The 115,343-nt window shown below is 71.3% G+C and carries 97 protein-coding genes and 1 pseudogene (1 of these 98 running past the window's edge); 63 read left to right on the top strand and 35 right to left on the bottom strand.

Features of this window, described 5'->3' with window-relative positions; all coding sequences use genetic code 11:
* The first annotated feature begins 79 nt into the window (after nt 1-79).
* Nucleotides 80-562 (top strand): iron chaperone, encoded by a 483-nt coding sequence (locus NGF19_RS16160; RefSeq protein ID WP_252425621.1) that lies wholly within the window; start codon nt 80-82, stop codon nt 560-562.
* 106 nt (nt 563-668) lie between these two features.
* Here the strand turns inward: NGF19_RS16160 and NGF19_RS16165 are convergent, their stop codons facing one another.
* Nucleotides 669-1,214 (bottom strand): P-loop nucleotide/nucleoside kinase family protein, encoded by a 546-nt coding sequence (locus NGF19_RS16165; protein ID WP_252425622.1) that lies wholly within the window; start codon nt 1,212-1,214, stop codon nt 669-671.
* A 33-nt stretch (nt 1,215-1,247) separates the two neighbouring features.
* Nucleotides 1,248-2,597: an ankyrin repeat domain-containing protein gene (locus NGF19_RS16170; protein ID WP_308288490.1), complete on the bottom strand. Its 1,350-nt coding sequence runs from the start codon at nt 2,595-2,597 to the stop codon at nt 1,248-1,250.
* A 173-nt stretch (nt 2,598-2,770) separates the two neighbouring features.
* On the opposite strand from NGF19_RS16170, the gene NGF19_RS16175 reads away from it, so the two are divergent.
* From NGF19_RS16175 to NGF19_RS16185, 3 genes are all read left to right on the top strand, one after another.
* Nucleotides 2,771-3,466: a hypothetical protein gene (locus tag NGF19_RS16175; protein WP_252425624.1), complete on the top strand. Its 696-nt coding sequence runs from the start codon at nt 2,771-2,773 to the stop codon at nt 3,464-3,466.
* A gap of 178 nt (nt 3,467-3,644) precedes the next feature.
* Nucleotides 3,645-4,316 (top strand): restriction endonuclease, encoded by a 672-nt coding sequence (locus NGF19_RS16180; protein ID WP_252425625.1) that lies wholly within the window; start codon nt 3,645-3,647, stop codon nt 4,314-4,316.
* Nucleotides 4,317-4,446: 130 nt separating this feature from the next.
* On the top strand, nt 4,447-5,382 hold the full coding sequence (locus NGF19_RS16185; protein WP_252425626.1) for a DUF4232 domain-containing protein: 936 nt from the start codon (nt 4,447-4,449) through the stop codon (nt 5,380-5,382).
* Nucleotides 5,383-5,414: 32 nt separating this feature from the next.
* Here the strand turns inward: NGF19_RS16185 and NGF19_RS16190 are convergent, their stop codons facing one another.
* Together NGF19_RS16190 and NGF19_RS16195 are read right to left on the bottom strand one after the other, a co-directional pair.
* On the bottom strand, nt 5,415-6,455 hold the full coding sequence (locus NGF19_RS16190; RefSeq protein ID WP_252425627.1) for a vWA domain-containing protein: 1,041 nt from the start codon (nt 6,453-6,455) through the stop codon (nt 5,415-5,417).
* 182 nt (nt 6,456-6,637) lie between these two features.
* Nucleotides 6,638-7,224: pseudogene (locus tag NGF19_RS16195) on the bottom strand (histidine phosphatase family protein).
* Between the two features lie 238 nt (nt 7,225-7,462).
* On the opposite strand from NGF19_RS16195, the gene NGF19_RS16200 reads away from it, so the two are divergent.
* Both NGF19_RS16200 and NGF19_RS16205 read left to right on the top strand, forming a co-directional pair.
* Entirely contained in the window at nt 7,463-7,666 is a 204-nt protein-coding gene (locus NGF19_RS16200) for a cold-shock protein (RefSeq protein ID WP_252425628.1), read from the top strand.
* An 87-nt stretch (nt 7,667-7,753) separates the two neighbouring features.
* Nucleotides 7,754-9,412: a DEAD/DEAH box helicase gene (locus tag NGF19_RS16205; protein ID WP_252425629.1), complete on the top strand. Its 1,659-nt coding sequence runs from the start codon at nt 7,754-7,756 to the stop codon at nt 9,410-9,412.
* 143 nt (nt 9,413-9,555) lie between these two features.
* On the opposite strand, the gene NGF19_RS16210 is transcribed toward NGF19_RS16205, so the two are convergent.
* The 4 genes from NGF19_RS16210 to NGF19_RS16225 are packed head-to-tail and all read right to left on the bottom strand — an operon-like array spanning nt 9,556 to nt 25,193.
* Entirely contained in the window at nt 9,556-16,161 is a 6,606-nt protein-coding gene (locus tag NGF19_RS16210; protein WP_252425630.1) for a type I polyketide synthase, read from the bottom strand.
* Between the two features lie 48 nt (nt 16,162-16,209).
* Nucleotides 16,210-22,377, bottom strand: a complete 6,168-nt coding sequence (locus NGF19_RS16215; RefSeq protein WP_252425752.1) for a type I polyketide synthase — start codon at nt 22,375-22,377, stop codon at nt 16,210-16,212.
* Entirely contained in the window at nt 22,374-23,957 is a 1,584-nt protein-coding gene (locus NGF19_RS16220; RefSeq protein ID WP_252425631.1) for a PfaD family polyunsaturated fatty acid/polyketide biosynthesis protein, read from the bottom strand. Before NGF19_RS16220 ends, NGF19_RS16215 begins: the two co-directional genes overlap by 4 nt.
* A gap of 42 nt (nt 23,958-23,999) precedes the next feature.
* Nucleotides 24,000-25,193, bottom strand: coding sequence for an SDR family oxidoreductase (locus tag NGF19_RS16225; RefSeq protein WP_252425632.1), 1,194 nt, complete (start codon nt 25,191-25,193; stop codon nt 24,000-24,002).
* 552 nt (nt 25,194-25,745) lie between these two features.
* Here NGF19_RS16225 and NGF19_RS16230 point away from each other — a divergent pair.
* Nucleotides 25,746-26,963, top strand: a complete 1,218-nt coding sequence (locus tag NGF19_RS16230) for a wax ester/triacylglycerol synthase domain-containing protein (RefSeq protein ID WP_372505667.1) — start codon at nt 25,746-25,748, stop codon at nt 26,961-26,963.
* Between the two features lie 84 nt (nt 26,964-27,047).
* Here the strand turns inward: NGF19_RS16230 and NGF19_RS16235 are convergent, their stop codons facing one another.
* Nucleotides 27,048-28,352: an NAD(P)-binding domain-containing protein gene (locus NGF19_RS16235; protein WP_252425634.1), complete on the bottom strand. Its 1,305-nt coding sequence runs from the start codon at nt 28,350-28,352 to the stop codon at nt 27,048-27,050.
* Nucleotides 28,353-28,633: 281 nt separating this feature from the next.
* On the opposite strand from NGF19_RS16235, the gene NGF19_RS16240 reads away from it, so the two are divergent.
* The 5 genes from NGF19_RS16240 (at nt 28,634) to NGF19_RS16260 (ending at nt 32,599) form a co-directional block, all read left to right on the top strand.
* A complete protein-coding gene (locus NGF19_RS16240) occupies nt 28,634-29,248 on the top strand; it encodes an ABC transporter ATP-binding protein (protein ID WP_252425635.1) in 615 nt (204 codons plus the stop codon).
* Entirely contained in the window at nt 29,245-30,027 is a 783-nt protein-coding gene (locus NGF19_RS16245; RefSeq protein WP_252425636.1) for an ABC transporter permease, read from the top strand. The genes NGF19_RS16240 and NGF19_RS16245 overlap by 4 nt, the downstream gene beginning before the upstream one ends.
* A 122-nt stretch (nt 30,028-30,149) precedes the next feature.
* Nucleotides 30,150-30,671, top strand: coding sequence for a hypothetical protein (locus NGF19_RS16250; RefSeq protein WP_252425637.1), 522 nt, complete (start codon nt 30,150-30,152; stop codon nt 30,669-30,671).
* A gap of 171 nt (nt 30,672-30,842) precedes the next feature.
* Nucleotides 30,843-31,256, top strand: a complete 414-nt coding sequence (locus NGF19_RS16255; RefSeq protein WP_252425638.1) for a YrdB family protein — start codon at nt 30,843-30,845, stop codon at nt 31,254-31,256.
* A gap of 233 nt (nt 31,257-31,489) precedes the next feature.
* The gene (locus NGF19_RS16260) at nt 31,490-32,599 is read left to right on the top strand and encodes an MGDG synthase family glycosyltransferase (protein WP_443735601.1); all 1,110 of its coding nucleotides are present in this window, start codon (nt 31,490-31,492) and stop codon (nt 32,597-32,599) included.
* 323 nt (nt 32,600-32,922) lie between these two features.
* Here NGF19_RS16260 and NGF19_RS16265 read toward each other — a convergent pair whose 3' ends face one another.
* Nucleotides 32,923-33,780: an EI24 domain-containing protein gene (locus NGF19_RS16265; protein ID WP_252425639.1), complete on the bottom strand. Its 858-nt coding sequence runs from the start codon at nt 33,778-33,780 to the stop codon at nt 32,923-32,925.
* Between the two features lie 184 nt (nt 33,781-33,964).
* On the opposite strand from NGF19_RS16265, the gene NGF19_RS16270 reads away from it, so the two are divergent.
* From NGF19_RS16270 to NGF19_RS16290, 5 genes are all read left to right on the top strand, one after another.
* Nucleotides 33,965-34,582, top strand: a complete 618-nt coding sequence (locus tag NGF19_RS16270; RefSeq protein ID WP_252425640.1) for an ABC transporter ATP-binding protein — start codon at nt 33,965-33,967, stop codon at nt 34,580-34,582.
* Entirely contained in the window at nt 34,579-35,373 is a 795-nt protein-coding gene (locus NGF19_RS16275; RefSeq protein WP_252425641.1) for a hypothetical protein, read from the top strand. Before NGF19_RS16270 ends, NGF19_RS16275 begins: the two co-directional genes overlap by 4 nt.
* Before the next feature lie 125 nt (nt 35,374-35,498).
* On the top strand, nt 35,499-35,807 hold the full coding sequence (locus NGF19_RS16280; RefSeq protein WP_252425642.1) for a hypothetical protein: 309 nt from the start codon (nt 35,499-35,501) through the stop codon (nt 35,805-35,807).
* Nucleotides 35,808-35,874: 67 nt separating this feature from the next.
* A complete protein-coding gene (locus NGF19_RS16285) occupies nt 35,875-37,134 on the top strand; it encodes a nucleotide sugar dehydrogenase (protein ID WP_252425643.1) in 1,260 nt (419 codons plus the stop codon).
* Between the two features lie 213 nt (nt 37,135-37,347).
* Complete coding sequence (locus NGF19_RS16290; protein WP_252425644.1) at nt 37,348-37,881, top strand: EF-hand domain-containing protein; 534 nt, start codon at nt 37,348-37,350, stop codon at nt 37,879-37,881.
* 139 nt (nt 37,882-38,020) lie between these two features.
* Here NGF19_RS16290 and NGF19_RS16295 read toward each other — a convergent pair whose 3' ends face one another.
* From NGF19_RS16295 to NGF19_RS16320, 6 genes are read right to left on the bottom strand one after another with little or no spacing between them, the layout of a single operon-like run.
* The gene (locus NGF19_RS16295; RefSeq protein WP_252425645.1) at nt 38,021-38,458 is read right to left on the bottom strand and encodes a DUF6917 domain-containing protein; all 438 of its coding nucleotides are present in this window, start codon (nt 38,456-38,458) and stop codon (nt 38,021-38,023) included.
* Entirely contained in the window at nt 38,455-39,435 is a 981-nt protein-coding gene (locus tag NGF19_RS16300; protein ID WP_252425646.1) for a Gfo/Idh/MocA family protein, read from the bottom strand. Before NGF19_RS16300 ends, NGF19_RS16295 begins: the two co-directional genes overlap by 4 nt.
* Complete coding sequence (locus NGF19_RS16305) at nt 39,432-40,559, bottom strand: Ldh family oxidoreductase (RefSeq protein WP_252425647.1); 1,128 nt, start codon at nt 40,557-40,559, stop codon at nt 39,432-39,434. Before NGF19_RS16305 ends, NGF19_RS16300 begins: the two co-directional genes overlap by 4 nt.
* Complete coding sequence (locus NGF19_RS16310; protein WP_252425648.1) at nt 40,556-41,860, bottom strand: M20/M25/M40 family metallo-hydrolase; 1,305 nt, start codon at nt 41,858-41,860, stop codon at nt 40,556-40,558. The genes NGF19_RS16305 and NGF19_RS16310 overlap by 4 nt, the downstream gene beginning before the upstream one ends.
* A complete protein-coding gene (locus NGF19_RS16315) occupies nt 41,857-42,789 on the bottom strand; it encodes a sugar phosphate isomerase/epimerase family protein (protein WP_252425649.1) in 933 nt (310 codons plus the stop codon). The genes NGF19_RS16310 and NGF19_RS16315 overlap by 4 nt, the downstream gene beginning before the upstream one ends.
* Before the next feature lies 1 nt (nt 42,790).
* Nucleotides 42,791-43,816 carry a Gfo/Idh/MocA family oxidoreductase gene (locus NGF19_RS16320; protein WP_252425650.1) on the bottom strand — a complete coding sequence of 342 codons (1,026 nt, stop codon included), beginning with the start codon at nt 43,814-43,816 and terminating at the stop codon, nt 42,791-42,793.
* A 405-nt stretch (nt 43,817-44,221) separates the two neighbouring features.
* Between NGF19_RS16320 and NGF19_RS16325 the strand changes: the two genes are divergently transcribed.
* The 9 genes from NGF19_RS16325 to NGF19_RS16370 all read left to right on the top strand — a co-directional run bounded on the left by NGF19_RS16325 (nt 44,222) and on the right by NGF19_RS16370 (nt 55,906).
* Entirely contained in the window at nt 44,222-45,406 is a 1,185-nt protein-coding gene (locus NGF19_RS16325) for a DegT/DnrJ/EryC1/StrS family aminotransferase (RefSeq protein ID WP_308288491.1), read from the top strand.
* The gene (locus tag NGF19_RS16330; RefSeq protein ID WP_252425651.1) at nt 45,403-46,545 is read left to right on the top strand and encodes a DegT/DnrJ/EryC1/StrS family aminotransferase; all 1,143 of its coding nucleotides are present in this window, start codon (nt 45,403-45,405) and stop codon (nt 46,543-46,545) included. The genes NGF19_RS16325 and NGF19_RS16330 overlap by 4 nt, the downstream gene beginning before the upstream one ends.
* Before the next feature lie 181 nt (nt 46,546-46,726).
* Entirely contained in the window at nt 46,727-47,701 is a 975-nt protein-coding gene (locus NGF19_RS16335; RefSeq protein WP_252425652.1) for a UbiA family prenyltransferase, read from the top strand.
* Complete coding sequence (locus NGF19_RS16340) at nt 47,698-49,068, top strand: protoporphyrinogen/coproporphyrinogen oxidase (protein ID WP_252425653.1); 1,371 nt, start codon at nt 47,698-47,700, stop codon at nt 49,066-49,068. The genes NGF19_RS16335 and NGF19_RS16340 overlap by 4 nt, the downstream gene beginning before the upstream one ends.
* Before the next feature lies 1 nt (nt 49,069).
* Nucleotides 49,070-50,638, top strand: a complete 1,569-nt coding sequence (locus tag NGF19_RS16345; protein WP_252425755.1) for a class I adenylate-forming enzyme family protein — start codon at nt 49,070-49,072, stop codon at nt 50,636-50,638.
* 62 nt (nt 50,639-50,700) lie between these two features.
* Nucleotides 50,701-51,510 (top strand): class I SAM-dependent methyltransferase, encoded by an 810-nt coding sequence (locus NGF19_RS16350; RefSeq protein WP_252425654.1) that lies wholly within the window; start codon nt 50,701-50,703, stop codon nt 51,508-51,510.
* Nucleotides 51,507-53,204 carry a CoA transferase gene (locus NGF19_RS30700; protein ID WP_308288493.1) on the top strand — a complete coding sequence of 566 codons (1,698 nt, stop codon included), beginning with the start codon at nt 51,507-51,509 and terminating at the stop codon, nt 53,202-53,204. Before NGF19_RS16350 ends, NGF19_RS30700 begins: the two co-directional genes overlap by 4 nt.
* Nucleotides 53,201-54,865, top strand: a complete 1,665-nt coding sequence (locus tag NGF19_RS16365; RefSeq protein WP_252425655.1) for a class I adenylate-forming enzyme family protein — start codon at nt 53,201-53,203, stop codon at nt 54,863-54,865. The genes NGF19_RS30700 and NGF19_RS16365 overlap by 4 nt, the downstream gene beginning before the upstream one ends.
* A gap of 555 nt (nt 54,866-55,420) precedes the next feature.
* Nucleotides 55,421-55,906, top strand: coding sequence for an HIT family protein (locus NGF19_RS16370; RefSeq protein ID WP_252425656.1), 486 nt, complete (start codon nt 55,421-55,423; stop codon nt 55,904-55,906).
* A 51-nt stretch (nt 55,907-55,957) separates the two neighbouring features.
* Here the strand turns inward: NGF19_RS16370 and NGF19_RS16375 are convergent, their stop codons facing one another.
* Nucleotides 55,958-56,992 carry a GlxA family transcriptional regulator gene (locus NGF19_RS16375; protein WP_252425657.1) on the bottom strand — a complete coding sequence of 345 codons (1,035 nt, stop codon included), beginning with the start codon at nt 56,990-56,992 and terminating at the stop codon, nt 55,958-55,960.
* A gap of 120 nt (nt 56,993-57,112) precedes the next feature.
* Between NGF19_RS16375 and NGF19_RS16380 the strand changes: the two genes are divergently transcribed.
* Nucleotides 57,113-57,697, top strand: coding sequence for a cysteine hydrolase family protein (locus NGF19_RS16380; protein ID WP_252425658.1), 585 nt, complete (start codon nt 57,113-57,115; stop codon nt 57,695-57,697).
* Nucleotides 57,698-57,759: 62 nt separating this feature from the next.
* On the opposite strand, the gene NGF19_RS16385 is transcribed toward NGF19_RS16380, so the two are convergent.
* Complete coding sequence (locus tag NGF19_RS16385; protein ID WP_252425659.1) at nt 57,760-58,515, bottom strand: peptidase associated/transthyretin-like domain-containing protein; 756 nt, start codon at nt 58,513-58,515, stop codon at nt 57,760-57,762.
* Nucleotides 58,516-58,751: 236 nt separating this feature from the next.
* On the opposite strand from NGF19_RS16385, the gene NGF19_RS16390 reads away from it, so the two are divergent.
* Both NGF19_RS16390 and NGF19_RS16395 read left to right on the top strand, forming a co-directional pair.
* Complete coding sequence (locus NGF19_RS16390; RefSeq protein ID WP_252425660.1) at nt 58,752-59,762, top strand: DUF2804 domain-containing protein; 1,011 nt, start codon at nt 58,752-58,754, stop codon at nt 59,760-59,762.
* Between the two features lie 118 nt (nt 59,763-59,880).
* Nucleotides 59,881-61,179, top strand: coding sequence for an HAD family hydrolase (locus tag NGF19_RS16395; RefSeq protein ID WP_252425661.1), 1,299 nt, complete (start codon nt 59,881-59,883; stop codon nt 61,177-61,179).
* 133 nt (nt 61,180-61,312) lie between these two features.
* On the opposite strand, the gene NGF19_RS16400 is transcribed toward NGF19_RS16395, so the two are convergent.
* Nucleotides 61,313-61,891: a GNAT family N-acetyltransferase gene (locus NGF19_RS16400; protein WP_252425663.1), complete on the bottom strand. Its 579-nt coding sequence runs from the start codon at nt 61,889-61,891 to the stop codon at nt 61,313-61,315.
* 283 nt (nt 61,892-62,174) lie between these two features.
* On the opposite strand from NGF19_RS16400, the gene NGF19_RS16405 reads away from it, so the two are divergent.
* The 3 genes from NGF19_RS16405 to NGF19_RS16415 all read left to right on the top strand — a co-directional run bounded on the left by NGF19_RS16405 (nt 62,175) and on the right by NGF19_RS16415 (nt 65,091).
* Complete coding sequence (locus tag NGF19_RS16405; RefSeq protein WP_252425664.1) at nt 62,175-63,428, top strand: IMP dehydrogenase; 1,254 nt, start codon at nt 62,175-62,177, stop codon at nt 63,426-63,428.
* Nucleotides 63,429-63,626: 198 nt separating this feature from the next.
* Entirely contained in the window at nt 63,627-64,262 is a 636-nt protein-coding gene (locus NGF19_RS30705; RefSeq protein ID WP_308288494.1) for a CatB-related O-acetyltransferase, read from the top strand.
* A gap of 88 nt (nt 64,263-64,350) precedes the next feature.
* On the top strand, nt 64,351-65,091 hold the full coding sequence (locus NGF19_RS16415; protein WP_252425665.1) for an SDR family oxidoreductase: 741 nt from the start codon (nt 64,351-64,353) through the stop codon (nt 65,089-65,091).
* A gap of 57 nt (nt 65,092-65,148) precedes the next feature.
* Here NGF19_RS16415 and NGF19_RS16420 read toward each other — a convergent pair whose 3' ends face one another.
* The 8 genes from NGF19_RS16420 to NGF19_RS16455 form a co-directional block, all read right to left on the bottom strand.
* Entirely contained in the window at nt 65,149-65,982 is an 834-nt protein-coding gene (locus tag NGF19_RS16420) for an SDR family NAD(P)-dependent oxidoreductase (RefSeq protein WP_252425666.1), read from the bottom strand.
* Nucleotides 65,983-66,063: 81 nt separating this feature from the next.
* Nucleotides 66,064-66,855, bottom strand: coding sequence for an enoyl-CoA hydratase/isomerase family protein (locus NGF19_RS16425; RefSeq protein WP_252425667.1), 792 nt, complete (start codon nt 66,853-66,855; stop codon nt 66,064-66,066).
* Nucleotides 66,843-67,919 (bottom strand): acyl-CoA dehydrogenase family protein, encoded by a 1,077-nt coding sequence (locus NGF19_RS16430; RefSeq protein WP_252425668.1) that lies wholly within the window; start codon nt 67,917-67,919, stop codon nt 66,843-66,845. Before NGF19_RS16430 ends, NGF19_RS16425 begins: the two co-directional genes overlap by 13 nt.
* Nucleotides 67,916-69,052: an acyl-CoA dehydrogenase family protein gene (locus tag NGF19_RS16435; protein WP_252425669.1), complete on the bottom strand. Its 1,137-nt coding sequence runs from the start codon at nt 69,050-69,052 to the stop codon at nt 67,916-67,918. The genes NGF19_RS16430 and NGF19_RS16435 overlap by 4 nt, the downstream gene beginning before the upstream one ends.
* The gene (locus tag NGF19_RS16440) at nt 69,040-70,311 is read right to left on the bottom strand and encodes a CaiB/BaiF CoA transferase family protein (RefSeq protein ID WP_252425670.1); all 1,272 of its coding nucleotides are present in this window, start codon (nt 70,309-70,311) and stop codon (nt 69,040-69,042) included. Before NGF19_RS16440 ends, NGF19_RS16435 begins: the two co-directional genes overlap by 13 nt.
* Nucleotides 70,304-71,344, bottom strand: a complete 1,041-nt coding sequence (locus tag NGF19_RS16445; protein WP_252425672.1) for an NAD(P)/FAD-dependent oxidoreductase — start codon at nt 71,342-71,344, stop codon at nt 70,304-70,306. Before NGF19_RS16445 ends, NGF19_RS16440 begins: the two co-directional genes overlap by 8 nt.
* A gap of 7 nt (nt 71,345-71,351) precedes the next feature.
* Nucleotides 71,352-72,512: a hypothetical protein gene (locus NGF19_RS16450; protein ID WP_252425673.1), complete on the bottom strand. Its 1,161-nt coding sequence runs from the start codon at nt 72,510-72,512 to the stop codon at nt 71,352-71,354.
* Complete coding sequence (locus NGF19_RS16455) at nt 72,509-73,057, bottom strand: UGSC family (seleno)protein (protein ID WP_252425674.1); 549 nt, start codon at nt 73,055-73,057, stop codon at nt 72,509-72,511. The genes NGF19_RS16450 and NGF19_RS16455 overlap by 4 nt, the downstream gene beginning before the upstream one ends.
* Nucleotides 73,058-73,159: 102 nt before the next feature.
* On the opposite strand from NGF19_RS16455, the gene NGF19_RS16460 reads away from it, so the two are divergent.
* Together NGF19_RS16460 and NGF19_RS16465 are read left to right on the top strand one after the other, a co-directional pair.
* Complete coding sequence (locus tag NGF19_RS16460; RefSeq protein ID WP_252425675.1) at nt 73,160-74,494, top strand: D-arabinono-1,4-lactone oxidase; 1,335 nt, start codon at nt 73,160-73,162, stop codon at nt 74,492-74,494.
* 175 nt (nt 74,495-74,669) lie between these two features.
* Nucleotides 74,670-75,113: a MarR family winged helix-turn-helix transcriptional regulator gene (locus NGF19_RS16465; protein ID WP_252425676.1), complete on the top strand. Its 444-nt coding sequence runs from the start codon at nt 74,670-74,672 to the stop codon at nt 75,111-75,113.
* Between the two features lie 60 nt (nt 75,114-75,173).
* Here the strand turns inward: NGF19_RS16465 and NGF19_RS16470 are convergent, their stop codons facing one another.
* Nucleotides 75,174-75,527 carry a hypothetical protein gene (locus tag NGF19_RS16470; protein ID WP_252425677.1) on the bottom strand — a complete coding sequence of 118 codons (354 nt, stop codon included), beginning with the start codon at nt 75,525-75,527 and terminating at the stop codon, nt 75,174-75,176.
* A 159-nt stretch (nt 75,528-75,686) separates the two neighbouring features.
* Here NGF19_RS16470 and NGF19_RS16475 point away from each other — a divergent pair, with 159 nt between their 5' ends.
* Nucleotides 75,687-77,042, top strand: a complete 1,356-nt coding sequence (locus NGF19_RS16475) for a hypothetical protein (protein WP_252425678.1) — start codon at nt 75,687-75,689, stop codon at nt 77,040-77,042.
* Between the two features lie 198 nt (nt 77,043-77,240).
* Nucleotides 77,241-78,344 carry a serine hydrolase domain-containing protein gene (locus tag NGF19_RS16480; RefSeq protein ID WP_252425679.1) on the top strand — a complete coding sequence of 368 codons (1,104 nt, stop codon included), beginning with the start codon at nt 77,241-77,243 and terminating at the stop codon, nt 78,342-78,344.
* Between the two features lie 101 nt (nt 78,345-78,445).
* Here the strand turns inward: NGF19_RS16480 and NGF19_RS16485 are convergent, their stop codons facing one another.
* Complete coding sequence (locus NGF19_RS16485) at nt 78,446-78,898, bottom strand: BP74-related protein (protein WP_252425680.1); 453 nt, start codon at nt 78,896-78,898, stop codon at nt 78,446-78,448.
* A 216-nt stretch (nt 78,899-79,114) separates the two neighbouring features.
* Between NGF19_RS16485 and NGF19_RS16490 the strand changes: the two genes are divergently transcribed.
* Together NGF19_RS16490 and NGF19_RS16495 are read left to right on the top strand one after the other, a co-directional pair.
* Nucleotides 79,115-80,641 carry an MFS transporter gene (locus NGF19_RS16490; protein ID WP_252425681.1) on the top strand — a complete coding sequence of 509 codons (1,527 nt, stop codon included), beginning with the start codon at nt 79,115-79,117 and terminating at the stop codon, nt 80,639-80,641.
* 87 nt (nt 80,642-80,728) lie between these two features.
* Complete coding sequence (locus tag NGF19_RS16495) at nt 80,729-81,502, top strand: TetR/AcrR family transcriptional regulator (protein ID WP_252425682.1); 774 nt, start codon at nt 80,729-80,731, stop codon at nt 81,500-81,502.
* 288 nt (nt 81,503-81,790) lie between these two features.
* Here NGF19_RS16495 and NGF19_RS16500 read toward each other — a convergent pair whose 3' ends face one another.
* Nucleotides 81,791-82,054 (bottom strand): hypothetical protein, encoded by a 264-nt coding sequence (locus NGF19_RS16500; protein ID WP_252425683.1) that lies wholly within the window; start codon nt 82,052-82,054, stop codon nt 81,791-81,793.
* A gap of 196 nt (nt 82,055-82,250) precedes the next feature.
* Here NGF19_RS16500 and NGF19_RS16505 point away from each other — a divergent pair, with 196 nt between their 5' ends.
* Genes NGF19_RS16505 through NGF19_RS16535 form a run of 7 tightly spaced genes read left to right on the top strand, consistent with a single transcriptional unit; the run spans nt 82,251 to nt 89,638 of the window.
* Entirely contained in the window at nt 82,251-83,489 is a 1,239-nt protein-coding gene (locus NGF19_RS16505) for a substrate-binding domain-containing protein (protein WP_252425684.1), read from the top strand.
* Between the two features lie 4 nt (nt 83,490-83,493).
* Complete coding sequence (locus NGF19_RS16510) at nt 83,494-84,306, top strand: ABC transporter ATP-binding protein (RefSeq protein ID WP_252425685.1); 813 nt, start codon at nt 83,494-83,496, stop codon at nt 84,304-84,306.
* Between the two features lie 5 nt (nt 84,307-84,311).
* Nucleotides 84,312-85,112 carry an ABC transporter ATP-binding protein gene (locus NGF19_RS16515; RefSeq protein WP_252425686.1) on the top strand — a complete coding sequence of 267 codons (801 nt, stop codon included), beginning with the start codon at nt 84,312-84,314 and terminating at the stop codon, nt 85,110-85,112.
* Nucleotides 85,112-85,999, top strand: a complete 888-nt coding sequence (locus NGF19_RS16520; protein WP_252425687.1) for a branched-chain amino acid ABC transporter permease — start codon at nt 85,112-85,114, stop codon at nt 85,997-85,999. Before NGF19_RS16515 ends, NGF19_RS16520 begins: the two co-directional genes overlap by 1 nt.
* The gene (locus NGF19_RS16525; RefSeq protein ID WP_252425688.1) at nt 85,996-87,183 is read left to right on the top strand and encodes a branched-chain amino acid ABC transporter permease; all 1,188 of its coding nucleotides are present in this window, start codon (nt 85,996-85,998) and stop codon (nt 87,181-87,183) included. The genes NGF19_RS16520 and NGF19_RS16525 overlap by 4 nt, the downstream gene beginning before the upstream one ends.
* Nucleotides 87,180-88,127 carry an alpha/beta hydrolase gene (locus NGF19_RS16530; protein ID WP_252425689.1) on the top strand — a complete coding sequence of 316 codons (948 nt, stop codon included), beginning with the start codon at nt 87,180-87,182 and terminating at the stop codon, nt 88,125-88,127. The genes NGF19_RS16525 and NGF19_RS16530 overlap by 4 nt, the downstream gene beginning before the upstream one ends.
* A gap of 56 nt (nt 88,128-88,183) precedes the next feature.
* Nucleotides 88,184-89,638 carry an extracellular catalytic domain type 1 short-chain-length polyhydroxyalkanoate depolymerase gene (locus NGF19_RS16535; RefSeq protein WP_252425690.1) on the top strand — a complete coding sequence of 485 codons (1,455 nt, stop codon included), beginning with the start codon at nt 88,184-88,186 and terminating at the stop codon, nt 89,636-89,638.
* Here the strand turns inward: NGF19_RS16535 and NGF19_RS16540 are convergent.
* Nucleotides 89,608-90,267, bottom strand: coding sequence for a helix-turn-helix domain-containing protein (locus NGF19_RS16540; RefSeq protein ID WP_372505668.1), 660 nt, complete (start codon nt 90,265-90,267; stop codon nt 89,608-89,610). The genes NGF19_RS16535 and NGF19_RS16540 overlap by 31 nt on opposite strands.
* 172 nt (nt 90,268-90,439) lie before the next feature.
* Here NGF19_RS16540 and NGF19_RS16545 point away from each other — a divergent pair, with 172 nt between their 5' ends.
* From NGF19_RS16545 to NGF19_RS16555, 3 genes are all read left to right on the top strand, one after another.
* Complete coding sequence (locus tag NGF19_RS16545; RefSeq protein WP_252425691.1) at nt 90,440-91,429, top strand: alpha/beta fold hydrolase; 990 nt, start codon at nt 90,440-90,442, stop codon at nt 91,427-91,429.
* A 22-nt stretch (nt 91,430-91,451) separates the two neighbouring features.
* Nucleotides 91,452-91,991 carry a GNAT family N-acetyltransferase gene (locus tag NGF19_RS16550; protein ID WP_252425692.1) on the top strand — a complete coding sequence of 180 codons (540 nt, stop codon included), beginning with the start codon at nt 91,452-91,454 and terminating at the stop codon, nt 91,989-91,991.
* 65 nt (nt 91,992-92,056) lie between these two features.
* Entirely contained in the window at nt 92,057-92,788 is a 732-nt protein-coding gene (locus NGF19_RS16555; RefSeq protein WP_252425693.1) for an alpha/beta fold hydrolase, read from the top strand.
* Between the two features lie 58 nt (nt 92,789-92,846).
* Here the strand turns inward: NGF19_RS16555 and NGF19_RS16560 are convergent, their stop codons facing one another.
* Nucleotides 92,847-93,377 carry a DUF4240 domain-containing protein gene (locus NGF19_RS16560; protein ID WP_252425694.1) on the bottom strand — a complete coding sequence of 177 codons (531 nt, stop codon included), beginning with the start codon at nt 93,375-93,377 and terminating at the stop codon, nt 92,847-92,849.
* A 252-nt stretch (nt 93,378-93,629) separates the two neighbouring features.
* On the opposite strand from NGF19_RS16560, the gene NGF19_RS16565 reads away from it, so the two are divergent.
* Complete coding sequence (locus NGF19_RS16565) at nt 93,630-94,400, top strand: SDR family NAD(P)-dependent oxidoreductase (protein WP_252425695.1); 771 nt, start codon at nt 93,630-93,632, stop codon at nt 94,398-94,400.
* Nucleotides 94,401-94,436: 36 nt separating this feature from the next.
* On the opposite strand, the gene NGF19_RS16570 is transcribed toward NGF19_RS16565, so the two are convergent.
* A complete protein-coding gene (locus NGF19_RS16570) occupies nt 94,437-94,754 on the bottom strand; it encodes a DUF6059 family protein (RefSeq protein ID WP_252425696.1) in 318 nt (105 codons plus the stop codon).
* 221 nt (nt 94,755-94,975) lie between these two features.
* Here NGF19_RS16570 and NGF19_RS16575 point away from each other — a divergent pair, with 221 nt between their 5' ends.
* The 4 genes from NGF19_RS16575 (at nt 94,976) to NGF19_RS16590 (ending at nt 98,439) form a co-directional block, all read left to right on the top strand.
* Complete coding sequence (locus tag NGF19_RS16575; protein WP_252425697.1) at nt 94,976-95,776, top strand: AfsR/SARP family transcriptional regulator; 801 nt, start codon at nt 94,976-94,978, stop codon at nt 95,774-95,776.
* Nucleotides 95,777-95,854: 78 nt separating this feature from the next.
* Nucleotides 95,855-96,628: a thioesterase II family protein gene (locus tag NGF19_RS16580; protein ID WP_252425698.1), complete on the top strand. Its 774-nt coding sequence runs from the start codon at nt 95,855-95,857 to the stop codon at nt 96,626-96,628.
* A gap of 16 nt (nt 96,629-96,644) precedes the next feature.
* Nucleotides 96,645-97,100 carry a DUF4260 family protein gene (locus NGF19_RS16585; protein WP_252425699.1) on the top strand — a complete coding sequence of 152 codons (456 nt, stop codon included), beginning with the start codon at nt 96,645-96,647 and terminating at the stop codon, nt 97,098-97,100.
* Nucleotides 97,101-97,203: 103 nt separating this feature from the next.
* Entirely contained in the window at nt 97,204-98,439 is a 1,236-nt protein-coding gene (locus NGF19_RS16590; protein WP_252425700.1) for a cytochrome P450, read from the top strand.
* A gap of 74 nt (nt 98,440-98,513) precedes the next feature.
* Here the strand turns inward: NGF19_RS16590 and NGF19_RS16595 are convergent, their stop codons facing one another.
* Nucleotides 98,514-99,773, bottom strand: a complete 1,260-nt coding sequence (locus tag NGF19_RS16595) for an FAD-dependent oxidoreductase (RefSeq protein WP_252425701.1) — start codon at nt 99,771-99,773, stop codon at nt 98,514-98,516.
* Between the two features lie 224 nt (nt 99,774-99,997).
* Between NGF19_RS16595 and NGF19_RS16600 the strand changes: the two genes are divergently transcribed.
* From NGF19_RS16600 to NGF19_RS16645, 10 genes are all read left to right on the top strand, one after another.
* The gene (locus NGF19_RS16600) at nt 99,998-101,932 is read left to right on the top strand and encodes an HAD-IIIC family phosphatase (RefSeq protein ID WP_252425702.1); all 1,935 of its coding nucleotides are present in this window, start codon (nt 99,998-100,000) and stop codon (nt 101,930-101,932) included.
* Nucleotides 101,933-102,095: 163 nt separating this feature from the next.
* Complete coding sequence (locus NGF19_RS16605; RefSeq protein ID WP_252425703.1) at nt 102,096-103,901, top strand: fatty acyl-AMP ligase; 1,806 nt, start codon at nt 102,096-102,098, stop codon at nt 103,899-103,901.
* 1 nt (nt 103,902) lies between these two features.
* Nucleotides 103,903-105,705: an acyl-CoA dehydrogenase family protein gene (locus tag NGF19_RS16610; protein WP_252425704.1), complete on the top strand. Its 1,803-nt coding sequence runs from the start codon at nt 103,903-103,905 to the stop codon at nt 105,703-105,705.
* Nucleotides 105,699-107,489, top strand: a complete 1,791-nt coding sequence (locus tag NGF19_RS16615; RefSeq protein WP_252425705.1) for an acyl-CoA dehydrogenase family protein — start codon at nt 105,699-105,701, stop codon at nt 107,487-107,489. The genes NGF19_RS16610 and NGF19_RS16615 overlap by 7 nt, the downstream gene beginning before the upstream one ends.
* Nucleotides 107,490-107,614: 125 nt before the next feature.
* On the top strand, nt 107,615-107,902 hold the full coding sequence (locus NGF19_RS16620; protein WP_252425706.1) for an acyl carrier protein: 288 nt from the start codon (nt 107,615-107,617) through the stop codon (nt 107,900-107,902).
* The gene (locus NGF19_RS16625) at nt 107,902-111,033 is read left to right on the top strand and encodes a type I polyketide synthase (protein WP_252425707.1); all 3,132 of its coding nucleotides are present in this window, start codon (nt 107,902-107,904) and stop codon (nt 111,031-111,033) included. Before NGF19_RS16620 ends, NGF19_RS16625 begins: the two co-directional genes overlap by 1 nt.
* Complete coding sequence (locus NGF19_RS16630; protein WP_252425708.1) at nt 111,030-112,052, top strand: 3-oxoacyl-ACP synthase III family protein; 1,023 nt, start codon at nt 111,030-111,032, stop codon at nt 112,050-112,052. The genes NGF19_RS16625 and NGF19_RS16630 overlap by 4 nt, the downstream gene beginning before the upstream one ends.
* Nucleotides 112,049-112,321 carry an acyl carrier protein gene (locus NGF19_RS16635; protein ID WP_252425709.1) on the top strand — a complete coding sequence of 91 codons (273 nt, stop codon included), beginning with the start codon at nt 112,049-112,051 and terminating at the stop codon, nt 112,319-112,321. The genes NGF19_RS16630 and NGF19_RS16635 overlap by 4 nt, the downstream gene beginning before the upstream one ends.
* Entirely contained in the window at nt 112,318-113,178 is an 861-nt protein-coding gene (locus NGF19_RS16640) for a 2-oxo acid dehydrogenase subunit E2 (protein WP_252425710.1), read from the top strand. Before NGF19_RS16635 ends, NGF19_RS16640 begins: the two co-directional genes overlap by 4 nt.
* Nucleotides 113,135-113,965 (top strand): 4'-phosphopantetheinyl transferase family protein, encoded by an 831-nt coding sequence (locus NGF19_RS16645; protein ID WP_252425711.1) that lies wholly within the window; start codon nt 113,135-113,137, stop codon nt 113,963-113,965. The genes NGF19_RS16640 and NGF19_RS16645 overlap by 44 nt, the downstream gene beginning before the upstream one ends.
* On the opposite strand, the gene NGF19_RS16650 is transcribed toward NGF19_RS16645, so the two are convergent.
* Nucleotides 113,939-115,343 carry the 3' portion of an AfsR/SARP family transcriptional regulator gene (locus NGF19_RS16650; protein WP_252425712.1) on the bottom strand. It continues 1,340 nt past the right edge of the window, so 1,405 of the gene's 2,745 nt are visible here — the last part of the coding sequence; the start codon falls outside the window, past its right edge; it ends in the stop codon at nt 113,939-113,941. The genes NGF19_RS16645 and NGF19_RS16650 overlap by 27 nt on opposite strands.

Below are 115,343 nucleotides of genomic sequence, written 5' to 3' on the forward strand. Positions count from 1 at the left end.
CGTGATGGAACGGCAACCACCACTTCCTGACTGCCGCACGTCCCGACCCACCGCACCACCGTACGAGAGGAACCACGCCATGCAGTCCACACAGCCGTCCGACGACAACCCCGGCACGGACGCCGAGCAGCACAACGGATTCACCGCCGAGGAGCGGGCCGCGATGAAGGAGCACGCGCGAGAGCAGAAGAAGGCGGCGGCGCGGCGCGGTTCGCGAGCGGAGAAGGAAGCGGCGGCGGAGCAGGACGTACTCGCGAAGATCGCGGAGATGCCGGACGCGGACCGGGTCCTCGCCGAGCGGGTCCACGCCATCGTCAAGGCAGCGGCGCCGGACCTCAAGCCCAAGCTCTGGTACGGGATGCCCGCGTACGCCCGGAACGGCAAGGTCCTCTGCCACTTCCAGAGCGCGCAGAAGTTCAACTCGAGGTATGCCACGCTCGGCTTCAGTGACCAGGCCGCGCTCGACGACGGCGCGATGTGGCCGACGGCCTACGCCCTGACAGAGCTGACCGCGGCCGACGAGGAACGCATCAGCGTGCTGGTCAAGAAGGCGACGAGCTGAGGAGGAGCAGCGGGCCGGGGGCCGGGACACGGAGACCGGGCGGACGGGCGTAAGGCGTACGGGTGGACGGCGTACGGGTATTCATCGTTCGCCCGCTCCGGATGTCCTACCGCCCTCCATCCGCGCCGACACGGGCCAGCACCAGGTCGGCCAACCTGGTGGGCGGCAACTCGCCGTCCAGGAACACCGTTTCGCTGGGCAGGAGGTCGGCCGCGGCCAGGCACGGCTCGATCCTGCCCTTGCACCAGCGCCGGACCCGCGCGTCCTGCTCGGGATCGTCCGGCGTGAAGCTCCGGCCGTCGATACGCGCCTCCAAGGTCTCCTGGGAGACCTTGAGGAAGAAGTGGTGAACCTCGATACCGGCGTCCTTCAACTTGCCGAAGATCTCGCCGACATACCCGGGGTCGACCAGCGTCATGGGCACCAGGAGGGGGCGGCCGTACTCCTCGACCAGCCCTACCGCGAGGTCAGCGACCTGCCGCCGCCACAGCCGAAGATCCTGGAAGTCACCGGTAGGCACGTCCACGATCTCCCGCAGCACATAGCCGACCAACTCCGGGTCGTAGACCAGCGCTTCGGGCCACCGTGAGCGCAACTCCTCCACCAGAGTGGTCTTCCCGCTGCCGAACGCACCGTTCACCCAGACGATCATCACTGTCATCCTTCCCCGCACGCCGAACGATCGTCAAACGTCCGCAGCGTTCTCCTGCCGCCACCTCCATCGCCAGAGCGCGTCGGCCCGATGGTCGTACTCGAAGCCTTCACCGAGTGGCCCCACCCGCTCGATCGCCTCGGCGGTGCGCGGGTCGTCGCGCACGGCGAGACCGTACGCGGCTTCCAGACGTACGAGTCGGTCGTCCTCGTCGAGCAACGCCGCCAGGGCGTCGGCGATGGCGGGCGTACGGTCCCGGGAGCCGGCCAACGCCGCCGCTGCCGGACCCCGCACACCGGCGTCCGGTGCCTTGGCCAGCAACAGCAGTGCCCGGATGGCTTCCGGGCGGAGGTCGTCGTCCCCCAGGCTCATGGTGCACGCCCTGAGCCGCACCTCGGCGTCCGGGTCGACCATGAGTCCGCGCAGGGCGGTTCTGGCCTCGGGCGTGCGGGGAGTGCACTCCACGCAGAGGGCGTAGGGCACTTCACGGCGTACGCGCGGGTCGGGATGGTCGGCGTGGCGAAGGCCGATGGCCTCCTGGTCCGGATGGTCGTGCTCGGTGAAGGCGGCGAGCACCTTCGCGAGTATCTCGCCGTCCGTCTTCTCGGCTGCCCAGGCGGCCAGGAGTTCGCTCTCCTTCTTCTCGTAGTAGGGGCTGGTGCCGATCACCCCCCGCGTCCGCAGGTAATCCAGCACGAACAGGAGAGGCGCCCGGTCCGGGTCGTGACGCCGGGCCACCACTTCCGACCAGGTCTCGAAGCTGCGCCGCTGGAGGAGGATCCAGCGGACCGTGGACCAGTCCACATGGTCCTCGTCCGGCTGCTTCACGGCGCGGGCGATCAGTTCGTCGACGGGGGTCAGGATACGGAAGGCCCACTCCAGTGAGGTCAGGATGGCGCCGTGCCCGGCCCGCACGGCGAGGCCGCCGAACGAGACCTGATCGACCCAGCAGTACTCGTCGTCCTGAACCCGGACCGTCAGGGCCGGACCAGAGGCGCCCTTCCTGCGCCGCAACTCCTCGGCCGAGCCTGTCTCGTACCACGTCCGGGCGGACGCGAGCAGCCGCTCACGGGCGGCCCGGTCAAGTCGGACCCCGGGGTCCTTGCCCAGCACAGCCGAGAAGACCGCCGGAGAGCCCCCGTCAATGGCGCGCGACAGCGGCGTGGTTCCGTCCGGCAACACCCGGTCGGGGTCCGCCCCACCCTCCACCAGAGCCTCGGCCACCGACTCGTCGTACGCAGCGACGGCGACACACAACACGGGCAGTCCGTCCGACCCCACGACATCGGGATCGGCCCCCTGGCTCACCAACTCCCGCACAACGTCGGCATCCCCATCCCGAACCGCCCCCCAGAGCCGCCCCTCGATCCCAGCCTCACCCACGTTCCCGCCCCCGTTCCGAACGACATCACCAGTCCGTCGAGCAGAGTATGCGCGTAGTTGATCGCCGGTCGAGGCACTCTGTGGACTCTGCTGGCGGACCGCTGACGTGAGTGTTCTCTTCTGAGTACGAGAACTCATGTACGTCGGACTGTCGGCTGGCAGGATGCCGCGGCATGACGAGTGACAGACAGACGTTCACGGCCCTGCATCTCCTCCTGGTCTGGGCGACGATGACGGCCGCGGTGCCGATGCTCGGCTTCGGGATGTTCGTGGCGGGCTGGGGCGGTGGAGTCGGTGCGGCGGTGCCGGTGTTCCTGGTGGGCGCGCCGCTGGTGGTGGGTCTGCTGTCCATGGCGGGCATACCGGTGCGTACCGTGGTGCCACTGTGCGGCACCCTGTCCAAGCGGCTCGGGTGGGCGGTGTTGGTCTTCATCCTCGGCACGCTCGGCGTTCTGGCGGGTCTGGTGGCCTACAGCACGGGCGTTGGCCTGGGGAGCGCCGGTATGCGTTACGCGTTGACGGGGGTGCCGTATGTCGTGGTCGCCGCGTTCTTCGTGCCGAGCCGGTGGGTGCGCTGGGGTGCGGTCGCCGCGCTGGCGGCCGGAGTCGCCTACGGGGGCTTCGTCGGCCCGGCGCTGTCACACCAGCGACAGCACGACGCGGAGATCGCGCAGTACAAGAAGCACCCGGAGTTGCTGTACATGGGCGCCACGCCGCCCGGGATGCAGGTGGTCCGTGCCCAACTCGACAGTGCTTCCTTCGGCGTTGAGTACCACCGTGTCCCTGACTACGAGGCGGGCTACGCGGGTCTTGTGGTGCGCTCGCCGCTGACACCGGGAGCCCGGTGCCCCGAGACCCTGGAGATCTGATCCCGTCCGTCGGCGATTTTCGGCCGGTTGATCGCGTTGTCGGGTCAACTTCCGCTGTTTGCTGCTGAGATGGGCGGATGGACACGAGGGGGAGCCGTGCCAGGGAACAGGGGTTACGAGGGGTACGAGGGATACGACCGTGCCGGTCACACGGGGGCCTGGCGGCGGGGGTGCCCCGATGAGTCCGCGTCGGCGTCGGCGTCGGCGCAAGAGTGACGAGAACCTGCTCGTCGGCCTCGGCGTGCTGGTCGTCGGCGGGTTGCTGCTCGTCAAGGTCGGACAGTGGGTGTGGGCGCACTGGTGGGTCCTGCTCGTGCTCGGCCTCCTGGCCCTGCTCGTGCTCGCGGCCTGGATCCACCAGAAGGTCGACCGGATACGGTCAGCCCGGCTGAGGGTCGACGGACTGACGTACTCGCTCGGCGAGTTGGACGCCATGCACCACAGCGCCTTCGAGTTCGCCGTCCGTGACCTGCTCGCGCGCGACGGCTCACGCGACGCGTTGCGCTGCGGCGGCCGGGGAGACCTCGGCGCCGATGTGAAGGGCCACGACCCGCTCGGCCGCTACTGGGTGATCCAGTGCAAGCACCGCAAGAAGGGGCTCGACGGTTCGGCGGTCGGTACCCCGGACCTCCAGACCCTCAACGGCACCGGCCGCCCGGTGCACGGCGGCGACGTCGTCGTGATGGTGACCAACGGGAGGATCTCCCAGCCCGCCCGGGAGTTCGCCCGGCAGCAGCGCCTGCATCTCGTCGACCGGCGCGTGCTCGAACAGTGGGCCCGCGGACAACGACCGCTGTGGGAGATCCTCCCGGCCGTCCCACCGCCCCGCAGACCGCCGCGCCTGCGATGAGCGGCCCATGGAGGCCATCAGGCCGTGGGCCGGCCCGTGGGATGGCAGGCACGTCGTCTGTGACAGGCCTGTGACCGGAACTATGGCTTCCATCACGGCCGGACACTCGTGCCCCTGATGGGGTGACCGGATGCGCAGAGCCGTCCCCCTTCTTCCCGCCCTCGCCGCACTCCTGCTCCTCACCGCGTGCGGAACCGAACACGCGGGCACCCCCGGCACGGGCGAGGCCGCTGCCCCTGAGTCCCCGACTCCGGTCAAAGGTCCATCCGTTGACGGAGTCCGGATCACCTCGGTTACCCTCCCCTCCGCCACGCCCACCCCGAGCGCGGGCTCCGACGGGTACTCCGTCCACGCCGACCCCCTGACCATCGGCCGTGACTCCGGGATCTCGGCCGCCTACGAGGTCACCAACGACGGTACCCAGGCGCTGACCTACACGATCCTGTTCGACTTCACCGACGACGCCGGCGGGGTCATGAGCAACAGGGAGGAGACCGTGCGCACGGTCGCACCCGGCGCGACCGTGCGCCGCACGGTCCGGCTGGGGGAGTGGGCACCCGGTTCGTCCCGGGTGACCCGTGTCAAGGTCGGCAGAGTGACCAAGGTGCCCACCGCCGAGGCGCCGTCCGCGTCGGGGGAGTGCCCGCCCTCCGGCATCCGTGTCAGCGCCGATGACGGCGACGCCGCGATGGGGCTGCGGGTGGTGGGTCTGCACCTGCAGAACTGCGGGAAGCGGGACTACTCGCTCAACGGCTATCCGCTCCTGGAACTGCTGGACGATGACCTGGCACCCGTCGACGGCGTCCGGATCGTGCACGGAAGCGGCGGCATCACCACGGGGACGGACTTCGACGAACCGGCCCGCCCGCTGGTCCTGAAGCCGGGCGAGAGTGCCTCGTCGGGCCTCATGTGGCGCAACACCACCGAGTTCGGCACCGCCGTCAACGTCCCGCATGTCAGGGTGCGGGCCGAGCGGGGCGCCGATCCGGTGATCGTGACACCCCGCCTCGACCTCGGCACCACCGGCAAGCTGGCCGTCCGCGCCTGGACCCGCTCGCCGAAGTAGGCCCCCTGTCCGCGGCCCGGCTCTCCCGGATGTCAGGGCATGAGCAGCAGACGGGTGTGGGGCACGAGCTTGCGGTTGACGCTGGTGCTCTGCACGAAGATGGTGAAGTCGTCGTTGTGGTCCGGCTTGACGCGGACTTCGGCGTCCGGGAGGCCGAGCAGGGCACGGGCTTCGGGGCCCGCGTATATCCGGTCCGTCTTCTTCTCCAGCACCGCGATCTTCTTCTTGGCCTGGATCTTCTCGGACTTGCTGAGCTGGTAGAACGCGCAGCCGGTGCGGTAGGTGTGTCCGCACTCGACGACCCAGTCCCGGATCGCCGCGTCACGGGTCACCGGGAGCAGTTCGTACGTGGAGGGGTTCACGGGGGTGAGGCCGGCCGCCTTGATGGTGTCCTTGTTGACCACCTCCGCGCCGGTGGAGAACACGGCCCGCGAGCCGCGGATGCCCTTGGTACGGCCCACCATGAACTTCTCGGTGGCCTCCTGGATGACATGCCCGGCCTCTTCCAGGCCCTGGGTGCTGGTGGCGTCCCAGATGGCGATGTTGTCCTTCGGGAAGCCGCACTGCATGGCTTCGCGCTTGCCCATCTGGTCCGGTACGAGGACGGCCAGCGTCCAGTTGTCCTCCTGCGTCCTGGTCATCTCGGCCACGGCCTCGACCAGTTCGCGCTGCCGGGTGGACGGAGCGTCCGGGCAGCGGTGGCTCGCGTTCTCCTGCCCGTCGGTCAGGATGAACGTCAGGAAGCTGTGGTCACCGTACAGTTGGGCCGTCTGCGCCAGCTCCCGCTGCGACTTCAGCGCGGCGGCCAGCAGCGCCGTCATCCCGCCCGTCGTGTACAACTCCTTCAGCGACGGCATCCGCAGCACGTCCTTGTCGTAGATGACGCACTCCACGCTGCTCGCGAAGACATACACCGTGACACGGGTCTCCTGGTCCAACTCCCGCGACCGCCGGGCGAGATAGGCGATCTGCTGGTCGGCGACCTCGACGACCTTGCCGCTCAGATGCCGCATGGACGAACTTGCGTCCAGCACAAGAGCGACGTGGTTGATGTAGTTCTGGCTCCCGGACATATGACAGCCCCCTCTTTCCGGTTCGATGCACCCACCGTCTCACCCACCACTGACAATCGACCTCGTTCCCGGGAGCGGCGGGGTCAGTGGGGTCAGTGGGGTCAGTGGGTCGACAAGATCAATCCTGTGACGAGCCAGATGGTGTGGAGGGCGTCCGATCTCTACGGGACGTTCCAGGATCTCTACGGGACGTTCCAGGCGGAGACGCACGGCTGACCGTCCTCGATGGCCAGGAAGCCGAGGGTGCCAGGATGCGGGTGGCCGAGCAGTCGGCCCGCGGACGCGTCGAGGCCGAGCCAGCGCACGGTGAGCACACGCGCGAGATGGCCGTGCGCGACGACGGCGACATCGCCCTCGCTCAGCAGCGGACGGATGCGGTCCAGCACCGCGTCCGTGCGCACGGCCACCTGCTGGAGCTGCTCGCCGGGGTGATCGGCATCACCGGGAGCGACCCCGTCCCGCCACAGGTCCCAGCCCGGCCTCGCCGCACGGATCTGCTCGGCGGTCAGGCCCTCGTAGCCGCCGTAGTCCCATTCCAGCAGGTCGGGATCGGGCTCCGCGCTGGTCAGACCGGCCAGCTCGGCCGTCCGCAGGGCCCGGCTCATGGGCTGCTGAACACGGCGACCAGGCGGCGGTGCGCCAGCCTCGGTGCGAGAGCCCTGGCCGCCGCCTCACCCGCGTCGGTCAGCGGAACGTCGGTCCGGCCGGCATGCCGCCCCGACAGGCTCCACTCGGTCTGGCCGTGCCTGATCACTATCAGCTCCCCCATGGCCGGGCACGCTACCCGACCCCGCCGCGTCCGCACAGGCCACGATCCGACCCTGCCGCGTCCGTACCGGCCACCGGCACCGCCTGGCTTCGGACCACCAAGCTGTGTTACGGTTCTGGTGTTGCAGTTGTGGTACCCATGAACCTATGTGCGCCTGACGGGAATGTTTCTCCTTCAGGCGCTTATTTGTTTTTCCGGCATCTCCGGATGGGGCCTCTGCCTACAGAAGGAGAAGGTCATGGCACAGGGAACCGTGAAGTGGTTCAACGCCGAAAAGGGTTTCGGCTTCATCCAGCAGGACGGCGGCGGCCCCGACGTCTTCGCTCACTACTCGAACATCGCGACCCAGGGCTTCCGTGAGCTCCAGGAGGGCCAGCGGGTCACGTTCGACGTCACGCAGGGCCAGAAGGGCCCGCAGGCGGAGAACATCGTCCCCGCCTGATCGCCGGACGCGTATCCACTCACCGGGGTCCGCACCGTCATGGTGCGGACCCCGGTTTGTGCTGTTTCCAGAAAGGCAGATCACTGCATGTCCCGCAGGCCCCAGAAGCCGACCAGGCGCGCCTCGTCACCCTCTCCGTCCGCGTCGTCGCCACGTGAGTTCCGGCTGCCGGAAAGCACGACACCCGCACTTCCCGCCGTCGAGGAATTCGCCGGTCTGGACATGCCCGCGGGGCTGCTGAAGACCCTCACCGCGCAGGGCGTGACCACCCCCTTCCCCATCCAGGCCGCCACCCTGCCCAACTCGCTCGCCGGCCGCGACCTGCTGGGACGGGGCCGCACCGGCTCCGGCAAGACCCTCGCGTTCGGACTGGCGGTCCTGGCGCGCACGGCCGGACTGCGCGCGGAGCCCAAGGCCCCCCTCGCCCTCGTACTGGTGCCCACCCGTGAACTCGCCCAGCAGGTGGCGGACGCGCTGACCCCCTACGCGACGGCGGTGAACCTCCGCCTGGCCACCGTGGTCGGCGGGCTGTCCATCACCAAGCAGGCCGGTACGCTCCGGCGCGGCGCCGAGGTGCTCGTGGCGACCCCCGGCAGGCTCAACGACCTCGTGGAACGCGGGGACTGCGGGCTCGGCGACGTCCGCATCACGGTGCTGGACGAAGCCGACCAGATGACCGACATGGGCTTTCTGCCGCAGATCACCAAGTTGATCCAGCAGGTGCGGCCCGACGGGCAGCGCATGCTCTTCTCGGCCACCCTGGACCGCAACATCGACCGCCTGGTGCAGCGGTTCCTGACCGACCCCGTGGTCCACTCCGTGGACCCGTCCGCGGGAGCGGTGACCACCATGGAGCACCATGTGCTCCACCTCCAGGACGAGACCGACAAGAAGGCCGTCACCACGCGTATCGCGGCCCGTGACGGTCGGGTCATCCTCTTCCTCGACACCAAGAGGTCCGCCGACCGGCTCGCCAAGCGGCTCCTCGCCGTCGGTGTCCGCGCGGCGGCACTGCACGGAGGCCGCACCCAGCCGCAGCGGAACCGCACCCTGGAACAGTTCAAGAACGGCCAGGTCACCGCGCTGGTGGCGACGAACGTCGCGGCCCGTGGCATACACGTCGACGACCTCGACCTCGTCGTGAACGTCGATCCCCCGACCGACCACAAGGACTACCTCCACCGGGGCGGCCGTACGGCCCGCGCCGGTGGCTCCGGCAGCGTGGTCACGCTGGTCCTGCCCGAGCAGAAGCGCGACGTCACCCGGCTCATGTCGGACGCGGGTATCCGCCCGCGGACGGCCCGTATCAAGTCGAGCGACACCGAACTGGCCACCATCACCGGCGCCCGCGAGCCGTCCGGCGTGGCCGTCACCATCGAGGTCCCCCAGCCCGCGACACCGGCGGCGTCCCGCCCGGACCGGAAGCCCGGCACCAAGCCCGGCAGGCGATCCGGCGGCCGAGGCCGAAGCGGCGGCGGGGGCGGGGCCCAGGCGGCGGCAGGTACGGCCAACGGGACGGGTGGCCGCAGCTCCCAGCGCCGGGCGGGAGCCGGCGCCGCGGGCGGCCGTGGCGCCGACCGCCAGGCCGCGCCCGGCAAGGGGGCCGGCGCTGCTTCCGGCAAGGCGCCCCGCGGCACCGGTCGACGGACCGCGACCGGCGGAGCCACGGGCGGTGCCACCGGCACCGGTGGCCGCGGCTCCGACCGCCGAGGCGCCGCGAAGAGCGCTCCGCGAAGGCGGCCGTGAGGCCGCGGCCGAACACCTCGTGAAGACGGCGAGCCTCGATCACCTGAGCCCGGCGACGCTGCGTGTCGCGCCCGGCACCAGGTGACCGAGGCTCGCCGTCCGGCCACCGCGCCACGGTCGGCGCGTGCGTCCGGGGCCTCGTGTCACCGAGTGGATGACGGCCCGGGAGCCGTGCCGGACACCACGCGCATGCCCAGCCCGCGTACGCGGTAGATGCACGTGTCGTCCCCCCACAGCGTCGCGTCCGCCCTCGCGTAAGGGCCCCGCGCGTCCGTGCCGGTCTCCACGATGTCCATTTCCACCCGGATCAGCCGGTTGGCCGGGGTGATCTGGCCGCGGTACGTCCAGGTCGTCTCGTGGTCGGGCAGCACCGGTTCGAAGCGGGGGTGGGGGATGTCGTCCGCCGCGCCGCGTTCGAGCAGGTGGTACTGGAGCAACTGACACATGGCTTCGACGCCCAACGACCCTGGCTGCACGGGGTCTTGGAAGAAGTGGGCCCGGAAGAACCACTCGCCCGGGACCACGTCCTTCTCCGAGCGCAGCCGCCCGAGCCCCTTGCTGCCCCCGTTCGGCCAGTAGCCGGTGATCCGGTCGAGCATCAGCAGCATCGGGCCCGGCAAGCGGGGTTCCCCGGCGCAGTAGCGAGCGGCGCGGGTGGTCAGATCGACCACACGGCCACCGGGCTCGTCGAGACGGGTCCGGTCCTCGGCCGACACCGGGAGGCCCTGCTGCTGGGCGAAGGCCGACGGCGGGAAGTAGCCGAAGGCCGTGGAGAGTTCGAAGAGGGGCACACCGTCGGCCGTGCAGCGCACCCGGAACGACTCGATGATCATGTCTCCGCTGTGGGACACACGTGTCAGTTCGGCATGGGTGCGGACCGTGCGCGTCGCCGGAGTGACCTCACCGGTGACCGTCCCCGACCCGTCGAGGTTGCGGAACAGCAGATCCTTGTCGGTCGTCAACGCGCTGCCCACGTACGAGGCCAGCCACCCGCAGGGCTGCAACGCGATCTCCATCAGGACGGCGAACGGCATCGCGTGGCCGCCGCTCTGCTCGAAGTACCAGGCCCGCGCGGGCACGTCGTAATCCGCCACGACAGAGCTGCCCTCCCGCATACCACCCTGCGGACCGTCCACCGAGACGACGCGGCTCATGAAGTGGTAGGGAGGGCCAGGCAGTCGCGCGACCTTGCGAGTGCCGTCGAAGGGTGCGTACGCGGTACCGAACGCCTCACTCGGCCTGCCCCAGGCACACGCCAGCAACGAGGCGTAGCCGAAGGGGAGTCCGTCGGCCGCCGTCGCCACCGGCTTCTCCTCGCGGTGCCCGGCCAGCCCGCCGAGCAAGGGGAGCGGCACCGGGGTACCGCTGCCCTGCACCAGCGGCGGGCCCGAGCGTCGCCAGTGCGACAGGGGCCAGTCGGGCACCAGTCGCAGCGCCACGTCCCGGCCCAGGAACGCGTGCATCCCGTCCACCGAGCCCAGCACATCGGCGTACAGCGTCGGCACCGGCCCGGCCGAGACGCCGCGTACGAACACCTCGTAGACGACCCGTCGGCCGGTCGGCGTCGCCTGGCCCCGGCACATCGCCTTGCAGGGGCGGCCGTCGACGGGCTCGAAACGCCAGCCGTCCCGGTCCACGGTGAAGCCCATGGCCGCCAGGTAGAACGCCATCGCCTGCAGACCGCCCTGGAGCATCAACGTGCCCGGCATACAAGGGTCGTTCTTGAAGTGCCCCGCGAAGAACCAGTCGTCCGGCGACAGCGGCGTCTCGGCCCGCAGATAGCCGCGGCCCCATGGTCCTCCGGTCGGGTCGAACACGGTCACCTCGTGCACCAGGCGCAGCCTGCCGTCGTCGAGCCGCGGTGAGCGGACGTGGGCCGCCGTCGCCTCCCAACCGGGGCCGAAGCAGTCCGCAGGCCGCCCCTGCGCCAGGGCCCGCACCCGGTCCGCGTCGAAGTGGGTCCGCTCGCAGCGCACGGCGGGCGGGTCGAACGGCAGGTCGTCGCCCGGCACCCGCTCGGCGGGATCCCACCGCACACCGCCGCTGCCCGCCAGCTCCTCCGCGGTGAAGAACCCGGCCTGCCCCTCGCGCGCACTGAGCCGGAGTTCGCCGTCCACGTAGCAGTCGTAGTGGAAGAACGACAGCCGTACGCCGTCGTGTTCCGCGTGGCCGTCGACATGGATCTCGTAGCGCAGGGTGTCACCCGCTTCCGGCGGGCTGCCGTGGTACGTCACTTCGCAGCCGAGCAGCCGGTACGCGCGCTCGCCCCGGTTGAGGAGGTCCACGCCCAGCCAACTGAGCAGAAGCAGATCCGCCTGGCCCGCCTCGATCAGCAGCCCGGCGGGCATCCGTCCGGTGGAGTCCAGATACCAACTGCCGGGCAGGACATCGGTCTCCGTCCAGATCGTCCCGTCGGTGCGCACCGGGCCGGGCGCGGTGAGCGCCGCGGGTACGGCGTCGATGCCGGTGACCCGGTCCGCGAGCAGCATCGGCGGCTCGGGCATCCGGGTCTGCACCGCGTACGCGTCCTGCTCGGCGAACTGCGGGCCGAACAGCGTGGAGATCTCCCGGGAGGCCAGGTGCTCCAACTGGGCGCGGTCGAACTTCGGCCCCGGCCTTGAGAGTTCGGCCCCCGGCGGGGGAGTGAGCGGTACGAGGGACGAGGGCGGCCCGGCGGACGGACGCGCCGGAACCGCGCCCGTACGGCCCGCGTGCTTGCGCAGTGCCAGGACGGCGAGCGCGGACGTCCGCAGGAACCGCTGGTGGGCCTCGGCGTGCCCGGCCATGATCTCCTGGTGCAGCGCGGCGACCCGTCGGCTCTGCCGGAGGACCGCGGCAGGGGCGCCCGTCGCCTGCGGCATCCGCCCGTTCGGTTCTTCCGGCCTGACGTCCGGCGCCGGACGCGGCCCCACGGCCGGTGAGTCGGGGCGGCCGGACTCCCGGTCCGGTACCGGCGCCAGCTCGGGGGCCCGGGGCAGGGTCACCAAGGTCGGCTCCAGCGGCGGCAGACACGGAGGCGCGGGTACGGGCACGGTGATGGTGGGTCCGGGCCGCGGGACCTCGGTGGCGGCTTGCGCGAGCCGGGCGAACAGTTCGTCGGCGTGCAACGGCACGCCCGCGACGACGAGTTCGGCCACCGCCAGGCAGGGCTGCCGCAGCCCGGTGTCGTCCGGGGCGTCCAGCGCGACGGCCACGTGGTCCCGGTCGCCGAGCACACGCTTGATCCAGCCGGTGCACAGCATGCGCGGCCCGTGCTCCACGAAGACCCGGACACCGTCGGCCCACGCCTGCTCGACCGTGGCCGCGAAGTCGATCGTGTTCAACCCCTGCGCGGTGAGCGCCTCGGCCGCCCGCTCGGTCGTCGGCCGGTACGCCTGGCCGGTGGCCCCGCTGTAGAACCGCACACCGGGCACATCGACCGTGGGATGGCGGTGAGCCTCCCGCCACACCTCTTGGATCTCCGCCAACTCCGGGGCGTGCGCGGCAAGTTCGTAGTCGAGCCGGATCGCGCGGTCCGCGCCGAGCCTGGCCACGACGGCCGCGCACGCGCGGGACTCGCCGCCGATGACGCAGACGCCGGGCGCATTCACCGCCATCAGATGGACGGCCGGCTCGGCGGCGAGTTCCCCACGGACCGCCTCCAGGGGTGCACTCACCAGGTAGCTCGACCAGCGGTGGCCCTGGACGCCCAGACGCTCCCAGTGGCGCCGAACCGCCCTGAGTTCACCGGTGAGTTCGGTCGTGAACAGCCCGCTGTTCCGGGTGGCGTCCCACAACCCGGCGGCGTCCGGCCAGGCCCCCAGCGCCACCAGGGCGGCCGACTCGCCGGAGGAGTAGCCGAGCGCGGCGTCCGGCCGGAGCCCGAGCACCTCGCGGGTGAACACGGTGTGGAAGAGCGCGAGTTCGGCGGCGGCCCAGATCTGGTCGAGCACCCCGCGCTCCGTCCGCGACCTCAGTCGTGCGCCGATCGAGCCGTGTCGGGCGCGGACGGCCTCGCCGAGCGACGGCAGCGCGAGCATCAGCTCATGACCCATCCCCGGGTACGCGGCCGAGCCGTTGGTGTACACGAACGCGGTCTGCCCCGCGATCGGCTTGTCCCGGTACCGCACATCGGGCGGACGGGTCCCGCCCTCGGCCAGCCAGCGGCGGGCGGCCTCCATGCGGTCCGGCAGCGCGTCGTCGTGGGTGACGAGAGCCAGCCGGGCCGGACCGACGTCGGACCGTGCACCGGACTCCAGCGCGGCCAGGACCTCCCGGCGGTCGGTGCCGGAGAAGACGTGCAGGCATGGAGCGGGGCCGCGCAGCCAAGGCCGGGCCTCGTCTCCCGCGCGCAGCCGGACACCGGCGGTGGGCCCCTCCAGCGACGTCACCGCCGCCGTCGCCGTATGCGCGACGGCCGCGGCGTCCGCGGGACCACCCGGACGCGGCACCGCGCGGTGCTGGAGCGAGAGCGCCGCGACCGCGACGCAGACCAGCCCGTACGCGGCGTGGGCGCGCCCGAAAGCCGACGCCGGATCGAACGTCGTGTCCGGGCCGTCGCCGATGACCATGTCGGGCGCACCGTCGCTGACACTGTCCTCGTCGAGGAGAGCGACGTCGCTGTCACCGTCCTCGTCGAGGAGAGCGACGACGGTGTCGCCGTCCCTGCGCGCAGAGTTGAGGGACTTGAGGACCAGGACGACGGCGCCGTCCCCGGGTTCGTCCTCGCACCCGAGCTGGTGCAGTGCGGCCCGATGCACCGCCTCGCAGGACAGGTCGGTGGCACCGACGAGCGCGGCGTCGACCTCCCCCGACCGGACGGCGCGGGCCGCGAGTTCCAGCGCCACCAGACCGGACGCCTCCTCCGCCGAGATCGCGAACCCCGGCCCGGCCAGGTCGAGTTGGGTACTGATCCGGTTCGCCACGAGGTTCGGCAGCGTGCCCACCACCGCGTCCGCGGTCATCGGCGGCACGAACGCGTCCCGGGCGAGGCCCGCCGACGCCTCCGTGACCGGAAGCCCGGCCTGCTCCAGCCAGTGGGGGACCCGCCACCGGGCGCCCGCTCGGGCCACCTCGGGATCCACCCCCATGCCGATGACCACCATGGTCCGCTCCCGCGGCAGGGACACCGACCGTACGGCCTCCCGGGCGGCCTCCAGCACCAGCAGTTGATGGCGCACCGTTCGCTCCAGGGCCAGGGGCGGGAAGCACAGGTCCCTCAACTCGACGGCGATCTCCTTGGCCGGGCCGCGCCGTTCACCGCCCAGTACCGCCCGCCGGAAGTCCTCGGTACAGGTCCCGTCGCCGACGCGGGCACCCAGGGCGACGATCGCCACGGGAGCAGGACCGGCCGACGTGCTCCCCGTGTTCGACGCATCCGGCACCCGGGCCGGGGCGGGCGCGGCGGTGGCCGGGCGGATCGGTCGCGGAACGGCGGGTACGACCGGGTCGCCGTCCGGAAGGTCCACCACCAGATGCGCGTTGGTCCCGCCGAACCCGAACGCGCTCACCGCCGCCCGTCGCGGCCCCGGCCACGGTTCCGGCGCGGTCAGCGCCCGCAACGGCGTGCCCGTCAGCGCCTCCGACGGCCGCTCCGTGCCGAGCGTCGCCGGACGGACCCCCGCACGCAGTGCGCCGAGCACCTTCAGCAGCCCGGCCACCCCCGCCGACGCCAGCAGATGCCCGACGTTCGACTTCACCGAACCGATGGGCACATCATCACCGGCCCCGAAGACCCGGGCCATGCCACGCGCCTCCACCGCGTCCCCGACCGGTGTCCCCGTCGCATGGCACTCGACGAGCGACACGGTCTCGGGCGCGACGCCCGCCATCTCGTACGCCAGACGCATGGCCCGGACCTGACCCTCCTCCGCCGGACTGATCAGCCCGGCGCCGCGCCCGTCGTTGGACAACCCGATGCCGCGGATCACGCCGAGCACGGGCAGCCCGGCGGTACGGGCCTCGGACAGCCGCATCAGGGTCACGAACCCGGCGCCCTCGCCGGGCACCAGCCCGTCCGCGTCCCGGTGGAAGGGTCGGCTGCGCCCCGTACGGCTCGTCGCGGACAGCCCGCAGAACCCCACCTGCAGATAGAGAGGGTCCGCCCGGCTCACCGCACCGGCCACCATCAGGTCCGCCGTGCCGTCGTGCAGCCGGTCGCATGCCAGCTTGATCGCGTACAGCGACGACGCGCAGGCGGCGTCGAGCGACCACGCGCCCGCGCCCAACCCGAGGGCGCGGGCCGCGAGTCGGGCGGGCAGCCCGGAGGAGAAGCGATTGCGGGCGTCGGGCCGCTCCCGGCGCTCTCCCGTCAGCAACGCGTCGCGGAGCGGGGGTTGTTGGGCGGACAGCCAGACATGTTCGGCGAAGGCCGCCCCCGTGGGCGTCGGATACGACAGGTTCCCCAGCACCAACCCCGCGCGCGGCAGCGGGCCTTCGCGTCCCGCTTCCGTGAGTGCCTGCCGGACGCCGTACAGGACCCAGTGGAAGAGCGGGTCCAGCGACAGGATGTGCTCCGGGGCGATGCGGAAGCCGCTCGGGTCGAAGACGGACTCGAACCCCCTTACATACCCGCCGACATCGGTCCAGGTGCGGTCGAGGTGATCCGCCACCGAGCCCATGGCCCAGCGGCGCGGCAGCCGCCACCGGCCCTCCGGAACGGCCGCCAGGCTGAGGCGGCCCGCGGCGATGTTGTCCCAGAACGTGTCCGGATCGAGCGCGTCGGGCAGCACACAGCCCCGGCCGACGACGGCGATCGGTTCGAATTCCATGCAGGTCTCACTTCAACAGCGGGGGCTGGGACTTGGGAAGGCTGGGACTCAGGAGGGGCGGCGGACGAGTTCCACGCCGAGCAGTTCCAGACGGACCGCCCCGTCGGCATCGATCAGCGCCGCGTCGCAGCGCGCCCCCGTGCTGTGCACCTTCCGGCCCCGCACCACACACCGCACGGTGTCCTCCACCGGGCCGCCCCGGTGCACCCGGCACTCCGCGACGGCCATCGGCAGCGTCGCCGCGCCGAGTTCCTCCTGCGCCCAGACCAGGGCGAGTTGGAGCGCGCCGTCCACGGCGGCGGGGTCGAGCGGCCAGTGCTCACCCGGCCACTCCAGGGCGCGTACGCCCGCGACGATCGCCTCGGCTCCGTGCGCCGAAACACCTTGCAGCGAGCGGACACAGTGGAAGCGAGGGCCGTGGAAGAGGCACTCACCGTCGTACAACTCGCCGCGGCCCAGGGGCTTGAGGCCCTCCGGACTGCTCCACGCCGCCGGGTCCGGCTCTTCGGCCCCGGCATCCAGCACGGCCCGGAAGTGCGCCACCCCGCTCTCTCCCCGCAGTTCCGCCTCCAGCCCCGACGGCGAACCGGCCGCGCCCCGGCTGCCGTGCACGGTCAACCGATGGCCGGGTCCGTCCAGTTCGGGCAGCTCGTACTTCTGGTACACTCGAAGGTCGCGCAGGACAAGGGAGTTGGCGCCGGGCAGCCAGGCGGTGGCCGCCCCCGCGAACCAGTTCAGGACCATCGCCACAGGCAGTACGGGAACCCCGGTGATCGCATGGTCGGCCAACTGCGGTGCGCTGTCCGCCCGGACGAGCACCTGCGCCGGACGCGGATCACCGGCCGGGGACAGGGCCGCCGGATCGTCCCCGGCCACCAGGACGACACGGGCCTCACCGGCCGCGCCGTCCAACTCGGCCGTGAACGCGGCGGCCCCTTGCTCCAGGGGGATCAGCGGGACTCCGGACCGGCCGAAGTGCCCGGCCAGAGCGGGTGTGACCATGCCGCCGCGCCACGGACCCCACGCGACGCACCGCACCAGGCAGTCGGGGCGGCGGGCCTGCTCGGCGGACGCCACCTGGCCGAGGACCTCGTTGGCCATGGCGTAGTCGCTCTGCCCCGCGTTGCCGAACACGGCGGCCACCGAGGAGAACAGGCAGATCACCTCCAGCGGATCGTCCGCCGTCGCGGCCAGCAGCGCGCGCAGACCGTCCACCTTTGTGGACATTACCCGTTCGACCTGCTCCTCGGTCTTGTCGGCCAGCCATTTGTCGGCCAGCACCCCCGCACCGTGCACGATGCCGGTGACCGGCCCCCACACCTCCCGTACCTCACGCAGCGCGGCGGCGACGGCGTCACCGTCGCGGACGTCCACCGGCACATACCGAACGGGGGACCCGGCCTCCTCCAGCGCCGCCAGTGTCGCGCGCACCTCGCGCGCGGCCAGGATCTCCCGGGCCCGCGCCGCGATCCGGGCGGGCGAGGAGTCCGCCGCGTGCGCCGCGTTCGTAGCGTCCGCGGCGGAACGCTCGGCGAGCAGGCGGGTGAGGGCCGGTTCGTCGGTGGCCGACGCGAGCCCCTCGGGCTCGGGAGCCGGTGCCGTCCGGCCGAGCAGAACGATCCGCGGACGGTGGGCCCTCGCCAGATCCAGCAGCGCGGCGGCCGTCACCCCGCGGGCCCCTCCGGTGGCCACGATCACCGACTCCGAGGTGATCCGCCGGGTGCCACCGGGAACCACGGGGGCGGGTACCACTCGCGGGGTGGTGCGGGTCCCGTCCGCCCGGAGACCCACCTCCGGGTCGGGTCCGCCTTCGAACAGCTCTCGCACGATCGCCTCGGCGACCTCCTCGTCGCAGCGGTCGCCGCACTCGCAGTCGATGGCCTTGACCGAGGCGCCCGGCCATTCCTTCGCCGCGGTCCTGGTCAGACCGGCGACGCCGCCCAGCCACGCCCGATCCGGGGCGTGGCCACGGAGCCCGAAGTCGCCTCCGGTGTCCTGCACGGTCACGAACAGCCCGCCCCACTCGGTCACTTGGGCCGCCATGGTGCGCGCCGCGCGGAACACCGACCGGTGGGCCTCCCGTGCGTCGTCCTGCCCGCTGCCCCCGGTCAGCCCGCCGAGATGGACGACGGCACGCGCGTCCTCGGGCACCTTCGTCACGGCGGTGGCGTCCACGCCGCGCTCCGCCAGCTTCAGCGCGACGAGGTCGGTGATCGCGGAGCGGCCGACGCCTCCGTCCGTCACCACGAGCGGCCCGTCCAGGAGTCCCGCCGTCGCCAGGCCGGACGCGGGTGACTCCACGGCGCGCTGCACCAGCCTCGTCAGCGCCTTGTCCGGCTCGGACTCGGTGCGCATGGCGGGGATCTTCGCGACGGTGTGGGACCGCGCCTCGGCCGGGGAGTCCTGCGCCGGGGAGGACGGCGGACGGGAATCCGACGTACGGGAGTCTGGTGTACGGCCGTCTGGTGTACGGGAGTTCGGCCCAGGGGTGCCGGGCGGGCGGCCGGTCGTCGTGAGCGCCTCTACGATCTCGCGCAGCGTGCGGAGCTTGCCGAGTTCGCCGACGTCTCCCGTCGCCAGGTCACCCACGCGGCGGCGTACGGCCGACAGGATCTCGACGCGCTTGATCGAGTCGACTCCCAGATCCGCCTCCAACTCCATGTCCACGGTGAGCATCTCCACCGGGTAGCCGGTGAGTTGGGCCACCACGGAGAGGAGGAGTTCCTCCAACTCGGGTGCCGACAGTTCCGGTGCCGACAGTTCGGGGGGCGGTACAGGTGCGGCATCGGTGGCCGGTGCTGGGGGGACCACGGGGGCGGCGACCGAGGTCCGCTGCTCGACGGCCACCGCCGGGGCCGACGTCACGGGTGCCGGAGCCTGGCGCGGTTCCGAAGGACGGGGGAGCGGCAGCGGGGTCAGGGAAGTCGGGGCGTCGGGTGCATCGCCGACGGCCTGCACGCCGAGCATCGCGGCCAGGGTGGTCTCGGTCATCCGCAGGAAGGCCAAGTGGCTGTCGGTCAGCATGCGTTGACAGGCCGCGTGGGCCTCGGCGGTCTGCCGCTGAACGCTCTCCACCGCGGCGTACCACTCGGCACCGGGGGCGGCCCCGGACTCGGTGCCGTACGGGGACGCGGCCTCGGTGTCGTACGGGGACACGGCTTCGTACGGGGACATGGCTTCGTACGCGGACACGGCGTCGTACGCCGACGGCTCCGGAGCGGGGGTATTCGAGGACATGGGAACCGCCGGGATGTCGGACGCGGGTGCGGGCTGCGGGTGGGGGTGTTCCGGCCGGTGCCCCGACACGGGGGCCGACGGCCGAAGTTCGGGGGTCTCGGCGACTTCGGCGGGCTCGGCGACTTCGGCAGCTTCGTCGCAAGGCGGGTAGAGCTGACCGTAGTTGGCTCCGCTGATCTTCACGGTCATCCGGGGCGCGCGCTCCTTGGCTGGGGGTTCGGGCGAGCCGTACGGCGCCCAGAGGGGATAGAAGCCGAACGGGACTCCGCGTACGGCGAGTTCGCCGAGCGCGGTGTGCAGGGTGCTGACCCCGGACCGTTCGGCCCGGTCCAGGGAGACGGCCGCGTGCGCGCGGTCACCGAGGATCTGTCCGACCAGGCCGGTCAACGCCGCGCCCGCGCCGACCTCGACGAAGGTCCGCACCCCCGCCGCGTACATCGCCTCGATCTGGTCCTGGAAGAGCACCGGCGAGGCCAACTGGTCGGCGATCCGGCGGCGTACGGCATCGGGCGAGGTCGGGTACGGTGTTGCATCCGCGTTGCCGTACACCTCGATCCGGGGCTCTGCGACCGGAACCGTGTGCAGGAAGGTGGCGAGCGGCTCAGCGGCCGGGGCGACCAGCGGGCTGTGGAACGCGGTCGACGTGGTCAGCCGGTGCGTGCCGACACCTTCCGCCGCGAACGCCCGCTCGGCACGCGCGACGGCCTCCGCCGTCCCCGAAAGCACCACCTGACGCGGCGAGTTGAGATTGGCCGACCAGATGTCGCCGAACGCGCCCTCGGCCAGCGCCGCCGCCATGTGCGCGCGGTCCGTCGCCACGGCCAGCATCGCGCCCGGTACGACGGCCGCTTCCCGCATCAACTCACCGCGCCTGCGGGCCAGCGAGACCAACGTGTCGGCGTCCAGGGCACCCGCGCAGTGCAGCGCCACCAACTCGCCGAAGCTGTGGCCCGCCACGCAGTCCGGTCGCAGCCCCAGCTCCCGCAGTACCTCCAACAGCGCCAGCGCGTGCACCGCGAGTGCGGGCTGCGCCCACTCCGTGGCGGCCAACCGGGCGACCTGGGCCGCGCGTTCCTCGTCGGCGAAGGCGGGCGGTGGGAACACCACCCGGTGCAGGGGCCGCCCGTCGAACCGGGCACCGCCCAGCCGATCCCACACGGCCTGGGCGGCCGGTGCCAGCATCGAGAGGTCGGCGCCCATCCCGACGTACTGGGACCCCTGGCCCGGAAACAGGAAGGCGAGACGGCCGACCGCCGGGTCCCCGCAGGCGTACCGGACGCCGTTCGGGGTCGCGAACGCGGTGCCGGGCCGCTGCCGGATCAGCGAGAGCGCCTGCGCGTACTTCTCCCGCAGATCCTCGATGTCCGTGGCGACGACGGCCAACCGCAGCGGATCGGTGGCCGAGAACGCTCTCTGGCTCTCCCGGGCGAGTGCGGCCAGCGGCCGGTCGCCGCTCGCGTCCGGCGACACCAGGTCGGCCGGTGACGCGCCGCTGAACAGGACGAGTTCGCTCGGCGCCGAGCGATGACGTGGTGGCACGCGCGCAGGGGTACCCGACGGCACGTACTCCTCCAACGTGACATGGAAGTTGCTGCCCCCGAAGCCGAAGCTCGACACCGACGCGCGGCGCGGATGACCGGCGGGCCGTACCCATGGCCGGGTCTCCGTGTTGACGTAGAACGGGCCGTCCGGGGCAGCCGCCGCCGGGATCGGCCGGCCGACCTTGATGGTCGGCGGCAGCACCTTGTGATGCAGGGCCATGACCGCCTTGAGCAGCCCCGCCGCCCCCGCCGCGCACTTGGTGTGCCCGATCTGCGACTTGACCGAACCGATCGCGCACCACTGTCCGTCGTGCGCGTCCGTACCCTCCGACGCTTCGAACACCTCGTGCAGGGCCGCGAGTTCGGCCGCATCCCCGGCCTTCGTGCCGGTCCCGTGCGCCTCGACCAGCTCCACGGTCCGTGGGCCGTAGCCCGCCTGCTCGTAGGCGCGCCGCAGAGCCCGTGCCTGACCGCCCGGAAGCGGCGCGTAGATCGCCGTACTCCTGCCGTCGGACGAGGCGCCGACGCCCCGGATCACCGCGTGGATCCGGTCGCCGTTCCGCTCCGCGTCGGACAGCCGCTTCAGGGCGTACATGACGACCGCTTCGCCGAGCATGGTGCCGTCCGCCGCGTCCGAGAACGGACGGCAGTCACCGGTCGGGGAGAGCGCGGGCGTCTTGGAGAAGCACAGGAACATGCCGATGTCGTTCCCGGTGTCCACACCGCCGCTGATCACCAAGTCTGCCCGGCCGAGCGAGAGTTCACCGACCGCCGTGGACAGGGCCGCCAGCGAGCTTGCACAGGCCGCGTCGGTCGTGTGGTTGATGCCGTGCAGATCGAACCGGTTGGCGATCCGGCCCGCGACGACATTGCCGAGCAGGCCCGGGAAGGTCGACTCCTGCCAAGGGTTGAAGTGCGCCGCGATACGGTCGCACACGGCCCGCACCTCTGCCTCGGGCAGACCGCTCTCCCGCAACGCCTTGGCCCACACCGGGCGTTGGGCGCGCCCGTACATGTGCGGAAGCAGCTCCAGGGCAGCCGCGCCGAGTACGACACCGACCCGGTCCCGGTCCACGCCCGACAGACCACCGGCATCGGTCAGCACCTGGTCGGCGACCAGCAGGGCGAGCAGTTGGGAGGTGTCCGTCGCCGACAGGTTGGCGGGCGGCACCCCGTACGCCAACGGTTCGAAGTCCACTTCCGGCAGGAACGCGCCCCGGCGGGCGTACGTCTTGTCGGGCGCGGCCGGGTCCGGGTCGTAGTGGTCCGCCACCAGCCAGCGGGAGGCGGGCACTTCGGTGATCAGGTCCCGGCCGCCGGTCACGATCCGCCAGTACCCGGCCGCGTCCGTCGCGCCCGGTACGAGGGCGCCGACCCCGACCACGGCGACGGGCACCTGCGCTGCTGTCGACGCCTGCGCGGCGCCGGGGCCGCTCATGCCAGCCCGCACGGGGTGTAGACGAACGCGCCGGTCGGCAACGGCACTCCATAGGTGCGTAGTTGATGGGCGCGGGTGAGCACCGCGGCGCCTTCGAGCAGGTTGAGCGCGATCTGCACCACGGACCGGTTCGCCGGTTCGGCCAGGAACGTGCCCGCGACCCAGCGATTGAACGCACCCATCGCGGGCCCGCACCAGATCTGGTAGTCGGTACGCCGGGCCGCCTCCCCGGTGATCGCCCACCGGCTCGAACTGCCCAGGTACCAGCGGAAGACCAACGCCATACGGTGCTTCGGATCGGCCTCGGCGCGCGTGATCTCCGAGGGATCGCGCCGCTCCCAGAACGCGCGTGTGCGCTGCCAGACCTCGTCGAACGAGGCGCGCAGCACGTCGCGTTCGAGCGTGGCACGCAACGCGGCCGGGATCTCCTCCAGCGCACCGTGCGCCCGGTACGCCGCGTACAGTCTGCCCGCGCGCTGGGCGAACATCGTTCCCCGGGACAGCACTTGCAGCGTGACCCCCGACTCGAACATGTCCGCTGCCGGTGCCATGGCCACATCGGCGACATCCGCCTCGCAGAGCATCGCCTTGGCCTCGTCCGACAACCCCGCTTCGACGACCGTCTGGTTCACCGATCCGACGACCACGTAGGAGGCGCCGAGGGCGAACGCGGCAGCCACCGCGTCCGGTGTGCCCAGACCACCCGCCGCGCCGATCCTGACCGGTCGCGGGTAGCCGAACCGGCGGCACAACGCGTCGCGCAGCAGGGCGATCCTCGGCAGCAGGACCGACAACGGCCGGTTGTCTGTGTGACCTCCGCTGTCGGCCTCCACGGTGATGTCCTCGGCCACCGGCACCAGGGCCGCCAGCCGGGCCTCCTCCGCGGTCAGCTTCCGCTCGGCGACGAGTCGGTCCAACAGCGCGGCCGGGGCGGGGGAGAGGAACCTCTCGGCCACCTCCGGGCGGGAGACCTTGGCGAGGATCCGCGTGCGCCGCACGATCCCGCCGTCGGCGCCCCGCCGCAGCCCTCGGGCCGAACACAGCACCACGGCCGGGGTCAGCTCCATGAACGCCGACGCCGAGATCCGGGGCACACCGCAGCGCAGCAGCAGCTCGGCGACGCCGAGCTCCAGGGCGGGTTCGGCGGGTGAATGGATGAGGTTCACGCCCCAGTTGGGGCGGGACCGCAGCTCCCGGGCCAGCGCCTGCACGGCCCGCTCCACCTCGGCGTAGGCGAGACCCCCGGCGCCGAAGAAGCCGAGCATCTCCGCGTGGGCCATCGCGGACACCATCCGGGTGGTGGCGATGCCGTTCGCCATCTCGCCCGCCACGTAAGGGAATCGGACGCCGTGCGCCTCGCAGAAGGTGCGCCCGCCGAGCCACTCCGGGTACAGCGGCGGCAGCGTGCCGAGCACCGGTCCTTCCGGTACGGGACCGATCGCGAGCCCCAGCTCACGGCCGGTCGGCCCGCTGACGACATGGACGGGTTCCCGGACGCGTCGGGCAAGGGCGGCGATGTCCCCGAGGGAGAAGACGGGCGGCGGCGCGACGGGGGCGTCGGGGGAGGACAGGACGGGCACGGAGGGGCTCCAGCGGGAAAGGGGGGCTGGCGGGCTGACGTACTAGGCGTGTTGGGCGTACGGGGCGGCGTTCGGGGTGTGCTGCGCGGACGGGAAGCCGGTGGCGGTCGCGGGCGTGCCCGGCGGTCCGGCGGGAACCCGGCCCGTCGGGGCCAGGCCGGACCACAGGTAGTCGAGGTCCACCCGGCCGGAGGCCGCCGACGGGCCGAACAGGGTGCGGACCCGTGTGTCGTCGAAGCGCCGCCGGTGGGTCAGGTAGGTCGTCAGACCCGGGTAGAAGTCCAGCAGCGCCTCCAGCGCCGACGGGTCGTCCGGCTCCGTGGCGACCAGCTCGATCGACATCCGGACCAGCCGTTCCAGCAGGGCCACGATCGTCGGCACCGGCACGTCGCGGTCATGGACGACGTGGTACGTGTCGACTCCGCCCGAGGGCGGCCGGGCGGCCAGCCGCACCATGACCTCGGCCGCGTGCTCCACTTGCATCAGGTTCAACCGACCGTGCGGATGGCCCACCAACCGGATGCGGGGACGGTCGCCCGGGTCCGTGCCGTGGGGACCGCCGGGGCCGGCACTGCGGCGCGCGTCGCGCAGGATCCGCTCGACGACCTGAAGCGGATGCGAGGGCAGTTCCGGATGCGGCGGCACATCCGTGACCAGCACGCTCGGCCGCAGCACCACGACCGGACGGCGATGCTCCCGCGCCCAGGCGTGAACCAGCACCTCCGCCTCGTACTTGGAACGTTCGTAGGCGTTCTCGAAGCCGTACGTGTCGTCCAACTCGTCCTCGTACGCCACCCCCTGGCGTCGGCTCCCGGCCACGAAGGCGGTACTCACATGGTGGACCACGGGTCTCTCGCGTCCGGCGGCGGCCAACTCCAGTACATGCCGGGTCCCTTCGACATTGGTCCGGCGTAACTCGGGAAGGTTCCCCTCGAGGTTGATGCTGCCCGCGCTGTGCCAGATCGCGCCGAGACCGTCGGCCAACTCCTGGAACGCGCACCGGGACAGCCCCAGCCCGGGCCGCTCCACCTCGGTCTCCACCACCCGTAGCCGGTCGGGGAGTTCGGCGACGAACGACTCGGGCGCGCCCGTCAGGGCGAAGAACCGGGTGATGCGGTGCAGCGCGTCGCCCGACCCCGCGTGGACCAGGACCGTCACCGACCGATGCGTGTCGAGCAGACGGCGCAGCAGGCGGAGTCCGAGGAATCCGGTGGCGCCGGTGAGGGCGACGTGCATGACCTTGGCTCCAAGGGCTCCGAAAGGGACAGGACCACGACCGCAGGCGAGGGCGAGGAAGGCCGAGGTCATTGCGGCGGCGCGGAGCACAGTGTCAGACGGCGGGCGGTGATGGAGCCCCGAGCCCCTCTGCTCACCCGAACGGAGGACCAAGGTCGTGCTCCGCGTGACGTCCGGACGATGCCTGCGGACCCTCAACACGGGCCAGGGCGACGGCCGTACGGACGTATCGGAGGCTGTCGGGAGTGCCGTCCCTCGTTCGGGTGGTCTCACGGGCGGTGACCGGGGGACATCGTGTCCTCGTCGGGCGGTGGGGTGCGGGGTGGTGAGCCCGGCTGGGCTGGGGAGGGGTGCGCGCGGGCGTTTCCCGCGAGCGGATATAACCGGACCGATTCAGGCCGAGGCCGAGGTGACGTGTTCGGTGTCGCCGGGTACCGGTCGGCAGCGCGCCTGGCCTGCCCCTCATTCGGCACGAACTGGAGTTCCGCGATGCCCGTGTCCGTTCCCCTTCCCGGCCATCCCACCCACGCGGTCGACCGCGCGTTCCTCGGCATGGCGCGCCGCCACCCCGACGTTCGCTGGGACACCGGCGGCGTCGCGTACTTGAGCGGTCCGCCCCCGAGCCTGGCCGACCTCCGCGCGTACGTGGGCTACGGCCTGACTCGGCTGCCCTTGCTCACCAGCCGACTCGAGGGCGGCACACGGCGCCCCCGATGGCGGCCGGACGCGGACTTCGCCGTCGACCGCCATGTCCACGAGGTGGTCGCCGAGGGCCCCGAGGGGTGGGACGCCGCCCTGCACACCGCGCTCAACGCGCCGTTCGCGCCCGGCACTTACTGGGGTGTCTGGCTGATCCACGGCCATGCGCCCGACGAGTACGCCGTGTGCTACCGCTTCCACCACGCCTGCCAGGACGGTGCCGCCGCCGCGATGACCTTTCGCGCCGTGCTGGGTGAGGGGGAGCCCTCGGCCCGTCCGGTGCCGAGGAAGGGCGGCCTGGCCGGTCTGCCCCGGCGGCTCGGCACGGCCGTCGGGCTGGCCGCGCTGTTCATGGCCCGCTCACTCGCCGTTCGTGGCCGCCGCCCGGCCGTCCCCTTCGTCGCCACGGGAGAGCGGCGGCTGTGGCGGGGCCGTGTACCGGCGGACGTCCTCCGCCGGGTCGGTGCGGCGCACGGCGGATCCGCCCACGACGCCCATCTGGCCGCCCTCACCGGGGCGTTGGCGACCTGGTCGGCCCGCTCCGGCGTACCACTGCCTCGGGTGACGGCACTGCTGCCCGTGGACGCGCGCCGCCCGGAGGAGGAACAGACCTGGGGCAACCGCTGTTTCGCCCTGCCGCTGGAACTCCCCGTACGGACCCAGCGCGGGAACGGTGCTTCGCCCGTGCGGCGCCTGGAGCACATCATGGCGACGACCCGGAAGCTGCGCGGCGAGACCTGGCGGCAGGCCGTTCAGGACCTGGTCCGCTTCATGCCGGACCGCCCGACCGAGTGGTACCTGCGCAGGATGCTCTCCCCGCGCGTCAGCGGCCTCATGGCCACGTCCATGCCGCTCGCCGACAAGGGAAGCCTGGGCGACTCCCAAGTGACGGGCACCGCCTTGCTCCCCCTGCTCGTTCCCGGTCAACTCTGCGGAGTGGGCCTGTCGTTCTTCGGCAACTGGGCCGAGGTGTCCTTCGTCGCCGACCCCGCACTGCCGCTCGCGGAACTGCTTCCGAAGCTGTGGGAGCAGGCCGTGGGGGAACTGGAGCAGACCTCGGCGTCGACGTGAACGGGACCGGAAGGTCCGCCGGGAAGCAGGTACCGGTGAGCGAGGCGTGGCGCGGGGACATGAGCAGCCGCAGGGTGCCCAGGCTCAACGGACGCGACGCCTGCCTGCTCGGCGTTCCCGGCGGAGGACTCTCCGGTAGGTGCGGAAGTCGATCTCGATTCCATGGCGGTAGGTGGACACGTACGTCGTGCGATGGCGGCGCCACTCGCGCGCGATCGCCCGCGTCATGTCCGTCGGCGACGGCAGCGCGACCGTGCCCTCGATCAGCTCGGCGATCCATTCTGCCTGCGGTTCGAGCAACGGGAAGGCCGCGCCGGAGGGTTGGGCGAGCCCCATGAAGTAGAGCCCGGGGAGGCGAGGCGGGACCGTGCGCAGGTACAGCTCCGTACGGCCCTCCGGGGCGGCGAACACGGCGGGGTCCAGGAAGGGGAAGGAGATCGTGTATCCCGTGGCGTACACCACGGCGTCCACCGCTTCCCGGCTGCCGTCCGTGAACGCCGCCGTGTCCCGGCCGAAGGAGCTGACGCCGGGCTTCGGTGTCACCGCGCCGCGGGCCAGTTGGACGAGGAGTTCGTCGGAGGTGGAGGGGTGGCTCGCGAGCGGTCCGCCGACCGGTTCGGGCAGCCCGTACTGAGCCGAGGCGCCACGGGACAGCCGTAGCAGGAGCCGCAACGCCGGATCCTTGAGGAACCGCGGGAGGTCGGACAGCGGGCTCGACGCCAAGTGGTCCGCCGGACGGCCGAGCAGCATCTTGGGGTACACATGCGCCGCGTTGCGCGCGGAGAGGAACGTCCGCGCCGCCGTACGCGAGATCTCCGCCGCGATCTCGCACGCGGAGTTGCCCATGCCGATCACCAGGACCCGCCGACCGGCATACGGATCAGGGGTGCGGTAGTCGTGCGAGTGGATCGCGGTCCCTTCGAACTCCTCGGCACCGGGCACGGCGGGGGTCGGGAGGCGCGGGTCCCAGTGGTGCCCGTTGGCGACCACCACCGCGCTGTAGCGCCGCGTCTCCTCGGCCTCGGTGCCGCGGTGTCGGCAGACCACCTCCCAGCCGCCGTCGTCCACGGGCCGCACCGAGGTGACCTTCGTGTCGCACACGATGTGCCGGTGCAGGTCGAACGACGCGGCGTAGTCCTCCAAGTAGGCCAGAACCAGGCTGTGATGGGGGAAGACCGGGTAGGTCGCGGGCATGGCCCGGGAGGTGAAGGACATGCTCTCCTTCGAGATGTTCGTGTGCAGTGACGCGTAGACCCCCGACATGCCGTTGTCGTTGCCGTACCGCCATAGTCCGCCGATGCCCGACCCGGCCTCGAAGCAGTCGAACGGGACGTTCCGCGAGGCGAAGACCTTGCTCGCGGCCAGGCCGGACGGCCCGGCGCCGATCACACATGTTCTCCGCATGACTGGCCGACGACGCATGACCGACCGACCTTCCCGCCCCACGAGCGGGGGCAGACTGTTGGCACCCCCGGCCCTGAGCACGCTAGCCGCCCCGGTCGCCCCGGACCCTTCCGCCGCTGGAAACACCGCCGCACGCGTGACGCGACGTGCATCGGATTGACGCCGCGGGACAGAAGCGCTCCCGGCGCCGTTTCCCTTGCCCCGCTTGCTCGTTGGGGTCGATCGGGACCTGACCACCGGAAGATCTGGAACGACGGAGCAGCGCGTTGGACGTCACAGATGTGCACCACTCCTACCGGCAGCACGCCGTGTTACGCGGCGTCGACCTCCATCTGCGGCCCGGTGTCCTCGCCGGGATCGTCGGGGAGAACGGCGCGGGCAAGACGACGCTGCTGAGGATCCTCTCCGGTGAACTCAGGCCGGACCGGGGCTCGGTGCGCCACAGCGGCAGGTTCGGCTACTGCCCGCAGTCCGTCGTCCTGGACGACTCCTTCACCGTCCGCCAGCACCTGGACCTCTTCCGGCACGCCTTCGGACTCGCGGACCTGCGACGGGCCGAGGAGGTGATGGAGATCCTCGACTTCACCGAGTACCTCGACCAGCGCGCGGGTCTGCTCAGCGGGGGCTCACGGCAGAAGCTGAACCTGACCCTCGCGCTCATGCACGACCCGGACGTACTGCTGCTCGACGAGCCCTACCAGGGCTTCGACTGGGAGACGTACCAACGCTTCTGGAAGCTGGCGACAGAGCTGCGCGACGCCGGACGCTCGGTGCTGGTCGTCTCACACCTCGCGTACGACATCGACCGGTTGGACGAGCTGTGGCGCCTGGAGGACGGGCGCCTGCACCGCCGGGACCGGCACTCCCGGGCGGCGGCATGAGGCGGCACTGGTCGTTGTTCACCACGGCCTCCCGGTACGCGCTGATCGGTCACGCCCGCAACCGGTTCGCGATGCTGCTCGTGGTGGTGTACATCCCCGTATGGATCGCGTTGGCCTACGTGACCATTCCCGACCGGCCGGCGCCGTTCCGGCTGCGGGCCACGAACGAGGTCCTGACCCCGCCCGGCAACCACCTCACCCAGATCACCGGCGCACTCAACGCGGTCACCCTGATCGCCGGGTTCATGATGTTCGCCGCCACGTTCACCGGTGGTGCCTTCGACCGGCGCCTGGCCATGGCGGGTTACCCACGGCACCACCTGGTCCTCGCCAAGCTGTCCGCACTCACCCTGGTCTGCGCCGCCATCGCCGCCTACGCCACGGCCGCCGCAGGCTTCGCCTGGTCCCCGCGACAGTCCTTCATGCTCGCTGCCGCACTGTTCTGCGCGGCCCTGACCTACGGCGCGCTCGGCGTCGTCTTCGGCTCGGTGCTCCGCCGTGAGGTGGAGGGCATGTTCGCCATCCTGATGATCAGCGTCATCGACGTGGCCCTGCAGAACCCCCTGTCGAGCTCCGGCTCGGACAGCGCCATCGTGCGCTTCCTGCCGTCGTACGGCGCCGTGCAGGCCAGCATGTCCGCGGCCTTCTCCACCGCACCCGTGGCCCAGGCCCTCGCGATCCAGGTGCTCTGGCTCGTGGGGGCGGCGCTGGCCGCGTTCATGGTCTTCCGCCGACGCACGCGCGACGCGCTCCCACGGGAACGCAGGCGCCCCATGTGACCGACGGCTACCGGTCGGACGACCCGACAGCCGCCGTCACCGGCGTGAGCCGGTGATCGTTCTGTACCCGGGCGCTGATCCGCGCCCGGCCCACCCCATGGTTCCCGCAAGGAGCATCACCCATGACCCTGTCCCGTACCGTCCAGCGCACAGTCCTCACCGCGGTTCTCCTGTCCGCCTCCGCGCTGGCCCTCCCCGCCTCCGCGCAGGCGGCCCCGCTGCCGCCCGCGTGCCAGGAGGCGCTGCTCCAGACCTTCGACAAGTTCCCCGTCAAGGACTTCACGGTCCCCGACAAGGTCAAGAACACCATGCTGAACGAGGTCGCGAACCTGAGCGAAGCCGACCAGGCGGCCTTCACGCAGACAGCGTGCGCGGCCTGGAACACCTGGGCCACCAAGAACGGCCAGGCGGTGGCGACGGACTTGGACACCGGCTACCGGAACGCGGCCGGACCCGCGTGCCACAAGTTCACCGCCTCGTCCATCGCGACGCTCAAGAAGTACGCGCCGAACGTCCCCTCCCAGACGAGGGAGTTGGAGAAGGTGGCGAAGAAGGTCTGGCGCAACTCCATGCAGAAGCTCGCCGCCGAGGCCACCAACGCCGACTGCCGTAAGGCCTACGACGGAGTGAAGGCCGGCTGGTAGCGAGACCCGGCGGACACCGGCGCCGTTCATGAACCGGTCTTCCTCGGCGGGACGTCGACCGAACACCCGAGGAGGACCGGCGTCGGGCCTGGTGGGTGGTGGAAGCGGGTGAAGTAGTCTGTCGCCGCCGGCGGTCGGCACGCCGGGTGACCGGCGTACCGAGAGGACTTCATGCCCACACCGTTCGACCCCACGGCACCATCTGACCCCAAGAGCGTTCTGGACGGGCCGAGTTGGTACGTCGCCAACGAGTTCCTGGCGTTCGTTCTCGAACTCGCCGCCCTGGCGTGCCTGAGCTGGTGGGGCTTCACCGTCGGTGACAGCAAGGCCCTTCACGTCCTGCTCGGACTGGGAACGCCCTCGGCAGCGGTGGTGCTGTGGTGGCTGTTCGCCGCACCGAAGGCACGGCTGCGCCCACCGCTGCCTTATGTACTCGTCGTCAAGGCAGTGGTACTGGGCGGTGGGGCAGTGGCCTTGTCCCAAGTCGGGCATCCTGTGGCCGCCGTGGTGATGGCGGTGGTCGTCGTGGTGAACACGGCGGTGGCGGAGGTGTCTCGCCGGTCCGGCAGCAGGGTGAAACGGTGACCCCGGAACCGGAAGGTTCGCCGCCGGGCGGTCAGCGCGCATCCTGTCGTGGACATCGAGCTCCGGAACCGTCGGAGCGGGTGGCGGACACCCCCGGACGCGCAACCAACCGTATGGCCCCGTTTACGGAACACGACGGGGGTCATAGCGTCTGATATGCGATCGTTCTCTCCCCTCTCCTGCTCCCCGCGCGAGCCGTGACCGAGGTGCCCGGCGCCACCACGAGCCCCGGCATGCCGGGCGCGCGGCTGCTGGTCGTCAGCGCGAGCATGGGGGCCGGTCATGACACGGTGGCCGCCGAACTCGTCCGCCGGGCGGGTGAACACGGTCACCGGGCGAGCACGGTGGACGTCCTCTCGCTGCTGCCCCGCAGCCTCGGCAGATGGCTGCGGCGCGGCTACCAGGTCTCCGTACGGCACGCGCCCTGGACCTATGGCGCGGTCTACCACGCGTTCCTGCGCCCCGGACGGGGGCCGCGCCCGAGCGGTGTTCCGCTGGCCCGGCTCGCCGGGGACCGGCTGCGCGAACTGGTCGAGCGGGACCGGGTGGACGTCGTGGTCCCCGTCTTCCACCTCGCCGCCCAGCTCACCGGTCACCTCAGGGCGAGCGGGCTGCTGCCGGTGCCGAGCGTGGTCTACGTGATCGAGTTCGGCACCCACCGGCACTGGCTGCACCCCGGCAACGACCACTTCCTGTGCCTCACCGAGCAGGCCGCCCAGGAAGCGCGCCGGGCCACCGGTCGGCCCGCCGATGTCACCGGCCCGGTGGTCGCCCCGCGCTTCACCGTGCCTGCTCCCGGGGCCGTGCGGTGGGGTCAGGTCTTCGCGCGGAAGTACCCCGGCAGGACACCGGTGCTGATGTCCGCCGGTGCCTGGGGCGTCGCGTCCCGCCCTCACACCACTGCCCGCCTCCTCGCGGGTCACGGGTATCTGCCCGTGGTGCTGTGCGGCCGTAACGAGCGGCTGCGTACGTCGCTGGCCAGGGTCCCCGGCACCATGGCGCTCGGCTGGCAGGAGGACATGCCGGGCCTGATGGGGGCCGCGCGGGCGCTGGTGGACAACGCCGGAGGGCTGACCGCCGTCCAGGCACTGGCCGCCGGGCTCCCGGTGGTCAGCCACCGGCCGCTGCCGGGTCACTTCGCCCAAGGCGCCCGGCGCATGGCCGGACTCGGCGTCTCCGACCTGGCCGAGGACGAGGCCGAACTGCTGGCCGACCTGACCCGACTCACCCGACCGGGAGCGGAGCGGGAACTGCGGATCGCGCGGGGCAGAGAGCTGTTCCACGGCGAGAGCGAGCCACTGGACCGGGTACTCGCGGTCGCCGCGGCGGACACCGGCAAGTGACCGCCGTAGAGGAGACCAGAGGCGATCAGCCGGAGTCGTGAGCCGGCAAGTGGACGGATGCCATGCGTTTCAAGCGAGCACTCGCGGTGGGTGCCACTCGCAGGGCCGGTGGCGTCGACGGCCGCGTACTGAGCGACTACTTCCCGAGTTGATCGGTTCGGCCACAACTCCCCGACGCAGGACTGGGGTTGGGGCTTCACCTCTGGGTCCGTCGGACAGCCGTACGGAGAGGGGAATGTCCCCACCCCGGCCTGGTGGTCTCCCGTATGTTCCCTCGCGCCGACGTCGACTTGACTGATCAACGATCGCGTTGACGAAGCAGCTCAAGGAGACGGCTCATGGCCACACGCGCCCAGTCGGTCGGCAAGACCTCGCTCGCCCCCGGCGATGTCCCGCGCCGTGTCCTCCGTCGCGTCCTCGGCCACGTCCTCGCCCATGTCCTCGTCCAGCAGGTCGCGTGCCATGAGGGTGGCGCCCGCGACGGCGCCCGGCATCAGGAAGACCGCGACGAACGGGACGAGGAAGGCCACCCCGAGCGGAGTGCCGAAGCCCCAGGCCAGGGTCTTGCGGGCGCGCAACAGCGCGAGGCGCTCGCGCAGTTCGACCCCGCGGCGCTGGAGCGCCACCGCGGTCAGCTCCTCGGTCAGGAAGAACCCGGTGACGAAGAACCCGAGCACCGGGATCACGGTCTGGCCGACGAAGGGAAGGAAGCCGAGCGCGAAGAGCAGGACTCCCCAGAGCGCCGCTCGGACGACGACACGGAGGCTGTCGCGGGCCGAGATCCACAGCTCGCGCCCGAGTGAGTGCGGGGACTGCGGGGCGCTGCCGTCCGGGGACACCGAGCGGTCCACCCGCTCCGACAGTGACTCGTAGAAGGGCTGTCCGACGAGAAGGGTGACCGCCGTGAAGGTGACTACGGCCAGGAGCAGCGCGAGCGCGAAGAGGACGGCGACCAGGAACCCGCGGAACAGGCCGCCCCAAGGCGACGACCAGTCGTCGGCGAAGGGGGTGGCCCAGGTGACGAAGTCGTCGCCGAACACGGCGAGGGCGACGAGCGCCGCCGCGTAGAGCACAAGGGTGATCAGTCCGGGCAACAGCCCGAAGCCGTACGCCCTGCCGTGCCCGGCAGCCCAACGCTGCCCCTTCACCAAGTAGCCGAAGCCCACCCCGAGATCACGCATGAGCGAAACCCTATCGGGGCCGGTGGCACCCACGAGAACGAGGCCGCGCTGTCGATCTCGCGGGTGCGCCCGGAGTGGTGGAGTCGGATTCGTCCTACTCCCAGGGGTAGTCTTCGGTGCCGCGCCTCACGGACCCGGACACGCTCGGGTCCGTGCCGCCGGGTCGGTGAGGGAGTCACAGGCCATGGTCCTGACGGTGGAGCATGTGGCCAAGAGGTACGGTTCGCGGGTCGTCCTGCGCGATGTGAGCCTGCGCGTCGGCCGCGGGCGGTTGGTGGGCGTCGTCGGCGAGAACGGCGCGGGCAAGACCACGTTGCTGCGCATCCTCAGCGGCGATCTCGGCGCGGACGCCGGTGCCGTGCACATCGACGGCACCCTCGGCTACTGCCCTCAGTACCCGGTGCTGGACGAGGAACTGACGCCGCGTCAGCATCTGCGCCTGTTCCAGATCGCCTACCGGCTGCCCGGCCTGGACCGGGCCGAGAGCCTGTTCCGGGAACTCGGGCTCACCCCCTATGACCGGCAGCCGGTCAAGACGCTCAGCGGCGGCACCCGGCAGAAGCTCAACCTGATCGTGGCGCTGATGCATGATCCGGAGGTGTTGCTGCTGGACGAGCCCTACCAGGGCTTCGACTGGGAGACGTACATGAGCTTCTGGCACATCGCCCATCGCCTGAGGGAAGCGGGCCGCACCGTGGTCATCGTCTCTCACCTCGCCTACGACACCCAGCGCCTGGACGCCCTGTACCGACTCGGCGACGGCCGACTCCACCCGGCCCCGGCGACGGGAGCACAGGGGTGAGCGCCTACCGCACCGCCGCCGGTTACAGCCTGCTGGCCCTGGCGAAGAACCGCCTCGCCCTGATCCTGCTGGCCGTCTTCCTGCCCTTGTGGATCACGGTGGCCAAGACCGTCGCCACCCCCGACCTCTTCCCGTTCCGGCTGCGCGCCAGCGGGGAGATCCTGCACGCGGGCGGCGACAAGATCACCATGATCAGCGGGTCCCTCAACGCCGTGTCGTTGCTGGTCGGGTTCTGGATGTTCAGCGCCGCCCGCCGCACCGGTGCCTTCGACCGACGGCTGACCGCGGCCGGCTACCCGCGCGGCGCGCTGCTGGCGGCCAAACTCACCACCCTGCTCGCCACTGCCACCGTGGTCAGCGCCTATGCGGTGGGCTGGATGCTGCTCTACTGGAGGCCGCTCCAGCCCGGCCTGCTCGTCCTCGCCGTACTCGCCGCGTCCTTGATCTACGGGGCCATGGGACTCTTCCTGTCGCTGTTCCTGCCCGGCGAGGTAGAAGGCATGGTCGCCATCATCATGATCAGCATCATCGACCTCGCGCCCCAGAACCCCGTCGCCGCGACCACCGCCAACAACCCGTTGATCACGCTGCTGCCCAGCTACGGCTCCCTGCAGACCGCCCTCCAGGCAGGCTTCACCCACCGCCTCACCATCACCCCGCTGGCCAACAGCCTCGCCTGGCTCGCCGCACTGTCGACCATCGCCCTGGCCGCGTTCTTCCGGCACACCCGCACGCACCCGGCCCCTACGACGCGCCGTTCCGGCCCGGTTCACGCATACCGAAAGCGTTGACCAGGCCTGTCGTCAACTTCGCTTAACCACGTCGCCGGTTCAGGTGCTTGTCGGAGATCGCGCGCTTATCCGGTGTTCCACCTGAAGATAATCAACTCAACGACGCCACTGAGAGGGAGTATTAGATGCGCCGTACTCGAATCGCCCTGCTGGCCGCGGTCAGTGCTCTGCTCGCGGTAAGTGCCGCCTCCGGTACCGCCGCCGCCGCGGAAGAGGGCGACGTCGTGGTGTTCAGGACGGAACTGTCGCCGTTGACCGTCTATCACGACCCGCAGGGGTGCCAGAAACTGCCCCTGGACGCGCATGTGTTGACGAACCGCACCGACAAGCCGGTCACGGTGTACGCCGACCCCTTCTGTCTGACGCCCGGCCTCGTCGTCCAGCCCGGATACGGCTCGCACGTGGCGCCCGGCAGCGGCAGCTTCTCCGCTTGAGCCCGGCCCCGCCCGCCCCGCCTCGTTCGCCTCGCATCCGCTTCCACACCCTGGAGAACATTCACACATGGCCGCCGAACTCGTCGTCATGGGGCTGGGGCATGTCGGACTGCCGCTCTCCCGGGCCGCGGTCTCGGCGGGCCTGACGACCGCCGGATACGACGTGTCCGACACGGTGGTGAACGGCCTGTCCAAGGGCCGTTCACACGTCGGCGGGGTCGGCGACGCCGAGGTCACGGCCATGCTGGACGCGGGCTTCCACGCCACGGACGACCCCGCGGTCCTGGACGGCGCGCAGACCGTGGTGATCTGCGTCCCCACCGGGCTCACCGAGAAGGGGTTACCCGACCTGTCCGCGGTCGAGCACGCCGCCGAGGCCGTCGCCGCCCGGCTGCGTCCCGGCACGCTCGTCGTCCTGGAGTCCACCAGCTATCCGGGCACCACCGAGGACGTCGTACGACCCCTGCTGGAGCGCGGCAGCGGACTGCGGGCGGGCGAGGACTTCCACCTGGCGTTCTCACCGCAGCGCATCGACCCCGGCAACACGACCTGGACCATCCGCAACACCCCGAAGATCGTGAGCGGTTGCACCGCGCTGTGCGCCAAACACGCCGTCGCGTTCTACGCCCGGTTCGTGGACCACCTCGTCGTCGCCCGTGGCACACGTGAGGCGGAGATGGCCAAGCTCCTGGAGAACACCTACCGTTACGTCAACATCGCCCTGGTCGACGAGGTAGCCCTGTTCTGCCACAAGACCGGCATCGACATCTGGGACGTACTGCACTGCGCCGCGTCGAAACCCTTCGGCTTCGCACCGTTCAGCCCCGGCCCCGGCGTCGGTGGCCACTGCATCCCCGTCGACCCCCGCTACCTCGCCGCCCGCGCCGAGTCCCAGGGCTTCACCTTCCGCACACTGGCCGCCGCCCAGGACGTACTGAGCCGTATGCCGGATCATGTCGTGGACCGCGCGCTGACCCTGCTCACCGAGGTGCGCGGCCACCCCGAGGGCGCACGGGTCCTGCTGCTCGGCGTCACGTACAAGCCGGATGTGGCAGACGTCCGCGAGACACCGGCACGCCAGGTCGCCGCGGGGCTCCTCGCCGCCGGTGCCGACGTGCGCTACCACGACCCTTACGCCACCGAGTTCACCATCGACGGCCGACCGCTGCCCCGCGCCGAGCACTTGCAGGACGCCATGGCCCAGGCCGATGTGGCCATCCTGCTGCAGGACCACGCCTGTTACGCGAGAGAAGCACTGGGCCAGGCCCGCTGCGCCCTGCTGGACACCCGCGGCAACGTCGTGGGCAGCAGAGTCACCCTCCTCTGACCTTCACCCTTCTCAGACGTTCGCTCTTCTCCGACCTTCACCCTTCTCTGATCTCAGACCTCTCACCCTCCCGCCGGTCCTGTCCGGCACCCCCTCGACCGGCCAGCCGCCGGTCCCTTGAGCCCGCGCACGGCACCGCCCTGCGCGGTTGCGGCCCTGCCCAGGCGCCGTAGTCAGTCCGCGCTACGCATCATCCGAGACAAGGAGCATCACATGAGCAACGCCCTCGCCACCGACCGCCTGGTGAAGCGCTTCGACAGGTGGGACACCGACGGCAACGGTGTCCTCGAGGCCTCCGACTTCCAGAGCGAGGCCGCGCGGATCGCCCAGAACCTCGGCAAGAGCGCCGACTCGCCCGAAGTGCAGGAACTCCAGGCCGCGTTCACGGGGCTGTACGAGTACCTGGCCGAGAAGGCCGGGGTCAAGGCCGGTGGGGCCATCAGCCGGCAGCAGTTCCTCGACGCCACGGGGGACATGCTGTTCAAGGAGGGCGAGGCGAGCTTCAACCGCGCCCTGTCGCCCATCGTGAAGGCGCTCATCCACCTGTGCGACGACGACCACAACGGCCAGATCGACGCCCGCGAGTTCCAGGCCTGGCTGAACGCCGTCGGCGTGCCGCTCTCCCAGGCCGGTGAGGCGTTCCAGAAGATCGACAAGAACGACGACGGACAGCTCTCCGAAGACGAACTCCTCCAGGCCGTACGGGAGTTCCACTTCGGCCAGCTCGAGGTCGAACTCCTCGGCTGACCTTCCCGACCGTCCCTGGTGACCCGGGTGGCGCCGCCGTGCTCGTGGTCGGCGGCGCCACCCGGTGTGCTCGTACGGGATACGGGATACGGGGTGCGGGTATGGGGGTGGGTATGGGTCCGGGGGCCTTCCTCGTCGGTCAGGACCCGTGCGCTGTGTGCTCCGCCTCGGCCCGCCCCTGGGTGAAGGTGACGACGGCCTCCGGCCGCAGCTCGAGGTCCCGGCCGCTGACCGGACGCTCGGCATGGATCAGGATGTTGTAGTGGTTCGGCAGATGGTAGGCGTCGTACCCGAGCACGGTGCCGACCACGGTGTCCCCGATCCGTACCACATCACCCCGGTCGATCACACCACCGCACTCCAGCTCCACGAAGCCCAGGAAGCCCACCCGGTCGATCCGGGCGCCGGAGCGGGGGTCCCACTGGTCGGTGGTGACCAACTCGTGCACCTCACCGCCGCGTACGCAGCGCGCCGCGTGCTCCTCCAGCCGCATACCGCGGTCCGTGCGCCGATGCACCAGCACCTTGACCAGCGCTCCGCGCACCCCACGCTTGGGGCCGTCCTCCGCGGGGTTCACCGGTCCGCCTCCGCCACCGTCGCATCAGCCGAAGCCGCACCGGTCGAAGTCGCACCGGTCGTGGGCAGGGCCCGCAGATAGGCCGCCTCCACCAACTCCAGTGCCTGCAAGCCGCCGTGCGCCCCCGGACCGGCCGGGGTCCGGCCGCCCGCGAGATCGGCGAACTCCCGGAGAATCGCCTCGTATTCGTGCCACAGCGACGCCTTGAAGGCGGTGTGTCCGGCCAGCATGTCGGCGCCCAGCACCTCCCCGTCGGCCAACTCCACCTCGATGTCCTTGCGTTCACCGGGATACGACCAGTCCAGCTCGACCCACGCCGTCGCTCCGGTGGCGCCGCGCAGGCGGAGCACCGCACGGCGGTCCATACCGAGGCCGTCGCGTTGGATCTCGCAGTCGATCAGGGTGAGGTCGCCGAGCAACAGCCGTACCAAGTCAAGGGCGTTGGGGCCGTTGTCGGCGACGCAGCCGCCGCCGCAGCGGGCCGGGTCCAAGTACCAGTCCTCGCCGCCGAGATGCTCCTCGATACGCTCCAAGTAGCGGACGTGGACCGAGCGGATCTCCCGGTCGGCGGTCCGGCGCACAAGGTCGCGTACGGCGGTGTTGTAGCGGCGGTGGAACGCCGTCATCAGCGGGACCTCATGGCGCCGCGCCAGCTCCACCAGCAGGCGTCCCTCGGCCGCGGTCAGGGCGAGCGGCTTCTCCACACACACCGGGACACCGGCGGACAACGCGTCCTGGCAGACCGGCAGATGAACATCGTTGGGGACGGCCACGACCAGCGCGTCCGGCCGTGCCTCGGCCAGCAGGGTCCGATGGTCGCGAAAGCGTGCCGCCGGGCCGGGGAACCGCTCCAGGGTCTGTGCGCGGGCGTCGCACACGGCGGTCAGCTTCCACTCCGGCAGCCGCTCGGCGGCGGCGAGGTAGTAGGCGGAGATGGCGCCGAGGCCGACGACCCCGAGGCGCAGGGGCCGGGTCATCGGCGGCTCCCGGTGACGTCGAGGAGCCCGAGGGCGGTCAACTCGTCGTACAGGTGCGGGGGCAGGGGAATGCCGTCGCGGCGCCGCTCGGCCGAGAGTTCCGCCTCCCACCAGCCCGGATAGCGCACCGGTTCGCCCTCGCGCAGCGGCGGACAGTCGACGAGCGAGCCGAACAGGGACCGGGTCGTCTCGGCCATGTCCGCGCCGGGGCGCAGTACCTCCGGCGCGATGGCGAGCAGGAAGAAGCCGATGTCGTCGTCGCTGCCGTGCGGCCGGCCGTCTCCGTCCAGAGCCGCGGGCGCGGGCCCGACCGCCGAGCCGGAGACCACGGCGGCCAGCAACTCGACGGCGATGCCGAGCCCGTAGCCCTTGTGGACGCCGTTCTCGGCGCTCCCGCCCAGCCAGCGCAGGAAGGCCTCGCCGCGGTCGAAGGCGGACGGGTCGGTCACCGGGGCGCCCGTCGAGTCCTCCAACCAGCCCGCGGGCACCGGGGTGTTGCGGCGGGCGGCGACGCGGACCTTGCCGGTGGGCGCGACGGTGGTGCTCATGTCCAGCAGGAACGGGTGCCCGTCGAGAGCCGGGGCCGCGACGCTGAGCGGGTTGGTGCCGAGCATCGCCACCGCGCCGCCCGGGGGCCGTGCGATGCGCTGGCCGCCGCAGTTGCTCGCGACCACGCCGATCATCCCGGCCCGCGCGGCCCGGACGGCGTGGAAGCCCGCGCACCCGAAGTGGGTCGCCCCGCGGACCGAGACCAGGCCGACACCGTACCGCCCGGCGCGTGCCACGGCGTCGTCCATGGCCTCGGCGGCGGCCCACAGACCCAGCGCGCGGCGGGCGTCGACGACCGCGCAGGCGCCCAGGTCGGTGAGGGTCCGTGGCTCGGCGCGGGGGTCGCAGCGACCCGAGGCGAGCAACGGCAGGTAGAGACGGCCGAGGTTGAACAGACCGTGGGAGTCGAGGCCGGTCAGATCGCCGTGGCAGAGGGCGTCCGCGGCGAGCCGGGCCCGCGCGGCCGGGATGCCGTGGTCGGCGAACCGGGCGGTGAGCGCGGCGTGCAGCTCCGCGTGGTCGACGAGGACGGGGGTGTGCTCGACCGCCGCTCGATGGGCGGGGGGTGCCGTCATCCGGGTTCCTTCCGGGTCTCTTGCGGGAGAGGGGATCGGTTCTCTTCGGCGAAGGACGTGACGAGTCGCCGGACGACACCGGCGAAGTCCTCCAGGTCGGCGAGGTCGATGAACTCACCTGGCGCGTGAGCGTGGTTGGCGGCGAGGGAGCCGGGGCCCAGCACGGCGGTGAAGGCGCCCTCCAACCCCGCGCACCAGACGGCGTCGCAGGTGAAGCCGGGGTCGTCGGCCGCGGGCCGGGCTCCCGCGCGGCTCAGGAGCGCCTCGGCCCACGGATCGCGGTTGTCCAGAGCGGGCAGACCCCGCTTGTCCCAGGTGAGCCGGGTGAGAGGGGCTGCGTCGCGCGCGGTGCGGGCGAACTCCTGCGTGGCGCCGAAGAGTTCGGTGAAGCGGGAGAGGCCGTCGGCGAGATGCCGGGTCACCGCGGTCTCCAGCTCGGCGCCGTCGGCGGTGCGCCGGTACGACAGGTTCAGCAGCAGTGTGCCGGTGCCGTGGACGCGGTTGTGGACGCGGCCGGTGTGCAGCCCGCCGACGCATACCCGCGTGCCGGGCACGGCCCGGTCCAGGCGGGCGGCGAGGTGCTGGGCGAGGAAGCCGAGAACCACGGTGGCGTTGTGTCCGGCGTCCGGGTGGTCGTCCACCGCGTCCTGCCCGTCGACGGTGATCCGCGCGGTCATGGCGGCGGTGGCGCGGGGCAGCGCGCGCAGACCGGTGGGCTCGCAGAACACGTTGAGCCGCCCGTGGTGCCCGGCCTCCAGCAGCGGTCGGGTGCCGTAGGTGCCCAGCGCGCCGCCCTCCTCCCCGGCGACGGCCTGGACGAGCACGGTGACATCCCGTCCGACGGCGGGGTGGGCCGCGGCGGCCTCCAGCCCGGCGAGCAGGGCGACGGCCGGTCCCTTGGCGTCGACCGCGCCCCGGCCGGTGAACCGCACACCGTCGAAGACCGGCTGGGTGTGTCCGGCGACGGTGTCCAGATGCACGTTGAACATCACGGTCCGCGCGCGCGGGCGTTCGGGTCCCAGTCGCAGCAGCAGGCTGGGCTGACCGGCGAGGAAACGCGGATCGCGGGCCGCGGCGCGGACGGTGGCCGGAACGCCGGGGCGGTCCAGGCAGGCGGCGGGCGGAGCGGCGAGGCGGACTGTACGGAACCCGGCGTCGGCGGCGACCGTCGCGTAGCGCTCCAGGATGCGGGGCAGCCGGGACGGCGGATCGTCCGGTCCGGCCTCCAGCGGGTTGACGCTCGGCAGACGCAGCAGGTCCAGCAGCAGTGCGCGGTACCGACCGGTGAACAGACCGCTCACGCCGGGCCCCCGCCGGGCCGCTCGGCATCCAGCAGTGCGACCAGCGCCCGACCGGCCCGTACGAACAGGTCGACGGCGTCCTCACCGGCCCGGGTGAGCCCCTCGTGGGGGCGCACGGCGAGGTGTGGTTCGAGGGAGAGCGCTCCGGTGTAGCCGTGGGCGGCCAGGGTCCGCAGACAGCGGGCCACCCCGGCGTCGCCCTCGCCGGGCAGGGTGTAGGCGGTGGAGCCGTCCGGCAGCCGTACGGCGTCCTTGATGTGGACGTGGGCGACGTAGGGGGCGAGGTCGCGGAGCATGTCCGGGGCGTCGTAGCCGTACGGGACGCCGTTGCCGGTGTCGAACAGCAGGCGCAGCGCCGGGCTGTCGACGGCGCGCAGCAGTCGTAGCGCGCGGTCGGCCCGGTCCCCGGCCCAGCCCGCGCAGTTCTCATGCACCAGCACCAGTCCCGCTCGCTCGGCGCGGTCCGCGAGGACGGCGGTGCGGGCCAGCACGCGGTCGGCCCATTCCCCTTGCGGGAGGCCGTCGTTGGGGTACGACATGATCCGTACGAGTCGGCAGCCGAGGGCGGCGCAGCGCTCGGCCAGTACGTCGAGTTCGGTGAGGTCCAGGCCGATGTCGCCGGTGATGGGGCGGGACCAGTTGCCGATCCGGGACGCCACGGCGGTCACGGTGACCCCGGCGTCGGCCAGTTGACGGGTGAGCGTGGCGAAGGCGGTGGGGGAGAGGTCGGCCAGTGCCGTGCCGTCGACGGCACGCAGTTCGACGGCGGTCCAGCCCAGGCGGCGCAGGGCGGCCAGTTGGCCGTCGACGCCGGGCGCCGCCTCGTCTCCGATACCGCTGAGCGGCCCGAACGCGCCGTGCCCGGCGATGCGTTGCCCAGCTCCACGTTGTCCAGTGATGCGTTGTCCAGTGATGTCTTGTGCGGGCATGTCAGCGGCTCCCGGCGGGGGTTGGCGCTACGACGGCGCAGTGCTCGCGGGCCGCGCACAGCAGACGGGCGGTCGCGCAGGCGAGCGGGAAGTTCCCGGCGTTCGCCGTTCCCGAGGCGAAGTCGCGGTAGGCGCCCTCGAAGAACGCGGTCAGGGCGTCGTCACGGAAGACGTGGTGCCCGGCGTCGCACTCACCGGCGACGACGAGTTGGGCGTGGTCGTCGTCCTCGCTCAACGGGAAGTGCGCGGTGGCCGTGGAGCGTTCGAACTCGCAGACGACGCTGCGTTGTCTGACGGGCGCGCCGAGGTCGGACCGCAGCACGGTCGTCACCCCTGAGCGGTGCTCCAACTCGACGTGGGCGCCGCCGAGACGGGGAAGCGTACGGTCCTCGCAGCGCAGGTCCCAGCAGCGCGCGTCGCGCAGGTCGGCCGGACCGGCCAGGTCGAGCGCGAGCCCCAACGAGTGGGGGATCTCCACGTCCAGGGCGGTCGGATGCCCCTCGGTGGTGAGCGATCGCAGGAAGCGGGGCTTGTGCTGGTCCACGGTGATACGGCGGAGGGGGCCGAGCCGTTCGCCGCGGACGAGCCGGCGCAGTCGGTCGGCGAGGCGGGAGCTGGTCCAGTGCGCCACGACCACCATGTCGAGGTCCGCCTGCTCGCGAAGGCGGATCAGGGCGTCGAGTTCCTCCGCGGAGGCGGCGAGGGGCTTCTCCACGACCAGTCGGCGGACGCCGTGTCCGGCCAGTCGCGCGATCACCTCGTGACGCAGCCGGGGCGGGGTGCACACATGGGCCACTGTCGTGGCGGGCTCCACCATGGCCAGGGCCTGTTCCAGCGTGGTGAGGGTCGTGATCTCACCGGGCGCGCCCGCGGCCCGCAGTGCCTCGGCGCGCGGGTCGCAGCCGACCGCGGGCAGGGCGACGAGCGGATCACCCATGGCCGCGGTCCGCCGGGCCAGTCGGGCGAGCGCCCGCAGATGCAGTCCGGATCCGGAGCGGCCGAGCCCGACCACGAGGGGCTGCAGCACAGGGCCTCCTGGGAGAGAGGGAAGGGGTGACGGAGCGCGCGAACGGCGGGAGCGGACCGGGAGCGGAACGCGCGGTTCGCGTCGCGTCCCGTACAACTCCGGTGCGCCGCACGACTATTGCCGCCTTACGAGGAAAGGGTCAAGTGATCCGGAACTGCGTTACCCATAAAGTGTGAAGATGATCCTTTCCCTTCTCGTTCATCGGGGTGGTGCGACTAGCGTTGTCGGCCTCTCCACAGAATCGACGGGGCGGGTGAGGCATTGCCTTCCAGTGGACAGATTCGAGCGCGGGCCGGGGGCGTATTGCCGAGCGCATCACCGAGCGCATCGGGGACGGCCGGGCCGATTCCCTTCTTCTCCCAGAGAAGGACTTTCGAACGATTGTGGCCGTCCATCGAAAGCGCGGTGGACGAGGTATTCCGCAGCGGCAAATTCAGCCATGGAAAACAGGTCGGACAGTTCGAGTCGGCGCTCGCGCGCTACACCGGAGCCAGGCATGTGATCGGCGTCAACAGCGGTACCGACGCCCTCGTACTGCTGCTGCGCGCCTGCGGGTTGCGCCCCGGCGACGGGGTCCTGGTGCCCGCGTACTCGTTCTTCGCCACCGCCTCTGCCGTCGTCCTCGCGGGCGGGCAGCCGCAGTTCGTCGACATCGACCCGGAGACCTACGCGATGGACCCCGCGGCGCTCGACGCGGCCGTCACCTCGCGGAGCCGGTTCGTGATGCCGGTCCATCTGTTCCACACGATGGCCGACATGGCGGCACTCACCGCGGTCGCCCGACGGCACGGCCTGACGGTCGTCGAGGACAGTGCCGAGGCGATCGGCATGCGCCGTGGCGGAGTTCACGCGGGCCTGCACGGCGTCGGCGGCGTCCTGTCGTTCTTCCCCTCCAAGACCCTCGGCGCGCTCGGCGACGCCGGAGCCGTCCTCACCGACGACCCGCGGGTGGCGGACACCGTCGCGGCCCTGCGCCACCACGGCAGGACCGGCCGGACGCTGAACAACTTCCCGGCCATCTCGACCGAGAGCGCCCTGTCGGGCACGAACAGCAAGATGGACGACATCCAGGCGGCCGTCCTGCTCGCCAAACTGACCGTCCTGGAGGAGCACATCGCGCGCCGCGCCGAACTGGCCGCCGCCTACACCGCCCGACTGCGGGACGTCCCCGGGATCCGCCGCCTGCCGCGAACCACCGCGCCGAGACCGGACGACCGCGAGATGCGCGCCGACCGCAACGTGCACGACGACGGCGATGTGTGCGACGACCGCGATGCGTACGCCGCCGACGACGTGTACGACGACCGCGATGTGTACTACGTCTACCTGATCGAGACCGAGCACCGGGACGCACTGGTCGCCCACCTCGACGGACAGGGCATCGGCACCGAGGTCTACTACCCGCTGCCGCTGCCCCACCAGCCCGTCTTCGGTCACCTGGGCCACCGGCCCGGCGACTTCCCGCACGCGGAGTCGGCGGCCCGGCACGCCCTGGCCCTGCCCTTCCACCCCGATCTCGACCCCGGCGACCTGGACCGCGTCTGCGACACCATCGGCGCCTTCCTCGCCACGACGAGGACCACCGCATGACCGCATCGCCCCCCACCGCCGTCCCCTTCTTCCCGCCCACCCTCTTCGAAGCCGACCGCCCCGCGCTGCTCGGCCTGCTCCGCGAGGTGGGTCTCGACCCGGAGCAACGCTTCATCCTGGGCTCCCGTACGGCCGCCTTCGAGGAACTCCTGCGCGCGGATCTCGGCGCCGCCGACGTGGTCGCCTGCTCCAGCGGCACCTCGGCGCTCTCCCTGATCCTGTGGGCCATGGACATCGGCCCCGGCGACGAAGTGATCGTGCCCGCCTTCGGCTGCGCGCCCCTCGCCTCCTCGGTCGTCACCGTCGGCGCCACGCCTGTCTTCGCCGACATCCGGCCCGACACCATGACCATGGACCCAGACGCGGCCGAACGCCTCGTCACCGAGCGGACCAAGGCCGTGCTGCCGGCCCACATGTTCTCCGTGATGGCCGACATGCCCCGCTTCGCCGCACTGACCGAGCGACACGGACTGCGCCTGCTGGAGGACTCGGCGGTCGCCCAGGGCGGCGTGCTGCGCGGCGTCCCGGCCGGGCTGTGGGGCGAGGCGGGCGTCTACTCCTTCGTCCAGGTCAAGACGTGCGGTATGCCCGGCGAGGGCGGCGTGGTCATCACCCGCGACGCGGCACTGGGCGAGCGGGTACGGATGCTGCGCAACCACGGCCAGCACGCGGGGCGGCGGTTCGTCCACCACGCCCTCGGCGTCAACAGCCGCTTCGACGAGATCCAGGCCGCCTTCCAGACACACCGCTACGCGGGCTTCCCGGCGCGCCTCGCACGCCGGGCGGAGATCGCCGCGTACTACACCGAGCGCTTCACCTCGCTGATCGACCACGGTGTGACCCCGCCACCGCCCGACCAGGACGGCCGGTGCTTCTACGTGTACACGGTCCTCGCCGACGCCCGCGAAGCGCTCGCCGCCCATCTGGCCGAGCACGGGGTGGCGACGCACGTCTATTATCCGCAACCCCTGCCCGCCCAGGGCGCGTTCGCTCCCTACGCGCCGCCCGGTGCCCGCTGGCCGGGCGCCGAGGAGGCCGCCCGCCGCCATCTCGCACTGCCGGTGCACCACCTGCTGACGGACGCCCAGGTCATGCGGGTCGCCGACCTCGTGTGCGCCTTCGCCACCGGGCACCGCTGACCCACGGCCGCCCACCTGGACCACCACGGGGCGGGAACGCGGCACCCCCGAACGCAGCGCACCCCACGCAGACCCACCCACGCAGACCCACCTCAAGCGGACCCACCTGACGCAGCCACACCTCACGCAGACCTACCTCACGCAGCCACATCTCACGCGGACACCCTTCGAAAAGGCCTCCATGACCGACAGCATCGCGGCCACCCATACCGCGGCCACCGCCCACGGCCCCGGCAGACTGCGCGTCTACGCGCGGCTCGGCAAGCTGGACGTGTACGACTACTACCTCGGCATCTTCCTCGCCCTGACCGCCACCCTGTTCCCGCTCGACGCCTTCACCGCCCGCGGTGCACTGGTGCTGGCCCTGTTTCTCATCGGGGAGATCGCCGTCCTCATGGCGATGGTCGCCCTGGACGACGTCACCGGGTTCCGTGACGGCAGCGACCTCGCCAACTACGGCCCCGACAACCCCCTGCGCAGCAAGGCACGCAAGCCCCTGGTCGCCGCAGCGCTGACGGTGCCTCAGGCGCTGCGCTTCGCCTGGGTCAGCGCGGCGGCCGGGGTGGTGCTGTGGACGGTCGCTGTCGCGATCGCACCCCACCGCCCGCTGTGGGCGCTCGCGGCCGTGGGCGCGCTGTTCGTGGTCTCGCTGCAGTACTCGTACGGCCTGAAGATCAGCTACCACGGGTTCCAGGAAGGGTTCCTGGTCGCCCTCGGCGCCGTGTTGGTGATCGCTCCCTACGGCCTGCTGACAGGGAAGTTCTCCGGCTTCCTCATGGTCCAGGCGGTGCTGTTCGGATTCGGCCCGCTGATGTTCGGTGTCTACTCCAACACCAACGACGTCGCCGGAGACCGGGCCGTGGGCCGTCCCACCGTCGCCGCCCTGGTCTCGGAACGGGGCAACGCCGTGTTCGTCGGAGCGCTGTCGGCCACCGAGTTCCTCATCGGCGCCCTCGCCTCGCTCACCGGCACGGCGCCCTGGTGGTTCGCGCCGCTGATGCTCCCGGCGACCGCGCTGCGAACCCGGCAGTACGTGACCGGGTTCGTCCGCGGCGACATCATGACCGCCCGCCGCACGGGCTTCGCGGTACACCGGCTCAGCGTGGTGCTGATGAGCGTCGCGGGCCTCCTCGCCGGATGGGAGGCGACCCGATGACACCCGAACTGGACGTCGCGGTCATCGGCGCGGGCGTCGCCGGACTGACCGCCGCCCACGAACTGCGCCGCGCCGGGCTCTCCGTCCGGGTCTACGAGCAACTCCCGGACGTGGGCGGCCGGATGCGCACCCTGCGCCACGAAGGCTGGACGGTGGACACGGGCGCCGAACAGGTCGCCTCCCGCGGCTACCGCGCGACCTGGCAACTGCTGCGCCGCCTGGGCGTCACCGCCGCGGACGTGCCCCGGGTCGGCGGCGGCGTGGCCGTCTGGCGCGGCGGGCGCGCCCACCTCGGCCTCGGGGAAGGCACGGCCGTTCTCACCGGTGCCGGGCTGTCCGCCCGCGCCCGGCTCGACCTGGCCGCCTTCTCCGCTTGGACCGGCCGCCGCCGCGCCGGATTCGACGGCGACCGCCCCGAACACAGCCCGCTGGGCGCGGCCACCGTCCGGGAGGCGACCGCGCGCTACCACCGCGACCTGCACGACTACCTCTTCCAACCGGTCGCGGGATGCTTCTTCGGCTGGGACACCGCGCGTTCCGCCGCCGCCCCCCTGATCAGCCTGCTGCTGGAGGCCGGTGCCCCGTCCGCCTGGCGCACCTACCGGGACGGCATGGACTTCCTCGCCCGCCGGCTCGCCGCCGACACCGAGGTCGTCACCGGCCGCGCCGTGCGCGAGGTCGTCGACGCGGGCGGGCACGCCGTCCTGCGGTTCGACGACGGCGAGGTCACGGCGCGGGCCGCGGTGCTCGCCGTACCCGCCCCCGTCGCGGCGGCCCTGCGCCCCGAAGCCCCCGCCGACGAACGCCCGTTCCTCACCGCCTGCACCTTCACCCCCATGATGAAGGTCAGTTGCCTGCTGGACCGCCCGCTCGCCCCGCCCGCCCGGCGCCCGGTGCACATCCTGCTCACCCCGGACGCGGAGGAACAGACACTCTCCGGTGTCGTCGTCGACCACGCCAAGGACCCCCGCCGGGCCCCCGCCGGACACGGTCTGATCACCCTCGTCGCCGGGCCGCGCCGCGTTCCCGAACTGCTGGACGCCGCCCCGGAAGAGGCCGCCGACCTGCTGGTCCATGCGGCGGAACGCTACGTCCCGGGCATCGGCGACGCCCGCCGCCACCACTTCGCGCACGCGTTCCGCCACGGCCTGCCCGAAGCCACACCGGAGGCCCTCAGGGAACGCGCCGGGTTCCTCGCCCGGCCGGTGCGCGCGGTGGAGTACGCCGGTGACTGGGTGATGCTCCGGCCCGCGTCCGAAGGCGCCGTACGGGCGGGCGCGCTGGCCGCGTCCCGCGTCCTGAGCAGGCTGGGACGGCACCGGCCGACCGGCCCCGACCGAGCGGAGGAGACCGTTGCGACCGCATGACATGGGCACCTTGTTCGACGAGGCGGCGGCAGCGGGCACCCGCACCGTGGTCCACCTCGACCGGCCCTTCGACATCGCCCCGCGGGCCGGAACCCGCTGGACCATCACCGAACTCGCCCACCTGGTCCGCGCCACCGCCGCCCGGCTGGCCGACGCCGGAGTGCGCCCCGGGGACCGCGTGGCGATCGTGAAGGACAACCACTGGGACTACGACCTGCTCGGCTGCGCCGCGGTCCGCCTCGGTGCCGTGCCCGCGCTGCTGTCCGCCGGGCTGGATACGACAGACCTGGTCACCCTGCTCGAACGGCTGCGACCGGCCGCGCTCGTCACCACCGCCGCGCTGCTGACCCGCTGCCGCGACATCGCGACGAGCGCACCGGCCCCGCTCTGCATCACCCTCGACTCCCACGCACCCGGCGCGGTCCACCTCGCCGCGCTCGACGCCACCCGCCCCTGCCCGCCCGTACGCCGCCCCGCGGACGAACCCCTCGTCATCCACCACACCTCGGGCACCACCGGGCTGCCCAAACTCGTGATCCACTCCACGCGGACCCTCGTGGACAAGCTGGCCCGCTTCGAGGCCGTGCGCTACCCCGGCATCGGCGTCCGCCCGGACGACGTCCTGCTCAACGCCAGCGCGTACGCCCACGGGCGCACCTTCTGCTGGACGGCGGTGGTGCTCTCGGTCGCGCCCGCCGAGATCGTGGTGCTCAGCGGGGACGACCCGGACACCGCCGATCCACTGCTGCGCGCCCACCCGCCCACCGTCGTCGAGGCGACACCCGCCACCTTCGTCCGGCTGCGCCCGCTCACCACCCGGCTCGACACCGCGTTCCGGCGCGTCCGCCTGTACATCAGCACCTACGACGCCGTCCATCCGCCCGCCCTGCGCGCGTATCTGACCGCCAGCCACCACCCCCGCCCGCTGTGGATGCAGGGCTGGGGCCAGACCGAGACCGGACCGCTGACCTTCCGCTTCCACACCCGGCGCTCCGCGCTCGCCCCGGACGCCGAGTCGACGGCGCGCCTGCTGGGCCGTCCGGTGCCGGGCCGGACCCGGCTGCGCGCGGTGGACCCGGACACCCTGCGCCCGGTGCCGCGAGGCCGCCCCGGACTGCTCCTCGTACGCACCGCGGCCCTCGCCCTCGGCTACGTCGCCGAGGACGAACGCTGGAACGCCAAACGGGTCGGCGAGTGGTGGTCGACGGGCGACATGGGCGTGCTCCACCGCGACGGCAGCGTCAGCGTCCTGGACCGCGAGGTCGACAGCCTGCCCGGCATGAGCTGTCTGCGGACCGAGGACGCGCTGGAGCAGCGGCTGCCCCAGGCCCTCGAATGCGTGGTCCTCGGCGTCCCGGACGGCGACCCGCTGCCCGTCGTCGTCACCGCCGATGGCCGACTGGACCCGGACGCCTGGAAACAGGCCGTGTACGGACTGCCGAGCTTGCGTGACCCGGCCGTCCTCACCTGGGACGATGTGCCCCGCACCGGCACCGGCAAGGTCCGCCGCGCCACCCTGGCACGGCGGCTCACGGGGGCCGCGCTCGCGGGTACCGGCCGCTGGACCTGACAGGCCGTCAGTTGATGCGCACCGTCATCGGTCATCACCCCCTGACGTAAGGAGCACCCCTCATGGCACCGCCGGTTCCCGCGCGCGCGGTCTTCGGCAACGGCACCGCGCACAGCCGCGACCAGCACCGCTGCCTGGCAGCCGCCTACGACCCGGTGACCCTGCCGCGGCTGGCCGCCGCCGGGGTCGCCCCGGGCTGGCACTGCCTGGAGATCGGGGCGGGCGGCGGCAGCATCGCGCGCTGGCTCGCGGACCGGGTCGCCCCCGGCGGCTCGGTGCTCGCCACCGACCGCGACATCCGCGACCTCGTACCCGGCCCGAACCTCGAGGTCGCCGCCCTCGACGTGGCCCGCGACCCGCTGCCGGAGGAGGCCTACGACCTGGTGGTGGCGCGCCTGGTGCTCCAGCACGTGCCCTCCCGCGACGCCGTCCTGCACAGACTCGTACGAGCCCTGCGGCCCGGCGGCGTGCTGCAGATCGACGAGATCGACGCCTCCTACGAGCCGCCGCTGCTGACCCCGGACGCGGCCACCGAAGAGCTGTACGTCCGGTTCCTGCGCGCCAAGGCAGCCGCCCTGCGCGCCGCGGGCGGCGACCCGCACTGGGGCCGCAGAGTGCCGTCCGCCCTGCGCGCGGCGGGGCTCACCGCCATCGACGTCCATCTGAACATCGACGTACGCCACGCCGAGGACCCCGGACTCGGACTCCAGTCGAACCACACGCGCAACCTCCGGGGCCGCCTGGTGGAGCAGGGCATGACCGACGAAGACCTGGACCGGGTACGGCAGTTGATGCGCGACCCGTCGTTCCGTGCCGCCTCCAGCGTCTTCTACTCGGTGCAGGGCCGCCGACCCGGCAAGGGGCACAGGTGACACCGGACCTGCGTACCGCCGCACGCCCTGCGGTCGGCACGACCGTCGTCGACCGGTTGCTGCGGCACACCGCACAGCCCGTGGCGGTGCGCCACACCATCGACTGGGCGGGGCCGGTCGGCATGGATCTGCCGGACGAGCGTGCCGTGCAGGCCGCCTGCGGTCTCATGCACGTCCACGGCCGGGCCACGGGCGGCCCCGTCCCGCTGGCCGTCGACTACGCCTCGGTGGTGGCGGGGGTGCTCGCGGCCCAGGGAGCCACCGCCGCCGGAATCGGGCGGGCCCGCGGACTGGACCTGAACGAGGTACGGACCTCGGTGGCCCAAGGGGCACTGCTGGCGCTCGGCCAGTACCTCGCCGCAGCGACGGCGGACGAAGGCCTCGATCCACCCGACCCGGAGCCGTCCGAGGCGTCGGCGGCCGGGCTGGCCACCCTCGGCACCTCCGACGGCGCCCGCATGGAGATCGAGACCCTCGACCCGTCGGCCTGGCGGGAGTTCTGGGCCCGGCTCGGGGTGCCCGCCGCACTCGCCGGCCGTGGCTGGCTGCCCTTCCAACAGCGGTTCGCCACCGCCGTCTGCCCCCTGCCCGACGAACTGCGGCGGGCCGCCCGGCACCGGACGCTTGCGGACCTGCGAGCCGCCGCCCACCACAGCGGCGTCAGCCTCCTCACCATCGGCTCCGACCCCGCCCCGGCCGTCCACCCGGCCCCCTGGCGGCTCACCCCCGCCCCGGCGCACACGGTCACCGCCGTACCCTCGCCCCGCCCGCCCGACGCCACCCTTCCCCTGACAGGCCTGCGGGTGGTGGAGTCCACGCGCCGGGTGCAGGGCCCGCTCGCCGGGCACGTCCTGCGGATGCTGGGCGCCGAGGTGATCCGCGTCGAGCCTCCCGGCGGGGACCCGATGCGCTGGCTGCCCCCGCTGGCGGACGGCACCTCGGCCCGGTTCACGGCGCTCAACGCGGGCAAGCGCGTGGTCGAGGCCGACCTCACCACCATGCAGGGTCGGGCCGCGGTACGTGAACTGGCCGCCACAGCCGATGTCTTCCTGCACAACTGGGCTCCGGGCAAGGCGGGTCGGCTCGGTCTGGACTCCGAGGACCTGCGCCCCGGCCTGGTGTACGCGTGGGCGTCCGGCTTCGGCGACACCCTCGGCGAACGGCCGCCCCTGGGCACCGACTACCTCGCCCAGGTGCACAGCGGACTCGCCGCCGCGGTACGCCCGGCCGACGAACCCCCGGCCCCCTCCCTGATGACCCTCACCGACGTGCTCGGCGGACTGGTCTGCGCCCAGGGCGTGTTGGCCGCGCTGGCGGCCCGGGAGCGGACCGGGCGCGGCGGCCGGGTCGACTCCAGCCTGGTCTCCGCAGCCGCGCTGATCCCCCGACCCGCGCACCGCGTCCACTGGACGCCCTGGGACCGGCCGCTGGCCACCGCCGACGGCCATCTGTACCTCGGCCCCGAGGCACGGGCCCGACCCGAGGCGATGCGCCGCCTGTTCGACCGCGCCGACGCCAAGTCCCTCACCACGCAGGAGTGGACGCGTCGGCTGGCCGAGGCAGGCCTGACCGCCACCCCTGTCCGCACCGACCTGGCCGTCCTGGCACACGACCCCGCCTTCCGCTCGGCCATCGCCCCACCGGACCCGGTCACCGGACACGCCCGCCCGTACGCGCCCTGGGAGTTCGCATGACAACCGCCCTCGCCACCCTCCCCGTGGTCCGGGACGGAGAACCGGTATGGACCTCGCGCGCCGGAGTGCCCTTCCCCGACCTCGTGCCCCGCGCCCGACGACAGGCCTGGGTGACGGCGGGCCTGTGCCCGGACGCCGATCTGTACACGCTGTTCACCGCCCGAGTCCGGGAACACCCGGACCGCGCCGCCGTGGTGGACGACACCGGGACGCTGTCCTACGCGGCCCTGGACGCCGAAGTCCGCCGTATCGCAGCCCTGTTCGCGCGGGCGGGCCTCGCGGGCGCGGGCGTGGTGGCGCTGCGGCTGCCCGATGGACGTGACGCGGTGGCCGCGGAACTCGCCGTGTACGCGATCGGCGCGGTGGCCCTTCCGCTCCCCCCGAGCACGGACGACCGTGACACCCGCGCCCTGCTCGCCCGCTCCCGAGCCCGCGGAGCGGTCCTCGCTTCGGCCCAGCAGGCTCAATCCGTAGCCGAACTCCCCGACCTGCACGCGGTGTTGGTACCCGGACCGGGCGAGGGACGCACGCTGGGTCTGCACACACCGCGGCCCCGGCACCCATGGCGGACCCGGCCGGTCGACCCGTACGGTCCCGCGCGCATCCTGGTGTCGTCCGGTTCCGAGACCGAGCCGAAGATGGTCGCCTACAGCCATCACGCCCTGGCCGGAGGCCGGGCCCGCTATGTGCGGTCGCTGCACCCGGACCCCGAGGTGCCGCCCCGCCATCTCGTCCTCGTCCCGCTGGCCTCCTCCTTCGGCTCCCTCGGCACACCGGTCACCCTCGCCGCCCTCGGCGGAACCCTCATCACGCCGTCGGCGTTCGACCCGGCGGGCGCGCTGCGGCTGATCGCCGAACACCGCCCCACGCATCTGTTCGCGGTGCCCACCATGCTGCGCCGGATCGCCGACCTTCCGGCCCGACCCGGCGAGGACACCTCGTCGTTGCGTGCCGTCGTCTCCAGCGGCGCCGCTCTGCCCCCGGCCGTCACACAGGCCTGCCGCCGACGCCTCGGCCGCCCGGTGGTGACCGTCTACGGTTCCTCGGACGGCGTGAACTGCCATACGGCGGGGGAGAGTCACCCGCCGGACGACAGTGTCGGCACCCCCGACCCGGCGGTCGCGAACATCCGGATCACCGGCCCCGACGGCACCCCACTGCCCCCCGGACACAGCGGCCAGATCGAGGCGTTGGGCCCGATGACACCCCTGTGCTACGTCAACTCACCGGACCTGGACGCTCGTTACCGCACCTCCGACGGCTGGGTCCGCACGGGCGACCTCGGCCGACTGGACGAGCACGGCCGACTGCACGTCCTCGGCCGCCTCAAGCGCATCGTCGTACGCGGCGGCCTCAACATCAGCCTCGCCGAGGTCGAACGCGAACTGAACAGCCATCCCGCCGTCGCGGAGGCGGCGTGCGTCCCGGTGCCCGACCCGGACCTCGGCGAACGACTGTGCGCCTGCATCCGCCCGACCCCCGGCACCCCCGCCCCCACACTGACCGACCTCACCACCCACCTGACAGCCCGCGGCCTGTCCCGCCGCAAACACCCCGAACACCTCCTGACGCTCACGGAGCTGCCCCTCGGCCCCACGGGCAAGATCGCGTACCGGACCCTCACGACCCAGGCGACCCGGCACCTCGACCGGCGCCGTTGACCGCGCTCGTCATCGTACGGCGCCGGGTTGGCTGTCAGTCGTTCACCGTCGCGTTGCCCGTTCGTCGCGGCAGGAGTAGCGGTCGACGTCGTCGGTGGCCCTTGACCGACGCAGTCCCGCGCGTCTGTCTCCCTGTCTCCAGCCGCACATGGACCGCGAACCGGACCGCTCCCTCGTGTCCGCCGAGCACTTGAGCAAGCGGGCTTCTCCGAGGACAGCAGGACTCAGCCCCTGATCGTCCAGCCCTTGCCTCAGTGCTACGAGAACGGTGGATACACTCGGTTGCCCGGTGCGGAGGTGGCCGTCCGTGTGCACGACGACGCATGCGCCTCCGGCTTCGTCCAGGAGCCCGACTTCGAGGTGAAGGCCCCAACGGCCCCTGTCCCGGGTCAGGTTGCTTCGAGCCGCCGAGCGGCCACTGGGCGAGCCGCCGCGTACGGTACGGGAAGTCGTGTCGTGCGCGCGCCGCGAGGCCCGCGCCCACAAGGGGCTGTCCGCGAAGGCCACCTGAACACGCTTACGAAGGCGGACAGTTCACGAATCGAGGTACGGACCATGGCAGTTGACGGTGACTGGCGCACGGATCGGATCGGAAGCGCGCTACGGGGCCAGAACCCCACTGTGCTACGGCGCTTGGACGCGGGGTTCGCGGTGATCGGCGATGTGCAGTTCCTGCCGGGCTACTCGGTGCTCCTGGTGGACGACCCCAAGGTGGAGAGACTGTCGGACCTGCCCAGGGGCAAGCGGCTGGCCTTCCTGTCCGACATGGATCGGCTCGGGGAAGCGGTCGAGCGGGCGTCCCAGCGCGGGGACTCGGCCTTCCGCCGGGTCAATCTGGAGATCCTGGGCAACACCGACGGGTTCCTGCACGCCCATGTATGGCCACGATTCGAGTGGGAGCCGGCCGAGTTGGTGGGCGGGCCGGTGTGGCGCTATCCCCGCGACCGGTGGACGGACCAGCGGTACGCACTCGGCCCGCAGCACGACCGGCTGCGCCAGACGATCGGGGACGAGTTGGACCGGCTGCGTTCGGCGAGTTGACGGGGCGCGGCTCGGCGGCTCCCGAGGCGGCTGTCGTTCCCGGCAGGGGCGTCAGCGCGCCACCGGCACCCTGAACCGTCGCCGGTACTCCGTCGGTGTCGTGTTCAGGCGGCGACGGAACGCCCGTACCAGGGTGTCCGTCGTGCCGAAACCGCAGACGGCGGCGATACGTTCCACCGTGGCGTCCGTGGACTCCAGTTCATGGCGGGCCTTCTCCACACGGACGGACTCGATGTAGGCGTGCGGGGTCATGCCCAGCTCGGTCTTGAAGAGCCGGGTCAGATGGCGGTCGCTGACGTGCGCGTACGCGGCGAGGCCGACGACCGTCAGCGGTTCGTCGAGGTGGCGCAGGATGTGGTGGCGCAGATCCTCGATACGGCGCGTGGTGGCGATCTGCTCCAACGGGACGCTGAACTGGCTCTGCCCGCTGGGGCGTTTGAGGTACATGACCAGTTGCCGGGCCACGCGCAGGGCAACCGCCTCACCGAGATCGTCGGCGATCAGGGCCAGGGACAGATCCAGGCAGGCGCTGATCCCGGCCCCGGTCCACACGTTGCCCTCGCGGACGAAGATCGGGTCCGCGTCCACCGTCACCGCCGGGTGATCGGCGGCCAGTTGCTGCGCCGTCGACCAGTGCGTGGTGGCACGCTTGCCGTCGAGCAGCCCCGCCGCGGCGAGCAAGTGCGCGCCCACGCACACGGAAGCGATCCGGTGCGCACGAGCGGCGAGGACCTTCACCCACTCGACCAGTTCGGGGTCGACGAGAGGATGGACGCGGCGCTCGTCGTCGATCTCCACCGCGCCGGGCACCACGAGCGTATCGATGGCGCGCGCGGCGGCCTCCTCGAAGGTGAGGTCGGGCAGGACACGGACCCCGGCGCCGGTGGTGACGGGGTCCATGGCCTCGGCGGCGAGCAGGACCTGATAGCCCACGGCCTCCTCGGCCTCGCGCCCGGCGAGCGAGAACACCTCCGGTGGCCCGGTGACGTCGAGCAGATCGACGCCGTCGAAGAGCACGATGACGATGAGACGTCGGACGGAGTCCGGCACGGGTCCCCCAGGGGCGGTCAGCAGGTCGGTCGACATGTCGGTATCTGCGGGTCGGACGTCATTGCCGACACCGCGACGGGGTCATAGCGTGACACACATGGCCCGACGGACCGCTCGGGCCGCGCTTCCCCCTCACATTCCGAAGGTGGTACACCCATGTCCCGAACCACGCTGCGCGAACTCAACGGCTTCGACCAGACGCCCGCGAAGCTGGCCGACTCGACGCTGATCCTGATCGACATGCAGAACACCTACACCCAGGGCGTCATGGAACTCGACGGCTGGGAGCAGTCCCTCGACGCCGCCGCGCACCTGCTGACCAGGGCCCGCCAGGAAGGCGCGAAGGTCGTGCACGTCATCAATGACGGCGGCGAGGGCACCCCGTACGACATCCGTGCCGAGATCGGCCGGATCCACCCGAAGGTCGCGCCGGTCGACGGCGAGCCGGTCGTCGTCAAGCAGGTCCCGAACGCGTTCGTCGACACTGACCTGGCCACCCACCTCAGTGAGGGCCAGGACGTCGTCATCGTGGGCTGGATGACGCACATGTGCGTGGCGTTCACCGCGCAGGGCGCGTTCCTGGGCGGCTACCGCCCCACCGTCGTCGCCGATGCCTGCGCGACCCGCTCGCTCCCGGTCACGGGCACGGACGTCCCGGCCGACCAGGTGCACCGCAGCGCCCTTGCCACCATCGGCGACCTCTACGGCGTCGTCGTCGAGTCCCAGAAGGAGATCCGCTGAGGAAGCCTCGGCGTCGTTCCCGCCCACCGCGCATCAGTACGGTGTCGGGCCCTCCCCGAGGGTCACGGCATGCCGTGCAGACCGTGGGCGGGGCTGGCGTTGATGAACCGGTGGTCCTTGCATTTCGCGGTGAAGGGCGCGAACTTCTCGGTGGGGTGCGCGGCGTTGAAGGTGTAGGTGCCGTTCGGCACGTTGGTCCACATCACGCCGCCGTCAGTGGAGGTCTGTGACAAGGAGATGTCGGGCAGCACGTGGTCGTTGAAGTAGAGCGGCTTCGGCAGCGCGGGGGAGGCCGAGGCGGTGGAGCCGGGGACACCGTGCGGGACGAAGCCCACCAACTCCTCGAAGGTCATGCCGACCGCGCGCTTGTCCACGACCGTGGAGACGATCACGCAGCCGTCTTCGAACGGGTCCTTCCACTGCTGGGCGGCGACGAGCGCCCACAGCCCGGCGGTGGTCGCGAGATCCGGTGTCTGGAGGAAGATGTCGGGGACGTCCTGCCGCACGTTCTGGAACGTCTGCGTGTACATGGGGTACCAGCCGACTTTGGTGACATGCACGGTGGCATCGGAGCCGGCCGGGACATCGAGGGACCACCGGCCGTTGCCGTCCGTCTCCACCGCGGCGCCCGTCTCCTCGACAGCGACGCGGGCCTGGGGGATGGGCTTGCCCGTGGTGAAGTTGTAGGCGACCCCGCCCAACGTGACCGACGACGGCTCCGCGGCGGAGGCAGGCCCCGCCAGGGACGCCGCGGCGAGCAGGCCGGCGGCCAGGACCAGTGCGCCTGAGTTCGCTTGTCTCGCTCTCTTCGTGCGCATGTGTCTCCCTCTTCTCCTGGGGATTCGTCGCGAGTAAAGGGGAGCGTCGATGAGGCGTCAACCGCTTGCGCACCCTTTGGAACGGAGGCGTACGAAGGCCGAGGTCTTGGTGAGAACGCGACGGCGGGCCCAGGCCGACCAGGCATCGCCCCCAGCCTCGCCCACCGGCCACGGCCACGGCGGCTGCTGCGGACGGTCTGTTGACCCGCGCCGACGCCCTCGGCAGACTACCCGCCATGTCCACCCCTCACCGCCTGGTCGAGGACGGCATACGCCACTGGGGTCGCCTGCCGGACCGTCCCGCCGTCGCCAACCCCCTCGACGCGTACACCGGCCTCACCCGCCGTCTGAAGAGCCTGCGCCTGAAGGAGTGGGTCGGCTTCACGCTGCTGCACCCCGACTGGTACTCCTCCCTGATCATTCAGGACGCGCACTACCTCGCCAGCTCCGAGATCTACGCCTACGACCGGGCGCGCGGCACGCTCCATCAGCACGCGGCCACCGCGTCCGGCGGCAGCCCCACGCTCCCCGCCGAACTCCTGGACAGCGCCTGCCACTTCGAGCGTGACGGCCACCGGATCGCGTACACGTTCTCCCGCGCGTCCGCGCGGCACCGGATCGAAGTCGGCATCGCCGCGACACCGAAGGCCCCGGCCATCCGCGGCTGTCTCGAACTCGACGCCGAGGCGGCCACCTCTCCGCTCTCGGTGAGTTCCCGGCTGCCGGGCGGAAGCATGTACACCCACAAGGCCGCCTTCCCCGCCTCCGGTGCGCTTCGCGTCGGGGACACCGAGATCACCTTCGACGCGACGCGCGACCTCGCGATACTCGACGAGCACCGCTCCCTGCTGCCGTACCGGACCACCTGGCTCTGGGGCACCTTTGCGACTTCGACCGGTGCGGGCCCGGTCGTCGGTGCCAACTTCGCTGCACGGCCCGAACTGCCCGGCGAGCCCGAGGAGTCCTGCCTGTGGACCCCGAGCGGATGCGAGCCCTTGAGCGACATCGTCTTCGAGCCCGCGTCCGTCGCTCCGTCGGCCGCCTGGCGCATCGCCTCCCAAGACGGCCGTATCGACGTCGTCTTCGAGCCGGAAGGCCGCAAACAGGTGAAGCACGACCTCGGCCTCTTCGCCGTCGACTACTTCCAACTCTTCGGGCACTACCGTGGCGTACTCCGCGGCGCCCAGGGCGACTTCGAGATCAAGGACGTGCACGGGGTCTGCGAGAGCATGAAGGCCCGCCTGTAGACCGGGTACGTACGACCATGCGCGCGCAGGTACGTACGACCACGCGCGGAGCGCGGTGACAGAAGCCACGGTTGCGAACCCTCAACACACCCCGGACGTTGATGTACGGTCCACTCACATGCGTAACAGACTTGTTGCCGCGTGGACTTCGGCCGCGGCTGCCACCCTCATGGCGGTCGCGACCCTGACCACTCCTGCGTCCGCCGCCACGTCCGCACCGTCCGCCCCCACCGCCTCCCGAGCCTGCCCGCAGCTCTCGACGAAGCTGCCCTGGTACGGGGAGAACCGGGCGAAACTCCAGCGCATGATCGACGAACGCGGGACCTGTAACGGCCATCACGGCCCGCGCCCCGTCGCCGCGTTCGACTGGGACAACACCGTCTCCAAGAACGACGTCACCGACGCGACCATCGCCTGGGCACTGCGCCATGACAAGATCCTCCGGCCCGCGCGCTGGAAGGACTCCAGCAAGTGGATGACCGACGAGGCCGACCGGGCGCTCACCGCTGCCTGTGGCACCGATGTCCCGGTCGGCGCCCCGCTGCCCACCTCCACCGACACCGACTGCACGGACGAGATCTTCCACATCCGTGAGTCCGGCACGACCATGAGCGGCGCCGCCGCGTTCTCCGGTGAGTGGGACCACCGGCACACCGTGCCCCAGTACGCCTGGGTACCGCAGCTCTTCGCCGGGCACACCGTCCCCGAACTGGAGTCGTACGCGGCTGCCGCCCGCAAGGAGGCCCTCGCCGCGCCGGTCGGCGCCACCCAGAAGCTGGGCACGCACACCATCCCCGGCTACGTCCGCTACTACGAGCAGCAGCGTGACCTGATCCGCACGCTCCAGCAGGCCGGGTTCGACGTCTACATCGTCTCCGCCGGCTCCGAACCGGTCACCGAGGTGTGGTCCCAGGGCGTCGGCATCGACCGCAAGCACACCATCGCCATCCGCTCCGTCCTCGACGAGCGTGGCCGCATCACCTCGTACAACGAGGGCTGCGGCGGTGTCCCGGTCAACAAGGGCGAGGCGATCCCGTACATCGACGGCAAGCGCTGCTGGATCAACCAGGAGATCTTCCACATCAAGGGGAAGTCGGCCTGGGAGAAGCAGCGTTGGGGCAAGCGGATCGCGCTCGGCGGCGGTGACGCCGACACCGACGTGACCTTCGTCGGTGACGCGACCGGCGCGCACCTCGTCCTCAATCGGAACAAGAGCGAGATCATGTGCCGCGCGTACGACAACGCGGACGGACGCTGGGTCGCCAACCCCATGTTCATCGAGCCGCTCCCGCGGAAGCAGGGCACCTACCCGTGCTCCACGGCCGCCTGGAACCGCCCCGAGGGCGGCTTCGGCCCGCTCCTGCGCGACGACGGATCCGTCGTACCCGACCAGCCGGACTCGATCCACGCAGCCTGAGCCGAAGCCGTACGGCCCTGGGGCCCCGTCCCACCGAACACCGGTAGGACGGTGCCCCACGGCCGAACCGCGCCTCCGGCCAGGCTGCGTGACACCGCCCGAACTCGCCTTCTACCAGGCGCTGTCGAGCCCCTCACGGTGAGACGGGGTCTGCTCCGCCGTTGTGATGGCACCAGGTGTACAACGTCACCTGGCGGCCCTTGGCCTCACGCGTGACAGGTTCATCGTCGGTGAGCCGGAAGCCGGTTGCGCGTGCGACAGCCATGCTCGGTGCGTTCCGCGCTTCGATGCGCAGCAGTACGCGCCGTGCCCCCAGGTGCCGATGGGCGTAGTCCGTCGCGAGCTTGACGGCCCGTGAGGCCAGGCCCTGGCGGCGGTGTCGACTGCCGACGGCGTAGGCCAACTCGATGTCGCGCACGTCGACTCGGCAGCGGAAGAGGTACACCTCACCCCGCGGCTGCTCACCGTCGGTGGTGATCGCCAACTGCGCCTTCGTACGACCTTCCGCACGCCCCTCGCGAGCCTTGGCCAGGTATTCACCCGCAGCCGTGGAGTCGAACGGAGAGGGCACCGGCGTCCACCGGTCGATCTCGGGATCGTCGTAGACCTCGACCAGCGCCGACAGGTCGGCCTCGGTCCACTCTCTCAGCAGCAACCCGTCTCCCGACAACCGAATGCTCGGCGGCAGCACGATCTCACGTTGGCTCGGCATGTGTCCGATCCTGCCCCGCCCGAGAACTGGACGCCAGAGCCGACCCCCCTCCGGCAGAGGGGGTGCGCCCCCTGGGCGGCGACGATTCGTTCGGTGCCCGAGTCGGCCGATAGGGTGCGGGGTCACGACCGCACCCGTTCGATCCACGGGCCGGTCAGGGCTCTGCCGCGGCTCGTGGCACCTCCACGGCTGCCGCGCTGATCTCTGCCTGCCCGGGCCCTGGAACACGGGGGCGATCCTCACGGCGGGGCAGTCGGCCCGGCCGACGGGTCAGGAGGAACGAGTGGCACAGATCATCGCCGAGGTCTCACGGACGTTCAACGAGTTCCTGCTCTTGCCGAACCGGACCCGGCCCGACTGCTCGGCTGCCACGGTCGACCTGCGCACGCCCCTGGTGCGGCACACCGTGGGCGAGACGTCGGCGATCGAGCTGCGGTCCCCCTTCACTTCGGCGATCATGCAGGCCGTCAGCACCCCCGCTCTCGCGATCGCGCTCGCACGCAACGGCGGTCTCAGCTTCCTGCACCATAACCAGCCGATCCAGGACCAGGTCGCGGCGGTCCGCCAGGTGAAGAACACCACCCTGTCCGAGGCCGACGCGCGACTGTGGGACGAACGGCTGGACCGCCTCCCGGTGCCGGATGCCGAGGATCACCTGGAGCATCCGGTGTTCCGTTCCGGCTCCACGGACAACAAGCGCTTCCCGAACCCACTCGTGGACGCCGCCCAACGCCTGCGCGTGGGCGCGGGCATCAACACCCACGACTACCAGGAGCGCGTCCCGGCCCTGCTGGCGGCGGGCGCGGACGCGCTGTGCTTCGACTCCTCCGACGGCTACGGCGACTGGCAGGCGCAGGCGCTGACCTGGGTGAAGAAGCACTACCCGGAGATCCCGGTCGGCGGTGGCAACGTGGTCGACGGCGAGGCGTTCACCTTCCTCGCCGAGGCGGGGGCGGACTTCGTCAAGGTCGGGGTCGGCGGCGGCTCCATCTGCATCACCCGCGATCAGAAGGGCATCGGCCGCGGCCAGGCCAGCGCCGTGCTCGACGTCGCGGCAGCCCGGGACGCCTTCCGCGAACGTACCGGCGAGTACGTGCCGATCTGCTCAGACGGCGGGCTGGTGCACGACTACCACGTGGCGCTGGCCCTGGCGATGGGCGCCGACTTCGTCATGATGGGACGCTACTTCGCCCGCTTCGACCAGGCGGCCGGCGCGAAGCTGCCCACCCGCGACGGCTTCGTCAAGGAGTACTGGGGCGAGGGCTCGAACCGGGCCCGCAACTGGCAGCGCTACGGCCAGGGAGGCCGGGAACTGGTCTTCGAGGAAGGCGTGGACGGCTACGTCCCCTACGCGGGCGACCTCGACGAAGGGCTCGCCCTGACCACCACCAAGCTGAGGACCACCATGGTCTCCTGCGGCTCCACCACCCTGCCGGAGTTCCGGTCCACGGCCCGGTTGACCCTGGTATCGGAGCAGAGCTTCCAGGAGAGCCACGCCAGCGTCACCCTGCGGGACACCCCGACACCGGTCCGCTAGTCACTTCCTGGGGTGCCGGTAGAAGGTCTCGTCGGCCGTCCGCTGCTTCCTTAGGGTGGAATGAGAGCGGGAAGGGGAAGCGTTCCTGGAATTCGGGTACCCCTATCTACTAGTGCCTGATCATCAAGGAAGCCCTGAGGTAGCGCCGCTATGTCCAACGGGTATCACTGGTCGAGACCGCAAAGCCTCCATGAGGCCGTGACCAATCCCAACATTCATGTGAGAGGGACCCGTAGCTACTACAGCCACGCATGGTCCGACGGCTTCGAGGATTCCGTGGTGCGTTACCTCCACGGTGACGCCTTCAGCCGAGCGAACAACCAGCAACCGGCCTGGCCCATCGACCAGTTGTACATCGGCAACTACGTATGCATCGGGGCCGAAGTGGTCATCCTCATGGGTGGCAACCACCTTCACCGGGCGGACTGGTTCAGTCTCTACCCCTTCCGTGACATTCGCGCCGTCGCGTATCAGGGAAAGGGCGACACCGTCATCAAGGACGGCGTCTGGATCGGTATGCGCGCCATGATCATGCCTGGTGTGACCCTTGGTGAGGGCGCCGTGATCGCCGCTCAGAGCGTGGTGACCCGTGATGTGCCGCCTTACACCATGGTGGCCGGCAGCCCGGCGCGGGAAGTCCGGAAGCGCTTCGAGCCGGAGGTCATCGACCGGCTTCTCGCGCTGGACATCTATCAGTGGACCGACGAGAAGTTCGACGCTCTGCGGTCGGCTGTCTGTGGATCGGATATCGACGCCCTCGAGGAGATGTCCCGGGCCTGGGACATCTCACACACAACAGTCGGCAGAGACACGGCAGTTGACTCTATGGCATGACGCGTGACCGTGTGCGGACCGGTATCGGACGTTCTGAGATGCGCGTCACTTCGTGAACTCACGCGCAGCATCGAGGAGGAGACAGTCCATGGACCAAAACCCTTGCTCCCGTGTCGCCCTTGTCACCGGCGGCTCCGGCGGGATCGGCCGCGCTGTCGTCAGACGACTGGCGAAGGACAAGTTCTCCCTCGGCGTTCACTATGTCGACAACAAGGACATGGCCAACCGACTGGTCGACGAAATCGTGTCATGCGGCGGCCGGGCGATCGCCGTCGGCGGTGACGTCGCCGATGAGGACGCGATGGCCGCGGCCTTCGAAGAAGTAGATCTGGCATTCGACGGCATCGACGTCCTGGTACACACCGCGGGCATCATGCGGCCCGGCCCGATCGCGACCCTGGACCTGAACGACCTCGACCGGATCCACCGCACCAACATCCGCGGCACGTTCGTCGTCGACCGACAGGCGGCCCGGCAGTTGCGCGCAGGTGGGGCGATCATCAACTTCTCCTCGTCGATGACCCGCACACAGACCCCCGCCTACGGTGCCTATGTGACGAGCAAGGCGGCTGTCGAGGCGATCACCCTGGTACTCGCCCGCGAGTTGCGCGGCAAGGACATCACCGTCAACGCGATCGCCCCCGGTCCCACCGGTACCCCGCTGCTCTTCGACGGCAAGGACGCGCGGGTCATCGAGAACCTCACGAAGGCCGCGCCGCTCGAACGTCTGGGGAGCCCCGAGGACATGGCCGAACTCGTGGCCTTCCTCGCCGGACCGGGACGCTGGGTGAACGGCCAAGTCCTGCACAGCAACGGCGGTCTCGCCTGACACCGTCTCGTCCGACGCCCCGGTGACAGTCTCGCCGTCCGAGGTGTCGGCAGCGGCTCAACGGTCCCTGATCCCCATGTGGTTGAGCAGGATCGCGTCGCGAACCCTCGTCGGCAGGTGCTGGTTGAGGAAGAAGAAGAGCGAACTCATCGTGTCCACCTGGTTGAAGAGCTTCGGCTTGTCCGCGAGGACGACGGCGGCGATCCGTGTGGCCGCCTGCTCGGGGGTCGGTGCCTTCTGGACCAGTTCGGTGTCGCGCTTGATGAAGCGCATCGCGCGCTCGTAGTAAGGGGACGTCTTCTCCGGCCGTTTGAGGGCCTTCTGTGCGAAGCCGGTCGCCACCTGGGCCGGTTCGATGAGGGCGACCCGGATGCCGTACGGCTCCACCTCGAACTTGAGCGACTGCACCATGCCCTCGACGGCGAACTTGGTCGAGGAGTAGATCGACTCGAACGGGAAGGGAATCCGCCCGACCAGTGAGGCGACCGCGACCAGCTTGCCCCGGCGGCGTTCGCGCATGCCCGGCAGGAAGGACTGGAACAGGGCCGCGGCACCGATCACGTTGATCTCGAAGGCGCGCAGGGCCGCGTCGAGATCCACCTCCTCGAACGGCCCGAAGAACGGTACGCCGACGTTGGACACGACCGTGTCGACGTACCCCCACTTCTCCAGGACCTCGTCACGGAACGCCCGAACCCCCGCGCGGTCGCGGATGTCGAGGGGCACCAGATGGTGGTCGGTGCCCTTCGCGTCGAGTTCCTCCCGCAGTGACGCGAGCCCGGCTTCGTCGACGTCGAAGCCCGCGATCGACATGCCCTGATCGGCGAGCAGCAGAGCGGTCCGGCGGCCCATGCCGTCGGCGAGCCCGCTGATCACCACACGCTGGATCATCTGGTCCTCCTGGGGGTGTGCGCTGACGGTGTGCCCTGAGGCGAGTTGCCGAACGAGTAGGCGTACAGCACCCGGTGAAGCTCAGCGTCCGTGGAACAGGGGGTCGCGGCGCTCCAAGGACGCCGTGATGCCCGTGGCGGCGTCCTCGGTGCGCCAGAGCCACTCCTGCTCGTCCAGTTCGTGTTCGAGGGTCGCTTCCAGTCGTCCGAGCAGTCCGGCGCGCATCGTGGTGCGCATCGAGCGCACCGCCAGCGGCGCGGCCCCCGCGAGTTCACGGGCGAGTTCGACGGCGACGGCCCGCTCCTCGCCGAGTTCCGCGAACCGGTCGGCCAGCCCGGCGGCGTATGCCTCCTCGCCGCTCAGGGAACGGCCCGTGTAGAGCATCAGTTCGGCACGCGTCTGTCCGACGATCCTCGGCAGGGTCAGGCTGAGCGCGAAGCCACAATGGAAGCCGAGCCGGGAGAAGTTGGCCTCGAAGCGGGACTTCGGCCCGGCGACACGGAAGTCGGCGGCGCAGGCGAGCCCGAGCCCGCCGCCCACGGCCGCGCCCTGCACCGCCGCGACCACCGGGATCTCCAACCGGAAGATACGGACGGCCTGTTCGTAGACGGCCGCGGCAGAGGCGCGAGCATCGAGAGCGCCGGTGACGCCGGCCAGCCGCGCACCGGCACAGAAGTGGCGGCCCTCCGAACACAGTACGATCGCCCGCGCGCCCTCAGCGGTCGCGCGCTCCCCGGCGTCGGCGATCGCCGCGAGGATCTCGCGATCGAAGAAGTTCACGGGCGGAGCGTGCATCTCCACGACGGCGACGTGGCCGTCGAGTTCCAGGGTCACCTTGCTCATGGACGCCTCGTTCACAGTCACTTCACGCATACGGACAGCACCCCCTCGTCCGTGGCGATCGTGGCGATGCCCCGTGCGCCGATGACCGCAGCACCGATCCGGTCGGCCAGCGCCTGCTCGGAACCCCAGTCGCCGCGCCAGGCGTTGAGCCGACGGGTGTGGTCCTGCAAGGCGTACTCGCGGGTCATGCCGATCGCACCGTGCGCCTGGTGGCCCGACTTGACGCTGACGGCGGCGTTCTGGTCGGCCAGCAGCTTGGCGGCGTACGCGGCGAAGGACGCGTCGCGTCCGGACGCGAGGGCCGCCGCCGCACGGTCGACGCTCACCTGCGTCATCACCGCCATCTGGGCGAGGAAGACCAGATGCGTCCGGATCGACTGGAACGTCCCGATCGGTCGGCCGAACTGCTCACGCTCGGCGGTGTAACGCTGCGTCAGTTCGTGCACGGCGGACATCGAACCGGCCATCTGCGCTGCCCTCAACACCGCGCCGCGCTGGGCGAGTTGCTCCGTCGTGACCGCGCTCGGCAGCACCTCGGCGGTGGCGCCGTCGAAGGTCAGTACGTCGCGGGGCTGGCCCGCCAGATCGCGACCGGCCCTGACCTCGGCGTCGGCCGGATCGAGGACCAGTACCTTCGCTTCCGCGCCCGTCCCGGCCAGGGCGACGACGCGCTCCGCCGCACCGCCCCACGCCACGTCGCTCAGGGTGCCGGTGACGGTCGTTCCCTCGACGGTCAGGGACACGGGCGGCGGCGCGACCGTCCACGGGGCACCCTCCTCGACCTGCCCGCCCGAGACCGTGACCAGCCAGAGCGCCAAGTGGTGCTCCAGCAACGGCAGCGGAACGGCGTGCCGCCCGGCGGCGGTGAGGAGGGTGACGACGTCGGCGAGCGAGCCGCCCGATCCGCCCGCGGCTTCGGCGATGCCGATCCCGGGCAGGCCGAGGCTCGCGACGGTGTCCCACAGATCGCGGAGCAATGGTGAACTCTCGGCCTCCCGTACCGAGTTGTGATCGACCTTGTCCGCGAAGAGCCGATTCACCAGCTCCTCGACGTCGTTCACGGTGTCGGCGGCGTGGTGTGCGGTGTCGCTCATCGGCCCAGCTCCTTCGCGATCAGGTTGTGCAGGATCTCGGTCGTGCCGCCGCGGATGGTCCACGACGGCTTGTGCAGGACCGCGGTGGCGAGGAGCGCCTCGAAGGGGTCCTCGGACGTCGGGTCGGGCATGCGCCCGAGATGCCGTACGACGATCTCCACGCACTCCTGCTCGAACCGGGTGGCCATGTCCTTGACCAACGCCGCCTCGGTCTTGGGGAGTTCACCGGCGTCGACCATCCGGGCGACCGCGAGTGACATGCCGTGGAAGGCCCAGCAGCGGGTGCTGATGCCCGCGAGGTCGTCCTTGAGCCGGGTGGAGTCCGTGTCGAGTTCGCGTCGGACCCACCGTTCGAGCACCGGCATCGCCGACATCCACCGGTCGACACCGCCGCGTTCGAGAACCAGCTCCTCCTGGTTCTGCATCCAGCCCCGACCGACCTCGCCGAGCCGCCGTGTGTCGGGGACGAACACGTCCTCGAAGGTCAGCAGGCAGAAGTGCTTCTCGCCGTCGATGAACGGGATCGGCGAGATCGTCAGGCCCTCGGTGGGCCGCTCGATGATGAACTGCGTCAGGCCGCCGTGCTTGTCGTCGCCGGTCCGGAACAACCCCAGGACGTAGTCGGCCAGATGGGCGCCCGAGGTCCAGATCTTGCTCCCGTTGATGACCCAACCGCCCTCCACGCGTTCCGCCTTGGACTTGATCGAGGCCAGGTCGGAGCCGGAGTACGGCTCGGACATGCCGATCGCGAAGGAGAGTTCGCCGGCGGCGATGCGCGGCAGGAACTCGCGCTTCTGCTCCTCGGTGCCGTGCAGGGCGATGCTCGGCCCGGACTGGCGGTCGGCCACCCAGTGGAACCCGACCGGCGCCCCACGGGCCAGCAGTTCCTCGACCACCACGAGCCGCTCGACCGCCGTACGGCCGCCTCCGCCGTACTCCTTGGGCAGGGCCATACCGAGCCAGCCGCGGGCGCCCAGGTCCCGTGAGAACCGCGGGTCGAACGCCCCGGCCATACCGAGCCCGACCGGGTAACTGCCCTCGGGTAACCGCTCGTTCAGCCACTCTCGTACTTCGCGCTGCAACTCCCGCTCGGGGGCGGTGAGTTCGGTCGCGGTCAATCTCAATCGGCGCATGCCGAAGTCCTCTCGTCGTCGTGGACCGAGCCGTTGCTCCACACCGAGCCGTCGGCCAGCGCCTCCACGGTGTGCTCGCCGATGGCGGGCGCGGGGCGGCGTACGTTCGCGGGCGTGCGCGAGAAGTTCGCCGTCGGGGGGAGCGTGCGGTACGTACCGGCGGTCGGGTGCTCGGCCAACGGCAGTTCGTCGACAAGGCCTTGGAGAGTCGCCATCCGCACGGCCGGGATACCGGCGCCGTGGCAGAAGTCCAGCCACTCCCGCGTCGTACGCCGCTTCACGACCTCCCGCATGATCGGGTACAGCTCGGGCGCGTGCTTGATCGCGGAGGCGAGGTCGGCGAAGCGGGGGTCCTCCAGCAGATGGGTCTCCCCGGCGTCCTTGAAGATCGCGAGGAAGTGGCTCGGGTGGTACGGCAGGATCTGGATCCAGCCGTCGGCGGTGCGCTGCGGGCGGCGCTCCGGCGTCATCACCCTCGGGTAGCCGGTGGTCGGCAAGTCGCCCTCCGGGGTCGGCGGTTCGGGGATCGCGCCCGAGCCGTGCTCGGCCAGCATGAACGCGGTCATCGCCTGCACCATCGGCACCTCGACGTGCTGCCCTTGCCCGGTACGGGACTTGTGGAAGAGGGCGGCGGTCACCGCTTGCGCGAGCGCGAGGCCGCACACCTTGTCCGCGAAGATCGTCGGCAGCAGCACCGGCTCGCCCGTGACGCGGTCCATCATGTCGCCGACCCCGACGGCCGCCTGGATGATGTCGTCGTACGCCGGGAAGTCCTCGGCCGGGGAGCCGAGCGGCCACCCCTGCGCCTGGCAGTAGACGATCTCGGGGCTGAGCGTGCGGATCGACTCGTAGTCGAGACCGAGTCGGCGCAGCGTACCGGGCAGCATGGTGGCGACCACGACATCGGCCTCGGCGATCAGACCGCGGACGACCGCCGCCTGCTCGGCGTCCTTGAGGTCGAGGGAGACCGAGCGCTTGTTGCGCAGCATGTTGAGCGCGACACCGGAGAACTGCGGCACCGGTCCCGGGCCCATGACTCGGTTGGTGTCGCCGCCCGCCGCCTCGATCATCACGACGTCGGCGCCCTGGTCGGCGAGGATCTGGGTCGCGAACGGCCCCATCACCACCCGCGACAGGTCGACGACACGTACGCCGCTCAAGGGGCCGGTCGGCCGGTCGTGCGTTGGTCGTTCGGGTGTCGGCCGGTCGTACGTCGGCTGTTCGGGTGTCCGCCGGTCATGCGTCGGCTGTTCATGCATGGACGTCCTCCAGATGACGCAGGTAACGCGTGGTCTCCAGGGCGGCGGCACACCCCGCGCCCGCCGCGGTGACGGCCTGCCGGAACCGGTCGTCGGCGACGTCACCGGCGACGAAGACCCCGGGCAGTTCGGTGGCCCCGCCGGGGCCGGTGGTGTGCAGGTGGCCGGTGGCGGTCAACGACAGGAATCTGTCGGCGAGTCGGGTCCGAGGGTCGTGCCCGATCGCGACGAACAGGCCCTGGACCGCGAGGTCTTCGGTCGCTCCGGTCGCCGTGCGCTCGACAGTGAGTCCGGCGAGTCTGCCGCCGTCGTCCCGCCGTAACGCGCGTACGACAAGGCCGGTGCGGATCTCGACATTGCGCAGTTGCCGAACGCGCTTGAGAAGTACGGGAGTTGCCCGAAACGAGTCGTGGCGGTGGAGCAGACGCACCCGCCGGGCGTGCTGGGCGAGGGCGAGCACCTCCTCCATCGCGCTGTCGCCACCGCCGACGACCGCGACGTCGCGGCCCTTGAACAGCGGTGCCTCGCATACGGCGCAGTAGGCGACGCCGAGCCCGCCGCCCAGCGCGGACTCGCCGGGCAGGCCGAGGCGGCGAGGTGCCGATCCGGTGGCCAGGACGATCGCGCGGGCACGTAAGGTGCCGTCGGCGGTGACGACCTCGTGCACGGCCTTGTCCGGGGCCGAACTGCCCACGGCGTACCGGATCTCGTCGGCGTCACTGCCGACGGCGTACCGGATCTCGTCGGCGTCGAGGGTGAGGACCGTCGCACCGGCCCGCTCGGCCTGCTCGCGCATCCGCGCCATCAGCTCGGGGCCGTCGATCCCGTCGGGGAAGCCGGGGAAGTTCTCCACGGTCCCCGTGTCCATGAGTTGCCCGCCGGGCGCCGTGCCCGCGAGCACGACGGTGTCGGCGCATGCCCGTGCCAGATAGACGGCCGCCGTCCACCCTGCCGGTCCGCCGCCGACGACGACCGCGTCGACGGTGTCCGTGGGCAGGGTCGGCCCCGCGGCGACGTTGGCCCAGATACTCATCTCGCGCTCACTCCGACTCCAGGTCGTTCGCCCAACGCGCCGTCTCGTTCAGGGGCGCGACCGTGAACTCGCCGCCCGCCGTACGCGGCAGCCGTACGCTCTGGCTCCATGTCGCGCCGAAGGTCGGCATCCAGGCGGAGTGCTTGCCGGTGCCCCCGGCGACGACGATCCGGATGTCCTCCGGCGCCCGCGCGATCGGCACCCGGTGCCCCCACTCGTCGAGCTTGAGCCGGTAACCGCCCCACAGGCTCGCCTCGTCGAGCTTCTCCCTGCCGACGCGGGTCGCGTCGACGCGGGCGTTCTCGAAGAGGTACTCCTGCACGTCGCGCCGCGACAGGCCCGAGTCGGCGAGTACCCGCGCGTGTTCGGGGCCGAGCGCCAGGAACTGATCGCCGCCGCGGTACGCCGTGTTGGCGCCCGGTGTCGACATGGTCGCCGCGATCGTCTTCAGCAGGTTTTTGCCGGTCGACGACTGGTGGTCGTTGATGTTGTGCGGCCCCTCGACGGCCGCCACCGTCACCACGTCGTCCGTAGGCTCCCAGCCGTCGGGCCACGTCAACTCCGAGGCGTACGACGGCCATGGGCTGTCACCCTGGTTCTCGGCGAAGCAGAACGACCACTTGGCGGGCGATCCTTGGGTGGCCCGGTCGATGTCACCGGCGACCTCGCCCTCACCGGGGCGGGCTCCGCCGATGTTCATCGCGACGAGGCGCACGGCACGGCCGATGGTGCCGTTGGCGCGGAACCCGGCGCCCATGCAGCCGGCACCGCTCGCGATGCCCGACTCACCCGCGAGCGGGCCCTGTACGACGACCATGAGCGCGCACGGATGGGTCGTCATCTGCATGCCGTAGAGGTTGAAGTCGGGCTGCCGCATCGCGACGACCGCGGCTTCGAGGACCGGCATGTACGCGGGCAGGCAACCGGCCATCACCGCGTTGGCGGCCAGCCCGCGCAGTGTCAACTCCGCGCCGCGCGGCGCGATCGGGCCGAGGGACGCGTCGGGGTCGCGGGTCGAGGCGGCGAGGAAGCGCTCCACGCGTTGCGGGGTCGGTACGACGACAGGCAGCCCATCTGTCCAGCCCCACCTGTGCAGTTGCTCGGCCGCGGCGTCCTCGTCGTGGACGTCGGCGATGTCGATGAGGTCGGTCGGCCCGTAGACGCTCACGCCGCGCTCTCCTTGTCGGTCCCGGTGGTCAGCGCGGAGACGACGACGTCGACCGCGGCGGGGGTGACGCGCTCGAAGGCTTCCTGCGGGGGGATTCCGCCGATCGGGTGCGCGATGACGGAGAGGCCGAGCGCGTCCGCGCCCTGAATGGCGAGGACTTGGCGGGAGAACCCCTCGAACTGGGTGGACACCATGCCGCACACCGGCAGCGCACGGGCGGCGAGCGCGGCCATGTCCGCCACCGCCCACGACGCGCACGAGCCGCAGTCGAGCATCGCCACGACGGCGGCGTCGCACTCGGCCGCGATCCGGTCGAGGAGTTCGTCGGTCGCGGCGATCGAGGGCACCCGCTTCGCGTACAGCCGGGGCGTGATGCCGAACCGCCCGACCAGGGCCGTGGCCACGCCTTCGAGGACCTTGTCGGCGTTCGTCTTGCTGTTGCTGAGGAAGCCCACGGTCAGCCCGTCGAGGCCAGGGACCGTGACGCGTGGGACCGACCGGGGAGCCGCCTCGTAGCTGGTCGGGTTGACGATCGTGACGCCCATCGAAACCTCCCTGTCGGCGTCTTGACGCCGTGTGCTGTGACGCGGATCATATGCATCTCGGAAGTTACGTACAAGAGACCTTACGAGATAAGGAATATTCGGATGGGCTTCCGTCGTGCCGCAGGTGCCGAGGTCTCCGCAGACGGAATCTGGACGAACTTCTCGAAACGCCACAGCGTGCGCCCGCGGCGCGTCGTCGCGCCGACCGATCTCGACGGGCTGCGCCGGGTGCTCAAGGAGGCGACGGCCGAGGGGTCGCGGGTGCGGGTCGTCGGCAGCGGCCACTCCTACAACGACGTGGCCGTCGCGCCGGAGACGCAGGTCTCCCTGCGCCATCTCGACAAGGCGCTCGAAGTCGACGTGGCGTGCGCCCGGTTGAAGGTGGAGGGCGGGGCCACGCTGCGCAGGATCCGTACCGTGCTGGGCCGACTCGGGCTCGCCTTCGCCAACATGGGCGACATCGACCACCAGTCGATCGCGGGCGCGCTCTCCACCGGGACCCATGGCACGGGGCTGACCGCGCCCGCATTCGCCTCGCAGGTGGTCGAGTTGGAGCTGATGCTCGCGAGCGGCGACATCGTGCGGTACGGCGCCGAGGAGGGCGCTCTCTTCGACGCGGCCCGGGTCTCCCTCGGCGCCCTGGGGATCATCGTCTCGGTCACGCTGCAGGCGGTGCCGGTGTACAACCTGCGGAGGTCGGATGCGATCGTCACCCGCGACGAGGCCTTCACCCTGCTCGCGGACCCGCCCGCGATCGACCACATCGGCCTGTACTTCATGCCCTACATCGACCAGGTGCTGATGTGGACCGCCGAGCGTACGAGTGACCCGGTCGACAAGCCGTCGGCGCTGGGGGAGTGGTTCCGCGATGTGGTGAAGGTGAACTACGGGCTCGACGCGATGGGGACGGTGGCGCGCAGGGCACCGCGCTTCGTGCCCGCGCTGAGCCGGGCGTTCGCCCGCGGGATCAGGCCCGAGACCACCGTCGACGTCTACGACAAGGTCTTCCTGCGCCCGCTGTTCGTACGGCACGACGCGTTCGAGTTCGCCGTGGAGCAGGCCGAAGGGCCCGACTGCGTACGGCGCTTGATGACCGCCATGGAGGACGCGAAGGTGCCCGCCGCGTTCCCGTGCGAGACCCGGATCGCCCCGGCGGAGTCCGCCTGGCTGCACCCGGCGTACGGGAGGACCTCGACATGGGTGGGCGCCGCCGTACAGTCGCCCGGAATCGACGTCGACGGCGCCTGGGAGGAGGCGCAGCGGGCGTGCGTCGCGGTGGGCGGCCGTCCGCACTGGGGCAAGTGGCATACGCTGGAGGCGGCCGAACTGCGCGAACTCTACCCGCGCTGGGACGAGTTCACCGCGCTGCGTGCGCGACTCGACCCGGGCGGCCTGTTCGGCAGTCCCGCGATCGACCGGATCCTCGGTCGTGTCTAGGGTCTTTCGTTTGGATCAGGCCGGATCAGGGAGCGGGGTCTGGTGCCGTGCATCGCAAGGCGGAGGAGGGCGGCAGGGTGGAGTCCTGCCAACCGACGACAACGCGGCGAGGTGCGGTGCCAGGGCCCGCGAGCCCGGCATGATCCAAACGAAAGACCCTAAGTAGGATCACTCCATGGCCACGCAAGATTCGGGTACGACCGACCGCGAGATCGAGGCGTTGATGCGTCTGGTCCATGTGATCGAGGCGGAGCATCGCGCCCGGCCGACGTCGTCCCTGGACCTGCGGGCCCGGATGGTCGTCCAGTTGCTCGGCCTCAACGGCGAGACCCCGATCCTCGCTATCCGCCGCAGGCTGCGGCTCACCCCGTCGACCCTGACCAGCCTCGCGGACCGGCTCGAGCGCGACGGCTACCTGGAGCGCCGCCGCCATCCCACCGACCGCCGCACCGTCGTCCTGGCACTGACCCCCACGGGCAAGCGTGCCTACGCCGCGGAGAAGTTCTTCTACCGGCACCTCATCGATGACTTGCTCAAGTCGCTGGACACGACGGCGCGTTCACATGTGCTCGCGGCGCTGGCGGGCATGGCACAGAGTCGACTCCCGGATGACGCCTGATCGTTGAAGTGGCGGGAGCCACGGGCGGGCCGGAAGCCCGCCCGTGTCGCGGTCGGCGGGTCAGGAGAAGACGACGGACCGCACGAGGAGACGATCACCCGCACCCGCGCCGGGACGCAGCGTGTAGTAGATGTCGCCTTCGCAGTCGGCGCCGAGGAAGACGGTGGCGGTGGCGTCCGTACGGTTCTTGGGAGCCCGGCCGGGCGATCCCGGCTCGGAGCCGGGTCCGTGCAGGTTGATGCATGTGCCGCTGTCGGGGTTGTTCAGGAACCCGACGGCTTCGTATCCCTCTTCGGTGGTGTAGGAGTAGCGGAACTGGCCGGTTGCCGCCGAGGCCGAGCCGGGTGCGGCCAGCAGCAGGACCAAGGCACTGGAGGCGGCGCCGAGAACCGCGGTGATGGAGCGAGCAGACACGGGGATCTCTCTCTGTCGGGTGTGGGAACGGTCAGTGCCAGCGATGCCCCGAAACCGGTGAGTTAGGCGATATGTCCCCCGAACGGGTCTGCTGGTGTCGCTCGTTGTGAGGGTGAGTGCGGAACCGGCGTTGTCAGTGGGGGCGGTGAGAATGACGCCATGATTCACGCGATGCCCGTGCCGCTGCCTTCTGCACTCGTCGAGCACCACGCGATAGACCTGGAACGCAACTACAGCGACGGCTGGGGACTGACGGTCGACGACGTCGCCACGGCGCCCTCCGGCGAGATCTATGCCCTCTACCACGTCTACCGCTACACCTACGGGGTGACCGATGACGAAGTCGACCCGGCGAAGGCGCACTTCGGCTACTCGTTGGTGACCAGGTACGCCTCCGACGGTACTCCGCTCGCCACCGCGGTCTCGGCGCGGAGCCGGGACGAGGGCGAGGGCGAGAGCACGGTGTTCGGCGGCCTCACGACAGGGCTGGGCGAGGACCTGTGCGGGGCCAAGGGACTGTGTGTCCTGCCCGACGGGACACTCGCGGCGACCGGACCGGGGGACCACACCCATCTGATCACCGCGGACCTCACGACGGTGACCGCTCACCACGGCATGCCCGACAGCCGACATGACGGCGGCGGCGTGCGCGACCCGTTCGCCGCGTGGATCAGTACGACTCCGGAGGGCCGCTTGCTGTGCACGACCGGCGAGTACGGGGTCCACAACTACGGCAACCTGCTCGACAACATCGTGGCGATCACGGACCAGCCCCTCACTCCTGCCTCGAAACCGACGCTGCGGGCCCTGGCGTCCCTGGTGGCGGAACCGGCCAGGCATACCGAAGCCGACCTGAGGCCGGACGTCCTGTTCGACGGCAAGCCGGTCGGCATGGACCACCGGCCGCGGCCCTCGCTGATCGAGCACCTCGCCGAGGCCGAGCAGACCGGACGGCGGTGGGACTGGGACGGCGCGAGGCTCGGCCGACCCGCGGTGGTGCGGGAGGACCTGTTCGTCGTCCCCGTCTACGGTCGCACCTACCGGGGCGGCAACCGCGGCCGGCGGTTCGCTTTCGTCCTGGTCGACGACAAGGGGGAGTTCCTCGGCCGGCTCGGCGGTCTGGACCTGTACCGCGACAGCCCCTTCACCGGCTTCTGCTTCGAGATCGCCGCCGACTCCGCACGCGAGCGGATCTACCACCTCAACCGCTACGGGCTGTTCGCCTGGACCGCCACGGGATTCCGAGCCCAACGACTGGACCTGGCAGACCGGCGGTACAAGCCGCTCAAGCACTTCACCCTCGTGGACTGCACTCCCGCAGGCGAGTTGATCCTCGCCCACCGCACACAACACCTGATGCTCCGCATCCCCTGCCCCGCCCGCCTCAGCGACCTCGGCGAGGTGGTGGAGAACGCACTACGCTCCTACGCCAAGGAACGCACGACCCTCAAGCGGCAATGGCAACCGGTGAAGTGGCACTGGGTCGACAGCACAGCTCCAGTACACCGCCTCTGACCGCGCGGCACGGCCAACCGACGCCGTGAGTGGTCTGCTGCCCGGCAACGTCCCTGGGCACGCGAGTAGTTCGCTGGGACACGGCCGGGCCGCGCCGAACAGTGCCGCGGAGATGTCGAGATCTCATCGCCCGCACCGACTCTCGGGTGAACGGCGCCCAAGCGTGCCGCAGCCGACGTTCGAGAGGGCATGGACATCATGCAGAAGCTAGTGCAACAGACCATTGACCAACTGGTGGAGTCCGGCGCCGAATTGGGCATCCAGGTCGCGGTGTATCAGCACGGGGAGCTGGTGGTGGACGCCGTCGCGGGCGTCGCCGATCCGGACAGTGGCCGTCCCGTCACCTCGGACACCCCGTTCTACAGCGCCTCCACCGGCAAGGGGGTGACCGCGACGGTGGCGCACGTCCTCGCGGACCGCGGCGCCCTGGACTATGACACGCCGATCGTGGCGCTCTGGCCGGAGTTCGGCGCCCACGGCAAGGACAAGGCGACCGTCCGCCATGCGCTGACCCACTCCGTCGGCGTCCCGGCGGTACCGTCCGACCTCACGGTGCGGGACCTGGCCGACTGGGACAGGATGTGCGCTCTGATCGCCGCTTCCGAGCCTTGGTGGGAGCCCGGGGCCAAATCCGGCTACCACGCGGTGACTTGGGGCTTCGTGATGGGTGAGATCATCCGCCGGGTCACCGGCAAGCCGATCTCGTACGTACTCGGGCAGGAGGTGGCGGCTCCGCTGGGCATCGCCGACGAGCTGTTCTTCGGGGTCCCGGAGTCCGAACTCGGCCGACTCGCCCGGCTCGAGGAGGCGCCCGGATCCGCCGCTGTGATGGCAGCGATGCCCGCCGACATGCCGATGCTCAAGGCCACGCCACCCGCCGTGACCCCCAGTGCCGCATACGGCAACGACCCCGTGGTGCTCACGTCGGACATTCCCTCGGGCGGCACGATGACCGCCCGCGCGGTGGCCAGGATGTACGCCGCGCTGCTGGGTGAGGTGGACGGCGTACGGCTGGTCTCGGACGAGCGGCTGCGTGAGGTCACGGCCCTGGCCACCGCCGACGTCGACCACATGGTCGGCTTCCCGATCCCACGCGCGCTGGGCTACAACCTCGGCCGCCCCGGAGCCGACCCGCGGGACACACTGAGCGTCTTCGGCATGCCCGGCATGGGAGGCAGTACGGCGTACGCCGACACCGCGACCGGCATCTCCTTCGCGCTGACCAAGAACCGGTTCTGCCCCGGTCCTTCCCTCGCGGCCGATCGGATCAGTGAGCTGGTCACCAAGGCGGCCACCGGCTGAAGACCCTCCGGCCGGGCCGACCTGTACCTCAAGGCCCGGCTCCGGCCGCCCACACGCGAGGGCGACCGGAGTCAAGGGCAGGACGAACGAGGCGGTCGGCGCTACGGGGTGACCTCGTGGGTCAGGCGCCCCGACCAGGGACACCAGACCTGGCCGGGCAGGAACGCCCCGCCCACCTCGTCCAAGTGCTCCTCGACGTAGGGGATGTTCGCGTCGCAGACCTCGATGGCCATGTCCGCGAAGTGGATGGTGTCCGGCTGGAGATGGAAGCTCCACGGCGGGTTGTAGGAGGCCGGCTGTTTCTCGATCGTGCCTATGACGATCTGGCCGCCCTCGGTGCTGACGATCTCGCGGGCCTCGCGGATCTTGTCCGGATCGGTCAGCTCGATGACGAAGTCGGAGCCACTGGTGTCGTGGAGGTTGAAGTACGCGGCCTCCGCGGAGGCGCGAGGCGCCTGCGTGTGTCCGTCCGCGGCCTGTGCGGCCGACGTACCGGCGAGGGTGAGCAGTGCGGTCGCTGCGAGGGTGCCGATTCTGCTGGTCAAACGTCGCATGATGGGCAACTCCATGCCGTCCGGGCCGTGATCACCACGGCCGTTCGTCGCCCAGCGTATTCGACCGATTGCGCTAATCGTTCACTCCTCCCAGGTGCTCATGTGTGGGGATGGCCTGAAAGTGCCAGGTGTGGCGATGGTCCGGTATGACCGAAACGGGACCCCTCTCCCTCCTTGCGTTGTACACCGTATGGGAACTGTTCTACGGTGTACAGCATGAGCGAAGTGACAACGGCTCCTGGAACGACTTCCGGGGAGGCTCCCAAGGGACACCCCCAGCGCTGGCTGATCCTCGGCGTGATCTGTCTCGCGCAACTCACCGTGCTGCTCGACAACACCGTGCTGAATGTCGCGATCCCCTCGCTCACCGAGGAGTTGGGCGCGGCGAGCTCCGACATCCAGTGGATGATCAACGCGTACTCCCTGGTGCAGTCCGGCCTGCTGCTCAGCGCGGGCAGCGCGGCCGACCGCTATGGCCGCAAGAAGCTGCTGATCGCGGGCCTGGCGTTGTTCGGCCTCGGCTCCCTGGCGGCCGGATTCGCCCATTCCGCCGGGCAGTTGATCGCGGCGCGGGCGGGCATGGGGGTCGGGGGCGCGCTCCTGCTCACCACGACCCTCGCGGTGGTGATGCAGATCTTCACACCCGAGGACCGTCCCAAGGCGATCGGCATCTGGAGCGCGGTCAGCGCACTCGGCTTCGCGACCGGACCGCTCCTCGGCGGCTTCATGCTGAACCACTTCTGGTGGGGCGCGATCTTCCTGGTCAACCTGCCGGTGGCGGCACTCGGCCTGGTCGCGGTGGTGGCCCTCGTCCCCGAGTCCAAGAACCCCCACGGCGACCGACCCGACCTCCTCGGCGCCCTGCTCTCCACCCTCGGCATGGCCTCGCTCGTCTTCGCGATCATCTCGGGCCCCGAGCACGGCTGGACGTCGCCCCGCGTGCTGGTCCCGGCGGCCTTCGCCCTCGCGGTGCTCGCCGGCTTCGCCTACTGGGAGAGCAGGATCCCGTACCCGATGCTGGACCTGCACTTCTTCAGGAACCGCCGGTTCACGGGCGCGGTCGCGGGCGCGGTGCTCATCGCCTTCGGCATGGGCGGGGCCCTCTTCCTGCTCACCCAGCACCTCCAGTTCGTCCTCGGATACGGCGCGCTCGAAGCGGGCCTGCGCACGGCGCCGCTCGCGCTCACGGTCGTGGCGCTCAACTTCACCGGCCTGTCGGCGAAATGGACGACCAAGCTCGGCGCGCCGGTCTCGATCGCGCTCGGCATGGTGCTGATGTCCGCCGGTCTCGTGTCGATCGCCCTGCTCGCGCGGTACGGCTATGTCGGCACCCTGCTCGGTCTGCTGCTCATCGGCGCGGGCACCGCGGTCGCCAGCCCGGCCATGGCCTATGCCGTCATGAGCGCCATCCCGCCCACGAAGGCGGGTGTGGGCGCGGGCCTCAACGGCACGGTCGCGGAGTTCGGCAACGGCCTGGGCGTGGCGGTGCTCGGGGCGATCCTCAACTCCCGCTTCGCGGCGCTGATTCCGTTCGCCGCGACGTCCCTGCCGAAGACGCTGGAGTCCGCGCACTCGGCGGCGGAGCGGCGCCGTGTCATGGACGCCTTCTCCTCCGGGTTGACGGCCAGCCAACTCGTGGGCGCGGTGGCCGTGCTGCTCGGGGGCCTGCTCGCGGCGGCGCTGCTGCGCAAGGCGGAGCGGATGGATTCGGAGGCAGTGGTCGCCGACCAGGCACTTCCGTAGACGCTCTGGTGCCCCGAGGGGCGGAGGTTGCCTGTTGGGGCACTAGCATCGTGACCAGGCGTTGGGAGTGTCGAGAGAAGGTGCGCCATGGCGAAGGGAGCCCAAGGGGCGGGGCGTGTGGCGCGGACCAGCGTCTGGCTGGCGGACAAGGCGCCCCGGGGTAGTGGCTCCCGTGGCGGCGGTCAGCCGTCCGGCCTGGACCGCGAGCGGATCATCCAGGTGACCGTACGGCTGCTGGACGCGGAGGGCCTCGCGAAGTTCTCCATGCGTCGCCTGGCCACCGAGCTGAACGTCACGGCGATGTCGGTCTACTGGTACGTGGACACCAAGGACGACCTGCTGGAGCTGGCGCTGGACACGGTCTTCGGCGAGATCCGGCTGCCGGGCGCCGACTCGGAGGAGGACTGGCGCGATCAACTACGGGCGGTCGCGACGGAGTACCGGGCGCTGCTGGTGCGCCACCCCTGGGTGTCGCCGCTGACCGGTGCGTTCCTCAACATCGGCCCGCACGCCATGGCCTTCTCGCACACCGCGCAGCGGGTGATCGGGCTGACCGGGCTTCCCACGCACAGCCACACGGGCGCGATCTCCGCGGTCTTCCAGTTCGTGTACGGGTTCGGCACGATCGAGGGCCACTTCATCGAGCGCTGCGCGGTGGCCGGGGTGAGCCAGGACGACTACTTCCGCGAGGCCATGAGCGCGCTGGCGAAGAACCCCGCGCTCGAAGAGGTCATGCACCGGTCCACGGACATCATGGAGGCCCGCGGTGGTGACACGGTGGAGGAGATGCGCGAACGCGACTTCGCCTTCGCGCTGGAGACGCTGATCGCCGGGATCGAGGCGATGGTCGCCCGGGGGTAACCGCAAGACCCCCGGTGAGTTCCTCATAAGTCCTCACTGCAGACAGGCAGTTGACCGCCCAAGCGACGCTTCCGCCGTCCTCAGGTGTCTCGGTCCTCGACCCCTCCCCGTAGTCCCCACGCGTCGAGGCCGGAGTAGATCAACGCGGTGCGAGCCCGGGGGAAGGAGAAGCACTCGGCTTCCCCCGAGTAGATCGCCACCAACGAGTCGGCTCCGCGCCACCACGTGTCCGCCAGCCCCATCACCTCGCGCACCGGCTCGTACGCGTCCAACTCGATGCGATCGACGTCATCGCCGGTGACCTTGGTGACCTGGCCATTGCTCCTGACAGATCACCATCCGGTCGATCACCGCCGCGGGGATGTCCTGCTCGAGCCACCATTGCCGGTGCTGTTCGACCGACCTGGTGTCGACCTTGATGCCGTGCACACCGACGAACCTCTGAGCTCTTCGAGTCAGCCCGTCGGGCACATCGTTGATGAGGTGGAGATTCACGACGAGGACGCTACCGGTGGGGCACGGCATACCGTCGGCCGAGGCGGGGTGGAGCATCGGCCATGTGTGCCGGTGCCATGACCGGCCCTTCAGTAACGGTGGTTGACCACATGTCATACGCGGTGTGGCGCTCCTATCGTTCCGGCAATCCACCACCGCGATTCCGTCACCGTGCGTACGGGGCGCCGTTCTCAGCAGCAGACGGTGCCCGGCAGGCGGCGGGCGGGCGACACACTGTCAGGAGCCGGTCATCATGCGTCCCAGCGTCACGGACACCGTCAGAAGCAGAACCGTCCGCGCACTCACCCTGATCGCGGTCGGGGCCCTGGTCACGGGCTGCTCCGCGGCGGGAACCGCCGGTACGGCGGCGTCCGCCGACTCCGGCAGCAAGGCCTCCGCGCCCGTGAAGGTGGGGCTCGTCTACTCCCGCAGCGGGCCGCTCGCCGCGTACGGCAAGCAGTACGAGGAGGGCTTCAAGGCGGGCCTGGCCTACGCCACGCACGGGACGAACAAGGCCGGTGGCCACCCGATCGAGGTCACCGAGCAGGACGACGTGGGCAACCCCGCGAAGGCCGTCGCCGCGACCAAGACCCTCGTCGGCAAGGGGTACAAGATCGTCGTCGGCACCACGGACTCCGGTGTGGCCCTGCAGATGGCACCGCTGGCCGCGCAGAACAAGGTGCTGTACGTCGCGGGACCCGCCGCCACCGACGCGGTCACCGGAGTCAACGACTACACCTTCCGCTCCGGACGGCAGTCCTACCAGGACATCCTCACCGCGGGCACCCTCCTCGGCGACGCCAAGGGCAAGAAGGTCACCGTACTCGCCCAGAACTCCGCGTTCGGGCAGGCCAATGTGGCCGCGGTGCAAGCCGTCCTGGGTACGAAGGGTGCGAAGGTCGACTCCGTACTGGCCCCGCCGAGCGCCACCGACCTCACCCCCTTCGCCCGCCAGGCCAGGGCAGCCGAGCCGGACCTGGTGTTCGTCGCGTGGGCCGGCGCCACCGCCCCCGCCCTGTGGACCGCCCTGGACCAGCAGGGCGTCCTGGACGCCGGCAAGGTCGTCACCGGACTGGCAGGCACCGCCTCGTACCCGATCTTCGGCAAGGCGGGCTCCAAGATCTCCTTCCTCGCGCACTACTTCCCGGGCGCCGGCGGCGACCACCCGGTGGAGAAGGCGATGCTCGACGGCATCAAGCAGGCCGGTGGCACCCCCGACCTGTTCAGCCCCGACGGCTTCACCGCCGCACAGATGATCGTGCACGCCATCGAAGCGGGCAGCGCCACCGACACCGCCGCCATGGTCAAGGCCCTGGAGGGCTGGAGCTTCGACGGCCCCAAGGGCAAGGAGCAGATCCGCGCCGAGGACCACGCCCTGCTGCAGCCGATGTTCACGGCCAGGCTGAAGGGGACCGGCACCGCCGCCCGGCCCGAACTGATCGACAGCATCCCGATGGGCGCGGTCGCACCCCCGGTGAAGGCGGCGGGCTGACACCATGACCTCCTCGGACACGACGCGACCGAGCGCCGCGCGGGGGCCGGGCGTCGAGGAGCCCGGCACCTCCCCGACCCCTGTCCTCCGGCTGCGTGACATCGGCTGGACGGTCGGCGGCGCGACCATCGTCGACTCCGTCTCCCTCGACGTCCACGAAGGCGAGTTCCTGGCCTTCATCGGCCCCAACGGCGCGGGCAAGACATCCCTGTTCAACCTGGTCAGCGGGGTCACCCGGGTCTCCCGGGGCACGATCGAACTCGACGGCGCCGACATCACCGCCGAGGCCGCCCACGCACGGGCCCGGCGCGGACTCGGCCGCACCTTCCAGACCTCCAGCCTGTGGCCGGGCATGACCGTCGCCGACCACGTACGGCTCGCGGCCCAGGCCGCAGGCGGCGGCTCGTACCGGGTCTGGCGCCGCGCCGACACCTACCCGAAGCAGGTCGCCCGGGTCCTGGCCCGCACCGACCTCGCCCACCGCGCCGACACCTGCGCCGACGCCCTCTCGCACGGAGAGAAGCGCAAGCTCGAACTCGCGGTGCTGCTCGTCGGCGAGCCCCGGCTCATGCTGCTCGACGAGCCGATGGCGGGCGTGAGCGCCGAGGAAGTCCCCGCGCTGACCGAACTCATCCGCTCCCTGCACCGCGAAGAAGGCCGCACCGTACTCATGGTCGAGCACCACATGGACGTACTCCTGGGCCTGGCCGACCGGCTCGCCGTGATGCACCACGGCACGCTGCTGGCCCTGGACGCCCCGCAGGCCGTCATGGCCGACACCACGGTCCAGCAGGCCTACCTGGGGGAGGAGCTGTGAGCGCCATGCCCGCGCCCCTGCTGACGGTGCGTGACCTGAAGGTCGTCATCGGCGGCCGACACATCCTGCACGGGGTCGACCTGGAGGTCGCCGCCTCCGGCACCACCGCCCTGCTCGGCCGCAACGGCGCGGGCAAGACCACCACCGTGCGCGGCATCCTCGGCCTCGTCCCCCGCACCGGCAGCGTGCTGCTGGACGGCGAGGAGACGGTACGCCTGGCCACCCACGCCCTGGTCCGCCGCGGCATCGGCTACGCCCCCGAGGACCGCGGCGTCTTCGCCGCACTCACCGTCGCCGAGAACCTCCGGCTGGCCGAGCGGCCCGGCGCCCGCGAACCCGCGTACGACCTGGTGTACGAACTCTTCCCGGAGCTGAGGCAGCGCGCCCGGCAGGCCGCGGGCACCCTGTCCGGCGGCCAGCAGCAGATGGTCGCCATCGCCCGCACCCTGCTCAACGGCAACCGGCTGATCATCGCCGACGAGCCGACCAAGGGCCTGGCACCCAAGGTTGTCACCGAGGTCGCCCAGGTGCTCGAACGCGCCGCCGAGGCAGTGACCGTCCTCCTGGTGGAACAGAACCTCGCCGTGGTGCGCCGACTCGCCCAGCACTGCGCCGTACTCGCCGACGGCCGCACCGCGCACCGGGGCCCCACCGCCGAACTGCTCGCCGACGCCGACGAGGCCCGCCGACTGCTCGGCGTCGGCCGGGCGGGCCACGGCGGCACCGTCGGCACCCCCGCCCGTACCGGCACCCCCGCCCGTACCGCGGCGCACCCCGCCGCCCCGACCGCGGAGGCCGACGTCTGATGTCCACCGTCGTGCTGCTCACCCTCACCGGGCTCGGCCTGGGCGCGCTGTACTTCCTGGTCGCCTCCGGTCTCTCCCTGATCTTCGGGCTGATGGACGTGCTCAACTTCGCGCACGGCGCCCTGATGTCCATCGGCGCGTACGCCACCTGGTGGGCCGCCTCCGGGCATCTGCCCGGTGCCGGATCCGGCGGCGTCGGCTTCGCCCTCGCGGTGCTCTTCGGCACGGCGGTGGGCACAGCCGCCGCGGTGCTGCTCGAACTCGCCGTCATCCGCCCGCTGTACACGCGCCCGCGCGAGCAGATCCTCGCCACCGTCGGCGTCGGCCTCGCCGTCCCGGCGCTGCTGTCCGCGATCTGGGGCGCCGACGCCCGCCCCTTCCCCGGACCCGAGGCGCTGTCCGGCACCTTCGGGCTCCTGGGCGCCGAAGTACCGCTCAACCGCCTCGTGTTGATCGCCGCCGCCGCGGTGGTGCTCACCGCACTCCATCTGTTCCTCGGCCGCACCCGGCACGGTCTGGTCGTCCGCGCGGGCGTCGAGGACCGGGCCATGGTCACCGCGCTCGGCATCGACGTACGCAAGGCCTTCACCCTGGTCTTCGCCATCGGCGGGGCGGCGGCGGCCCTCGGCGGTGCGATCGGCGGACTCTACTTCGGCTCGGTCGACCCCGCACAGGGCACCTCGCTGCTCATCTTCGCCTTCGTGGTCGTCGTGATGGGCGGCATGGGCTCGCTCACCGGCGCCGCGCTCGCCTCGGTCGCCGTGGGCCTCGTCCAGCAGTTCGCCAACTACTACACCACCGCCGGGCTCGGCGACCTCGCCGTCGTCGTCCTGCTCGCCGCCCTGCTGCTGGTCCGGCCGCGTGGGCTCACCGGGAGACTCGCATGACCACCGCCACCCCACCACGCGACCAGCCCCGTACGGCGTACCACCCCCACGCGGCCCGCGCCGGGCAGATGCGCCGCGCCGCCCGCTGGTGGCCCGCCCTGCTGCTGGTGGTGCTCTTCATCGCCCCGTACAGCGCGCTGCCCCTGCCGGGCCTGCTCGACGGCCCGATCGGCAGCCCCGGCAACCTCCAACTGCTCGCCCTGTGCCTGGTCTTCGGGGGCCTGGCCACCGGCTACGACCTGCTGCTGGGCCGCACCGGCCTGCTGTCCTTCGGCCACGCGCTCTACTTCGCCGCGGGCACGTACGTCACCAACACCGTCATGCTGGAGGCGGGCCTGCCGTTCGCCGCCTCCGCACTGCTCGGCCTGCTCTGCGGAGTCGTCCTCTCGGCCCTGCTGGGCGCGGTCAGCCTGCGCGTGAGCGGCATCGGGTTCTCCATGGTCACCCTCGCCTTCGCGCAGGCCGGGTCGATCCTCGTACAGCGCGACCCGGGTGGCCTCACCGGCGGCGAGGAGGGCAGGGCCGCCCCCGCGGACAAGCTGCCCGCCTCACTGGTCGGCATCGAGCACACCGCCAACCTGTACTGGCTCGCCCTCGCCTACCTCGTCGTGGTGGTGTGCGCCGTCCAGTGGGCGGTCCGCTCACCCACCGGCCGGGTCTGGGAGGGCATCAAGGAGAACGAACGCCGCGTGGAGGTACTGGGGTTGCGGCCGTACGGCTTCAAGCTGGCCGCCTTCGTCCTGGCCGGTGGCCTGGCCGCGCTCGGCGGCATCGTCTACCTCCTGCTGACCGGCGGCGCCACCCCGCAGACCACCACCTCCGACTTCACCCTGTCGCTTCTGGTGATGGTGGTGCTCGGCGGGTCCGGCACCCGCTGGGGCCCCCTGCTCGGCGGCATCCTCTACACCTGGGCCGACCACCGCCTCGGTGACCTGGCCGACTCCGGCGCGGTCGCCGGTCTGCCCGCCGTGGTGCGAGTGCCGCTCTCCCAACCCCTGTTCCTGCTCGGAGCGCTGTTCGTCGCGGTGATCTACCTGCTGCCCGGCGGCGTCGTACGCCTGCCCACGCGGCTACGCGCTGCTCGCGCCGCCCGTGCCACCCGCGCCACCACCGATCACGTCGTCACCGATCACGTCACCACCGATCACGTCGTCACCGATCACAAGGAGGTCCCCCGGCCATGAACCGCACCGCGCACGACCACACGACGGAGCGTCAGGACACGGCTGCCCCCGCCTACGAGGAACTCCTGGTGCCGGTGCTCGGCGGGGAGTTGGCCGTACTGCGGTGGCCGGGCACCGATCCGGGCGCGCCCGTGGTGCTGGCGCTGCACGGTATCACCGCCAACGGCCTGACCTGGGCCCGGGTCGCCCACCACCTGGCCGGTCGGGTCACGCTGGTGGCGCCCGACCTGCGCGGCCGGGGCCGCAGCGGGCGGCTTCCCGGCCCCTACGGCATCGCGGCGCACGCCGACGACATGGCGGCGGTGGTGGGTGCGTTGGGCCTCGGGCGGGTGGTGCTGACCGGTCACTCCATGGGCGCCTTCATCGCGGCCCTGACCGCGGTGCGCCACCCGGACCTGCTCTCCGGTCTGCTGCTGGTGGACGGCGGCGTGGCCTTCCCCGCCCCGACCCATCTGACCCCCGACGAGCTGCTCACCGCCGTGATCGGCCCGGCCATGCGGCGGCTGTCGATGACGTTCCCCGACCGGCGGTCCTACAGCGCGTTCTGGCAGCAGCACCCGGCCTTCGTCCGATCCTGGTCACCGTGGGTGGACGCCTACATCCAGCGTGATCTGGTGGGGGAGGAGCCCGAGTTGCGCTCGTCCTGCGGGATCGAGGCGGTCCGCACGGACGGTATCGACCAGTTCGGCGAGGAGGTGTCGAGCGCTGTCCACCAACTGCCCTGCCCGGCCCAGTTGTTGTGGGCGGAACGCGGTCTGCTGGACGAGCCGCAGGGCCTGTACGACGAGCAGCGGCTCGCCTCCGTAGGCCTCGACCCCGAACTGGTCCGCACGCGACTCGTCCCCGGTACCAACCACTACTCGATCGTCGTCGGCGACGACGGCGCCAGAGCTGTGGCACGCCACTTGCTGGCCGCCGCAGGGATGACGGAGACCGAAGGCTAGGACCGACGCACCCCACGTCGTACCCCATTCCCCCCACCCCGCACGGGAGTTCCTCCATGCGCTCCTCGATACGCAGACTCTTCAGGCGCACCGCGCTGGCCGCCACGATCGGTGCCGTCGCCGCGACCCTGACCGCTGTCACCCCCCTCACCCCCACCGCCGAGGCGGCCGGCACGCTCCAACAGGTCACGAACTTCGGTTCCAACCCCGGCAACCTCGCGATGTACGAGTACGCGCCCGCCGATCTCCCCGCGAACGCGCCGCTGGTCGTGGCGCTGCACGGCTGCAGTCAGTCGGCGAGCGACTACCACGCGCACTCCGGCTGGCAGAAGTTCGCAGACCAGTGGGGCTTCGCCGTGGTCTATCCGCAGACCAGCACGGCCAACAACCTTCTGTCCTGCTTCAGTTGGTTCGACTCGGCCAAGGACACCCGTGGCAAGGGTGAGGCGGCTTCGGTCGTGCAGATGGTCGACACCGCGGCGGCACAGTACGGTTCGGACCGTGGCCGGGTCTTCGTGACCGGCCTGTCGGCGGGTGGCGGTATGGCCGCCGACCTGCTCGCCGACTACCCCGACGTGTTCGCGGGCGGCGCCGTCGACTCCGGACTTCCCGCGCAGTGCGCCACCACACAGAGCGCGGCCTCCGCCTGTCAGTACAGCAACCAGAACCTCACTCCGAAGCAGTGGGGTGACAAGGTGCGCAACTCCTATCCGGGGTACACCGGTACGTGGCCGCGGGTCGCGATCTGGCAGGGAACCTCCGACACCACCGTCGCCCCGGTCAACGGCACCGAGTTGCGTGACCAGTGGACCGATGTCTGGGGCATCGGCCAGACGGCCTCCAGCACACGGGAGTTGACCGGCGGAACCACCGAGAGCATCTACAACGACCCCGCCGGCAAGCCCGCCGTGGCTCTCTTCTCGGTCTCCGGCATGGGCCACGGCCTCGCCGTGAACCCCGGTTCGGGCGCCGACCAGTGCGGCAGCACCGGGGCCTACTACCTCGACTACATCTGCTCCAGCTACCACACCGCGCGGTTCTGGGGTCTGGACGGCTCCGGCAGCAGCGGCTCGCTGCCCGCGCCGTCCGGGGTCACGGTCACCGGCACCACCGACACGGGTGCGTCACTGCGGTGGAACGCCGTCAGCGGTGCCGCCGCGTACAACGTCTACCGCGACGGCACCAACGTCGGTTCGCCGACGGGGACTTCGTACACCGACACCGACCTGTCCGCCGGAACCACCTACCGCTACACCGTCGCCGCGGTCGACTCCACCGGAGCCGTGGGCGCCGCCTCCTCACCGGTCACGGCGACCACGACCGGTGCCGCGCCCACGTGTTACACCGCCAACAACTACCAGCACGTCGCGGCGGGCCGCGCCCACCAGAGCATCGGCTACACGTATGCCAACGGCTCCAACCAGAACATGGGCCTGTACAACGTCGCGATCACCCACACCCTGAAGGAGACCTCCCCGGGCTACTTCGTCATCGCCGACTCCGGCTGCTGAACAGGGGGCGGGGGCGGATCAGCAGGAGTACCACCTGGGTGGTGGCAACGTGGTCGTAGGCGTTCTCCCTGCGGCCCGAACATGATCAGGTATTCGACCGGTCCGCCGGGTCCGGCGTTCGCGACGCCGTGGGCGGTGCGGGTGTCGAACTCGGCCACCTCCCCGGCGCTCAGGACGAGGTCCCGCTCGCCGAGCGCCAGCCACAGTCGTCCGTACAGGACGCACAGCCACGCGTACCCGTCGTGGGAGACCTGGTGAGGCAGCGTCGGTGGCGCGTCGACGGCGGGCAGGACGTGCTTGTGGGCGTGCAGGCCCCCCACGTACCGGGTCAGCGGCAGCACCGCCTTGTCGTCGCCGGGACGCCGCGGCACCGGGGTGCGGTGCGGTCCCGTCGCGGCGACGGGTGCGGTGCCGGCCAGCTCGTCCAGGGAGACGTCGTACGCCTTCGCGAGCCGCAGCAGCACCTCCAGGGTCGGCTTGCGTCGGCCGGTCTCGATCCGCGACAGCGTGCTCGGCGAGATGCCGGTCGCGCGGCTGACGTCGGTGAGCGTGGTGCCGCGCCGCTCGCGCGCGGTCCGCAGCCGAGGGCCCATCGCCGCCAGCGTGTCGGCTGTGCCGTCGTCCGTCACCGTCACTCCGCCTCCTCCGGTCGTACCGCCTCCGTCGCCCCGCCCTGCCTGCCAGTTTGCCAGGACGGCAAGGGTGCTCGCGTCGGGCGGTCATGGCGCCGCATGATCGGTGGGCAACCGCGGCCACTCGTGAACCGAGGAGACGCGGTCACCCATGAACCGAGGAGAAGCGATGCACCGTCCCGCACCGTCCGCCGACCCGCGCCACCGCACCATCGAGGCACCCGCCGGGCGCCTGCACCTGGTCGAGCAGGGCACCGGACCGCTGGTCCTGCTCGTCCACGGCTTCCCCGAGTCCTGGTACTCCTGGCGCCGCCAGCTCCCGGCCCTCGCGGCGGCGGGGTACCGGGCCGTGGCGCTCGACGTACGCGGCTACGGGCGCTCCTCCAAGCCCGCCGCGCCGGCCGCCTACCGGATGCTCGACCTGGTGGAGGACAACGTCGCCCTGGTGCGCGCCCTGGGCGAGGAGAGCGCGGTGGTGGTCGGGCACGACTGGGGCTCCAACATCGCGGCGGCCTCGGCCCTGCTCCACCCCGAGGTGTTCCGCGCCGTCGGACTGCTGAGCGTCCCCTACGCGCCGCCCGGCGGCCCCCGCCCCTCCGACGTCTTCGAGCGGATGGGCGGCGACGAGGAGTTCTACGTCTCGTACTTCCAGGAGCCCGGCCGGGCCGAAGCGGAGATGGAGCCCGACCTCCGGGGGTGGCTCGCGGGCTTCTACGCGGCCATGTCCGCCGACACCATGCCCGCGCAGGGGGAGCCCGACCCGCACTTCGTGACCCGTACCGGCGGTCGACTGCGCGACCGCTTCCCCGGCGGCGAGCTGCCCGCCTGGCTGACCGAGGACGAACTCGACGTGTACGCCGGAGAGTTCGAGCGCACCGGCATGACCGGGGCGCTCAACCGCTACCGCAACATGGACCGCGACTGGGAGGATCTCGCCCAGTACAACGGCGCGCCGATCAAGCAGCCGTCGCTGTTCATCGGTGGTGCCCTGGACGCCTCGACGACGTGGATGGCCGACGCGATCGACGCCTTCCCGACTACGCTTCCCGGCCTGGCTTCCGCGCACATCCTGGAGGGTTGCGGGCACTGGATCCAGCAGGAGCGTCCGGAGGAGGTCAACCGCCTGCTGACCGCCTGGCTCGGCTCTCTCCAGGGGTGAATCGGGCTGTTACCCTGCGCGCATGTCAGACCTGGGATCCATCGCCTGGCCGCCTGAGCCGATCAAGACCGAGAGACTCGTGCTTCGTGCGGCCGAGGCCCAAGACCGTGCGGCGTTCATCGAGTTGCTCGCCTCTCCGGAGGTGAACACCTTCCTCGGCGGCCCCCGCTCGCGTGATGAGCTCGAGCGCGAGCTGCCCGAGGTGCCCGAGCGGTGGCCCGGGAGCTTCGTCGTCGAGCTGGACGGGGCGATGATCGGCCAGATCCTGCTCAGGAGAGCGACGAACCACCGCCGCCCGGCCGCCGCGGGGAAGGCCGATCTCGGCTACCTGTTCCTGCCGCGGGCGTGGGGACACGGGTACGCCACCGAGGCGTGTGCGGCGGCACTCGACTGGCTCGACGGCGTTCTTCCCGGCGAGCCGGTGGTGCTCACCACCCAGTCCGCCAACGTCGGCTCGATGCGCCTCGCGGCGAAGTTGGGGTTCACCGAGGTGGAGCGGTTCGAGGCCTGGGACGCCGAGCAGTGGCTCGGCATGCGGCCCCCGGTCACGCCGTCCGCCTGAGCCCGAGGCACGAGGTCGGGCGGCCGGTAGACTCGGCTCGAGAACGTGGTCACCTGGGGGAACTGATGACAGCAGCGGCTGCGGTGCCCATAGTCTTCGTTCACGGGACGCGCTTCAGCGCGGGGCAGTGGAGCATGCAGCTTGCCGCGCTCCGGGACGAATTCCCGGTGGTCGCCGTCGACTTGCCCGGCCATGGGGAACGCCGGGCTCAGCCCTGGAGCCTGAGCGCCGCGACGGAGATCATCGCTTCCGCGGTGGACTCGCTCGACCGCGGTCCCGCGCTGGTCGTCGGACACTCACTCGGCGGCTATGCCGCGCTGGAGTTCGCGCGGCGGCGTCCGGAACACCTGCGCGGGCTGGTCCTCGCGGGAGCCAGTGCCTCGACCCGCGGCCCCTGGACAGCGCCGTATCGGTTGGTCGCCGGGCTGGTCCCTCGTATCCCTGAGGATCGCCTGACCCGGTGGAACGACCGGTTCCTGCGGCGGCTCTACCCACGGGAAGTGGTGGAGGCGACCATCCGGTCCGGCTATGCCTTCCATACCCTGCCGACAGCCTGGGGCGAGGTACTCGGACGCTTCGACGCCGGTGCGATGCGTCATGTGAAGGCTCCGGTCCTCATCCTGAACGGCGAGAAGGACCCCGCCTTCCGCTCCGGGGAGAGGGACTTCGCCCGCGCGCATCCACACGCTCGCGTCGAACTGATCCCGAGGGCACGACACCTCGCGAACTTCGACGCCCCGGAGGCCTTCACCGACGTCGTCCGCCGCTTCGCCCACCAACTCTCCGCCGCCAACTGAGGCTGCCTCGTCAGCAGTGAGCCCCCGTGATGTGGCCTTGCCCTGACCGAGTCCTCGGTTACTCCAGGTAGAGAGCTGCCAAGCAGGGCAGTCGGCGTGTCATTTCGCTGCGGTCGTCGAAGTCGAAGTTCCAACCTGGGTCCAACTTCGGGTATTTGACGGTGAAGTCAGGTACCTGCTTGCCGGTTGCCCTGACATGTGCGGTCCATGCGATGCCCAGCATGTCCTCGCAATCGAGGTCACTTCCGTCGGCTGCTGACGCTCGCACGGTGGGTAGTTCGGCGAGGGCGTCGGGGGCGGCGACTGCGCGCTCGAAGACCTCGCGCCCCTGCGCGATCAACCAGCCGCGGAAGTAGTCGAACCCGTCGTCGGAACACCCGCCGTTGATCACGTAGGCGGCGGCCCACAGGGGATTCGTGTACGAGTCGGCCATCAGGTCCCACAACACCTGCTGAGCGGCAGCGATCTCCTCGGCCGGGAGTGCGACCAGCAGTGAGGTTGCCCGGTGGGCGACCGCTTCTGCGTCGTCCGGGTCGGTCGCCTGGGCGCGGGCCGCGTCGATGAGGTGCCAGAACTGCTCTCTGTCCATGGCGCCAGAGCATGCCACCTGGCACTGACATCGCACCGGTCGGCGGGACGATGCGGTGGTCGTCGTTCGCGTGACCGGGTCAGGTCTGACCCGGGTCGTTGTCGCAACCGCCGTCCGGAGCCGGGCCGTTGCTCTTGCCGAAGCACACATCACCGGGGCAGTATCACGGCGGTAGGACCGCGGTGGCTCTGTTCCTGGCCCGCATGTCCGTTCGGCAGCCGGGCGTACGTCTTCGGAAGCGATGTGGTCTGTATGGATGGGCAGTTACTGGCAGGGAAGGTGGCTCTGATCACCGGTGCGGCATCCGGGATCGGCGCGTCCACGGCGAAGCTCATGGCACATCACGGGGCGCGGGTGGCCCTCGCGGACGTCGATCTGAAAGGCGTGGCGGAGAACGCCGCCGCGATAGCGGAGAACGGCGGGCAGGCGCTCGCCGTCGAAGCCGATGTACGTGACGGCCAGTGTGTCGCCGAGATGGTCAAGAGGACCGTCGAACGATTCGGCCGCCTCGACTGCTGCGTCAACAACGCCGGTATCGACGGATCGGCCAGCCCCCTCCATGAGTACACCGAAGAGAACTGGCGTGACGTCCTGGAGGTCAACCTCACGGGCGTGTGGCTCTGCCTCAAGCACGAGATCTCCTACATGCTCGAACAGGGCGTGACGGGCTCCATCGTGAACACCGCGTCCGCCGCGGGACTTGTCGGTCTCCCGCTCGGTGTGTCGGGCTACGTCGCGTCGAAGCACGGAGTCGTCGGTCTCACCCGTGCGGCAGCACTGGAGTACGTCCGCCAGGGCATACGCGTCAACGCCATCTGTCCGGGTGCCGTCCGCACGCCGATGCTGGACGATGCCATCACATCGGGAATGACCACCGAGGCAGAACTGTCGTCGATGCAGCCGATAGGCAGGCTCGCAGCCCCGCGTGAGGTCGCCGAAGCAGCGGTGTGGCTGTGCGCGGATGCCTCGTCGTTCGTCACCGGCCAGGCTCTGGCCGTGGACGGAGGCTGGACGGTCCAGTGACCAGTGGAGCCCGACATGCGCTCGGTGGCGGACACCTCACCTTCGTTCCGGGTCGATGCCGAGTGACGCCCACAGCTCCCGCTCGACCTCGCTCGGCGGGGTGGTGCAGCGTCGCTCCGGGTGTCCGGCCGGGGGCCCCTGGTTCCTGTCACCGTCTTGGTGCGGGTCGTGCCCGGCTCTCGGCGACCGGGCCTCCCGTGGAGCGCGGTCGGATCCGGAATCGGCGCCGGGGTCGGGGTCGGGACCGTAGAGGCCCGGCGGCAGGCTGATGGCGAAGTAGGCGGCCGAGCCGAGGTGGACGAGCAGCCTCGTCACGATGGCGTCGGCCCTGCTGAGCCAGCACCTCAGCCTCATGCCGCCCTCCTCTGCCAGGTGGTCCCGAGGCCGTCCCACGACGCGCCCCCTTCGAGCGCTCATGGTCACCGCTCGGCCTGAAGCGCCGCTTGAGCCCCGCCTGTGCGGCATGAGAATTTCATGTCCCGAGGGGGTCGATTTCCCGGCCGGAATCATGATCGGTTAAGTGCCGCTGTAGGCGACAACGTGTCAATATCCCGGCAAGCGGAAGGAGTAGTGGCATGGAGATCGGCGTTCTCGGGCCGCTCGTGGTCAGGATCGACGGCACTTCCGTGGTGCCGAGCGCGGCCAAGCCGCGCCAGATGCTCGCGCTGCTGGCGGTCAACGCGGGCTGGGGTGTGAAGGTGACGACCTTGACGGAGGAGCTGTGGGACTCGAGTCCACCCAGCGGACCCGCGGGTGTGGTGCAGACCTATGTCAAGCAGTTACGCCGGGCCATCGCCCTTGCCCTGGGACCGGAACACGAGTACGCGCCCAAAGAGGTGCTGAGCCGCAGCTATGCCGGGTACGCGCTGAACATGCCCGTGCCCGTCATGGAGGCCGACCTCTTCGAGCAGCTCACCGGCCGCGGGTTGCGGGCCCTGGCCGACGGCGACGACGCGACGGCCTCGAAGCTGCTGGGCGAGGCACTCGCCATGTGGCGCGGGCCGGCCCTCGCCGACGTACGCATCGGCCCCGCGCTGCGCGTCGAACTGCTGCGGCTGGAGGAGGCGCGGCGCTCCGCGCTGGAGGGGCGGATCACCGCCGATCTACGGCTCGGCAGACACACCGAGGTGATCGGCGAACTCCTCGCACTCACCGAGCGTTTCCCGCTCCAGGAGAGCCTGCACGCACTGTTGATGCTGGCGCTCTACCGAAGCGGACGCTCATGGCAGGCGCTCGAGACGTTCCGAAAGCTACGCGCGTCGACCGCTCAGGAGCTGGGCATAGAACCTTCGCTGCGTGTCCAGCGGCTGCACCGGGCGATCCTGGCCGCCGACCCCCGACTCGACCTGGACACACCGAGTTTGGCGGCGTTTTAGCGGTCTCCGCCACCCTGGGACCACGGACCCGACCGACCCGCTCACCCCTGGACGGAACCGAGACGGAGCGACAGCGACATGACGCGATACCTGTCCCGGAGGCGCCCGCACGACGGACCGGACCCCGCGACACGGCTGTTCTGCTTCCCCTACGCGGGCGGCGGAGCCTCGGCGTACCGGCAGTGGCAGCGCACCCTCGATGCCCTCGGCGCCGGAGTCCGGGTGCTGCCCGTCCAACTGCCGGGCCGGGAGGGGCGGTTCGACGAACCCAGGTTCACCGATCTGGACGCCCTCATCGACGACATGGACGCACAGCTCGACGAGGAGTTGTCGAAGCCTCACCTCTTCTACGGGCACAGCATGGGGGCGCTCATCGCGTACTCGCTCGCGCGGCGGCGGCAACAGCGCGGGACGGCCCTGCCCAGGGCGCTGATACTGAGCGCCTACCGAGGTCCGCATCTGCCCGCCCCGGTGTTCGCCGACCCGGACACCGGGGACGAGGAACTCGTCGCTGCCCTGGCGGCACTCGGCGGCATCCCGCGGACGCTGCTCGACCACCCCGACTTCCTCTCCGCGCTGCTCCCGGTGGTCCGCGACGACCTCCGGCTGTGCGTCGGCAGCACCGCCGCGCACACCGAGCCGCTACGGGTACCCCTGCACCTGTTCGCGGGGCGCGAGGACCGGCTGGTCACCTTCGCCGAGGTGCTCTCCTGGCGTCGGCACGCGGGGCGCGGCTTCGATGTGCGTACGATGCCCGGCGGACACTTCTTCCTCAGGTCGCACGAAGACGAGTTCCTGCGTGAACTCGCCTCCCTGGCACGCGAGTACGCCACCGAGCGGGTCGTGGCGTAACGAAGGAGCACGTCCCGTGACACACGACGCCGCACATGACGACGCCGCACATGACGGCGTGCAGCACGACGGCGCGCAGGGCGCCATCAGGAGTTCGGCCTCGCGGCAAGTCCGCGTCGCCTGGGGGCTGTTGTCCGCCCTGCTGCTGATCTGGGTGGTGTTCGAGGCGGTGAAGTACGGCGGTTGGGCGATCGTCGCGGCGATCGCCGGTGTCATCGCACCCGACCTGTCCTTCTTCGCCGGTGGCCGGGGCCCGCACCAGCACGGCCAACTGCCCCGCAGGGCCGTCCCGTTCTACAACCTCCTGCACCGTGTCCCCGTCGCCCTCGCCGTCACGCTCACCTGTCTGATCCCCGACGCCCCAGCCGTCGCCGTCCCTCTGTTCACCTTCGGCCTGGCCTGGATGCAGCACATCGCCTCCGACCGCGCACTCGGCTACGGCCTGCGTACCGCCGACGGCTGGCAGCGCTGACCGAGGCGTACGACAGGGCGCTTTGCCCCCGCGCAAGCCCATGCTGCGAGGCTCGACGAGCCAGACAAGTAACCGCTGAGCACCTGCTTGCCGGAGGGAACGCATGAACACGACGGACACGACGCACAGCGGGCCGCAGACCGGCCAACCCCTGCTGAACTACCCGTTCCACCGCCCCTCCGCCGTCGAAGTACCCCCCGTCTACGAGGAGTTGCGGGCCACGTGCCCCGTCGCCCACGTCCGGCTGCCCAGCGGTGACGAGGGCTATGTGGTGACCCGCTACGACGATGTGCGCACCGTTCTCGCCGACGCCAGGTTCAGCCGGGCCGCCACCATCGCCCCCGACGCCCCGCAGCTCACCACGACACCTCCCGTGCCCGGCAGCCTGTTCACCACGGACGCGCCCGAGCACACCCGGCTGCGCAGGCTCGTCTCACGGGAGTTCACCGCCCGCCGTGTGCAGAACATGCGTCCCCGGATCCAGGAACTCACCGACGCACTTCTGGACGACATCGAGAAGCTCGACGGACCGGTCGACCTCAACACGGCACTGGCCTTCCCGCTGCCGGTGATGGTGATCTGCGAACTCCTCGGTGTGCCCTTCGAGGACCGTGACCGATTCCGTGACTGGTCGGACGCCTTCGTCTCGCTGACCGCGCACACCCCGGAGGAGACCGCGGCCAAGCGCCAGCAGATGATCGAGTACCTGGCGGCACTGGTCCAGCGCAAGCGGGAGGAGCCGACGGACGACCTGATGGGGGCGCTCGTCGCCGCCCACGACGAAGAGGGCAGCCTCAACGAGTACGAGCTGATCGTCATGGCGGCGACCATCCTCGTCGCCGGTCACGAGACCACCGTCAGCATGATCGGCAAGACCGTGCTGACCCTGCTGCGCCACCCGGAACACATGGCCGCGCTGCGGGAACGCCCCGAGATGCTCGACCACGCCATCGAGGAACTGCTGCGCGTCAACCCGATCGGTGACGGCGGCCCGCTGCGCATCACCTTGGAGGACGTCGAGGTCGGCGGGACCGTCATCCCCAAGGGCAGCGCGGTCCTGGCGGCGGTCTGCTCCGCCAACCAGGACCCCGCGCGCTTCCCCGGCGCCACCCCGAACGAGTTCGACCCCGCACGGCCCGAGGCCGTCCACCACGTCGCGTTCGGCCATGGTCCGCACTTCTGCGTGGGCGCTGCGCTGGCCAGGGCGGAGCTGCAGATCGTCATCTCCTCGCTGCTGAACCGCTTCCCCGGCCTGCGGCTCGCGGAGGACGTCGAGGCCCTGGAGCTGACGACGGGGATGATGGTGCACGGCCTGACCCGGTTGCCCGTCACCTGGTGACAGGCCGGACCGGTGTGTTCCCGCCTCTCATCGAGGGCGGGAACACACCGGTCATATACGGGGAGTGGGCACTGTCAAACGCGGGTGCTGGGTGACTGCGCCGCCACGACGTGCGGTCCGGGCTTCTGCAACTGGAAGTACGCGCCCCCCAGCACCCTCTCCTTCAGCCGCTGGCTCCGGTCGACCACCCGGTACAGCGAGCGGCGCAGGACACCGCCGGCGCCGTGCAGGGCGAACAGCCGCTCCTGCCGCAGTTGCAGACCGCGCGACCTGCCGACCGAGGCCTCCCGTGCCCGCTGGAACCGCTCGCTCGCCCGCAGCAGCGCCGCCGCGTCCCCGCCCTCGTCGAACGCCTCGCGCACCAGAGGGGCCAGCGTCACCGCGTCGATGATCGCGTGATTGACGCCCTGCCCGAGGATCGGCGTCAGTGTGTGCGCCGCGTCGCCGATCAGGACCAGGCCCGGCATGGACCAGCGCGGCACCAGCGTCGTGAAGATGTCCAGCATCGAGGTGTCCGACCAGGAGCGGATCTCGCCGCGCACCGACCCGGCCAGCTCGGGGGCGAGCCGGTCCAGCCGCTCGTACAGCGCGGGCAGCCCCTGGGCCCGCAGTTGCTTCAGCCCGCCCTTGGGGATGTTGAACCCGACGCGCACACTGTCCGGGTGGGTCGGGATGAACAGCCCGTGCTGGTCGCCGCGGATCCGGATGCGATACGTACGGTCGTCCCACTCGGCCGGGAACGGCAGCTTCAGCCACACCACGTCCCGGTCCAACGGCAGCTTCGTGTACGGCAGTCGCGACATCTCGCGGACCTTGCTGAACCGGCCGTCCGCCGCCACGGTGAGCGCCGCGCGCACCGTGATCTCGCCGTCCGGGGTGCGCGCCGCGACCCCCGTGACCGGGCCGCTCCCGCCGTCCGCGCGCAGCAGCCGGGTGGCCGTCGCCCGGCGCACCAGGGTGAAGTGCTCCGCGTGCTCCTTCTGCCCGAGGTCCGCCAGGGCCGACAGCAGCGCCGGTTGCGGCATCTCCACCGGGTAGGGGTGCGGGTAGGGGAAGCGGCGGAAGTCGGCGCGCAGCACCGTGCTGCCGGAGTCGGTGATCTCCATCCCGTGCATCTGCTGGTAGGTGCCGTCCAGCCGGTCGAGGACGCCCAGCTTGTCGAGCAGCCACACCGAGTCGGGGGAGACCGACTCGCCCCGGAAGGACCGGTCGAAGTGAACGCTCTGTTCCAGGACCACGACGGAGACCGAACGCTTGGCGAGTTCCACGGCCAGTGTGAGCCCCGCCGGACCTCCTCCGACCACACACACCTCTGCGGTCAGCTCAGTTGTCATCGTCAGCGCTGCCTTTCCGGAAGGAGTCATCCTGCGCCGATGGTCGGCAGCCCGCCTAAAGCAGCCCTTGCGGACGGTCCGGTCCCCGACGGTCCCCGATGGTCCCCGACGGTGCGCGCGGCCCGGCGCGCACAGGCACGCACCGGGGCGCAAGCACGTCTTTAGCACCGGACCCCAGGCTCCGCAGTGCCCGCCCGCCCCGTTGTCAGAGAGGCGAACAGACCGTGAGCACAGCAGTGACGACGTCCGCCCCGGAGGGCGCCGGACCCGTCGGCCCCCTCGACCGGCTGCGTACGCTGTACGTCGAGAGACGGCTCGTCTCCGCGTACCCGGAGGTTCCCGGACTGCTCGCCGAACTGGCCCAGTGCGACGACGGGTTCACGCACCTCGCGCGCGCGGGTCGGCTGCTCGCCAAGCTCGCTCCCGAGGACATCGCGAAGCGGCACCCCAGCGCCTTACCCGCCACCGTCGCCGTCACCGGACACGGCACGCTCGACGGGCTGACCGCACCGCTCACTGCGGAACTCGCCCGCCACGGTGTCCCGTTGCGCCTCCGTGCCGGTGACCACGACGCGTGGCTGCGCGATCTCCAGGACACCGGCAGCCAGTTGTACGCCCCCGGCACCGAACTCGCCCTGTGCGTGCTCGACGCCCAGATCGTCTTCGACGAACTGCCCCTGCCCTGGGGCCCGGAGGACGTCGCCCGGACGGCCGCCGCCAAGCTCGGACTTCTCGACGCGCTCGCCACCCGCTACGACGAACACGGCGCCGGGACGCTCGTACTCAACACCCTGCCGCTGCTGCCCCAGCACACGAACCAGCTCCTCGACCACCGCTCGCGTACGGAACTCTCCATCGCCTGGCGGGAGTTCAACGCGAAGCTGCTGCGGCTCGCCCTCGCCCATCCCCGGCTGCACGTCATCGACCTGGAGCCGCTGGTCGCCGAGGGCGGACCGGTGCGTGACGCACGGCTCGCCGCCTACGCCACGGTGCACCTGGGGGAGGACGTGCTCGCCAGGTACGCGCGTCAGGCGGCCCATCTGTTGCGGACGTCGCGCGGCAACGCGAAGAAGGTTCTCGTCCTGGATCTCGACAACACCCTCTGGGACGGCATCCTCGGCGACGACGGACCCGACGGCATCGCCGCCGCCACCACCTACCGCGGTGAGGCCTTCGGCCGGTTCCAGCGGGTGGTCAAGCAGATCGGCAGCCAGGGCGTGCTGCTCGCGGTGTGCAGCAAGAACGACCCCGAGCCGGTCCTCGACGTGCTCCGCACCCACCCCGACATGACCCTGCGCGACGCCGACTTCGTCCGGATCAGCGCCGGTTGGGAACCCAAGGACGGCGCCATCCGGGACATCGCCGCCCGGCTCGACCTCGCCACCGACAGCTTCGTCTTCGTGGACGACTCGCCCTTCGAACGCGGCCTCGTCGCCTCCTCGCTCCCCGAGATCGCCCTGATCGGGATCGACGAGGAACCGGCCCTGCACATCGACCGGTTGCTCGCCGACGGCTGGTTCGACGTACGGGAACTGACCACCGAGGACCGGGGCCGCGCCGCGCAGTACCGCCAGGAGGCCGACCGGCAGGACCTCCAGCGGGCCACCGGCTCGATGGAGGAGTATCTGCGCGCCCTCGATGTGAGGGTCGAAGTCGCCCCGGTCCGCGACCACGAAGTGGCCCGGGTCGCCCAGATGACCCTGCGCACCAACCAGTTCAATCTCACCACTCGTCGGCTCCAGCCGCCCGACGTCCGCGAACGCCTCGATACGCCGGGCCACTTGGTGCTGGCCGTACGCTCCCGCGACCGCTTCGGTGACAACGGGGTCGTCGGAGCGCTCTTCGCGCACCGGGAGGACACGTCCCTGCGCATCGACAACATGGTGCTCAGTTGCCGGGTCTTCGCCCGCGGTATCGAACAGGCCGCCCTCGCCGCGCTGTTGGAGCACGCTCTGGACTCGGGCGCGGCGGAGGTACGCGCGAGCTACCGGCCCACCGCCAAGAACCACAAGGTGCGCGACTTCTACCCGTCACTCGGATTCGAGCAGACCGCCGAACGAGCGGACACCACTGTCGAGTTCACCCATGCGCTCACCCAACTGCCCGAAGCACCAGGGCATGTGACCCTCGACGCGGACTTCCCCGACCGCGCCCGATGAGCTGAGCCCCCACCCTCGGGGGAGCCCTGGTGACCAGCACGCACCTGTGCCACCGGCCGGGAACGCACAAGCGTCTCCTTAGCGCCCCGGACGACGATCGTGATGTCAGAACAACCTGTGCCGGCGCCACGCCAGCGGATCTCGGAGAGGTCAGGGAACGACGTTGACGAACTTCCGAACCTTCACGGAACTGGTTCTGGAGCGCACCGACGCCCGCAGCGCCGCGGATGCCTTCATCTTCCTGCCCGACGACGCCCGTGGCTCGGTGCCGCAGCACCTCACGTTCTCCGGGCTCGACCGGGAGGCGCGGCGGATCGCGTCCTGGCTCCAGGAGCGCGGAGCCGCGGGCCGCCAGGTCCTCCTGCTCTTCCCACCCGGCCTGGACTTCGTCAAGGCGTTCACCGCCTGCCTGTACGCCGGAGCCGTGGCCGTGCCCGGACCGCTGCCCGCCGAGCAGGGCCAGCACTTCGCCCGCGTCTCCGGCATGCTGCGCGATGCCGAGGCGTGCGCCGTACTCACCGACGCGGTCAACGCCCCCGGGATCTCCGCCTGGTTGGCGACGGAGGGCTTCACCGACGTACTGTGCCTGGCCACCGACGATCCGGACCGGGGCGACGCGAACGCCTGGTACCCGCCCCTGCTCGCTCCCGAGAGCCCGGCCTTCCTGCAGTACACGTCCGGCTCGACCAGCGACCCCAAGGGCGTCGTGGTCTCGCACCGCAACCTGCTCGCCAACGAGGCGGCGATCCAGCGGTCGATCGGCACCGACACGACGACCGTGTGCGGCGGCTGGCTGCCCTTCTACCACGACATGGGTCTGATCGGACACATACTCCACCCGCTCTACCTCGGCGTCCCCACGGTCCTGATGACACCCTTCGCCTTCCTCAAACACCCCGCCCGCTGGCTGCGGATGATCAGTGACTACGGAGTCACGGCCAGCGGCGGCCCCAACTTCGCCTACGACCTGTGCGTGCGCAGGGTCACCGACGAACAGCTCGGGACGCTCGACCTGTCCTCCTGGACGACCGCGTGCAACGGAGCCGAACCGATCAGGGCCGAGACGTTCCGCGCCTTCACCGAGCGCTTCGCGCCCGCCGGATTCCGCCCCGAGCAGTTCTTCCCCTGCTACGGCATGGCCGAGACGACCCTCTTGGTCTCGGGCATCCCACGCACCGCGGGCCCCCGCGTGCTCGATGTCGACGCCGCGGCCTTCGAGCGCGGCGAACTGGCCGACCCGCGCGAGGGCGCCCCCACCCGCTCCCTCGTCAGCAGCGGGATCGCGCGGGACTTCGACATCCGCATCGTCGACCCGGAGAGCAAGGTCGAGAAGCCCGGCGGACACATCGGCGAGATCTGGATCAAGGGCGACAGCGTCGCCTCCGGCTACTGGAAGCGGCCTCGGACCAACAAGGAGATCTTCGACGCGGCGATCTGTGACGGCACGGGCGGACAGGACGGCGGCGGCTGGCTGCGCACCGGAGACATGGGTGTGCTCCAGGACGGACAGCTCTATGTCACCGGCCGGCTCAAGGAGATGGTCATCCTGGCGGGCCGCAACCTCTACCCACAGGACATCGAACGTGCCGTCCAGTCCAAGGACAAGGCCTTCGGCGCCGGTGCGGGCGCCGTCTTCTCCGTCGAGACCGACCGCGAACACCTGGTGGCCGTCCAGGAGATCCGCCCCGGCAACGTCACCGGCGACCTGCGCGCCCTCGCCGCCACCGTCCAGGCGTGCGTCAGCAAGGAGTTCAGCGTCCCCGCCGGCAACGTCCTGCTCGTACGCCCCGGAACCGTCCGCAAGACCACCAGCGGCAAGATCCAGCGGACCCTGATGCGCAAGCTCTTCCTGGAGGGCCGCATCACGGCACTGTACGAGGTCCTGGAGCCGGCCGTCCGCGCCGTCGTCGCCCCCACCGAGGCCGCCGACGCGACCGGCGGCAAGCAGCCCCTGGAAGCGGTGGTCTGACATGGACCACGCACCGTACCGACGCGCCGAGGAGTTCGACCGCTTCCTCGGTGACCCCGACGACCCCGACGAGGTCTTCTCCTACGCGCGGTGCGCGGATCTCGACGAGCGGGAGGAGTTCCCCGCCGACATCTGCCGCCGCTTCCAGGAGTGGGGCCTGCCCGACCAGTACGTACCGGTCGAACACGGGGGCGGACTGCGCGACTACGAGCAGGTGCTCCAGCTCATCCGCACCGTCGCCCGCCGCGATCTGACCTGTGCCGTCGGCCACGGCAAGACCTACCTCGGCGGAGTGTGCGTCTGGGTGGCCGGTTCCGCGGAGCAGGGTGCTCGCCTCGGCGCCGACATCATGGCCGGGGTCCCGGTGGCCCTCGGGCTCACCGAACGCGCCCACGGCAGCGACCTGTTGGCCGGTGAGGTACGTACCGACGACACGACGGCGGACACCGGGGACCACTGGCTGGTCAGCGGCGAGAAGTGGCTGATCAACAACGCCACCCGGGGGTCGTTGCTGTCGCTGCTGACCCGTACGCGTCCGGAGGCGGGCCCGCGCGGCTTCAGCGTCCTCCTCGTGGACAAGCGCCGACTCGACACGGACACCTACCGCCACCTCCCCAAGATCCGTACCCACGGCATCCGTGGCGCCGACATCTCCGGTATCGCCTTCGACGGCGCCCGGGTGCCGCGCGGTGCCCTCGTCGGGGAGGAAGGCGCCGGTCTGGAGATCGTGCTGAAGGCGCTCCAGCTCACCCGCACCATGTGCGCGGCCCTGTCGCTCGGCGCCGGCGACCACGGGCTCCGGCTCGGCCTGGACTTCGCCGAGCAACGCGAGCTGTACGGACGGCGGTTGATCGATCTCCCGCAGGCCCGGCACGTGCTCACCGGCGCCGCCGCCGACGTCCTGCTGCACGAGGCGGTCGCCCTGGTCGCCGCCCGTGCCGTGCAGACCCAGACCGCGGAACTCGGTGTCACCGCGGCCGTGACCAAGTACCTGCTGCCCACCGGCACCGACCAGGTCCTCGCCGACCTGGCCGGGCTGCTCGGCGCCCGCGCCTTCCTCAAGAGCGGTCACCCCTACGGCCGGTTCCAGAAGGTCGCGCGCGACCACCGCCTGGTCGGGCTCTTCGACGGCAACACCCTGGTCAACCTCAACTCCCTGATCAACCAGTTCCGTTCACTGGCCCGAGGCTTCCGGCGCGGCACCGGTGACACCGCGGGCAGCGACACCGCCTGCGACCTCGGCGCCCCCCTGCCGCCCCTGGACCCCGCGAAGCTGTCCCTGGTCGCCCGGCACGGCAGCGGAGTGATGGCGCGGCTCGCGTCCTGCGTCGAGGAGGTCACCCGGCGTGCGGGGCCGAACCCCGCGCTCGCCCCGGTGGCCGAGGCCGCGCGGCGGCTGTTCGCCGTCACCACCGCGGTGCACGCGGACATGGAGGAGTACCAGGGTGCGCTCACCGACGTCCCGCCCGCCGCCTTCGAGGTCGCGCGCCGCTACACCCTGTGCTGGGCGGGAGCTGCCTGCCTCGGGCTGTGGACCCGCAGCGTCGACCAGGTGCGCGACGACCCCCGCACCGGGCCGCTGTGGCGCGACGGCCTGTGGCTGCACACCGCCCTGGACCGGCTGCTGGTCCGCCTCGGCGAACCGGCGGCGGCCGACCGGGAGACATACGAAGCACTGCTCGGCACCCTGCGGGCGGCCCGCTCCTCGGGGCGGCTGTTCTCCCTGCTGCCCCAACAAGGCCCCGAACGGCCGCCGTTGACGCCCGGTGCGGTCACCGGAGACAGGGAGAGGACACCATGCTGACCGGCACGGAGCCCGAGAGCACGCACGCGACGACCGCCGCCACACCGGACGGCCGGGGCGCACCGGGACAGGAGGCGCGCGCGGCGGCCCGCGTGGCCGAAGTGGACCGAAGGCTCGGCGACCCCACCGACGAACGCAACGAACTCTCCTACGCCCGACTGGTCGAGGCGGACGAGGCCGGTGAACTCTGCGCGGCGGGCGAGCGCGCCCTGGACGAACTGAGGCTCGGCGCCGACTTCGTACCGGGTGCCGAGGGCGGGAGCCTGGAACGGCTGGACACCTTGGTCCGGGTCATGCGGCAGGTGTTCCGCCGGGACGTCGCCCTCGGCCTCGGCTACGGCGTGACCTCCTTCATGGCCGCCGTGAACGTCTGGACCTCCGGTGACGCCGCGCAGCGCGCACGCCTCGCACGGATCCTCACCGACGGTGGCAAGGTCTCGGTCGCCTACCACGAACTCGCGCACGGCAACGACTTCACACGCAACGAGTTCGCGGCCCGCCCCGCCGAGGAAGGCGGGTATCTGCTCAGCGGCGCCAAACAGGTCATCAACAACGCCGGACGCGCCGACGCCTGGGTCCTGTTCAGCCGCACCGACCCCGCACCCGGCAGTCGCAGCCACTCCGTGCTCTTCGTCGAGCGCGCGGGACTCGACACGGACACCTGGCAGGTCCTGCCCCGCTACGACACCGTCGGTGTGCGCGGCTGCCATCTGTCCGGACTCCGGTTCGACCACACCCGCGTACCCGCCGCGTCCCTCGTCGGCGCCGCCGGGCAGGGAGTCGACACCGCCCTGCGCGCCTTCCAGCTCACCCGGGCCGCGCTCCCCGGCATGGCGGTCGGCACCACCGACACGGCCCTGCGGACCGTGGTGTGCTTCGCACTCGGCCGACGGCTCTACCGCAGGTCCGTCATGGAGATCCCGCACGCCACGGCCACCCTGTCCGGGGCCTTCGTCGACCTCCTCACCTGTGACAGCCTCTCCCTGGCCGCGACCCGGGCCGTGCACCTGCTCCCCGAGCAGACCAGCGTCCTCGCCGCCGCCACCAAGTACCTCGTGCCGAAGCTGCTCACCGACACCCTGCACGACCTCTCCATCGTGCTCGGCGCCCGCTTCTACCTCCGCGACGGTGAACACGGCATCTTCCAGAAGCACCTCCGCGACCTGCCGGTGCTCAGCCTCGGCCACGCGGGCTCCGCCGCCTGCCAGGCCACGATCATCCCCCAACTGTCCCGGCTCGCCCGGCGCTCCTGGTTCCACGACGAACCCGCCCCCGCCGAACTCTTCCGGCCCCACGCGGAGTTGCCGGAGATCCCCTTCGACCGGCTCGCCCTGACCGGCGGACGGGACGGGCTCAGCGCCACCCTGGTCGCCGCCGCGGACACCCCGCCTGCTGCCACAGGCGAAGAACGAGCCGTCCAAGGGCTCGTCGCGACGTTGGTGGACGAACTGCGTCAGGTCCAGGAGGCGAGCCGCGCGCTCGCGCCCGAGGACCGCACGGCGCTCGCGGGCCCCGCCGCCTTCGCCCTCGCCGACCGGTACGCCCTCCTGCTCGCGGCGTCCTCGGCCATCGGCGTCCGGCAGCAGGCGCTGCGTGACGGCAGTGACGCGTTCCTCGCCGACCCCGCCTGGCTCGCCGCCGCCCTGCACCGGATCGCCCGGCGGCTCGGGCGGCGGCCCGCCGCGCTCCCGGCGTCCGTGGACGCCCGGGTGCACGAGGAAGTACTGCGCAGATTCCACGCCCGCGGCAGCTACGACCTGTACGACACCCCGCTCGTCGGCTGACGGACACCGGCCCCGGACCAGGCCCCCGGACCAGGTCCCCACGGACACCGGCCCGCCCGCGACAGCCACCGGACGACGACATCACGACCGCAAGCGAAACAGCTCACCCCGCCGAGGAGTGCCCCATGCCCGTTCCGACCACCGCACCCACCACCGAGTCGTTGACCACATGGTTGGCCGAGCGCATCGCCCTCTACCTCACGCGGCAGCCCGCCGAGATCGACCCGGACGTGCCCCTCGCGGAGTACGGCCTCGACTCCGTCGCCGCGCTCAGCCTGTGCGGAGACATCGAGGACGACTTCGACCTCGTGATCGAGCCGACCGCCGCCTGGGACTACCCGACCGTCCACGCGCTCGCCGGCCACCTCATGGCGGAGTTCGCCGCGGACACCGCGCAGGGCGGCGGCGCCTGATGGAGCCCATCGCCATCGTCGGCATCGACTGCAGATTCCCGGGGGCGCCCGACACCGGCGCCTACTGGGACCTGCTGATGCGCGGCGCGGACGGGGTGGGTCAGGTGCCCCGGCAGCGGTGGGACGCCAAGGAGTTCTACGCGCGAGCCGGGGACGCCGGGCACGCCAACACCACCGAGGGCGGCTTCATCGCCGACCCGGACGCCTTCGACCACGAGTTCTTCACCGTCTCGCCGCGCGAAGCCGCCGCCATGGACCCGCAACAGCGGCTGCTGCTCCAGTCCGCGTGGCGGGCCGTCGAGGACGCGGGGATCGCGCCACGGACCCTCGCCGCCACCCCGACCGGCGTCTTCGTCGGCATCATGGGCAACGAGTGGGCACATCTGCACCTCACCGACTACGGCAACGTCACCCCGCAGACCGGCTCCGGGAACGGCTACTGCATGACGGCCAACCGGATCTCGTACCACCTCGATCTGAAGGGCCCCAGCCTCGCCGTCGACACCGCCTGCTCCTCGTCGCTGGTCGCCACGCATCTCGCGGTCAACGCACTGCTGTCCGAGGAGTGCGACCACGCACTCGTCGGCGGCGTCAACGTGGCCCTCACCCCCGCCCTGTCGATCTTCTACACCCAGGCCGGGCTCTCCGCACCCGACGGGCGCTGCAAGCCCTTCAGCTCCGCGGCCGACGGCATCGGCCGCGGCGAGGGCGTCGGCGTCGTCGTACTGCGCAGACTGCGGGACGCGCTCGCCGACGGCCAACGCGTCTACGCCGTCATCCGCGGCACCGCCGTCAACCAGGACGGCCGCAGCAACGGGCTGACCGCGCCCAACCGTTGGGCCCAGCAGGACGTACTCGCCGCCGCGTACCGCAGGGCGCGCGTCGAACCCGCCGACGTGGTCTTCACCGAGGCGCACGGCACCGGCACCGGCCTCGGCGACATGATGGAGGTCAAGGCACTCGGCCACCACCACGCGAGCCGCGCCGACACACCCATGGCGCTCGGCTCGGTCAAGGGCAACATCGGCCACACCGAGGGTGCCGCCGGGATCGCGGGACTGATCAAGGTCGCCCTCTCCCTGCACCACCGCGTGGTCCCCGCCAGCCGGTTCGCGGCCAAGGAGAACAGACAACTCGCCCTGCGCGACCACGGGTTGCGACTCCTCAAGGCACCGCTGCGCCTGCCTCCCGGCCCCACGGTCGCCGGACTCAGCAGCTTCGGCATGGGCGGCACCAACGCCCACGCCGTCCTGGAGTCCGCGCCCGCGCCCGCCGCGCGCCCCCGACCGGCCCACCGCGCCACCCCGAGCGGCATCGGCGCCGCCGTCTTCACCCTCACCGCGCCGAACACCGAGGCGCTGCGCCGCAACCTGCTGACCCAGGCGGACGCGGCGGCGGCCCGCCGGGTACCACTGGGCCCGTTGGCCAGGTCCGGCAACCGCGTCAAGGCCGGCCACCGGCACCGCTTCGCGACCACCGCCACCGACACCGCCGAACTCGTCGCCGCACTGCGCGAGTCGGCCGCCGACCCCGCTCTGCTGGCCCGGCTCACCGGCAGCCCCACCGCCCGGCCGCGCATCGCGTTCCTGTTCGGCGGACAGGGCTCGCAGTACCCCCGGATGACCGCCGCACTGTACGAACAGTCCCCGCTGTACCGGCACTTCCTCGACGAGGCCGACGCCGCGCTGCTGCCGCACACCGGGCGGTCCGTACGCGACCTGCTCCTCGCGGGCGACGAGGCGGTCCACCGCACCCGATGGACGCAGCCCGCGCTGTTCGCCGTCGGCTACGCCCTCGGCCGGACCCTGACGGAACTCGGCGCACACCCCGCCATGCTTCTGGGCCACAGCGTCGGCGAGTTCGCCGCCGCCGTCCTGGCACGGGCGCTCCCGCTGGACGGCGCCGCCCGACTGGTCGCCGCGCGCGGCGCGCTGATGCAGGAACTCCCCACAGGCGGCGGCATGTTGGCCGTCCGGGTCGCCCAAGAGGACCTGGCGGCGCGGATCGAGCGGGAACCCCTGATCGGCCTCGCCGCGGTCAACGGCCCCACGTCCACGGTGCTCTCCGGCGACCTGGACGCCCTGGAACGGATCGGCGCCGAGATCGCGGCCGAGGGAGTCACCACCCGCAGACTCCAGGTCTCGCACGCCTTCCACTCACCGCTGATGCGGCCCGTGCTGGCCCGCTTCGCGACGATCGCCACCGAGGTCGGCGGGGGAGTACCCGAGATCCCCGTGTACTCGACCGTACGCGGCCGGGTGCTCGACGGCGAGGCGATGGGAGCGTCGTACTGGGTGGAACACATCGGCGCCACCGTGCTGTTCGGCGACGCGGCCACCGCGCTCCTCGCCGACGGCCCGACCCACCTGGTGGAGATCGGCGCCCGGCCGGTGCTCTGCGGGATGGTGCGCCGTCTCGACGGCCGTGCCCCCGGCACGGGTCCGGCCCCTGTCCTGCCGGTGCGTGGCCCCGAGTCCGGCGGCCGGGAACTCGCCGAGGCCCTCGCCGAGTTGTACCGGGGCGGTGTGGAACCCGACTGGGACGCCGTGTACGCACCCGAGGAACGCGTTCCGCATGCGCTGCCGCCGTACACCTTCTCGACGGAACACCGCTTCTGGTCGAGGAATCCGGTACGGGCTCCGGGAGCGGTCGCCGCCCCGGCGGACGAGCCGGTCGCCCCGGTGTTCGTACCGCGTCAGCAGCCGCGGACCGCCCGCGCGCTCGATCTGCCGGGCAGTGCGGCGGACCCGGTCGCGGACGCCGTCCTCGACGCCGTCCGGCTGGTCGGCGGCTACACCGACGCCGAAGTCGGCCCCCACGACCGGCTCTACGAGGATCTCGGCTTCGACTCCGTCATGATCATGGAACTCAAGAACCGGCTGGAGGACCGGCTCACCGGCATCGGCACCCTCACGGTCCAGGACCTGCTGCCCCGGCTCTCCTCGGTCGGCGACCTCATCACGTTCCTGCGTGAACTCGGCGCCGCCGCACCGGACTTCGCGAGCCTCGGGGACATGGAGGAGATCGGCGGCATGGCGGAGACCGGTGACATGGAGGAGATCGGGGACATGGCGGAGATCGGCGGCATGGCGGAGAACCGAGCACTCAGGCAAGAGGAGAGGACCGCATGACCACCCCGACGACCTGTCTGGCCTCCGTCGGCACCGCACTGCCCGGCGACCCCGTGGACAACGCCACCCTGGCCAAGGTGCTCGGCATCAACGAGGACTGGATGGAGGTCTTCATCGGTACCAGGACGCGCTACTTCGCCCGGGACCTCGGCACCGGAGAGGTCCGCTGGTCGCTCGCCGACCTGTGCGCGCAGGCCGCCGAGAAGGCACTCGCCGCCCCGGACACCGACCCGGCCGAGATCGAGTTCATCGTCCTCGGCACGGCCACCCCCGACACCCTGATGCCCGCCACCGTCAACCAGGTCGCCGACCAGCTCGGCCTGGACCAACTGCCCACCTTCCAGCTCCAGTCCGGCTGCGCCGGAGCGGTACAGGCCCTGGACGTAGCCCGGTCGATGATCGCCTCCGGCCGGTTCCGTACCGGTCTCGTCATGGGCGGCGACGTGTGCAGCAAGCACCTCGACCTCCAGCGCGACCTGTCCGCCGCCGCCCCCGGCGACCTCGTCAACCACGTCCTGTTCGGCGACGGCGCGGGCGCCGCCGTCCTCACCGACGAGCCGCGCGGTCAGCGACTCGCGCTGCGCCATGTCCTCAACCGCTTCACCGGGCTGGGCCGTGAGCCGGGTCAGATCATCGAGTGGTTCGGGCTCGCCGACCGCCATGACGACCGGCAGGCCCTCATCGAGGACTACAAGGCCATCGAGGAGTCCGTGCCCGTCATGGCCGTCGAGATCCTCTGGGAGATCCTCGGTGAACTCGACTGGGGCGCCGAGCAGTTGGACTATCTGCTGCCACCCCAGTTGTCCGGCCGGATGACCCGCCGCATCACCGAGGAGCTCGACGTGCCGACCGCGCGCGACATCTCGTGCGTCGCGGACACCGGTAACAACGGGAACGCCCTGCCCTTCCTGCAGATCGAGAAGCTGCTGGAGCGGATGTCCTGCGGCGAGCGGGCCCTCGCGGTCGCCGTCGAGTCCAGCAAGTGGATCAAGGCCGGCTTCGCCCTGGAGAAGATATGAGCATCGACAGCACCGCCCCCGCCCCCGTACCCGCTACGGGTGGTCTCGACCTCGACGCCTACGTCCGGCTCGTCAACGACGAGGTCGGCATGCCGCTCGCACCCGACCAGGTGGCCTGCGACTTCGACGAACTCCCCGAGTGGGACTCGCTGTACCTCCTCAAGCTCGTCACCACCCTGGAACTCGCCCTCGGCCGCAGGGTCCCGGTCGCCGAAGTCCTGCAGGCCCGCAGCCTCGGCGAGATCTACGAACTGGCGGTGAGCGGGTGACCCCCACCACCGTCGTCGAACGGCGCCGCCGCCACACCCTGTACTTCCTGGAGTGGGCGGCGGCCCAGCGGCCCGTGCACCTCGACACCGACATCGACATGACCCGCGTCCAGGCGCACCGCGCCGCCGCCCGCGACAACGGCCGCCGCTATGCGGTGGTCAGCTATCTGCTGTACGCCGCAGGGCGGGTCCTCGACCGTCACCCGCAGGCCAACGCCGCCATGGCCCCCGGCTGGCCCGGACTGCTGCGGCGCCCGAGAACCGTCCGCTTCGACGGCGTCACCGCCAAACTCGCCCTGGACCGGCCCGTCGAGGGCGAACGCACCGTACTCTCGGCGCGCGTTCCCGGACTGGAGGCGGCGAGCCTGCGCGAGATCCAGGAACGCGTCGACCGCTACCGGGGCGAACAGGCCGCCGAACTGCCCGAGTTCAGGGGCGTCCGCACGCTCGGCAGACTTCCGGTCCCGCTCGGCAGGGCCGCCTTCGCCGCGGCACTGCGCGATCCCCGTAGGCGGGCCGGTGTGTTCGGCACCGTCTCGGTCAGCTCGCTCGGCCACCGCAGCGTCGACGGCTTCCACTCGGCCGGTGGCACAGCCGTGACCCTCTGCGCGGGCCGCGTCGTGGACCGGGCGGTCGTGCGCGACGGCGTCGTGGTGCCCGCGCCCGTGATGCGGCTCGGCCTCACCTTCGACCACCGGGTGATCGACGGCGCGACCGCCGCCGATGTGCTCTCCGATCTCCGCCACACGCTGGAGGCCTTCGATGACGGCACCTGGGGGCAGGACCCCGGGCCGGACTCTCGGGAAGCCGCTCGTGCTCTCCGGACCGTCGGCGGACTGGAGCGGCGTACGCGCTGACCTGCGTCGGCACGGGGCCGCGGTGGTCTGCGCCCGCCCGGACGACTGGCGAACGGAGCAGGCGGGCGGGCCACGGTTGCGCGCACTCCTGGGCCACGACTGGGAGCGCTACCGCGCACTGACGCACCCACTGGTCCGTACCCGGTTCGCCGCCTCCCGCCTCCTGCTGAAGTCCGCCGCCGCAGCCGCGCTCGGCGTACGACCCGAGGCCGTCGAACTCGGCTACAGCCTCACCGGACGCCCCGGCCTGCGCGGCTACGACGGCCTGGACATCAGCCTCAGCCACACCGACGACCTGCTGCTGGTCGGCCTGGCCGGCGGCGCCACCATCGGCGTCGATGCCGAGCGCGGCGACCGCGCCCTGTACGGGCCGGGGCTGGGCCGGCACCTGTGCACCCCGTACGAGAGGGAGCGGATCGAGGCCCTGCCGGCCGCCGAACGCAACCCCGCCGTGCTCCGCCTGTGGACGCTGAAGGAGGCCTACACCAAGGCCCTCGGACTCGGCCTGCTGTTCCGCTTCACCGACTTCGGCTTCAGCCCGGACCGGGCGCCCACGGACGTGCTGCGCCCCGACGGCACCCCCGCCACGGTCGGCGCCTGGGCCTTCCACTCCCTGTCGGTCGCGGACCACACCCTCGCCGTCGCCGTACGCGACGCGGGCTTCGGCCACGCGACGGACACGACGACGGCCACCGCACTCGACCCGGCTCTCGTGGACGCCCTGACCAGGGCACCGGGGGAGGAGGAACCGGCGGGATCCTCACCCGGCGCGCTGGACCGGCCGTGACGGGAGGAAGAGCCAGATCCCGGGCCGGACTTCGAGCGGGACCGAGGACACGGCCGCCGACCGGCCCGACGCGAGCGCCGTACGGAGGGCGGACGCCGTGCGCCGCGCGTACTCGGTCCAGCGGTGGTCACCGGCGGAGCGCGCCGCGCTCGCGCACTCCTCCAGGCGGGCGAGCGCCTCCTCGTGGCGGCCCTCGCGCTGGGCCACCAGCGCCAGCCCGCGCAGCGCCTCGGCCGAGCCCCGCGCGTCGTCGTCCGACCGGCTCACCGACAGGGCGTGTTCGTAGGCCCGTTCGGCCTGCGCCGTCCGCCCCATGCCGAGGAGCACGTCCGCCTCGGCGGACAGACAGCGGCCCGCCGCCGTCCGGTCGCCGTGGCGGGTGAACAGATGCCAGGCGAGGCGGTACCGGTCGAGCGCCGACGACGTCCGACGGCGCTGCCAGGCCAGGTCGCCGAGGGAGCGCAGGATCACGGCCTCCGCGTGGACGTCACCGGACCGGCGGGCCGCGTCCAGCGCGAGGTCGTGCGTCGCCTCCCACTCGTCCCACAGGGCGCCCGCCTCGTAGTAGCCCGCCGCGGCCGAGGCCAACGAGCAGCACAGACTCCACAACCCGTGCGCGTGGGCCTGCCGTACGGCTTCCGACAGGCCCGCGGACTCCTCCTGGAACCACCGCAGCGGCGCGCCGCCGACCACCTCCGCACCGGAGAGCGCGGTCATGGCCAGGGGCTCGGCCTTGTCGGCGAGCCGGTCCCGGCCGGGCGCCAGCCGCGCGTCCGCGTGCCGGGCCAGGGCCAGGAAGGCACGGCACGACCGCTCCACGGCCGCGGGTCCTTCCTGCGGAGACTCCTGCGCCAGCACCTCGAGGGACAGCGAACGCAGCAGCGCGTGGAAGCCGTAGCGCACCGGGGTCAGCCGCCCCGGCCGCCGCCGCGCCTCCAGCAGATGAGCCCGTACCAGCTCCTCGGTGAGCCGCTCGGCCTCCGTCCGGTCCGTGGCGAGCAGCGCCGCCGCGCTCCACAGGGCGAAGTCGGGCAGTGCGGCCAGCCCGAGGATCCGGAAGGCGTGCCGGGCCTCCTCGCCCACGTCGAGGTAGGCGGTCAGCAGACTGCTGCGTACGTCGAGGTCGCCCAGCGACAGCGCGGCCAGCCGGGTCCGCTCGTCGCGCAGCCGTTGGGCGAGCCCGGCGGCCGTCCAGTGCGGGCGGGCCGCGAGCCCGGCGGCGGCCACCCGAAGGGCCAGTGGGAGTCGGCCGCAGAGCCGGGCGATCTCCTTCGCCGCCTCCGGGTCGTCCCGCATCCGCTGCCCGCCGCATGCCGCGAGCAGGGCCTCGGCCTCCTGTGCGGAGAGCACGTCGAGGGCAAGCTGCCGTACGCTCTCC

Source organism: Streptomyces macrolidinus (assembly GCF_023887685.1).
Taxonomy (GTDB): domain Bacteria; phylum Actinomycetota; class Actinomycetes; order Streptomycetales; family Streptomycetaceae; genus Streptomyces; species Streptomyces macrolidinus.

Bases quoted from the DNA above. Each gene is read 5' to 3' on its own strand.
- NGF19_RS16160 (WP_252425621.1), top strand. From the start codon at position 80: ATGCAGTCCACACAGCCGTCCGACGACAACCCCGGCACGGACGCCGAG.
- NGF19_RS16165 (WP_252425622.1), bottom strand. From the start codon at position 1,214: ATGATCGTCTGGGTGAACGGTGCGTTCGGCAGCGGGAAGACCACTCTG.
- NGF19_RS16175 (WP_252425624.1), top strand. From the start codon at position 2,771: ATGACGAGTGACAGACAGACGTTCACGGCCCTGCATCTCCTCCTGGTC.
- NGF19_RS16180 (WP_252425625.1), top strand. From the start codon at position 3,645: ATGAGTCCGCGTCGGCGTCGGCGTCGGCGCAAGAGTGACGAGAACCTG.
- NGF19_RS16185 (WP_252425626.1), top strand. From the start codon at position 4,447: ATGCGCAGAGCCGTCCCCCTTCTTCCCGCCCTCGCCGCACTCCTGCTC.
- NGF19_RS16190 (WP_252425627.1), bottom strand. From the start codon at position 6,455: ATGTCCGGGAGCCAGAACTACATCAACCACGTCGCTCTTGTGCTGGAC.
- NGF19_RS16200 (WP_252425628.1), top strand. From the start codon at position 7,463: ATGGCACAGGGAACCGTGAAGTGGTTCAACGCCGAAAAGGGTTTCGGC.
- NGF19_RS16205 (WP_252425629.1), top strand. From the start codon at position 7,754: ATGTCCCGCAGGCCCCAGAAGCCGACCAGGCGCGCCTCGTCACCCTCT.
- NGF19_RS16210 (WP_252425630.1), bottom strand. From the start codon at position 16,161: ATGGAATTCGAACCGATCGCCGTCGTCGGCCGGGGCTGTGTGCTGCCC.
- NGF19_RS16215 (WP_252425752.1), bottom strand. From the start codon at position 22,377: ATGAGCGGCCCCGGCGCCGCGCAGGCGTCGACAGCAGCGCAGGTGCCC.
- NGF19_RS16225 (WP_252425632.1), bottom strand. From the start codon at position 25,193: ATGCACGTCGCCCTCACCGGCGCCACCGGATTCCTCGGACTCCGCCTG.
- NGF19_RS16230 (WP_372505667.1), top strand. From the start codon at position 25,746: ATGGCGCGCCGCCACCCCGACGTTCGCTGGGACACCGGCGGCGTCGCG.
- NGF19_RS16245 (WP_252425636.1), top strand. From the start codon at position 29,245: ATGAGGCGGCACTGGTCGTTGTTCACCACGGCCTCCCGGTACGCGCTG.
- NGF19_RS16250 (WP_252425637.1), top strand. From the start codon at position 30,150: ATGACCCTGTCCCGTACCGTCCAGCGCACAGTCCTCACCGCGGTTCTC.
- NGF19_RS16255 (WP_252425638.1), top strand. From the start codon at position 30,843: ATGCCCACACCGTTCGACCCCACGGCACCATCTGACCCCAAGAGCGTT.
- NGF19_RS16260 (WP_443735601.1), top strand. From the start codon at position 31,490: ATGCCGGGCGCGCGGCTGCTGGTCGTCAGCGCGAGCATGGGGGCCGGT.
- NGF19_RS16265 (WP_252425639.1), bottom strand. From the start codon at position 33,780: ATGCGTGATCTCGGGGTGGGCTTCGGCTACTTGGTGAAGGGGCAGCGT.
- NGF19_RS16270 (WP_252425640.1), top strand. From the start codon at position 33,965: ATGGTCCTGACGGTGGAGCATGTGGCCAAGAGGTACGGTTCGCGGGTC.
- NGF19_RS16280 (WP_252425642.1), top strand. From the start codon at position 35,499: ATGCGCCGTACTCGAATCGCCCTGCTGGCCGCGGTCAGTGCTCTGCTC.
- NGF19_RS16285 (WP_252425643.1), top strand. From the start codon at position 35,875: ATGGCCGCCGAACTCGTCGTCATGGGGCTGGGGCATGTCGGACTGCCG.
- NGF19_RS16290 (WP_252425644.1), top strand. From the start codon at position 37,348: ATGAGCAACGCCCTCGCCACCGACCGCCTGGTGAAGCGCTTCGACAGG.
- NGF19_RS16300 (WP_252425646.1), bottom strand. From the start codon at position 39,435: ATGACCCGGCCCCTGCGCCTCGGGGTCGTCGGCCTCGGCGCCATCTCC.
- NGF19_RS16305 (WP_252425647.1), bottom strand. From the start codon at position 40,559: ATGACGGCACCCCCCGCCCATCGAGCGGCGGTCGAGCACACCCCCGTC.
- NGF19_RS16315 (WP_252425649.1), bottom strand. From the start codon at position 42,789: ATGCCCGCACAAGACATCACTGGACAACGCATCACTGGACAACGTGGA.
- NGF19_RS16330 (WP_252425651.1), top strand. From the start codon at position 45,403: ATGACCGCATCGCCCCCCACCGCCGTCCCCTTCTTCCCGCCCACCCTC.
- NGF19_RS16335 (WP_252425652.1), top strand. From the start codon at position 46,727: ATGACCGACAGCATCGCGGCCACCCATACCGCGGCCACCGCCCACGGC.
- NGF19_RS16340 (WP_252425653.1), top strand. From the start codon at position 47,698: ATGACACCCGAACTGGACGTCGCGGTCATCGGCGCGGGCGTCGCCGGA.
- NGF19_RS16345 (WP_252425755.1), top strand. From the start codon at position 49,070: ATGGGCACCTTGTTCGACGAGGCGGCGGCAGCGGGCACCCGCACCGTG.
- NGF19_RS16350 (WP_252425654.1), top strand. From the start codon at position 50,701: ATGGCACCGCCGGTTCCCGCGCGCGCGGTCTTCGGCAACGGCACCGCG.
- NGF19_RS16365 (WP_252425655.1), top strand. From the start codon at position 53,201: ATGACAACCGCCCTCGCCACCCTCCCCGTGGTCCGGGACGGAGAACCG.
- NGF19_RS16370 (WP_252425656.1), top strand. From the start codon at position 55,421: ATGGCAGTTGACGGTGACTGGCGCACGGATCGGATCGGAAGCGCGCTA.
- NGF19_RS16375 (WP_252425657.1), bottom strand. From the start codon at position 56,992: ATGTCGACCGACCTGCTGACCGCCCCTGGGGGACCCGTGCCGGACTCC.
- NGF19_RS16380 (WP_252425658.1), top strand. From the start codon at position 57,113: ATGTCCCGAACCACGCTGCGCGAACTCAACGGCTTCGACCAGACGCCC.
- NGF19_RS16385 (WP_252425659.1), bottom strand. From the start codon at position 58,515: ATGCGCACGAAGAGAGCGAGACAAGCGAACTCAGGCGCACTGGTCCTG.
- NGF19_RS16390 (WP_252425660.1), top strand. From the start codon at position 58,752: ATGTCCACCCCTCACCGCCTGGTCGAGGACGGCATACGCCACTGGGGT.
- NGF19_RS16395 (WP_252425661.1), top strand. From the start codon at position 59,881: ATGCGTAACAGACTTGTTGCCGCGTGGACTTCGGCCGCGGCTGCCACC.
- NGF19_RS16400 (WP_252425663.1), bottom strand. From the start codon at position 61,891: ATGCCGAGCCAACGTGAGATCGTGCTGCCGCCGAGCATTCGGTTGTCG.
- NGF19_RS16415 (WP_252425665.1), top strand. From the start codon at position 64,351: ATGGACCAAAACCCTTGCTCCCGTGTCGCCCTTGTCACCGGCGGCTCC.
- NGF19_RS16420 (WP_252425666.1), bottom strand. From the start codon at position 65,982: ATGATCCAGCGTGTGGTGATCAGCGGGCTCGCCGACGGCATGGGCCGC.
- NGF19_RS16425 (WP_252425667.1), bottom strand. From the start codon at position 66,855: ATGCGTGAAGTGACTGTGAACGAGGCGTCCATGAGCAAGGTGACCCTG.
- NGF19_RS16430 (WP_252425668.1), bottom strand. From the start codon at position 67,919: ATGAGCGACACCGCACACCACGCCGCCGACACCGTGAACGACGTCGAG.
- NGF19_RS16435 (WP_252425669.1), bottom strand. From the start codon at position 69,052: ATGCGCCGATTGAGATTGACCGCGACCGAACTCACCGCCCCCGAGCGG.
- NGF19_RS16440 (WP_252425670.1), bottom strand. From the start codon at position 70,311: ATGCATGAACAGCCGACGCATGACCGGCGGACACCCGAACAGCCGACG.
- NGF19_RS16445 (WP_252425672.1), bottom strand. From the start codon at position 71,344: ATGAGTATCTGGGCCAACGTCGCCGCGGGGCCGACCCTGCCCACGGAC.
- NGF19_RS16455 (WP_252425674.1), bottom strand. From the start codon at position 73,057: ATGGGCGTCACGATCGTCAACCCGACCAGCTACGAGGCGGCTCCCCGG.
- NGF19_RS16460 (WP_252425675.1), top strand. From the start codon at position 73,160: ATGGGCTTCCGTCGTGCCGCAGGTGCCGAGGTCTCCGCAGACGGAATC.
- NGF19_RS16465 (WP_252425676.1), top strand. From the start codon at position 74,670: ATGGCCACGCAAGATTCGGGTACGACCGACCGCGAGATCGAGGCGTTG.
- NGF19_RS16475 (WP_252425678.1), top strand. From the start codon at position 75,687: ATGATTCACGCGATGCCCGTGCCGCTGCCTTCTGCACTCGTCGAGCAC.
- NGF19_RS16480 (WP_252425679.1), top strand. From the start codon at position 77,241: ATGCAGAAGCTAGTGCAACAGACCATTGACCAACTGGTGGAGTCCGGC.
- NGF19_RS16485 (WP_252425680.1), bottom strand. From the start codon at position 78,898: ATGCGACGTTTGACCAGCAGAATCGGCACCCTCGCAGCGACCGCACTG.
- NGF19_RS16490 (WP_252425681.1), top strand. From the start codon at position 79,115: ATGAGCGAAGTGACAACGGCTCCTGGAACGACTTCCGGGGAGGCTCCC.
- NGF19_RS16495 (WP_252425682.1), top strand. From the start codon at position 80,729: ATGGCGAAGGGAGCCCAAGGGGCGGGGCGTGTGGCGCGGACCAGCGTC.
- NGF19_RS16500 (WP_252425683.1), bottom strand. From the start codon at position 82,054: ATGCTCCACCCCGCCTCGGCCGACGGTATGCCGTGCCCCACCGGTAGC.
- NGF19_RS16505 (WP_252425684.1), top strand. From the start codon at position 82,251: ATGCGTCCCAGCGTCACGGACACCGTCAGAAGCAGAACCGTCCGCGCA.
- NGF19_RS16510 (WP_252425685.1), top strand. From the start codon at position 83,494: ATGACCTCCTCGGACACGACGCGACCGAGCGCCGCGCGGGGGCCGGGC.
- NGF19_RS16515 (WP_252425686.1), top strand. From the start codon at position 84,312: ATGCCCGCGCCCCTGCTGACGGTGCGTGACCTGAAGGTCGTCATCGGC.
- NGF19_RS16520 (WP_252425687.1), top strand. From the start codon at position 85,112: ATGTCCACCGTCGTGCTGCTCACCCTCACCGGGCTCGGCCTGGGCGCG.
- NGF19_RS16525 (WP_252425688.1), top strand. From the start codon at position 85,996: ATGACCACCGCCACCCCACCACGCGACCAGCCCCGTACGGCGTACCAC.
- NGF19_RS16530 (WP_252425689.1), top strand. From the start codon at position 87,180: ATGAACCGCACCGCGCACGACCACACGACGGAGCGTCAGGACACGGCT.
- NGF19_RS16535 (WP_252425690.1), top strand. From the start codon at position 88,184: ATGCGCTCCTCGATACGCAGACTCTTCAGGCGCACCGCGCTGGCCGCC.
- NGF19_RS16545 (WP_252425691.1), top strand. From the start codon at position 90,440: ATGCACCGTCCCGCACCGTCCGCCGACCCGCGCCACCGCACCATCGAG.
- NGF19_RS16550 (WP_252425692.1), top strand. From the start codon at position 91,452: ATGTCAGACCTGGGATCCATCGCCTGGCCGCCTGAGCCGATCAAGACC.
- NGF19_RS16555 (WP_252425693.1), top strand. From the start codon at position 92,057: ATGACAGCAGCGGCTGCGGTGCCCATAGTCTTCGTTCACGGGACGCGC.
- NGF19_RS16560 (WP_252425694.1), bottom strand. From the start codon at position 93,377: ATGGACAGAGAGCAGTTCTGGCACCTCATCGACGCGGCCCGCGCCCAG.
- NGF19_RS16565 (WP_252425695.1), top strand. From the start codon at position 93,630: ATGGATGGGCAGTTACTGGCAGGGAAGGTGGCTCTGATCACCGGTGCG.
- NGF19_RS16570 (WP_252425696.1), bottom strand. From the start codon at position 94,754: ATGAGGCTGAGGTGCTGGCTCAGCAGGGCCGACGCCATCGTGACGAGG.
- NGF19_RS16575 (WP_252425697.1), top strand. From the start codon at position 94,976: ATGGAGATCGGCGTTCTCGGGCCGCTCGTGGTCAGGATCGACGGCACT.
- NGF19_RS16580 (WP_252425698.1), top strand. From the start codon at position 95,855: ATGACGCGATACCTGTCCCGGAGGCGCCCGCACGACGGACCGGACCCC.
- NGF19_RS16590 (WP_252425700.1), top strand. From the start codon at position 97,204: ATGAACACGACGGACACGACGCACAGCGGGCCGCAGACCGGCCAACCC.
- NGF19_RS16595 (WP_252425701.1), bottom strand. From the start codon at position 99,773: ATGACAACTGAGCTGACCGCAGAGGTGTGTGTGGTCGGAGGAGGTCCG.
- NGF19_RS16610 (WP_252425704.1), top strand. From the start codon at position 103,903: ATGGACCACGCACCGTACCGACGCGCCGAGGAGTTCGACCGCTTCCTC.
- NGF19_RS16615 (WP_252425705.1), top strand. From the start codon at position 105,699: ATGCTGACCGGCACGGAGCCCGAGAGCACGCACGCGACGACCGCCGCC.
- NGF19_RS16620 (WP_252425706.1), top strand. From the start codon at position 107,615: ATGCCCGTTCCGACCACCGCACCCACCACCGAGTCGTTGACCACATGG.
- NGF19_RS16625 (WP_252425707.1), top strand. From the start codon at position 107,902: ATGGAGCCCATCGCCATCGTCGGCATCGACTGCAGATTCCCGGGGGCG.
- NGF19_RS16630 (WP_252425708.1), top strand. From the start codon at position 111,030: ATGACCACCCCGACGACCTGTCTGGCCTCCGTCGGCACCGCACTGCCC.
- NGF19_RS16635 (WP_252425709.1), top strand. From the start codon at position 112,049: ATGAGCATCGACAGCACCGCCCCCGCCCCCGTACCCGCTACGGGTGGT.